The following is a 115,343-nucleotide window of genomic DNA, read 5'->3' as shown; positions in this document are numbered from 1 at the left end:
GATCTCTATCGGCGCATCACGCCGCCGAACCGACCCGGCCTGTTCTTTGCCGGATTGGTGCAGCCCATCGGGCCGACCATACCGCTGGTCGAAATCCAGGCCCGATGGATCGCATCTGTGCTGACCGGAAAGGTCGCCCTGCCCAGCCCTGGCGATATGGCGCTGGAGGTCCGCGACTTTCACCAGAGGAAGATCAGCACCTGGCTCAATTCAGCGCGCTACACGCTGGAAGTCGATTTCAAGGATTATGCCGGCGAGCTCAACGGCGACATTGCAAAGGCAGCAAGTGGGCGTCCAGCGGCCATGGCATCGGCCTGACCGGATTCATTTTCGCGGAGCGCGTGGCTCACGCGCCGCTCAATAGCGCAGCACTTTCGAACCGATAGCTGCACCCAGCGCCGCCACGACGAGAGCTGCGAGCGTGTACCAGGTCGCCACAAACAGCGGCGAGTCGTCTGCGCAATGCGCGGCGTAAAACGTCGCCCCTAGGCCGGCTGACATCAATCCCGCGAGTGCACCGGCAACGGCGGGGCGTGACGGCGCGCCGTCGCGCAGCGCGATCATCGCGCCGCCGAGGATCGGCAGCGACAGCAACGTGATCGCCGCCGAACACAGCGATGAGTTTCTGCCGATAATGCGCACCATCATCGGCGCGCGCTGCGGCATCGTCATTTCGACGATCAACGCCACGATGAGTATGAACGGCGACAGCAGCAACAGCCAGATCCAGCGCCCCAACGACGCCTCGGGCCGGGACAGATGGACACTGATGACAATGGCTGGAATGGCGAGCGCCAAGGTCACCAGAAACTTCGTATCGAAGAACGGATTCCGCATCGCCGACATGAAGTCCGGGCGAATGCCAAGCGTCACCAGCAACATCGCTGCAACGACCGGCAGCGTGACCAACAGGGCCATCGCGAGCTGCGTGCTCACGGGACGCGGCCTCTGATCATTGTCGGCGGCGAGCGTTTGAATCAGGCGATCGGTATCCATGGTCAATCCTTTCGCAGCTTAGCTGCGAGGCTCGCGAGCCCACGATGCAACGCCACGCGCACGGCGCCTTCGGTCATCGACAATTTCGACGCCGTGGTCTTGATGGATGCGCTTTCCACCGCGATCGATCGCAACACGTCGCGCTGCCGCGGCGGAAGATCGGCGAGATGATTGGATATCTCGACGGTGGGTAATGTTTCGGCGGGCGGTTCGCTCGGAATCGTCTCGGCAAAATCGTCGATGTTGACGAAGGTCCGACGCCCGCGCCGGCGCAGCGCATCGATCAATTTGTTGCGAGCGATCGCAAACAGCCACGGCGCGAATGGCGCGTTCGCGTCCCAGGTCTGCCGCTTCAAATGCACCGCCAGCAAAATGTCCTGCACAATATCCTCGGCCTGATCGGGCGGCTGGCCAGCCCGTGACAGGCCCTGCCGCGCTCCGGCACGCAGCACGGGCGTAACCGACTTCAGCAGGCGATGATAAGCAACGCTATCCCCTGCATTGGCCGACCGCATCAGATCGGTCCATTCGTCGTCACGTCCGCGCACGCGCGCTCCTAAAGCCAATTCGGCGGATAGTTCAATTTGTTACGTCAGCCGAGAGAAAAATCACGGAACCGTGAAGCCCTCACCTGCGCCCCAACCCCGAACCGAAGATTTCAAAGACATCCGGCTCATAACATCGAACCGTCAGAGTGGCATCCGTCGCCTTGATTTCAAAGGCAGATTTTTGCCGACGTCTGTGGAGACGATGGCTGCGGCGGTGTTCATGCCCCGTTTTTGCCGGACTCGTCCGAAGATTCCCTTTTTTTGCCCCGGTGTGAACACCTGCGCAGTTTCCCTTGCGGCCATTGGGGGCCGGTATTGTTGGGGAGATTTCCATGAACATCAGAGCCAGCGGGCGTGCGGCATTGGTCATCGCAGCCGGATTGTGGATCTGCACATCGGCACCGCTTCACGCGACCGAAAACGATGCCCCGGCGTCCGAGCCGGCCGCAGCGGTCGGCAGCGCCGCAGACACATCCGCCGAACCAGCAGCGAAGGCCACCAAGCACCGCAGTGCCAGGAAGAGCGAAACGAAATCGCGCAAGTCCGACCGGCAGGCCACCAAGGCGTCGAAAAAGCCCGCTGAGGAGGACGCCGCCAAGACGGAAGACGCGAAGCCGGGAAGCAGCGATACTGCCATCCCGTCATTGGTCGCCAATGCCAATGCGCAATGGCCCTCTGAGACCGCAGCGACCAACACCTACAACATATCATCGCAAGCCGGCAGCGCGCTTGGCCAAATCGGCGGCCAGCAGGAACAACCCGCAACGACCACGCCGGATTCCGGCGCCAGCAATGCGCAGCTCGTTGCCGCTGACCAGCTCAACGACCTCGATCGTGCCATCAGCAACGACAAACCGCCGCTGACGCTCGCAAAGGCCACCATCGATACGCCGGCGCTGGAAGTCGCCAGCGAGAACAGCACGACCTGGGACAAGACCTCCCTTGTTGGTAAGATCTTCATCGCATTTGGCGGTTTGCTTACCGTGGCCTCTGCGGCCCGCATGTTTATGGCTTGAACCCCATCCCCCGAGCGGGCAAATTGCGCGGGGCCGCCGATCCTGGCGGCTTCGGCAAAAATCCGCGGGATGGAACATGAGCAGCTACGAACACCTCATCGTTGAGCGCAAAGGCGCGGTCGGCATCATCACGCTGAATCGCCCGAAGATGCTCAATGCCCTTTCTTTCGGTGTGTTCGGCGAAATCAAGATCGCCGTCGACGAGCTGGAAGCGGACACTGCCGTGGGCTGCATCATCGTGACCGGCAGCGAGAAGGCATTTGCCGCCGGCGCGGATATCAAAGAGATGCAGCCAAAGAGCTTCATCGACATGTTCTCCAGCGACTTCACCGCGATCGGCGGCGACCGTGTCGCCACCTGTACCAAACCGACCATTGCTGCCGTCTCAGGCTATGCGCTCGGTGGTGGCTGCGAGCTCGCCATGATGTGCGACATCATGATCGCAGCCGACACAGCCAAATTCGGCCAGCCGGAAATCACGCTTGGCACCATTCCCGGCATCGGCGGCACCCAACGCCTCACCCGCGCCATCGGCAAATCAAAGGCGATGGACCTCTGCCTGACGGGCCGCATGATGGATGCGGCGGAAGCCGAGCGCTCCGGTCTCGTCAGCCGCGTTGTCCCGGCCGACAAGCTGATGGAAGAAGCCATCTCCATGGCGGAAAAGATTGCGGCCATGTCGCGGCCCGTGGCGACGATGGCGAAGAACGCCGTCAACCGCGCTTTCGAGACACCGCTCACCGAAGGCCTCAAGGTCGAACGCGATCTGTTTCATGCGACCTTTGCGCTAGAGGATCGCTCCGAAGGCATGGCCGCCTTCATCGAGAAGCGGAAGCCGGTCAACAAGAACCGCTAGACGGACGCACTACGCGCGAGCGCCGCGGACACCAGCACACGATAGGCGCGTTCGGCCCATGTGGCCGGACGATCGAGCCCAAGCCGCGCAAGCGCCGCTTCATCTGACGCACTCGGTGCGTGTGTCATGCCCTGCCAGAACAGGCCTGCGAGTTGTTGTGGCGACACCGATGCGGCGCTCAGGACCTGCAGCGCAGGGATCAGGCGCTGTTCTACTTCGGTGAAGTCGCTACCAAACGGGAACATGGGCAGCAGACCAGCGTCCCGCGCCGGCTTGAGGGCAGCGGAGATCCGCTGGGGCACGTTGTCGCGATACGCAGCGGGAATGTCATAGCTCCTGGGAAGCTTTCCAGCATCCTTGGCCTGCTTCATCAGCTCCGACTGAAAGCGCGAGTCGGACACCTGAAGCATGGCCGCGATCACGTCGGCGTCCGATTTCCCGCGCAGATCGGCGACACCATACTCCGTCACGATGATATCGCGCAGGTGTCGCGGGATCGTGGTGTGACCGTAGCTCCAGCGAATATTGGAGGCTGGCTTCTTGCCGGCGCGCGTCGCTTCGAGAGTCAGGATCGAGCGTGCACCCTCCAGAGCAAAAGCCTGTGAGACGAAATTGTACTGTCCGCCGACGCCGCTCACGACCTGGCCGTTCTCGAGACCGTCGGAGATCGCGGTGCCCATCAGCGTCGCCATCATCGTATTGTTGACGAAGCGCGCATCGACACGCGCCTGCCGTTTCGCCTCTTCGTTGCCATAGAGCTCATTGGTGAACGATACCGGCATCATCTGGATTTTCGCCAGACGCTCCGGCGTCATGTCGCGCAGCGCCTGATAGAATGCCTTCGGCCCAAGAAAGAACGCGCCATGCACGATGGTGCCATCCACCTCGCGCTTGAGAATGCCCGCGTCGATCAAACCGAGAAATGCTTCGAACAGCATTTCGCTCACGCCATAGAGACCACGTTCGAACGTCGCGACTTCCTTCGGAGGCGCGGCGGGGGCAAGACGCTGCATCAGATCGCGGAACGCTGCATTGTCGCGGTGGCGAACGATCAGGCCCTGCGCCAGCGCATCGCCCACTTGCCCAATGCCGATCTGCAGCGTGCCGCCGTCGCGCACCAGGCCGGCAGCGTGCAATCCAATTGCGTATTTGGTGTCGTTGACCGGTTCGGACGGGGGCGCAAACAGCGGAAATTCAGTCTCCGGGCTCTCGAGCACCGCGTGAAACTCATCGCTGGTAAGATCACCCTGCCCCGGCATGAAGGGCAATTCCGAATTGACCTGACCGATTAGCCTGAACGAGACGCGACCTTCATTGCGCGCCCGCATCAGATCAACCGTGGTGTCGGTATTGCAGCTCAGACTATAGCGCGCGGCGCCATCGACCACACGCTTCGACACCAATTGCGTGATCACGTTAAGCCCGCGCGTCAGAAGATAGGACGACGCATGGGTGTAGTTTGCCGAAATATAGTGCTGCTGCGCGTCGGCAACCCGCAGCCATTTTCCCGCAAGGAAGAAGAATTCGTTGACCTGAATGTTTGGCGGCAGCTCACCTTTATGCAGCGCGTTTGCATAAGCGAGATCGGGATAGCCCCCGAACAGCCGTTCGATCACCGGATTGATGAAGCGCTTCTCCAGCTCGCTGGATGGTCTCGGCTTCTCCAGTGTCAGGGCAGAGAAGAACGTCAGTCTGACATTGCGATCGGCCAGCGCGCGCTGATAGAGCGCATTGATGATATGGTTGGCCTTGCCAAGCCCGAGCGGCAGCCCGACCACGAGCGTCGTCCCAACGTCGCGAATGATGTCTTCGGCGATGGCGTCGGGATCAGTGAAGATCTTGGGCATAAGCATTCCGGATGGGCAGGATCGGCAGCTCCTCAGCGCAATCGCGCAGCAAAGCCGGACAGAGTTACCACTGCGTGCGGTTATTCAGAAATGTGCCCGACATGCAACACACGCGGCCATGTGAAGCGGGTTTATTCGTCGCATTCACGGAGCGCCCCATCCTCCCTAGAGTCCTGATCAATCAAGCAAATCGGGGCAGCCAAATGCCCTGTGGGGAAAGCGCAAAAGCCCGGAGGTTCTTCGCCGGATGGTTTGCCTGCAAAGGCAACGCCCTCTAAACATACCTAGACGTCAGCGGGGGCGGACGTCCGAAGATTGCTTTGGGATAATATGGTTCGTCACGGCATATTTGGCCTCGCCGCAAGGCGCGCGCTTCGGACAGGCATGGCCCTGAGCCTGATTGGCTATGGCATTTTTGCTGCGGTCGATGCCCGAGCCGAAACGGTGTCGGAAGCCCTTGCCAAAGCCTATCAGTCCAATCCGCAGCTGAACGGCGAACGGGCCCGCCAGCGTGCCACCGATGAGAACGTTCCGCAGGCGATGGCCGGCTACCGGCCCCAGGTGGCAGCCACACTGAGCTATGGCCTTCAGGCCGTGCGCAACCTGCTCGTAGACAACACCATCCAGGGCGCAACGCTGAAGCCATGGACCATCGGCGTCACGGTCACCCAGACGCTTTATAACGGAAACAAGACAGCCAACAGTGTCCGCGTCGCGGAATTGCAGGTCCAGTCCGGCCGGGAAGCGCTGCGCAATGTCGGCCAAGGTGTGCTGCTCGATGCTGTCGTTGCCTATACCAATGTTCTCGCCAACCAATCGCTGGTCGAAGCCCAGCGCACCAACGTCACCTCCCTGCGCGAAACCCTCGGCATCGCCCAAAAGCGGCTCAACGCCGGCGACGTCACCCCCACCGACACGTCACAGGCCGAAGCGCGACTGGCGCGTGGCCAGGCCGATCTCAATGCCGCTGAGGTCAATCTCGCCATCAGCCAGGCAACTTATACGCAGGTGATTGGTGCTGCACCCTCGCGGCTCAGTCCGGCGGAACCGATGGATCGGCTGCTGCCGCGCAACCGCGACGATGCCGTCAATCAGGCCTTCAAGGCGCACCCCGCCGTGCTGGCAGCCGGCTACGATGTCGATGTGGCGACCACGACGATCAAGGTGGCGGAGAGCAGCCTGTTGCCTACTCTGACGCTGCAGGGCAGCGCCAGCAAATCCAGCCAATCGGATCCGACGCTTGGCACTTTTGGCACCGACCAGGCTTCGATTGTCGGCCAATTGACGGCGCCGATCTACGACGGCGGCCTCGGTGCTGCGCAGACACGCCAGGCCAAGGAACTGTCGTCGGTCAGCCGCTTGGTGCTCGAGCAGGTCCGTAATCAGGCCCGCACCGCAGTCGTCGGTGCATGGGTGTCAAATGAAGGCGCGAAGACGGCGGTGAGTGCCGCGGAAGCCGAAGTACGCGCTGCTGGCGTTGCACTACAGGGCGTACAGCGCGAGGCCCAGGGCGGTCAGCGCACCACTGTCGACGTCCTGAACTCACAGCAAGATCTCGTACAGGCAAAGGCACGCCTGATTGGCGCGCAACGTGACCGGGTCATCGCATCCTATTCGCTGCTCAGCGCAATTGGCAGGCTGGATGTGAAGACGCTTGGGCTGAACACGCCAGACTATCTACCAGAAGTTCATTACCATCAGGTACGCGATGCCTGGCACGGGCTGCGCACGCCTTCCGGGCAATAAATTATCCGGCTGAACTCTTCTTTGCCATCGCCGTGGTCATCGCGGCGACCAGCGATGCGAGGTCGTAGGGCTTGCGTACGATCGGCACGTCATCCATCGACGCCGGGATCAGGCTGGTTTCGCCATAACCTGTGGCAAAGACGAAGGGGATGCCCCGCTCGCGCAATGCTTGGGCCACCGGCACCGAACTGCCATTGCCGAGATTGACGTCGAGGATGGCCACATCAGGCCTCATGATCGTCAGCGCGATCAATGCTTCCTTGACCGAAGATGCCGTCTCGACCGATGCCGCGCCCTCGTGGGTCAGCATGGTCTCGACGTCCATGGCAATCAGAAGCTGGTCCTCGACCATCAACACCTTCAAGCCGCGCATCGACGCCATCGGCTTGTCGTCCTCGCGTCGGACGCGCACGTTGCGCGCCGCCACCGGTGCGGGCCAGACAACGAAGCGCGCCGGGACGAGCAACCGCACGCGCGCGCCGGCCGGCTCATAATCGACATCACTTTCACCCCCGAGATCATAGGGAATGCTGCGACTGATCAGCATCGATCCAAAGCCCGGCCGCAATGGCGGTATGACAAGGGGGCCGTCGCGCTCAAGCCAGTAGATTTCGCAATCGCCGATATCGGTGCGTTTCCACTCGAGCGACAAGCGCCCCGTGCTTACGGAAAGCGCACCATATTTGGCGGCATTGGTGGCCAGTTCGTGCAGCACCAATGCGAGTACCGAATAGGCCCGAGCGTCGAGCGAAACATCGGGCCCGGTCACCTCGATCGCTTTCACCGACTCGCGATACGGCGAAAATTCCGCATCGAGCAATCCTTTTAGCGCGCCGCCACCGGCGCCGCGGATGACCTGATCATGCGCAAGCGACAAGGCCTGAATACGTCCCTTCAGGGAGGCGACATAATCCTCAATGCTGCGCCCATCCTCGACCGGGTGCGAGACCAGCGATTTGATCAGTGCCAGGATATTCTTGACGCGATGATTGAGCTCTTCATTCAGCATTTTCTGGCGCAGGTCGGCCTTGTGCCGCTCATCCGCCAGTAATTCGTTGTGGCGAAGCACCACTTCCACCAAAGCCGAGCGCACGGCCTCGGCGGTGTCGCGCTCGTTTTGCAGCCATGGCTGCGACTGGCGTTGCACGATCTCCTTCCAGATCGCGAAGCTCTTGCGTGGCGTCAGCCGATCGCCCAACGGGCCAATTTCGTATGTCTTGTTGGGATCGCCTGCCCAATTCAGGGTTTGCGTCACTTCGCTGCGAAAGAACAGAAGATAGTCGCGCGGCAGTTGCGACAAGGGCACGGCCAGCACGCCGGAAACAGCAAGGGCATAGTCTTCAGCCGCCGGCAATCGATCTGACAATGCGCTCGTCGCCCACACCCTGCCCTCGGCGACCGAATTGATGAAGCCCATCAGCGCCGGCACTGCCGCAGCCGGCGGCGCGCTGCCATAAGACGTCCAGGTCTTGTTGAGGTATAGGCCAATACCGTCACACGGCATCAGCACGCTAAAATCGCGAATGCTTTCCTTGAGCAGGTCTTCGATATCGCTGTGATGCGAAACATTGTGCAACAGCTGGTCGAGATAGCGCCGCGCGCTTTCGCTAGCAGCCAGTTTGCGCTTTTGAAGAAGCCCGGCCAGTTGCATGGAAAAGAACTCGCCAAACATCTCTGCAGCAACGCGTTTCTCCATGGAAAGCGCGCGCGGTGCATAATGATGGCAGGCGATCAACCCCCACAGCACGCCGTCGTGGATAATGGAAATCGACATCGACGCACCGACGCCCATATTGCGCAGATACTCGCAGTGGATAGGCGAAACGCTGCGCAGATGTGCAAAGGACAGGTCGAGCGGTTCACCGGATGTGTCGAACTCTGGCTCGATGGCCACGCGCTCACCGCTTGCATCCGAGACGATACGCACCGTGTTCTGGACGTAAAGCACCCTCGCCTGCTGCGGGATGTCGCCGGCCGGGAAGTGCTGCCCCAGAAAGCTCTCGAGATCGCCGCGGCGCGCCTCGCTGATCACCCGGCCGGAACCATCATGAGCGAATTGATAGACCATCACCCGGTCGTAGCCGAGTCCGCCACGCAGCAGCCGCGCCGCATTGTCAAACAGCACGTCGAGATCGTTGCATTGACCGATGCGGCCGATCAGCAAGCGCGACAACTCCAGAGGCGGTGTCGCCTCGCTGGCGTCCACAGGCTCGAATTCGATGATGTTGACGCCCTTGTGCCGATGCACAGCGACGTTGAACGCGGTCTGCGAATGCGCGACCTTGAAATCAATCAGCAGTCCCGGGCGCTGCTGGTTGCCCCATTTGGCGATGGCATTGCGAATGTCGTGCGCCGGCCCCTCGCCGATCAGATCGTCCAGCCTGCGGCCATTTATGTCGCTTGATCCCACGCCCAGCATCGCACCCGCATTGACCGAATGGCGCCGGACCATCCCGACGGATCCGTCGCAGGCGAGCAGACAGCCATAGGGCTGGATGCTGCCGGGAATGTGGATCGGCTCGCGATCGCAATTGGTCAGGTTGACAGGGTCGGTCTTGATGAGCATCAAAGGGTCTCTGAAAAGATACGGCGCTCGAAACGACGGCCACCAGCATGGCACGACTGCATGTTTTGAAAAAGATCAGCAAATACAGCGTTCAAGAGCACCAACCGCAACGCGCACGGGCGGAATAGCCCGGTGGGGAACCGGTCAACGGGCAAGCGCCGGTTTCGATCCATTTCGAGGCCGGTTTTTTAGGTATGCGCGATTGGGCTGCCTCAGGGACAGCCCGAGCCGCTCCCGTCGCAAGCTGGTTTAACGCGCCCGGCTTGAGAAGAACGAGATCAGCACCGGCAGGGTGATCAGGATCACCAGCGGCGCCAGCATCATGCCAGTGACGACGACAACCGCGAGCGGCTTCTGGACCTGAGACCCGATTCCCTCCGACAGCGCCGCCGGCAGCAGGCCGACGCCCGCAACGATGCAGGTCATGAGCACCGGCCGCAGTTGCAACTCGCCGGTCCGGATCACAGCCTTGATGCGTTCATAGCCCTCGTCGATCAGCTGATTGTATTGTGACAAGATCAGGATGCCGTCCATGACAGCAATGCCGAACAGCGCGATGAAGCCGATCGCCGCCGATACGCTGAACGGAATGCCCGTGATCAGTAGACCGAGCACGCCGCCAAAGATCGCCATCGGGATCACACTCATGGCCAGCAGTGTGTCGGCCATCGAGCCAAAGTTGAACCAGAGCAGCACGCCGATCAGAGCGAGGCTGATCGGCACCACGATGGAAAGCCGTGCGATAGCGTCCTGAAGATTGCCGAACTCGCCGACCCATTCGGTCCGCGAGCCCGGCGGCAGCTGAACGAGCGCGGCGACCTTGTCCTGCGCTTCCTGAATGGCGCTGCCGAGATCGCGTTCGCGTACCGAGAACTTGATCGGCAGATAACGCTCCTGGTTCTCGCGATAGATATAGGCCGCACCGGAGACGAGATTGATCGACGCCACTTCACTTAGCGGGATCTGCGCGATCGTGCCGTTCGGACCGGGCGCGCCGATGCGCAAATTCTGAATCGCCTCAGCGCTACGGCGATATTCCGGCGCTAACCGCACCATGATCGGGAAATGCCGATCGCTGCCGGGCTCATAGAGATCGCCAGCGGAGTCGCCGCCGATGGCCACCTTGATGGTGGCGTTGATATCGCCGGGCGACAATCCGTAGCGCGCAGCCTTGGCACGGTCGACGTCGATCTGGATGGTTGGCTGCCCCAGCGATGTGAACACGGCGAGATCCGTCACGCCCTGCACCGTCGACAGTACGGCCTTGATCTCGTTAGCGGTCTTGGTGAGTGCATCCAGATCGTTGCCGTAGAGCTTGATCGAGTTCTCGCCTTTCACGCCGGAGACGGCTTCAGAGACGTTGTCCTGCAGATATTGCGAGAAATTGAACTCGACGCCGGGAAATTTCGTCTGCAGTTCCTTGAGCAGGCGCGCCGTCAGCGCATCCTTGTCCTGCGGCGCCGGCCATTCGGAGGCAGGCTTCAGCGGGGCGAAGAATTCCGCGTTAAACAAGCCAGCCGCGTCGGTGCCGTCATCGGGACGGCCATGCTGCGAGACGACGGATTCCACTTCGGGCTGCTGGCGGATCAGCCTGCGCATCTCGTTGACGTAAGTGTTGCCTTCCTGCAGCGAGATCGTCGGCGGCAGCGTGGCGCGGATCCAGAGATTGCCCTCTTCCAGCTTCGGCAGAAATTCCAGGCCGAGGAAACGCGCCATGAAGAAAGTCACCACGACGAGACCAATCGCAATGCCCAGTACGATCTTTCGGCTGGCGACCGCCCAGTGCAGAACCGGCATATAGAGGCGATGCAGCTGGCGCATGATCCAGGTTTCGGTCTCCTGGACATGCGCCGGCAGAATGATCGCGCTCAGCGCAGGCGTGACGGTGAATGTCGCGATCAGGCCACCGGCCAGCGCATAAGCATAGGTCCGCGCCATCGGCCCAAAGATATTGCCCTCGACGCCAGACAGCGTGAACAGCGGCAGGAACGCGGCGATGATGATAGCGGCGGCAAAGAAGATCGAGCGCGACACGTCAGCGGATGCGCTGAGGATACCATGCTTCTTCATGCCCATGATGGTCTCGGGCGAGATGTGGCTGCGCTCCGCTTCGGAAAGCTCTGTGGTCTGGGTCAGCCGTCTGAAGATAGCCTCTACCATGATGACCGTACCATCGACGATCAGGCCGAAATCGATGGCGCCCACCGATAGCAGGTTGGCGGATTCACCACGCAGCACCAGAATGATGACAGCGAAAAACAACGCGAACGGAATAGTGGCGCCAACAATCAGCGCGCTGCGCAGGTTGCCGAGGAACATCCATTGCAGCAGCACGATCAGCAGGATGCCGACGACCATGTTGTGCAGCACCGTATGCGTGGTGGTATCGATCAGGTCCTTGCGGTCATAGATGCGCTCGATCCGCACGCCGGGCGGCAAGATGCCTCCGCGATTGATCTGCTGCACCAGCTGTTCGACACGCGCGATGGTCGGCGAACTCTTCTCGCCGCGGCGCATCAGCACGATGCCCTGGACGATATCGTCCTCCTGATTGAGACCGGCAATGCCGAGGCGCGGCTTCTCGCCGACCGACACCGTGGCGACGTCCTTGACCAGAACCGGATTGCCGTTGGTCTGGGAGATCATCGTACTGGAAAGGTCGTCGATCGAGCGAATGAGGCCGACGCCGCGCACCACGGCCGATTGCGCGCCGATATTCACGGTGTTGCCGCCGACATTGATATTGGCATTGCCGACGGCGGTCAGCAGTTGTGGCAGCGTCAAGCCATAGGCAACGAGCTTGCTGAAGTCGACCTGGATTTCATAGGTTTTGGTCTTGCCACCCCAACCAATGACGTCGATGACGCCTGGCACCGCACGAAAGCGGCGCTGCATCACCCAGTCCTGAAGGGTCTTGAGATCGAGTACGCTGTAGTTCGGCGGCCCCACCAGACGATAACGGAAGATTTCACCCACCGCAGAGATCGGCGATATCGTCGGCTGCGCATTGCCCGGCAAGGTCCCGAGCTGCGACAACCGGTTCAGGACCTGCTGCAACGCTTCGTCATAGGTGTAGTCGAACGAGAACTGCAGTTTGACGTCCGAGAGGCCGTAGAGCGAGATGGTGCGGATCGTTTTGAGGTTCTTGATGCCCGCGACCTGCGCTTCGATCGGAATCGTGATGTAGCGTTCGATTTCCTCGGCAGAGAGACCGTTGCTCTGGGTCACGATATCGACCATCGGCGGGGTCGGATCGGGATAGGCTTCGATGTTCAGCTGATTGAACGCAAACAAACCGCCGACGAATACGGCGACGAACATCGCCACCATCAGGAAGCGACGGTCGACGGCCAGGGCAACAAGACGATCCATCCAGATCGGACCTTTCAGAAGAGCCGAAGCTGGGTTTTAGCTGGCGGAGGCCGCGCGATCGATAAACAGGCTGCCTTTGGTGACAATGCGTTCGCCGGCTTTCAGGTTGCCATGGACCTCGACGAGATTGCCATTGGTCATACCGGTCTTGATCGTGCGCAGCTCGATGGTCTTGTCGTCATGCGCGACCCAGACGCGGACCTGATCGCCTTCATAGATCAGCGCCGTTTTCGGCACGCCTATCGTCGGCTGGTCGCCAGGCGCGTAGATCGTCACGGTGGTGAACATTTCGGGCTTCAGCAGACCGTTGCTGTTGTCCAGCGTGGCACGTACCAGCAGACGACGCGTCGCGGGATCGAGCGCAGTCGCGACATAGCTGATGCGGCCAGTGAGCACACGGCCCGGCAGCGCGAGTGCGGTGAAACTCATTTCCTGACCGATCTGCACGGCAGCAGCTTCGGTCTCGCGCACGAAGGCCGTGAGCCACACCGATGAGAGATCGCCGATCACGAAGACCGGGTCGGCAGCGCCGGCACTGATGTACTGGCCGGGGCCGATCTTGCGCTGAACCACCGTGCCTGCAAGCGGCGCGTAGATCGTCGTTTCCGGATTGATGCGGCCCTTCTCCTGAAATGCCGTGATGGCGTCTTCCGAGAGGCCAAGAATACGCAGGCGATTGCGTGCGGCTTCGAGTGCCGTGTCGGCGGTGCGCAGATCGTTCTGTGCCTGCAGCAGCGTTGCCTGGCTCTGCTGATAGTCTTTCAACGGCACGGCCTTGCCTTCGAACAGGTCGCGGGCGCGCTTGTCCTGGATCTGTGCGAGGTCGAATTGTGACTTCGCCTTGTTGAGCGCCGTGGTCGCGGCAACGAAATCATTCTGCGCACCGACGGTGTCGGCCGCTTCGATGACGAAGAGCGGCTGGCCCTTTTCGACGTGGTCGCCTGGTTTGGCCAGCAGCTTGGTGACGCGGCCGGCATAAGGTGAAAAGATCGGGGTCGAGCGGTCTTCATCGACGGCAATCTTGCCCTCGGTGACGTGTTCGGCGCGGAAGGCACGCACGGTGACCGGCTCGATGGTCAGGCTGGCCCATTCAGACGGCGACGTCGTATAGCGCTGCGGATTCTTCCGCGACTGGCTCGAAACGTCGGAATGCCCCTTCGACGGGGTGGACAGCCGCACGTAGCCGATGCCTGCGGCGACCAGCATGGCAGCAATGCAACCGCCCGCAATTAGGCGCTTTCCGCTAAACAGCTGAGATCGTTGATCTAAATTCGTCACTGTCCAGTCCTTGGTAGGAAACGCACTTATTCCGCGGCGATTTGTCCCATTCACGCGCTAATAGTGCGCATCTGGGCGTTCAGACAATCTAAAAACGCGTGTGCACTTACGAATCTTCGTTAAAATTTTGAAATCCTGCGAATGGGCTTCAATTGCCGGACGGCCATACCGCCGGATGGCTGCCGAGGGGCATGGCTGGACGCACCCACGATGCCGGGGTTCGCGATAACACGGCTGCATGACGGACCGCCGACAACTGGCCAAATCCGGACGGCATATCCTCAGTAAAGGCTTTGACCATCTCTCCCTTCAGGTCTTCGACCGCGAGACCCTCCGCGATCCTTCCCATATCCCACAGCCATTGACCGGTGCGGGCAAGAGAGACCTGCACGTGCCAGCTACCGCCTTCACGCGCCTGACGTGCGCGTGCGATCATGGCGCCGAACGCCATTAAGTAGCCGGTGGCGTGATCGAGCATCTGCGCCGGCAATTCCTTGGGCCCGTCTACGCCCGCCGCCTGCCCTTCGGCATGGTTGAAGCCGGTCGCGCATTGCACGAGAGAATCGAAGCCGCGGCGCCCGGCCCACGGCCCGGAACGGCCATAGGCGGAGAGCGAGACATAGACGATACCGGGACTGACACGGGCCGCCTCCTCCGGCGAGAAGCCGAGCGCCGCGAGCGATTGCGGGCGGTAGCCCTGCGAGAAGATATCCGCCTGCGCGAGCAATCCTCGCAACGTGTCGCGCCCCTGCCCGCTCTGGAGATCCACGAAGCTCGAGAGCTTGCCGCGGCCGGTATCGATAGTGAGCCACGGGATCGCCGGCAGATCGGGGCTGGAGACCAGCATGACATCCGCGCCATGGGCCGCAAGCGTTCGACCAGCGACGGGACCGGCGATAACGCGTGAGAGATCGAGTACGCGCAAACCGGCAAGCGGCCGGGCGCCGATCGGCCACAGCTTCGGTTCGGCGTCGTCAATCCGGGTGATCTCGACGAGCGGCAGTTCAGCAACGGCTTTGGCCTGCGGCAACCCCATCCATTCGTCATGGGATCGCATCAGCGCTACGACACCGCCGGCTGCATAGGCCGCGGTCTCGAAGGCTTCGCCGTTCCAGTGCATCAAAGCCGCCTGCACTGCCTCACGCGTCGGCGTGCATGACAGCACCTGGCAGACAGCGTCGCGATGATGCGGGAAATTGGTATGCAGCCGCACGAACTTGTCATCGCCGGTCTTGTAGACACCAGCGATCACATCCCAGGCGGGCGGCGGCGGATTACCGTCGCAGCGCAGATAGCGCTCGCTGCGGCATTCGACGATGGCGTGGCGCATGTCGACGGAGACAGTCTGCGTCTGCCCGCTGCGTAGCCGCCAGATTTCGGCAGCCGCCATTCCGGCCGCAGCGATACTGACCTGAGCGGCTGCACCGACATGGAAGGACGACGGCAATTGCGGCTCATTGCCGGTCAGCGCGACACGCTGGAGCGCCGCAATATCACCGCCAGCCTGCCTCCAGAGGTCGCCGAGCAGTTCACGAATGCCGTACATCAACGTCCTCCCCCTTTCCCACGCCACCGATTCAGCTCACGCTTCCAGGTGACCACATCCGTCATCGCATCATCTTGTACAAGCAGGAGGAGAGACCATGGCCACCATCGATCCATTGACAGCCGGCGCCGTGGTGCTGGCCACGGCTGCCACCGACGCGGTCTATGTGATGTTCACCTCTGCGGTGGTGGCCCGTCGGCGCATCCCTGCGGCCACCTGGAGCAGCGTCTGGTATGTACTCTCGTCCTATGCCGTCATCAGCTATACCGAAAACTGGATGTATGTGGGTTTCGCCGCCGTCGGTTCATGGATCGGCGCCTATGCCACTATTACTTTCCTGCACCGGCCACCCGGCGGACCGCCAGTCGGTGCATCACCTGAATAGGTAAGAACGGCTGAATGGTTTCTGAACGACGCTTAATGGAAATCCCGCGAGCGCGGCAGGATCCGGACATTGCGCGGATGGCGAATGCGCTGGGCGGGATTGCCGGGATGCTCGCGGCGATCGTCATTGATCGGTTCCGGACCTGACAGCGCCTGCTGCGGTGTGCCGAGTGCATCATTGCCAAGGTGCTTCAGATCGTCAGAGCGATCGATCAGCCGTTCGGCGACGAGATGCACGACCTTGTCCGGGCTGCTCTGAATCGTACCCTCGACCAGAATGAGCCTGGAGCCCATGACTTCCCTGCGAAACTCCTCCATCACCTTCGGCCATACGACGATATTGGCGATACCGGTCTCGTCCTCCAGCGTCATGAAGACCACACCATTGGCACTGCCCGGCCGCTGCCGCACCAGCACGACGCCGGCACAACGCACCCGCCGTCTGTCATTGGCATGTGTGACGCTCGCGCAGGTCACCACTTTCTCGCGAGTGAAGTTCGCCCGCAAAAACTCCATCGGGTGGCCTTTCAGGGACAAGCGGATGGTCTGATAATCAGCGACCACCTGTTCGGGCAAAGGCATCTCAGGCAGTGGTTCCGCATGTTCGTCCGGCTGCTCGCGCGCAGTAGCGATCTCAAACAGCGGCAGCGGCAGATCATCGGGCAAGCGCCTTACCGCCCATAATGCTGCACGACGATCCAGGCCGATGGAGCGAAATGCATCAGCATCGGCGAGCATGATCAGCGCGCGTTTTGGCAAAGCGGTATCGCGGGCGAAATCTTCCAGCGAGGTGAAAGGTCGTCGCTCTCGCGCGGCAACGATGCGCTCGCCCCAGTCTTCTCCCGGCGGTTTGCCAGCTTTTTCACGTTCGCGCTTCTCATCCGGATCCGCCCATTTGAATCCATCGATCTGGCGAAAGCCGAGGCGAACGGCGCAATAGTCTCCACTGGGTTCTTCCAGCGTATTCTGCGAATGACTGAAGGATACATCGATCTGGCGCACATCGACGTCGTTGTCGCGCGCGTCGCGCACGATCTGCGAAGGTGCGTAAAATCCCATCGGTTGCGAATTCAAGAGCCCGCAGCAGAATACATCCGGATGATAATGTTTCAGCCATGACGAGACATAGACCAATTGCGCAAAACTCGCCGCATGGCTCTCGGGAAAACCGTAGCTGCCAAAGCCCTTGATCTGATCGAAGCAACTGGTGGCGAAAGCCTTGTCGTAACCACGGTCGATCATCTTGCCGACCATCTTCTCCTCGAACGTATGCATGGTGCCGACATTGCGAAACGTCGCCATGGCGCGGCGCAGACCGTTAGCCTCCTCCGGAGTGAAATGCGCCGCTTCAATCGCGATGCGCATGGCTTGTTCCTGGAACAACGGCACGCCGAGGGTTTTGTGCAGAACCTTGCGCAACTCATTTTCATCCCCCCCTTTGGGGTGTGGATATTCGATATCTTCCGGCTTCATCGCCCGTCGTTTTAGATAGGGATGCACCATGTTTCCCTGGATCGGCCCCGGACGAACGATCGCCACCTCGATGACAAGGTCGTAGAATGTCTTCGGCTTCAGCCGCGGCAGCATATTCATCTGCGCGCGGCTTTCGACCTGGAACACGCCCAGAGATTCACCGCGTTGGAGCATCGCGAAAACCGGTGGGGCATCCTTGGCCTCCGCTTTGATGTCCTTGAGTTCGTAGCGCCTCTCCTTGTGACGAAAGATCAGATCAAAACATTTGCGGATGCAGGTCAGCATGCCTAACGCCAGCACATCCACCTTCATCATCTTCATGGTGTCGACATCGTCCTTGTCCCATTCGATGAAGGTACGATCATCCATTGCCGCATTGCCGATCGGCACATAGGTGTCGAGCCGGTCCTGCGTCAGCACATAGCCACCGACATGCTGCGACAGATGGCGCGGGAACTCGATCAGCTCGGTGGCAAGTTCGACGGCCCGCACGATCATCGGATTGGACGGATCAAGCCCTGCCTGCTTGACCTGCATCTCGTTGAGGCCTTTGCCCCAACTGCCCCAGACAGTATCGGCCAGCGCCGAGGTGACGTCTTCGGTCAGTCCCAGCGCCTTGCCGACATCGCGGATCGCCGAGCGCGGGCGGTAATGAATAACGGTGGCGATGATCGCCGCGCGATGACGTCCGTATCTTTTGTAGACATACTGCATCACCTCCTCGCGCCGGACGTGTTCGAAATCGACGTCGATATCCGGAGGCTCCAGACGTTCCTTGGAGATGAAGCGCTCGAACAGGAGATCGACCTCGGCGGGATTCACCGAGGTGATGTCGAGCATATAGCAAACCGCTGAGTTTGCCGCCGATCCCCGCCCCTGACACAGGATATTCTGGCTGCGCGCATAGCGGACGATATCGTGGACAGTCAGAAAATAATGCGCATAGCCGAGCTCCTTAATGAGCGCGAGTTCCTTTTCCAAGGTGGCAACAAGCTTCGGATCTTCTGTCTTAGGAAAATGCCGTTTCATTCCTTCCCAGGTCAGATCTTCAAGATGCTGCTGCGCCGTCTTTCCCGGCGGCACCGGTTCGTCGGGATATTGGTATTGGAGTTGGTTCAATGAAAACGTGATGCGATCGGCAAAACGGATGGTTTCACAGATCGCATCGGGATAATCGCGAAACAATCTGACCATCTCGGCCGCTGGCTTGAGATGCCGCTCGGCATTCATTTCCAGCACGCGGCCGGCCTGCTCGATAGTGGTCTTCTCGCGAATACAACTGACCACGTCCTGCAGTATGCGGCGATTTGGCGTGTGATAGAGCACGTCATTGGTGGCGATCAGAGGCACGCGCGCGGTGGATGCGATGCGCTGCAGCTTCGCCAAACGACGCCTGTCATCCCCGCGATGAAACGGACTGGCGCCAAGCCAGATGCCTTCCGCCGGCAGACCCGATAGTGCATCGAGCGTGCGCAGGACAAGATCACTGTCGATCCGATAGGCTGGCATTAGAACAAGCAACACCCCTTCGCTAAACTCCGCGAGATCGCCGAGCTGCAGCAGGCATTCACCCTTGTTGCCGCGCAACTTGCCCATGCTGAGCAACCGGCACAGTCGGCCATAGGCAGCGCGGTCGCACGGATAGGCAAGGATGTCAGGCGTGCCGTCATTGAAGACCAGCCGTGTGCCGATCAGAAGCTTCGGTTTGTAGACAAGATCCTTGTGGTCCAGCTCGGCAAAGGCACGCACCACACCGGCCATGGTGTTGTGATCGGCAATGCCGATGGCATAAAGCCGCTCGATACTGGCCTGATGCACATAGTTCTGCGGATGCGACGCACCGCGCAGGAACGAGAAATTGCTGGTGACGCCAATCTCGGCATAATCAGGCGCGCCGGCGCCGCCCGTGCTCATGCGAACAGCCCATGCACGAACCATTGCGGCGAAACGACTTGATTGTCCGCATCCCTGATCTCGCCATACAGCCCGTCGCGGAAGAGCCAGAAGCGTTGACCTGCCTCATCCTCGACACGAAAGTAATCGCGCGTCGGCTTCGCCTCCTGCGAACGCCACCACTCCATCGACACACGCTCCGGACCTTCCACATGAACGACGTTGTGAGAGACGCGTCGCCAGGTGAATTTCTTAGGCGGCTTGTCTGGAAACTCCGCAAGCGGGACGTCGATCACCTCAGGCTGCTCGAACAACCGTAACGGCCGCAAAGGCGGCTCGTCTTCACGCGGCGGCCATGCTGCCTGCATGGCGGCAGCCAGATGATGCTGTGCCGGCACCCCCAGCATCGCGCGTTCGGGAATGTGGCTCTCGACGGGCAGATAAACCAGCACACGCCGCGACCCGATCCGCGCAGCAATACGGTCGATCAGGTCGGCCAGTTCGTCATTGGCGTGAACATTGGCATCGAGGTCGCGCTGCTGCTGCACGACAATCTCGGTGCGGCTGGCTGACAGGCGGATCATATCGAAACCGAAGCCGGGATCGAGTGGATCTGCAATCGCGTCCAGTCGCTCGCGAAACAACCGGTCGATCACCTCGCCCTTGGTCACCGGCAGGCCGGTTTCCGCGGTGATCACCCGCACCGCGCCGTCGGTGCGAAAGAACGCCGCTTCCAGCCGCCGCGCGCCCTTGCCCTGCCTGTCCATCGCATCGATCAGCGTGCGCGCCAGCTTGGCCAGTGTCAGCGTAATCACGCCATCGGTGGCGATCGGTTCGGCGAAGCGTTGCTCGACGATATAATCCGGCAGCGGCTTGCGCGGCGAGATCGGTGCATCGCTTTGCCCCAGCGCCTGTTCCAGCAGTGTCGTGAATTCCGCGCCAAAGCGCGCAGTGATTTCAGGGCGCGACCGCGAGGCGACATCGCCGATGGTCTTCAAGCCGGCGCGGCGCAATCCGCGGGTGATCGCCTCATCGGCGCCGAGCGTGAACAGCGGCAGCGGCGTCACTGCCTTGGCCTCCTCGCCCGCGGCGATGATCCGGCCATGTACATATCGACTGAGCGTGCGCGCGCATGTCGATGTCCCCGCAATCGCTGCACTGACAATAAAACCCTGCCGCGACAGCGCCGCGCAGAGCTGCTCCATCAGTGCGGCCTCGCCACCGAACAGATGGGCACAGCCGGTGATGTCGAGAAACAGGCCATGCGGCAGATCCAGCGCCACCAGCGGCGTGAAGCGGTCGCACCAATCGGCGATGTCGGTCAGTACCTGCGTATCGGCGACAGGATCGGCATCGAACACCTGAATGTCCGGACAGACCGCACGGGCATTGGCGAGCGGCAGACCGGGTTCGAGGCCGAGCTTCGCCGCGGCATCGTCCAGCGCGGAAATCTGCAGCGCATTGCTTTGCTTGGCGACGACAATACTTGCTTGCAGATTAGCTGGCACGCCGTTGCGCGCGAGCTGACGTTTGATGCGATCGGTTGGCAGGCGCGGCAGCCACAGGCTGAGGATGCGCCGATGTGTCACGGAAAACGCACTCATCACACTTCCATTCCATGATCCATTGCCCGTTCGGGCCGTGACGATTTCGAACCAGTTGCACGTCGAGCATGGGCACGCCCCATGATTGCCAGGGCCTGAATGGCGGCGAATGCGCGGAGCGGATGATCCAGCGCGTCTCTGCCGTACTCGAGACCGGAACGCCTGCAGTCCGCAGCAACAGGCACGTGACGCCAGAGCCGCGCGCTGCCAGCGTGAGCTTGCGGCTGGCGACGAGGTCGAACTGCTTGCTGTCGCCCCAGGTTTCCAGCACGACGCTGCCCAGTGCATCGCAGGCCAGCGCATCAGCCGTGGTCCGCAATGCCGTCTCGACATCGGGCGCGCGCACGGTGACCAGCAGGCGCGGATCGAGGCCGAGCTCGCGCCAGCCGCTCATGGCCAGCGCGCCGCATTCGCGTTCGGGGAAATCCTGCCGGATCCACAGCAGCGGCCGCTTTGCCGAGACACGATGCGCAAGGCCGGCGACAAAGCCCGTGGCCGCCGCGCTGTGCCGGCCTTCGGCGAACACCTCATGCATGGTGCCACGCGCGAGGCCGCCTTGCAGCGCCGCGTCCGCCTCGGCATGACCAAGCGACACGCGATCCGGCGCATAGGTATCGCTGTGAGTCTCGATGCGTTCGATGCTGCCGCGCAATTGCGCGAGCGTGGTCATGCGTGCGCCGGTCATGCGCCGCTCCTCGAAATTGTTTTGCCGTGGCGGGTTTTTAGTGAACCCATTGCCGGCCCATTTGTTCATGATATGTTCTAATATAAAGCTAAGATGGCAAGCCGAGTCAATCGGGATCATCAGCCACTTTTTTAGCGTTTGGAATCAAAGGGATTTTTGAACATGGACGTGAAGCGCAAGCTGGAGATCCTGGCGGATGCCGCGAAATACGACGCGTCCTGTGCGTCCAGCGGTACCGAGAAACGGGACTCCCGCGACGGCAAAGGCATCGGCTCGACCGACGCAGGCATGGGGATCTGTCATTCCTATGCGCCGGACGGCCGTTGCATCTCGCTGCTGAAGATCCTGCTCACCAATGCCTGCAATTACGATTGCCTTTATTGCGTCAACCGCGCCTCCAGCAATGTGACGCGCGCCCGCTTCACCGTCGATGAGGTCGTCCAACTGACGCTGGATTTCTACCGGCGCAATTACATCGAGGGACTGTTTCTCTCGTCGGGCATCATCCGCAGCGCCGATTACACGATGGAACAGGTTGTCGCCGTCGCGCGAAAACTGCGCGAGGAGCATTATTTCCGCGGCTATATCCATCTCAAGACCATTCCGGAAGCCGACGATGTACTGATTACCGAGGCCGGCAAATATGCCGACCGGCTCTCGATCAATATCGAGGTGCCGGAAGAAGACAGCCTCGCCAAGCTGGCTCCGGAAAAAGACGTTCGCGCCATACGCCGCACCATGGGTCGATTGCGGTTGAAGCTCGATGAAGCCCGCGAGGGTCGCAAGCCGACGCCGCGCGGCAAGGTCGGGCCGCGTTTTGCGCCAGCCGGCCAGAGCACGCAGATGATCGTCGGCGCCGACAGCGCCAATGATTCAACCATCATCCGGACCTCGGCCAATCTGTACGGGTCCTACAATCTGAAGCGCGTCTATTACTCCGCCTTCAGCCCGATCCCCGATGCCAGCCGCGCACTGCCGCTGCGCGCCCCGCCGCTGATCCGCGAGCATCGGCTGTATCAGGCCGACTGGCTGATGCGCTTCTATGGCTTCGAGGCCGACGAGATCGTCGATGACAATGACGGCATGCTGTCGCTGGACATGGATCCGAAACTCGCCTGGGCGCTGCGACACCGCGACCGCTTCCCGCTCGATGTCAACCGCGCCAGCCGCGAAGACCTTTTGCGCGTGCCCGGTTTCGGCGCCAAGGCCGTGCAGCGGATCATCGAAACGCGCCGCATCTCGTCGATCCGCGTCGGCGACCTCGCCCGGCTGCATATTCCGCGGAACAAGGCACTGCCTTTCATCGTTCTTCCGGATCATCGCCCGGCCGTGAATTTGCTGGACGGCGCGAAGCTGGCGCAGCGTTTCAAGCCGAAGGCGACGCAATTGGGATTTGGGTTCTAGAATTTCATTTCAGGAGACCCGATGCACACCATAGTGCTGGAGAGCGACACCGACTTTGAAGGCTGGCGCAAGGCGGCACGACAACTCGTGCTGAACGACATTGCTCCCACTCACGTGAGATGGATCGTCGCTGGTGCTGAACTTGAACTATTTTCTGCCTTGCCCGAGACGTCGCTCTCTGACGCCACGCAAGGCACTTTCAACGTCTCGGCCAAATTCGTCGAACTGGCGCAAACCGCAATCCTGCATCGCGACCCCGAACGCTTCGCCCTGCTCTATCGTCTGTTGTGGCGGCTGCGCGACAATCCCGATCTGATCCACGTCGCGATCGATTCCGACATCGCTAAATTGCAGGCGATGGCCAAGGCTGTCCGGCGCGACGAGCACAAGATGCATGCTTTCGTACGGTTTCGCGAAATCGGCCGCGAGCCAAAATCGCATTTCGTCGCTTGGTTCGAGCCCGAACATCACATCGTCGAACTCGCCGCGCCGTTCTTCGCGCGGCGCTTCGCCGACATGGCGTGGTCGATCCTGACGCCGGATCTCTGCGCACATTGGGACGGCCACGCGATTTCCATCACGCCCGGCGTCAGCAAGGCCGATGCGCCGACCAAGGATCGGCTCGAAGAGGTATGGCTGACCTATTACGCCAACATCTTCAATCCGGCGAGATTGAAGACCAAGGCGATGCAGAACGAGATGCCGAAGAAATACTGGCGCAACCTGCCCGAAGCCGCGCTGATCAAGCCGCTGATCGCGCAAGCTGAACGCATCACAGGTGACATGATCGCGGCAGAAGCCAGCGCGCCCAAGAAACCACAACGTCGGGAGGAGACGATGGTCAAGTCGCATGCGACCAAAACGACCGAACATAGCGGGAAGGAAAGTCTTGCCGCATTGCACGACGAAGCCGCCGATTGCCGTGCCTGCCATTTGTGGAAAGACGCGACGCAGACTGTATTTGGCGAAGGACCACAACATGCGTCGGTGATGATGGTCGGCGAACAGCCCGGCGACAAGGAAGACCTTGCCGGCAAGCCATTCGTCGGACCAGCCGGACAGATGCTCGACAAGGCGCTGAAGGAAGCCGGCATTGTCAGAGACAAAGTCTATGTCACCAATGCCGTAAAGCATTTCAAATTCGTGCCGCGCGGAAAATTCCGTCTGCACCAGAAGCCGGCAACACCGGAAATCAAGGCGTGCCGTCCCTGGTATGAGCGCGAAAAAGCGTCCGTGAAACCCGAGCTCGTCGTCGCGATGGGCGCGACAGCCGCGCAAAGCGTGCTCGGCAAGATCACGCCGATCGGCAAGACCCGTGGCCAGATTATCCAGGCTGACGACGGCACACAGGTTCTCGTGACCGTGCATCCATCCTATCTGCTACGACTGCCCGACGAGGATGCCAAGGCACGCGAATATGCGCATTTCGTCGACGACCTGCGCATCGTCGCCGCGCATCTCAGCAAATCAGCGCGCGCTGCCTGACGGTCAAATCACAAATTCTCGCATCACACGCCGCGTATCCATCTCGAATTCGAGATCGACCACCGGCGGCCGCGCAAAATGCCAGGTCATGCCCTGCCGCGACGCACCGCGCTTGACCAGCTCATCGGCCACCACGGGATGGAAATCCTGTACCGTGTAGATCTGCGTCGCGGTCGTGTCCTTCCATGAGAAGCCGAATTCGCCCAGACGCTCCTCCATATTGCTCATGGTCATCCGCGTTTTCTCCCGGAATGCGTCCAGCGAGGTCTCCCGATAGCGCGTGATGCGCTCGGGATATGTTCCAGGACCGCCGCGCGCTTCAGCACCACCCGCAATCACGAAAGTCGGCTTGGCACCGAGCGACGGCCGCGTGAACGAGAACGCGTAAAACGACGGTTCACTCGGCGGATCGATCTCGAGGCACACATTGCTGCGCGCGACGGGATTATTCGTGCCGTCAAAGATGCCCCATTCAGCAAGCGTCTTAACATAGTGCTCGTTGAACTTCCGGAAGCCAGCTTCGTCGACCACTGCAGGCGAGCGCAACTCGCAGGCGCAGAACGATGTCAGCGGGCGATCCGCCGCGAGAATGTAATCGGCAATACGCGCAAACCCATCGGCCAATGGCAGCCACGTGTCGAAACGAACGCGCTCGATCTCGAAATCCGCATTGGCGGCAACGCCGCTGGAATACTGAAACACTGCGGGAAGATAGCGATAATTGCCGGCCGGAAAATCGCGCGTCATGGGATGGGTCCTGTGGAGGCCATGCGGGCCGCCAAAAGATAATGGCGGATCGCATGAAGCGATCCGCCATCCAACCTCAAACCATGTGTCCCCGCAAGCTCAGCTTCGCAAGGCCGCGTCCGTGCGATCAGGCAGTCCGCGTATGCTCCAGATCGAATTCCTCGATCTGCTTGGCGCGCTCCGTCTCTTTGCCGGCGCGGTGATCGGTGGCGATGGCCACGTAAACCGCGGGCAGCACGAACAACGTGAACAGCGTGCCGATCATCATGCCGGAGACGACCACGAGGCCGATCGAGAAGCGGCTCGCTGCACCAGCACCCGCCGCGGTGAGCAACGGCAACAGGCCGGTGACCATCGCGGCCGTGGTCATCAGGATCGGACGCAGACGCACGCGGGCAGCCATCTCGATGGCCGAACGACGATCGAGACCTTCCTTGAGCTGCAGTTCGTTGGCGAACTCCACCATCAGGATGCCGTGCTTCGAGATCAGACCGACCAGCGTCAGCAAGCCGACCTGGGTGTAGATGTTGATCGTCGCCATGCCGAAGAACAGCGGGATCAACGCGCCCAGGATCGCCATCGGCACCGTAATCATGATCACGAGCGGATCGCGCAGACTTTCGAACTGCGCTGCCAGCACCAGGAAGATGATGATCAGCGCGAAGCCGAACGCCACTGCCAGCTGATTGCCCTCCTGCACATATTGCCGGGAATCCGCGAGATAATCGTGGTTGAAACCCGACGGCAGTTGCTTGGCGGCCCCCTCAAGGAAGTCGACCGCCTGCCCCACTGTCACGCCGGGCATCGGCACCGCCTGGAAGGTCGCCGAATTCAGCTGGTTGTAGTGCGACAGCGCGTTCGGGTTGGTGCCCGTTTCGACCTTTACCAGCGTCGATAACGGCACCTGCTGACCCGTGATCGTCGGCACATAGTAGTTCGCCAGCGAATCCTGCGAGAGCCGCATGCCGCGCGGCACCTGCGGGATCACCTGATAGGAGCGCCCCTCGAGGTTGAAGCGGTTGGTGTAGTTGCCGCCGAGCAGCGTCGCCAGCGTATTGCCGATGCTCGACATCGTAATGCCGAGGTCGTTGGCCTTGGAGCGATCGATGGAGACGCGCACCACCGGCTGATTGAAATCGAGATCGCTGTCGCTGACAATGAACAGACCGCTCTTGCGCGCGGTGTCCTTCAACTTGACCATCTCTTCATAGACCGACTGGAAGCCGTTGGTCGAGCTGATCACCATCTGGATCGGCAGACCGCCGGGACCACCCGGCAGCGCCGGAAGGTTGAATGCGAAGGCGTTGACACCCTCGATCTTGCTGAGTTCGGCCTGCACCAGCGGCTTCAGCTGCGTGGACGAACGCTTGCGCTCGTCCCACGGCTTCAGCAGCATGCCGGCGATACCGTTGCTCGGACCGTTGGTGCCGTTGATGATGAAGCGCAGATCGGTTTCCGGGAACTTCTTGAACGCCTCGTCCATGCGGTCGCCATAGAAATCCGCGTAGTCGATGTTGGCGTATTTCGGTGCCTTGGTCACCGCAAACAGAATGCCCTGATCTTCCTCGGGCGCCAGCTCCTTCGACGTATTCATGTACATGAAGCCGACGAGACCGAGGATCACAACGGCGAACATGGCCGTGATGGGGCGATAGTCCAGCGAACGATCGAGCTGCCGGCCATACCAGCGCGTGGTGGCGCCGAACACCTTGTCCACCTTCTTGGCGAACCAGCCCGGCTCTTCCTGCTTCAACAGCACCGAGCACATCATCGGTGACAGCGTCAGCGCGATAACGCCGGATACGATCACCGAGCCCGCCAGCGTGAAGGCGAATTCGCGGAACAGCGCACCGGTCAAACCGCCGATGAAGCCGATCGGCGCATACACCGCCGCCAGCGTGATGGTCATGGAGATGACCGGACCAACGATCTCGCGCGCGCCTTCGAGCGACGCCTGCACCGGCGATTTGCCCTCCTCCAGATGGCGGTGGATGTTCTCCACCACCACGATGGCGTCGTCGACCACGAGGCCGATGGCGAGCACCATCGCCAGCAGGGTCAGCAGATTGATGCTGAAGCCCATGACGAGCATGAGGCTGCAGACGCCAACCAGCGACAGCGGAATCGTCACCACCGGAATGATGACCGAGCGGAACGAAGCCAGGAACAGGAAGATCACCACGATCACGATGCCGACGGCTTCGATCAGCGTGTGCTCGACTTCCTCGATCGACGACGTGATGAACTTGGTGGAATCGTAGGCGACCTTCATCTTCAGCGATGGCGGCAGGTTACGCTCGAGTTCGGGGAACAGCGCGCGCACGCCCTTGACGATGTTGAGCGGATTGCCGAGCGGCGTCGCCTGCACGCCGATAAAGATCGCGCGCTCGCCACTAAACGCCACGCTCGCGTCCGTACTCTGCGCGGCAAGCTCGATGGTGGCGATATCCTCCATACGGACAAAGCCACCGTCCTTGGCTTTCACCGTCATGCGCTTGAATTGCTCGACGTTCTGCAGGTCGGTATTCGCCGTCACATTGGAGACGATGTAATAGCCCTTGGTCTGACCTGCTGCCGCCTGGAAGTTGTTGGCGCGGATCGCCGCAGCGACATCGTCCGGAGATACACCGCGGCCCTGCATGCGTAGCGGATCGAGCCACAGGCGCATGGCGAAGGTCTGACCGCCGAGGATTTCGGCCGACGCCACGCCGTCCACCGTCGACAGGATCGGCTGCACAGCGCGCGTCAGGTAGTCGGAGATCGCCGAGCCGGACAGTTCCTCACTGGAGAAGCCGAGATACATCACCGCCGTCGTCGACCCCGTGGACTTCAGAATGACGGGGTCGTTCGCTTCGCGCGGGATCAGATATTTGACCGAATTGACCTTCGACAGCACTTCGGTGAGCGCAGCATTGGGATCGACGTTGAGCTTGATATAGACCGAGATCAGGCTCTGGCCCTGCGTCGATGCCGACGTCATGTAGTCGATGCCTTCAGCAGCCGCGACGGCCTGCTCGATCGGCGTGGTGATAAAGCCCTGCATCAGGTCCGGCGACGCGCCGGGATATACCGTGGTGACGGTGATCACGGTATTCGACAGTTTCGGATACTGACGGATCGGCAGGCTGGTTGCAGCCTTGAAACCGATCAGCAGGATCAGCAGGCTGACGACCAGCGCCAGCACCGGGCGCTTGATGAAGATATCCGTGAAGACCATTGCGGTCGCTCCGTCATCGGCACCGTCTGCCGGCCATCACAGGCCGCGCGACGATGCGAGAAAATTCATTCAGATGAACCGGGACGGACCGCATTTCGCGGCCCGTCCATCGGGTTTCAGTTCAGCGGCGGCTTCGCCGGAATCTGCGGCAATGGATCGGTCGAGATCGACACCAGCGCGCCGGACTGCAACTTGAGCTGTCCGACCGCCACGACGCGATCACCGGCTTTCAGGCCTTGCGTGATCACCGCACGGCCATCGATGCGGTCGCCCGTGCGCACGAAGGTGCGCACGGCCGAGAGCTCGGTCTTGCCATCGTCGGTCTTCTTCTCGGTGATCAGGTAAACCGAGTCACCATAGAGCGTGTAGTCGACTGCGGTTTCCGGCACGGTGATCACAGCCGGTTTGTCCGGCAGCACGACGGTCGTGGTCGCGAACATGCCCGGCTTCAGAATGCCTTCCGGATTCTGCAGCGTCGCCTGAACACGAATGTTGCGCGTATCCGCACTGATCTGCGGCTCGATCGTGGTGATCTTGCCCTCGAACTTGCGGCCCGGATAAGCGTCCACCGAAATGCGCACAGCCTGACCGACCTGCAGCTTGCCGGAGTCTTTTTCCGTGACCGTGAAGTTGTTGTAGACGGCGGACAGATCGGTGAGCGACACGATCTGCGTGCCGGCCGTCAGGTACTGGCCAACTTCGACCCGACGCGTGCCGAGCACGCCGTCGAACGGCGCGCGCACCTGCTTCTGCGAAATCACCGCTTCGGTCTTGGCGATATTGGCCTGTGCCTGATCATACGCCGCCTGCGTGGTGTCGACGGTGGCCTGCGGACCAACCTGACGCTCGGCGAGCTGTTTGGCGCGGTCGAGATTGATGCGCGCCACGGTGGCAGCCGCCTTGAAGTTGGCGAGGTCGCCCTGGTCCGGACCGTCGAACAGTTGCACCAGCGGCTGGCCGGCCTTGACGGTCGCGCCCGCGGTGAACTGGATGTCGGTAATGCGGCCGTTGACGTCGGAGGTGACGTTGACCTGATGCACAGCGGCGAGATCGCCGACGGCGCTGATCAGGTTGGGCACTACTTCGGACTTGGCATCCGCAACACTCACCACAGTCGGCGGCGGCTTCATGGTGGCGAAGAACTGCTTGATCATGTGGGCGCGGAACGCGTTGAAGCCCACCAGGCCGCCCACCAGGATCGCCAGCAGGATGCCGACGATGATGAACCAACGCACCATCCGCGGACGCGGACGGGGCTTCTCGACAGTCGCACGCGGCGCCGTAGTGCTGTTGGGTTCGGTCGTGAGTGTCATGTCATGCGCTTTCTGTCGTAGTCGCTGGCATCAGGTACGCCGGAAGCTCGCGATCGATATACGTCGCGATCGCCGTGTCTTTCAGTCCGATACCGCGGAGAATAAACTCACAAAGTTGCCGCTCGTTGTCGGCGGTGCTGGCATAAGGCAAACAGGGAACCGAGGGAAGGCGCGATAATGCCGCCATCATCGCGGTGTGGTGCGCGAACCAGAAAAGACCCATCGGCTCTTTTCCGATCCGGACCGCGTCGTTTGTCCGGACAGCGTCTTCAAGTGACGCCGTAAAGGTCGGGCCGATCAGCTCGCCGATCTTGTCAAACAGCAGCCGGGCGAATTCGCCGTCCTGCAACTGGCTGATGACCATTAGCCGCAGGCGCTGTGCCTCTTCATGATCGGGATCGGGATCGCGCGGAATGTCGAGGAAGTGCCCGACCATGCCGCGAATCAAAATCACCAGCGTCTCGGTCGACGGCGGCAGGCCGAGCAGCTTGTTCAGTCCGGGATCGGCTTCGCATTCCTCCGCCAGGATCTCGGCATAGAGCGCCGACTTGGTCGGGAAGTGCTTGAACAGCAAGCCTTCCGAAATCGACGCCGCAGCCGCCACGCTCTTGGTCGTAGTGCCGGCAAATCCATTGCGCGCAAAGCATCGCTTCGCCGCGCTGAGGATCAGCTCGCGCCTGAGGTCATGGGTCATTCGAAGTGTGCTCATAGCGTCGTGAGTAAGCACTCACCTCTATTCGTGTCAAGAAAATGGTGCATCGCATCCGGAGAATGACTGCAGGTGGTATCTGGCCGCCACAGTGTTGCATTCTCGCGACGCCAATGCGCCCGAGTTATGCGGCCCCCTCAAGATGAGGTGTGGTAGCGCGCCGTGAGGCACAAAGGGTGGTTTTTATCGCGATCCGCTCCGCCGGAACGCCGGTAATCCGCAACCGCGCAACGCCACACCGCAGACAAGTTTACGCAGTCTGCGACTGCTATGGGCGATTTCTGTCCCCGGGACCGTGCTTCCTGGGACGTGGCGCCGGCCGGTTTCCCCGCTTTTGCTTGTCCCAGTCCAGCCGTTTCCGTCAGAGCCTGTAGTGGGCCCGGACGGCTACCCAGGGCCTCCCGAGTGCGCGAGGGAACGTCTCCTCCCGCCCGTAGACGCCGCAATCCCAGCTCCACCTCAAGACGCCTCTAGAAGCGCCCTCGCGAACTGGATGAGCGGAGGACAATCCTTCTAGGTATATTGTCAAGATATATAGGAAAAAATGTTTAAGCTCTACCCTCTCAATTGTCATTCCGGGCTCGCGCAAGAGCGCGCCCCGGGAATGTTGAGAGGTTCGTGCGTTTCGGCACTACACCGTGAGTTACACCACCGTCTTGTGACGCTCAATGCAGGTCGTCAGCACCTCGTCCATCGACTTGCTCCACCAGTTCTCTGAGAAGATTTCGATCTCGGAGTAACCGGCGAAGCCCTGCGCCTCGACAGCCGCGCGGGCGGATTTGATATCGATCACGCCGTCGCCCATCATGCCGCGGTCGTTGAGGATATCCTTGGTCGGCACCAGCCAGTCGCAGACGTGAAATGCGAGCAGACGATCCTGTCCTGCCCGCGCGATCTGCGCATGCAGCTCCGGGTCCCACCAGATGTGATAGACGTCGAGGGCGACGCCAAGCATACCGGTGCGGTTGGGATCGAGCCGGTCGCAGATGTCGAGCGCCTGTTCGGTGGTGTTCACGCAGGCGCGATCGGCGGCGTAAGCCGGATGCAGCGGCTCGATGGCCAGCGGCATCTTTGCCTGCCTGGCGTATTCCATCATCTCGGCGATGCCATCATCGACCTGCGCACGCGCATTGATGATGTTCTTCGACGGCGCAGAGCCCGGCCGCGAATATTGCGGCAGGCCGCCGACGACCAGCACGATGCACGGTGAGCCCAATGCCACCGCTTCATCGACGCAGCGCTTGTTGTCGTCGCGCTGCTGCTGGCGATGGGCTTCGTCCGAGACGAACATGCCGCCGCGGCAATAGCCGGACAGTTCGAGGTCGTGGTCCCGCAGCGCCTTCACGGCCTTGTCGAGGCCGACATGAGCGACCTGGTCACGCCACGGCGAAACGCCGCGGATCTTGTGCCGGGCACAGGCTTCTGCAATGACGACAAAGTCGCCCTGCTTGCGGACCGTCGCCGTGTTCAGCGACAGCCAGCGATGGTCGTTGGAAAAGTCACGCATCTCAGGCTTCGATCCCACGTGTTGCCATGATCGCCTTCATGCGCTGCGTCGCCAGTTCGGGATTGGCCAAGAGACCGCCCTTGTCGGCGAGACGGAACAGTTCGGCGAGATGCTGAGTCGAGCGCGTACTCTCCTGCCCGCCGATCATGGTGAAGTGATCCTGATGGCCGTTGAGATAGGCCATGAACACGATGCCCGTCTTGTAGAACCGCGTCGGCGCCTTGAAGATATGACGCGACAGCGGCACTGTCGGGCCGAGCACGTCGTGGAAGCCGGCCTCGTCGCCCGCAGCGAGACGCGACAGCGCATAGGACGCCGCCGGCGCGATGGCATCGAAGATACCGAGCAGCGCATGGGAGAAGCCCTTATCGTCTCCGGCGATCAATTCTGCATAGTTGAAATCATCGCCGGTATACATCTTCACTTCGGGCCTGAGACGGCGACGCATATCGATCTCGCGCTGTGCATCGAGCAGCGACACCTTGACGCCATCGACCTTGGCGGCGTTACGGTTGATGACGTCGACGGCAATGTCCATCGCGGTGTCGAGGCTCGGCGTACCCCAGTAATTGGCCAGCGCCGGATCGAACATGTCGCCGAGCCAGTGGATGATCACCGGCTGCGCCGACTGCGACAGGATACGGTCATAGACGCGACCGTAATCCTCGGCGCTCTTGCCGAGCTTTGCCAGCGCACGCGACGCCATCAGGATGATGCGGCCGCCGACCTTCTCGATCGCTTCGAACTGCTGTTCATAGGCCTTGATCACGTCGTCGATCGACTTGGCATCTTCCACCGCAAGGTGATCAGTACCGGCGCCGGAGAACACCAGCGCACCACGCGGCTTCGCCGCCGCGACGGAGCGCGTGATGAGTTCGAGCGAGGTCGGCCAGTCCATACCCATGCCGCGCTGCGCGGTGTCCATCGCTTCTGCGACGCCGAGACCGAGATCCCAGACGTGTTCACGAAATGCGATGGTGCGGTCCCAATCGATGGTCTGATTGAGCCACGGATCGCATTCCGCCAGCGGGTCGGCAACGATATGTGCCGCCGAGAAAGCGATGCGGTTCAGCGTGCCTTCCAGCTTGGCCGGAAACGTGCGCGACGCTGCGAGACGATAGGTCTCGATCGAACGATCGGCCTTCGGCAGTTTCAGCGACAGCGTTGAGCCGGTGGACGTGGGCATGACTGGCTTGTTCATGACGAACCTCAGACCTTGAGCGTGGGAACGTCGATCCAGCGACGCTCCTTCCAGCTTTCCAGCGCGCATTCGACGAGCTGCACGCCCTTGGCGCCTTCGAGCAGCGTGTACTTGTAGGGCGCATCCTCGCAGACGTGACGGATGAACATTTCCCACTGTTCCTTGAAGCCGTTGTCATAGACGGCGTTGTCTGGAACCTTCTGCCAGTCGGCATAGAAGTCGTGGGTACGCTTCTCGTCGGGATTCCAGATCGGGCGCGGCGTCGCCTGACGGGCCTGGATCATGCACTCGGTGAGACCGGCCACGGCCGAACCGTGGGTCCCGTCGACCTGGAAGGTCACGAGATCATCGCGATAGACGCGCGTCGCCCAGGACATGTTCATGTGGGCGATGACGCCGCCCTTCAGCTTGAAGGTGGCGTAGGCAGAGTCGTCGGCAGTGGCCGTGTACTTCTTGCCCTGCTCGTCCCAGCGCGCCGGGATGTCGGTGGTGCCCAAGCACGTCAGGCTCTCGACTTCGCCGAACAGGTTGTCGAGCACGTAACGCCAATGGCAGACCATATCGAGGATCATGCCGCCGCCGTCTTCAGCGCGGTAGTTCCACGACGGGCGCTGGGCTTCTTGCCAATCGCCTTCGAACACCCAGTAGCCGAACTCGCCGCGTACCGAGAGCATCTTGCCGAAGAAGCCAGAGTCACGGAGCATCGCAAGCTTCTTCAGGCCGGGCAGGAACAGCTTGTCCTGCACCGTACCGTGCTTAAGGCCCTTGGCATTGGCCTTCTTGATGACGTCGAGCGCGGCTTCGAGATTGGTCGCGATCGGCTTCTCGCAATAGATGTGCTTGCCGGCCTCGATGGCGCGGTTGAGCAGGCCCGGGCGTGCCTGCGTGGTCGCCGCGTCGAAGAAGATGCTGTCGTTCTTGTCGGCGAAAGCCTTGTCGAGATCAGTGGTCCAGCGCTCGATGCCGTACTTCTTGGCGAGGCCTTCGATCTTCTCGGCATTGCGACCGACCAGGATCGGATCCGGCATCATGCGGTCGCCGTTCTTCAGGGTCACGCCGCCCTGCGCACGGATCGCGACGATCGAGCGCACGAGATGCTGGTTGAGACCCATACGGCCGGTGATGCCGTTCATGATGATGCCGAGGCGGTGGACAGCCATAGTCAGGACTCCTGGAGAACTTTAGTTTGAGAATGATCGGATGAAGCGAGCTGGAGTGGCGCCAGCGCCGACCAGTCCGGATGTGCGCCGGATGCAAATCCGGCAGAGGTCAGCGATCCCGTGAGGAGATCGCCGTCGTGAATCGATAGACGGATGGTGTCGCCGTCGCGGCGGTAGAGATCGGCATGCGCCGTCAGGAAGGCCTCGGCCTCCTCCGCTGGTGCAGTACCGAAACCATCGACGTAGTGATGGCCGTTGCGCTCGGCATGGGTGACGCCAATCAGCGCGCCAAGCGCGAGATCCTGCTGCACGCCAAGCCCGGCCTGGCAGGTGAGATCCTCGCCGGTGATGAAATGGTTGACACCCTGCGCGCTCCACGCGGCAGCACGGGTCGCATTTGCAATCGACTTGTAGAAGCCCTTGCAGGATTTCGAGGAGATGCCGCGATAGCCCAACGCCTTGGCGGCGGGGAATGCATCCCAATTGTCGTCAGCCTCATCAATGATGAAATTGCGCGACGACAATTGGCCGAGCGGCGACTCGCGCGTGATATCGCGCGGCATCGGCTGCTCGATGTAAAGTAGCCTGGATGCAATCGGCGCCAGTGCGCTGTCATTGTCGAGGCGATCGACCAGCGCGCCGAGCGCGTTGAGATCGGCATATTGCTCGTTGGCGTCGAGCGTCACCTGATAATCGTAAGGCAGCGTCGTCAGCGCATTTCCGATCCGGGTCAAACGTGCGGCGTCTGCCGCGGGATCGCCGTTCATCTTGAGCTTGAAGTATCGTGCGCCGCTATTCTCAAGGGGGTCGGCGACACCGCCCTCGCCTTCGATCACATCATCGAGGCCGACGGTGTGGCGCAGCGCGACGCGCTCAAGCCGGTGACGGCTGGCCAGGAACGTCGCGATGTCGTCGGCGCCGAGATCGGGAGCAAGACGCGCGGTAAGACCGGCGACGTTGGCCTTCATGCCCGTGAAGAAATCCGTGCCCAAGCCACGCAGCAGTGCGTCGAGCACAGCCTTGTCGATTTCCGCCGGACCGAAGCTTGCAGCCAGCGGTGGAATGTCCAGTTCGGCGCCGGCCTTCATCTGGTCGCCGATGCAGGCCGCATACAGACCAAAGGCCGAAATGAAACCCGACTGCGCGCGATAGAGCTCTTTCGCGATGACCAGCGACTGCCGCAGCTCGTTCACGGTGTCGTCAATGGCCAGATGCGGCCGCTTGTCGAACCACTTCGGCACCATCAGCTCGGCCGAGGCGCCAACGAACACGCCCTTGCCTTCGACCTCCAGCTCAACCCGCACGAAAGCCTGCGGCGCGGCATTGACCGTCACGGCGCCAAAGCGAAACGGCCGCACGAATGCCACGTGGCGCTCGAACAGCGTAATGTCTCGCAAGGCGATCCGTGCCGACATGGACATGGGCGCTAGTCCAGCGTGCTGTTGGTCATGAAGTGCTTGCGGATTCGCGCGACCAGATCGGTGAAGATCGGGTTCGACATCGCATCGAGCGTGCGCTCGCGGCCGAGCGGCACGTCATAGATCGCGGCAATGCCGCCGGGGCGCTCGGTCATGACCAACACCTTGTCGGCAAGGAACACCGCTTCCGGGATCGAATGGGTGATGAGGAGAATCGTCTTGCCGGTGGTGCGCTGGATGCGCGACAGCTCGACATTCATCTTCTCGCGCGTCATGGCGTCGAGCGCGCCGAACGGCTCGTCCATCATCATGATCTTGGGATCGTGCACGAGCGCGCGGCAGATCGAGGCGCGCTGCTGCATGCCGCCGGACAGCTGCCACGGCAACTTCTTCTCGAAACCTTCGAGGCCGACCATCTTCAGAAGCTGCTTGGCGCGGTCCATATACTGCGCGCGCGGCAGGTTCTTCATGTCGATGGGCATCAACACGTTGTTGATGATGTTCCGCCACGGCAGCAGCAGCGCATTCTGGAACACGATGCCGACATCGCCATGGGGTTCGGTGACCTTGTTACCGTCGACGTGGATTTCGCCGGATGTCGGCGCGAGAAGGCCGGAGATCAGTTTGAGCAGTGTGGACTTGCCGCAGCCGGAAGGTCCGACCACGACGAAGAACTCACCGTCATTGATGTGGAAGTCCAGGGGGCGCAGCGACTGCACCTGGCCGTCGCCGGTCCCATAGGTCTTGGAGACGCCGGAGAGATTGATCCCCGACGCCGTCGATGGCGCGGACTGCTCGGATACGACGCGAAGATGCGCACTCGGTTGATCGACGCTCATGGTCCTCATCGCTGCAGTCATTACGGCTAGTCCTGTTGGTTTCGTCAGTTCGGTCGAGATAACCGGGCCGGTTATTTCGGCAGATATTCGTTGGTGTAGAAGGCCTTCGGATTGTCCTTGGCCTTGGCTTCCAGACCGCCGTATTCGACCATCAGCTCCACCGATTCCTTCATGTTCTGATCGGTGACCTGGAACGGGCGCTTACCCTTGGTTTCCGGCGTGGTGTAGAGCGGGATGGTGAGCTCGAAGCCCTGGGTCAGGGTCTCGATCTTGCCGCCCTTCGGGTTGGCATCGAGGATCGACTGCGCGGCAGCCTTCGGCTCCTTCGACGCAGCTTCGACGGCCTTGGTGGTGGCCGACATGAAGCGCTTCACGAGATCCGGATTGGCCTTGGCATAGTCGGTATTGGTGACGATGCCCGACGACACCAGATGAATGCCGTAATCGGCAAACTTGATCGGATACACATCCTTGCCGGTGGCATCCTTGATCTTCATGGACTGGTCCATGACGTAGCCGAGCAGCAGATCAGCCTGGCCGTTGATGACGGCGTTGAGCTTGGTCTGTCCGTCGCCGGCGACGGTCTTGAAATCGGATTCCTTGAGGCCGGCCTTCTTGAGGAACAGCGGCCAGATCTGGGTCATGGAATCCGCCGGCGTGATCGCCACGGTCTTGCCCTTGATGTCGTCCGGCTTCCTGATGTTCTTGTCGACGAAGCCCATCACCGACATGGCCGAGGTCTGCAGCAGCACGCCGGTGGCGATCACCGGGGCGCCCTTCACGGCTGCGCGCATCATGGTGGGAACGTCGACATAGCCGAAGTTCACGCTCTTGGCGGCAACGGCCTGCACGGTGGCCGCCGAACCGCGGCCTTCCTGGATGTCGAGATCGATGCCTTCGGCTTCATAGATGCCCTTGGCCTTGCCGTAATAGAACGGCGAATGCTCACCATAGACATACCAGTTGAGCATCAGCGTCACCTTGTCGGCGGCAGCCGCCGGCGTGGCGAGTGCGAGCGAGAGCGTGATCGCAGCAGTCGAAACAGCAGTAACCCATTTCAGCATTTTTAGCCTCCCATTGAAGCAGGTGATCGCGGCCCGTTTCGCCGGACCGCTTGTTTGGAATTGCAGGTCCCGATCAGGACCCGATGAAAACATCCGCGCGCTGGCTGACGTGCCAGGGAATCGCAAAGCGTTCGATACGATCGACCAGCCAGAACAGAATGACGCCGAGCAGCGCGAGGATCACGAGAGCCGCAAACATCGTCGGCAGATCGAAGGTGCCGATGGAGCGCTGCAGCACATAACCGATGCCGGAATTGGAGCCGACGAATTCACCGACCACCGCGCCGACGACGGCGAGCGTGACGGACACCTTGAGACCGGAGAAGATCGCCGGCAGTGCGTGTGGCAGGTTCACCGCGCAGAACACGCGCAAGCGGCTGCCCTTCATGGCGCGGGCGAGATCGACCATATCGGGATCGACCGACTTGAACCCCTGCACCGCCGACACGACGACGGGAAAGAAACCGAGCAGAAATGCCGCGATGATCTTCGGCACGATGCCGAAGCCGAACCACACCACGAACAAGGGCGCGATGGCGACTTTGGGAATCGACTGCGAGAACACCAGCAGCGGATAGACATAGCTTTCGACGGTCCGCGAACCGGCGATCAGCATGGCAATCGGGATGCCGAACACGGCGGATGCAAGGAAGCCGAGCAGTGTCGCGTAAGTCGTCGGCCCTGACTGCGCAAGCAGTTCGGGCCAGTCGGTATAGAGCACCTTCACGACGTCGCCGGGCGCAGGGATTTGATAGGCGGGAATGTTGAAGATGCGGATCGCGAGATCCCAGCCGACCACGATCATCACCAGCAACAGGAATGGGCGCAGCCATGAGGCGTTCAGCAGCTTCGATATACTGCCGGGTGCTTTCTTCTCACTCACGCGTCTCGTCTCCCAGATGCCGGCTTCGCGGTCGCATTTAACTCGTTGGATAAATACAGCGCATGGCTTCACCGTTGTCAATTGGCCGCTTAACTAGCGAAAATTACACAATGATTTCAGGCGCTTTGGCGGGCCGAGGTGTGGACAACCGTCGCCGGCGGGAGCTGGAATTCGGCCACGGATCGGCCGGTGAGCGCCGCCAGGACGAGCGCCACCATATGCGCCAGCCGCTCGTCCCTCGCCTCCTTCGCCAGGAGATCCCTGCCGAAAATCACGCTGAGCGTGGCATTGTTGCCGATATAGAAAAAGCTCAGCGCGGCGATGGAAATGTAGAGCTGCACCGGATCCATCGCGACCTTGAAATCGCCTGACGCGACGCCGCGCAAAACCACCGTGCGGATCATCTCCACGAAGGGCGAATGCATCGACTTCACCTTCGTGGAGCGCTTGATGTGCTTCGCGCGCTCCAGATTCTCGGTGTTGAGCAGCGCGAGGAATTCCGGGTTGCGGATAAAATAGTTCCAGGTGAAGGCGATCAGGCTCTCGATGGCCTCAGGCGGATCGAGATGTTCGAGATCGAGCGTGCGTTCTTCGGCGCGGATCTGCTCATAGGCACCTTCGAGTACCGCAAGATAGAGCGCATCCTTGTTGCCGACGTGATAGTAGAGCATGCGTTTGTTGGCGCCGGCCTGTGCGGCGATGCGATCAACGCGCGCACCGGCGAGACCCTTGCTCGCGAATTCCTTCTTGGCAGCCTCGAGAATGCGCAGACGCATCCCTTCCGGGTCACGCTGCCACTTCAATGCTTTCTTCGGCGCTTTTTTAGTTGTTTTTACCAAACCCGGATCCCGTCGCTCAGCGGAATGACGCAACAGCCGCACGTCTATCGCGTGTAGCATGCGTTTGCCCGCTTGAGAACAAAGCATGTTCTGGGCCATATGCGCAAACGGGCATCGCCTTTTGCGGGTGCCGTCGCTATCACTGCCCTGCCCCAACCGGACCTGCTTGTGCCTGCCATCATCACAGACCCGTTCTTCTATGCCGTCGCCATTCCGGCGGTGATTTTCCTTGGCCTCTCCAAAGGCGGCTTCTCCGGCGTCGGCATTGCCGCCACGCCGCTACTGGCGCTGTATCTGCCACCGCTGGAAGCGGCTGCCTTGCTGCTGCCGGTGCTGATCACGCAGGACCTGATCTCGATCTACGTCTATCGCCGCGAGTGGGACGCCTCGAATCTGAAAATCATGCTGCCCGGCGCCGTCGCCGGCATGACGCTGGCGTGGCTGCTCGCCTCCTATATTTCCGACAATGCTGTGCGCATCACCGTCGGTTTGATCGGCCTCATCTTCGTGATCGATGTCTGGCGCAAGCGCGCGAGGATCGAACCGACCCGCATGGGTCCGGCCGGCGGCGTATTCTGGGGCGCGGTATCGGGCTTCACATCCTTCATGACCCAGGCCGGCGGCCCGCCGTTCCAGGTCTATGTGCTGCCGCAGCGGCTGCCGAAGCTGGTGCTGGTCGGGACCACGACGATCTTCTTCGCCGTGGTCAACGCGCTGAAGATCGTGCCCTATTTCGCGCTCGGCCAATTCCACGCCGGCAATTTCGCGACATCGCTTGCACTGCTGCCGATGGCCATCATTGCGAACTTCATGGGCATCTGGCTCGTGAAGCACACGCCCACCAATCTGTTCTACAACATCGCCTATGCGCTGCTGCTGGTGATCTCGCTGGTGCTGCTATGGCAGGGTTGTTCGATGTTGTGGCGGTAGTTCGCCCGACCTGCAGAAAACCACTTGACGAACTGTAAGCTAATAGCTTACAGTTCGGGCAGTCGATCCGTAGCCGTCGAGGCGCCTGTGATCAGATCCTTCATACATCCCGGTCTGAACGAGCTCTGGAGCAGGAAGACGTCAGCCAAGATTGACAAAAAAATGCATGGCCGCATTCTCCGCCGGCTCGACATGCTGGACGTCGCAACCTTGCCGGCCGAGATGGGCCTGCCCGGCTTCAACTTCCATCCACTGCGCGGCAAACCAGAGCGTTATTCCGTTCACGTCAACGGACCATGGTGCATCACATTCGAATTCGAGGCCGGCGATGCGCTTCGTGTCGACTTCGAGCAGTATCACTAAGGGCGCTTCGCGCCGGGGATCAAGGAGAGCCACGATGGTTGAGCAAAATGCCAAGCGCAGCGCGTCCCGCTGCCCGACCCATCCAGGCGCCGTGCTGCGCGAAGACGTGATCCCCGCCGTCAAGCGATCCAAGACCGAGATCGCCCGCCTGCTCGGCATTTCCCGCCAGCATCTGCACGACATCCTCGAAGAGAAGAAACCAATCTCACCCGAGGTCGCGGTCCGGATCGGCAAATTGTTTGGCAACGGTGCTGGCATCTGGGTGCGGATGCAGGCAGCCTATGACACATGGCACGCCGAACAGACTGTCGACGTCAGCGGGATCGAGACGCTGAAGGTCGCTTGATGGCGCTCACACATCCTTCCCCGTCCGCTCGATCAGCAGCGTCGGAATTCCGCAGGTGCCATCGCGGAGGCTGACAACACGGGTGCCCGGCTTGCGGCCACTACGCACCTCCGACACGTTGACATGCGCGGCGAGCAAGCGCTCGCGGACGGCATCCGCGTCAGCGACGCGCCAGGTCATGCCCCAGAGCTTGTCGCGATTCTTGTCGGCCTTGTCGTCGGGGCGATGCACGACCTCGACGATCAGATCGCCGCAGCGGAAGAACATCAGATGGCCCCACTCCGGATTGGAGCGATCCAGTGCCATGTCGAGGCCCAGTCGCGCGCCATAGAGCGCAGCGGCGCGCTCCGGATCCTGCGTGGCAACAACGATATGGTCGAGGCCAAGGAACGGCGCATCGCCCACCGGGGGCGACACCGGACGCTCGTCGGACAGTTCGAGAAAGAATTGCCGGACGCCGCGCGTCGCGTCCGTCGCCGCACGGGTACGCTTCCAGGAGAGTGTGGCGCCGGTCTCGGTATCCCTGCTCTCGACCTCGGCGATGGGATCAGGCTTCAGCGCCAGGCGATCGAGCCGGCGATGCATCCCAGCGATATCGCCAGTCCGGAAACAGATGCTGGCCAGCGTCGCACCCTGCTCCGGCAGCACGGCCCTGATGCGATCGGCGGCCGGGCCGTGACCGACAGGTGCCATCAGCTCGACCGACATGTTGGCCACCGTGAAGATCGCCATGGCCGCACCGTCGCTGGTGCTGCGCCAGGCGGGCGCGCGGGCGAACAGGGTCTGATAGGTGGCGATCCCCACCTCCAGGTCCTCCAGCAAAATGACGACGTGATCCAGCCCGGTGATCATCGCATCCCTCCCGTCTTCGTGGCGTTGTTGTGATCGAACTATGCCAGTTTTCGAGCTGCAATGCTGAAAACCGAGTCCACCCGGCTGCGGCATCCTGCGGCATCGCACAATTTCGGTGGTGACCTCGTCGCAACCGCTGTTAAGCTGACTGATGCGCCGTCTCCGGACGGGTGCAGCCATCCCTCAGGCGAGACGGACGGATTCATGAAGGCACTCTTTATCGGACAGACCTATATCGACGTCACGTTCATCACCGACCATATGCCGACCGGCGACGAGAAGCATGTCGCCTCCGACTATGCCGTGTCGTTCGGCGGCAATGCGGTGACAGCGGCCTTCTGCTGCGCCAAGCTGGGCATTGTGCCCGATCTCATCGCCACCGTCGCCAATGACTGGCTCGGCCGCATGTTCATGGACATGTCGGCGAAATATGCCATCGAGGTCCATCCGCGCAAAGTGGCGAGTTCGTCGCTGTCCTTCATCATGCCGAAAGACGGCAAGCGTGCCATCGTCCGCTGCCGTGACGACGAACACATCCATCCCTTCCCGCTGCTCAATCTCGGCGCCTGTCGCGCGCTGCATATCGACGGCCATCAGCCCGATGCCGCGATCCACTACGCGAAGCTCTGCCGCGAGGCCGGCATCCTCACCTCACTCGACGGCGGCGGATTGCGCACCAACACCCATGAGTTGCTTGAGTTCATCGACGTCGCCATCGTCGCCGAACGTCTGTGCGAGCAGATGGACCTGACGCCGGAGAAGATGCTCGACTATCTCAAGAGCCGCGGCTGCCGCGTCGGCGGCGTCACGCTCGGCGAGAAGGGCCTGCTCTGGTATGACGAGGCCGGCACAGTGCACACGCTGCCCGCGCTGCCGATCCCGCGCGAGAAGGTGATCGATACCAATGGCGCCGGCGATGTTTTCCACGGTGCTTACGTCTATTCATATCTCGCCAATCCCGGCCATAGCTGGGCCGAGCATTTCAAATTCGCGCGTGCCGCATCGACCTTCAAGATCCAGCGGCTGGGCAATGAAGCGGGACTGCCGACATTGTCGGATATCGCGGCGGTGCGTGAGGAATATCGGGCGCAGGTGTGACAACCATGGGCCAGGTTGTCGTCGCCGGCAGCATCAATATGGACGTGGTCGCGACAGCCGACCGCCATCCGGCAATCGGTGAGACTGTAGCAGGCCGCGAAGTGTTGTATTTTCCCGGTGGCAAGGGCGCCAATCAGGCCGTTGTTGCGGCGAAACTTGGTGCAGCGACCATGCTGATCGGCTGTACCGGCGCGGATGCCTTTGGCCGCGACACCAGGGCATTTCTGGCCATGCAGGGCGTCGATCTCGCTTACGTGCGTGAGGTCGCTGGCGCCGGCACGGGAACAGCGATCATCACCGTTGCGAAAGCTGAGAACACCATAGTTGTCGTTCCCGGCGCCAATGCGCTGGTGAGTGCGGCCGATGTCGCCGCGCCCGCACTCCGGCAGGGCGACGTTGCCGTCAGCCAATTCGAGATTCCGCTGCCGGCCATCACGGCCTTCTTCACGCGGGCGCGCGCATCCGGTGCAACGACGATTCTCAATCCGGCACCGGCGATGCCGATTGACCGTGAGCTGATGGCTCTGGTGGATATTCTGATCCTCAATGAAAGCGAACTCGGCCTGCTTGCAAGTCTCGAACTGCACGACACCGATCCCGATGCGCGCTTCATCGCCGCCGCATCGACATTGCAAACCGATCATCGGCCGAACATCTGCATCACGCTGGGCAAGCGCGGCGCGATCGCGCTGATCGATGGCCGGGTCCACCTCGAAGCCGCCCGCATCGTGAAGGCCATTGACACCACCGGTGCCGGCGACTGTTTCGTGGGGGCTGTTGCCGCAAACCTTGCGGATGGACATTCACTGCAGAGCGCCATCGGCTATGCTAATGTCGCCGCCTCGCTTTGCGTACAGCGGATGGGCGCCGGGCCGTCGATGCCGACAGCGAAAGAGGTGTCGGCGGCTGCCGGCTAGCGTCAGCCCTTCCCCTTCGCCGTCATGAAGTCGAAATCGCAGCCGTCATCGGCCTGCAGGATCGTGGTGTGAAACAGATGCGCATAGCCGCGCTTCGCCCAGTCCGGCGTCTTCGCTGGCGGGAGCGCAGCCTGGCGCTTCGCAAGCTCGGCATCGTCGACCAACAGATCGATCGACCGTTTCGCCACATCCAGACGGATCATGTCGCCGTTCTTCACAAGCGCCAGCGGGCCACCCACGGCACTCTCCGGCGTGATGTGCAGCACAATGGTGCCGAAGGCTGTACCGCTCATGCGCGCGTCTGAAATACGCACCATGTCCTTCACGCCGGCACGCGCCAGCTTCATGGGGATCGGCAGATAGCCCGCCTCCGGCATGCCCGGTGCGCCCTTCGGGCCGGCGTTGCGCAGCACCAGCACGTCATCCGCAGTCACATCGAGATCGGGACTATCGACGCGGTTCGTCATGTCCTCGACGGATTCGAACACCACGGCACGGCCGGTGTGCTGCATCAGCTTCGGCGACGCGGCAGAATGCTTGATGACCGCGCTGCGCGGCGCCAGATTACCGTGCAGGATCGCCAGTCCGCCTTCCCGCTTGATCGGGTTGTCCTTCGAGCGGATCACGTCTTGGCCCGGCACCTCTTCGGCATTCGCCACGATCTCGCGCAATGTCTCGCCGGTGACGGATTTCGCGTCGAGATCGATGAGATCGCCGAGCTGCGCCATCAGCTTGGGCACGCCGCCCGCGTGATGGAAGTGCTCCATATAGTGATCGCCTGACGGCTTCAGATCGACCAGCACCGGCACGTCGCGGCCAAGCTCGTCGAAAGCGGCGAGATCGATCCGGTTCGGCGTGCGGTTGGCCATCGCGGTGAGATGAATGAGGCCGTTGGTCGAGCCGCCGATCGCCTGCAGCACCACCTGGGCATTGCGGAACGAACCCGGCGTCAGAAATTCACTCGGCTTCGGCCCCTTGTTCTTGGCGAGCGTCGCGGCAACCTTGCCGCTGGCTTCGGCGGACCGGAAGCGCTCGGCATGGGGCGCCGGGATTGTCGCGCTCATCGGCAACGACAGGCCCATGGCTTCGGTGATGCAGGCCATGGTCGAGGCCGTGCCCATCACCATGCAGGTGCCGACCGACGGCGCGAGGCGCGCATTCACGTCGTCGATTTCCTGCTGGTCGATCTCGCCGGCGCGGAATTTACCCCACATACGTCGGCAGTCGGTGCAGGCGCCGAGCACCTCGCCCTTGTGGTGGCCGACCACCATGGGGCCAACCGGGATCACCACCGTCGGCAGATCCACGGACAGCGCCGCCATGATCTGCGCGGGCAGCGTCTTGTCACAGCCGCCGATCACCACCACCGCATCCATCGGCTGCGCCTTGATCATCTCCTCGGTATCCATCGCCATCAGATTGCGCAGATACATCGAGGTCGGATGAGCGAAGCTTTCGCCGATCGAGATGGTCGGAAACACCATCGGCAGCGCGCCGGCCAGCATCACGCCGCGCTTCACCGCCTCGATGATCTGGGGCGAATTGCCGTGGCAGGGATTGTAATCGCTATGGGTGTTGGTAATGCCGACGATGGGCCGGTCCAGCGCATCGTCGGAGTAGCCCATGGCCTTGATGAAGGCCTTGCGCAGGAACAGTGAAAAGCCCGCGTCGCCGTAACTGGTCAGCCCCTTGCGCAATCCGTCGGCCATGTCGCGTTCCCATTCCAAGCTTGTTTTGAATGCTTCTTATGAAGCCGCCAAAATTCTTGTCAATGCGCGGGACGGACTGGCTGGGCCCCTATTTCGGCTCCCACACCTTGCTGAAATCGCCGGCGAATTCGGCGCTGCAAAATGCGCCACCCTGATAGAAATCACCGACCGGATCGGGTTTCATCTTCGCCTGTTCCGCCATCGCGTGTTCGCGGTGATCCTCGGCTTTACCGATCGGGCGATAGCCGAGTTCATAGGCGCGGGAGTTATCCCACCAGGCGCGCTCGTTATAGGATGCGCCATACAGCACCTCGAAATGGATGGCGGGATGTTCGAGGCCGATCTGGCAGAGCTGCACCAGATCCTCCGGCTTCAGCCAGATCGATAGCCGGCGCTGATCCAGCGGACGGTCACCGAAATTGCCGATGCGCAGACATGTCACCGACAGTCCATATTTGTCGGCGTAGAGCGAGCCCACCGCCTCGCCGAACACCTTGCTGACGCCGTAGCGGCTGTCCGGTCGCGCCGTGACATCCGGCGGGATTTTGCTGTGACGTGGATAGAAGCCGACCGCGTGATTGGACGACGCGAAGATGACGCGCTTGACGCCCTTCTTGCGCGCGGCCTCGAACAGATTGTAACCGCCGATGATATTGGCCTGCAGGATGGTGTCCCACGGACCCTCCACCGAGAAGCCGCCGAAATGCAGGATGCCGTCCACGCCCTCGCAGATCGCCTCCACCGCGGCGAGATCGGCCAGATCGGCCTGCTTGAAATTTTCGTTTGGCTTGAGATTTGGCGGCGTTGTGAGATCGCTCAGCACGAGGTCCGGATAGATCAGCGGGAGCAATTCCCGCAAGCGCGTGCCGATTCCGCCAGATGCGCCCGTCATCAAGATCTTCATTCCGTCCCTCGTAATGTTGTCAGTTGTCAGACAAGTATGGCGCGGTACAGGCGCAACGGCAAGGCAGTGGAACCGGCATTGCTTGCCGCCTACCCTCGCCGATGTTAGCAAACGCATCCGAGGAAACGACAGAGAACGAGACGCCAATGTCCGACACATCATCGCGCGGCTGGCAGCCGGCGACCTATTATCCCGACCCCGCCATTCACGCCCTCGATCCCCGCTTCGAAAAATACTGGATCAAGCTCGGCGCCATTGAACGCATCGCCACCGGCATGCGCTGGGCCGAAGGACCGGTATGGTTCGGTGACGGCCGCTATCTGTTGTGTTCAGATATTCCCAACAACCGCATTATCAAATGGGAAGAGGAAACCGGCGCGATCAGCGATTTCCGCAGACCGTCGAATTACGGCAATGGCAACACGCGGGATCGCCAGGGGCGCCTGATCACCTGCGAACACGGGCGCCGGATCACACGCACCGAATATGACGGCTCCATCACGGTGCTGATGGATAATTTCGAAGGCAAGAAGCTGAACTCGCCGAATGACGTCGTGGTGAAGTCCGACGGCTCGATCTGGTTCACGGATCCACCCTTCGGATTGATGAGTGATTATGAGGGCAACAAGGCGCCATCCGAGATCGGGCAGAATATCTATCGCATCGATGGCGATACGTTGACGTCCACCATCGTCGCTGATGACGTGCTCGGCCCGAACGGACTGTGTTTTTCGCCCGACGAGAAGCTGCTCTATGTCGTGGAATCCCGCGGCATACCGAGCCGCAAGATTCTCGCCTACGACGTTGCCGCCGAGGGCAAGACGTTGAAGAACAAGCGCGTACTGATCGATGCGGGCCCGGGCACGCCCGACGGCATGCGCTGCGATATCGACGGCAATCTGTGGTGCGGCTGGGGCATGGGCAAGCCGGAGCTCGACGGTGTCTTCATCTTCGCGCCCGACGGCGAACAGATCGGCCGCATCGCGCTGCCCGAGCGCTGTGCCAATGTCTGTTTCGGCGGCGTGAAACGCAACCGGCTGTTCATGGCATCGAGCCAGTCGATCTATGCGGTGTATGTCAACACGCAGGGGGCGTTGGGGGGCTGACGGGTACACCGCCCTCTCAACGTCATTGCGAGCGTAGCGAAGCAATCCAGTCTTTCCACGCTTGTGGCCTTCTGGATTGCCGCGTCGCTTCGCTCCTCGCAATGACGGCGGAGAGACCATCGTAGAAACAAAAACGCCGGCATGGATGGCTCCATGCCGGCGTTTTCAGTCACGAAGCTTGCGCTTCAACGACGCGGTCTTACGCCGCGGTGTAGCCGGCGATTGCCTTGACCTCGAGGAAGTCCTCGAGACCATGCTTGCCCCATTCGCGGCCGTTGCCGGACTGCTTGTAGCCGCCGAACGGCGCAGTGCGGTCGTTCGGCGCGCCCTGCAGGTTGACGTTGCCCGCGCGGATGCGACGGCCGAACTTGCGGGCGTTCTCGACCGTGTCAGCCGAGACGTAGCCAGCGAGGCCGTACGGGGTGTCATTGGCGATGCGGAGCGCATCGGCTTCGTCCTTGGACCCCATGATCACAAGCACCGGCCCGAAGATTTCCTCGCGCGCGATGGTCATGTTCTCGGTGACGTCGGCGAAGATCGTCGGACGCACATAGAAGCCCTTGTTGACGCCTTCCGGCAGGCCGGGGCCACCGGCGACCAGCGTGGCGCCTTCCTCGATGCCCTTCTGGATCAGGCCCTGGATCTTGTCCCACTGGCCGCGATTGACCACCGGACCGATGACGGTGCCATCAGCGCGCGGATCGCCGGCCTTGGTCTTGTCCGCCTGGGCCTTCGCGATGGCGGCAATTTCCTTCATCTTCGCCTGCGGCACGATCATGCGGCTCGGCGCGTTGCACGACTGTCCGGAGTTGTTGAACATGTGCGCGACGCCGCCGGTGACGGCCTTCACGAAGTCGGCGCCATCGAGGATCACGTTCGGCGACTTGCCGCCGAGTTCCTGGCTGACGCGTTTCACGGTGTTCGCGGCGCGCTTGGCAACGTCGATGCCGGCGCGGGTCGAACCGGTGAAGGAGATCATGTCGATGTCGGGATGTTCGCTCATGGCGACGCCGACGTCGGGGCCCAAGCCATTCACGAGGTTAAACACGCCCTTCGGCACGCCGGCTTCATGGAGGATTTCCGCGAAGATCAGCGCTGAGGTCGGGGTGTATTCCGACGGCTTCAAGAGCATGGTGCAGCCGGCGGCGAGCGCGGGCGCGACCTTGCAGGCGATCTGGTTCAGCGGCCAATTCCACGGGGTGATCATGCCGACGACGCCAATCGGCTCCTTCGTGATCATGGCGGCGTTGTGCGCCTCGTCGAACTTGTAGGTCTTCAGCACGTCGAGCGTGGCGACGAGGTGACCGAGGCCGGCACCGGCCTGCAGCTTCTCGGCCATCGGCAGCGGAGCGCCCATTTCGTCGGAGACCGACGCACCGATATCCGACATGCGGGTCTTGTAGACCGCGATGATCTTTTCGAGCAGCGCGATGCGCTCTTCACGGGTGGTCTGGGAGAACGTCTCGAAAGCGCGCTTGGCAGCGGCGACAGCCTTGTCGACGTCGGCCTTGGAGCCCAGCGCAATGTCGTACATCGCATCTTCAGTCGCCGGATTCACGACAGGGGTAGTCTTCTTGACGACGGGATCGACCCAGGCGCCATCGATGTAGAATTGCAGGCGGTTGACCATTGGTAACCTCTTTGATTTCGGGAACGTCTGTCGTCAGAAAATTCTGTGCAGCCGGGTCTATCTGGGAAGGAACGACACATCCGGCAAGCACCCTTGCGCGGTCATTTCGCCTCATGAGCCCGTCATGCACGGGATGCCGCGTGAAAGCAGCAAATGCATATAAATCCAGCCGCGTGGCAGGAGCAAGGCCCCGTGATTTGCGCGCGTTCTAAAATCGAAATGTCGCAACTTGCCAGCAAAACGCAGTGTGCATTGCAACAAAATTGACCGAAAAATCAGCGCGACTTTGCGCGGACGGCAATAGGCGCATCCGGATCGGCTTCATCATCGGCCATGGTGGAAATCGGCGACATCGGTGTGTCACGCAGCCGCTTCAGGCCGAGATGGCGCTCACGCAGGATGACGAAAATGCCTGCGCCCGCGACGATCACCGCGCCGCCGACCACGTAAGGCGTCGGCACCTCGCCGAACATCCAGAAGCCGAGCAAGAAGGCCCACAGCATCGCCGTATAGTCGAACGGCGCCAGGAAGGACGCCGGCGCATAGCGATAGCTCTCGGTGAACAGCATCTGCCCGAGGCCGCCGGAAATGCCGATACCGACCAGCAGTGCCAGTTCGAAATTCGTCGGCCAGCGCCAGCCAAATGGCGCCGTGAGCAGCGATGCCGCCATCACGATCAGCGTCATGAAGATGACGATCGCGGATGAGGACTCCGTTGCGGTCAGCCGGCGGATCTGGATGGTCGCACCGCCCGACGAGAAGGCATTGAGCAGCGCCAGCGACAGACCGATGATCATCGACGTGGTCAGCGCCGCGTGGTCGTGGAAATACGGCGACAGCATCAGGATCACGCCGGAAAAGCCAATCGCCACCGCCGACCAGCGATAGGCATGGACCTGCTCTTTCAGGAAGATCGCGGCGAACACCACGGTGATCAGCGGCGCGATGAAGGCAATGGCGGTCACATCCGCGATCGGCAGCCGCGCCAGCGCGCCGAAGGTGCAGAAGGTGCCGATCACGCTGAACGAACCGCGCACCAGATGCGCGGAGACACGGTTGGTACGCAGCGCGCCGCGCAATTGGCCGCGCCAGCCGAAAAACAGCACGATCGGGATCAGCGCAAACAACCCGCGGGCGAACACGATCTCGCCGAGCGGCACTTCGCTGCCGAGATAGCGACCCTGCGCGCCCATGATGGCAAACGCCATGGTGCTCGCAATCTTCAGCGACACGGCTTTGAAGATGTTCATGAGTTCGGGGAAATGGAGATCAGGGGAATCGCGGGGGCGTTCATGTTGCAGCACACAATCACGTGAGCCTCCTCACGAAAACCGCCGATGCGACATGGCTTGGCGGGTTTCCATGCAGGGCTGCACCTCGCCACAACCCAACCTTGCGCGGGCGGTTTTAGCCCTTTTTGGCGGGTCTGATGGGCCCCTCCACCGCAGGGAGCGACTTCAGATAGAGCGCCATCGCCGAGCGGTCGTCTGCGCTCAACTGGGAGGTATTGCGGATCACGCGGGCCATGGAGCCACCGGCAGTGTCGCCGTCCGGCGTCTGCCCGGTCTCCAGGAAATACGCGATGTCCTTTTCGCTCCAGTCACCGAGACGCTTCTGGGTGATGTTGGGCACCCAACCCTCGCCGTCGGGGTTCGGACCGCCGGCAAAGCGCTGTGCCGTCACGATGCCGCCCAATGCATTGCGCGGGCTGTGGCACTCGGCGCAGTGGCCCAGCGCATTGACCAGATAGCTGCCGCGATTCCACTGCGGTGACTTCGACGCATCCGCCACGAAGGGCTTGCCGTCGAGAAACAGGAATTTCCAGACGCCGAGATTGCGGCGAATGTTGAACGGGAACGGCACGGCATGATCCGGCGCCTTGCTGGCCACCGGTGGCAGCGTCTTCAGAAAAGCGAACAGGTCCCTGATATCCTCCACCTTCATCTGCTGGTAGGACGTGTAGGGAAAAGCCGGAAAGTAATGCGAGCCGTTCGGCGACGTGCCCTTCAGCAGCGCCGTCACAAAATCAGCCTCGCTCCAGCGGCCGATACCGGCCGTGGGATCGGGCGAGATGTTGGGCACATAGAACGTACCGAACGGCGATGTCAGCGGGAGCCCGCCCCCGAGCTTGAGCCGATCCTGCTGCGCCGGCGTCGCATGGCATGACGAGCAGCCACCGGCATTGAAGACCACTGCGCCTTTGCCGGGATTGGGCGTGTGCGGCGGGAGCGTGCTCGCAGCCACCGTTACGGGAATCGTCAGCCACCAGAACACGCCGAGGCCGATGACAGCCGCGACGAATGCGAGAATGAAAAGCCGTTTCAGCACGTGCATGTCCAATCGGTATCCGGGTCAAACATCAACGGGCGCATCGCCTTGAACAGCCGCTGCCGGAACGAAACCGTGATCCATCCCTTAGGCTCCCGGGGGAATGAATTAGCGTCTCGGATGTTTCCAGCCATGACGACCTCACCATCATCAGGGAGAAAACCATGTCACCTCGTTCGATCATGCTCGCGTCCCTCGCACTCGGCGCCAGCATCGCCCTAGCCGGCCCCGCTTCCGCCGACAAGATGAAGGCGACCCTCGACAGCGCTTCCGAAGTGCCCGCCAATACCAGCGCCGGCAAGGGCACCGCCGATATCGACTTCGATCCCGCTACCAAGAAGCTGACCTGGAAGCTGACCTATTCCGGCCTCACGGGTCCTGCGACCATGGCGCATTTCCACGGCCCCGCCGAAGCCGGCAAGAATGCCGGAGTGGCCGTACCGATCACACCAGCCACATCCGGCTCCGAAGGCAGCGCCACGCTGACCGACGCACAGGCCGCCGACCTGTTGGCCGGCAAGTACTATGTCAACATCCACACTGAGGCCAACAAAGGCGGCGAGATCCGCGGACAGGTGACGAAGTAACATTCGTGCCGAACATGGCTTGGACACGAGGGCGAGTGCTACAGCACTCGCCCTGGTGCTGTCGGGAAACATCTCATTTCCGGAGCAAGACATCCACTTGAACAATGTAAGGACTTTCCTTACATTGTAATCTGAGGATGCTCGATGATCACCAGCAAGATGACCAGCAAGGCTCAGACGACGATCCCCCAACCCGTGCGCGCGGCGCTTGGGCTGAAGGAAGGCGACGAGATCGCCTATGCCATCGAAGAAGGCCGAGTCGTCCTTACGCGTGCCGAGCAGAGCAAACCCGAAGACCCCTTCGCGACATTCGACGAATGGGATAGCGCCGCTGACCGGAAGGCCTATGGCCGACTTTGAGCAAGGCGATATCATCCGCGTCCCATTTCCTTATACAGATAAGGACACGAGGCAACGTCGCCCCGCTTTGGTCGTGTCTTCCGGCCCGATAGGAGAAGCCAGCGCGTTGCTCTGGGTCGTCATGATTACATCCGCAGAGAACAGGCCATGGCTCGGCGATGTACCCATCCCGAACCACGAGCGTAGCGGCCTCCCCGTCGCATCAGTCGTTCGCCCGTTCAAGATCGCGACCATTGAGGTTCGGCACGCTGACCGCATCGGCAAGATCGCCAAGCCTGCGCTTCGAAATGTCATGCACCAACTTCAGACAATCTTGTCCGTAAATAGCTCTGCCGACTGAGGTCTGACTCAGATCTTGAGCCTGAACGTCTCGTGACAGCCACCGCATGCCTTGCCGATGCCGCCGACATTCGCCTTGAGGCTGTCGAGATCCTTGATCTTGGCCTTGGCGTCGGTGACGGCCTTGGCGAAGGTGACGATGTGGGCATCGAAACCGGCCTTGTCTTCCCAGACCTTCGGCGACGTCGAATAGTCACCCTCGGCCTTCAGACCCTTGGTGCTGTCCGGAAACAGTGTCGGCAGCTTCTTGGCGGTTTCGTCCAGCACGGTCAGCGCGGCCTCGACCGCGGCCTGATCATAGGGCTTGTCGCCCTTGGCCATCGCGCTGAGCGTGCCGCCAAGAGCGCGACCATTGGACTTCATCAGCGTCTGGCGTTCCTTGACGATCTCTTGCTGGGCCGAGACCGCCCCCACACCCAACAGCAAAGCTCCGACAACGAGAAGCGCACGTTTCATCAACCAATACCCCTGTTTGGAATTCAATTAGGACTAGTTCGCAACATGTAGATGAACCCCGCCGCCATCCGGCTATTCCCGGCGGCGGCGCTTTACAGCGTGTGGAGCCGTTCGTGCTCGCGGATCGCCATCCACACCCGCTCAGGAGTTGCGGGCATGTCGATGTGCTCGATTTTGTATTCGCGATAGAGACCATCGATGATGGCGTTCATCACAGCCGGACAGGAGCCGATGGCGCCAGCTTCGCCCGCCCCCTTCACCCCCAGCGGATTGGTCACGCAGGGGATGTTGTGGGTCTCGAACGAGATCGGCGCGCCGTCGGCCGCGCGCGGCAGCGCATAGTCCATGAAAGTGCCGGTGACGAGCTGGCCGTCCTCGGGATCATAGATCGCCTGCTCCATGAGCGCCTGGCCGATGCCCTGCATGGTGCCGCCATGAACCTGGCCGGCCAGCAGCAACGGATTCAGCGTGACGCCGAAATCGTCGACGATGACGTAATTGACAATGGCGATCTTGCCGGTCGCAGGATCAATCTCGACTTCGACCAGATGGGTGCCGTTGGGGAAAGTGCCGTCGGCGCTGCTGAAGGTTTCCGACGCATTGAGCTTCGACGGATCAGCCTTCTTAGCGAGATCGGCGAATGATACCGAGCGGTCAGTGCCGGCGATCTTCACCACGCCGCCATCGATCTCGAGGTCGGCGGCGCTGGTTTCCAGCATATCCGCCGCGAGCTCCTTGAGGTTGATACCGAGCTGCCTGGTGGCGCGCTGCACGCTGACGCCACCGGTCGGGATCGATGCGGAGCCGCCGGTACCGAGACCGGTCGCCACCTTCGCCGTGTCGCCCTGGACGATGTGGACGCGGTCCGGTGTCACACCGAACTGTTCGGCGACGATCTGGGCATAGGCGGTGTGGTGACCCTGCCCGGTCGATTGCGTGCCGATCAAAATGGTGACGTCGCCATCGGCGCCAAGGGCCACATTGGCGGTCTCGTCGCCCATGGTGCCACAGACTTCCACATAGGTGGCCATGCCGATGCCGCGAACAATGCCCCCTTTCTTCGCGGCCTTGGCCCGCTTTGGAAATTCCTTCCAGCCCGCAACATCCATCGCGCGTTTCATATGCGCCGTGAAATCGCCGGAGTCGTACACCTTGCCGGTCACGGTCTTGTACGGCATCGCCTTCGGCGGGATGAAGTTCTTGCGGCGGATCGCATCCGGCGACATGCCGAGCTTGCGCGCGCATTGATCGACGAGACGTTCGACGACGTAAGCCGCCTCCGGACGGCCGGCGCCGCGATAGGCGTCCACCGGCACGGAGTTGGTGAACACCGTGCGCACGCGGCAATGGAATGTCTGGATGTCGTAGAGACCCGGCAACATGCCGGCGCCGCCATGCGGGATGTAAGGTCCAAAGGTCGACAGATAGGCGCCCATGTCGGCCATCAGGTCGACATCCATGGCGAGAAACTTGCCGTCCTCGCTCAGCGCCATGCGCGCGTGAGTGACGTTGTCGCGGCCCTGCGCGTCGCCGAGGAAGTGATCGGTGCGATCCGCCGCCCATTTCACATTCTTGCCGAGCTTCTTGGCGGCAAAGGCCACCAGCGCATATTCACGGTAGGGAAACAGCCGCGTGCCGAAACCACCGCCGACATCGGGGCAGATCACGCGCATCTTGTCCTTGGGCATCTTCAGCACGTTGTCGCAGAGGATGTCGCGCAGACGATGGCTGCCCTGGCTGCCGATGGTCAGCGTCATGTAATCGCGCTTGGCGTCGTATTCACAGATCGCCGCGCGGGTCTCCATATAGTTGATGATGACGCGCGGATTGACGATCTTCACTTCGGCGATCACGGGTGCCTTGGCGAACACCGCATCGACCGCCTTCTTGTCGCCGATCGGCACATCGAACAGCACATTGCCGGCATGCTTGGCCCACACCTGCGGCGCGCCCTTGGCGACCGCATTGACCAGACCGTTCACGGACGGCAGCGGCTTCCAGTCGACCTCGATCGCCTCAATCGCATCGCGCGCCTGCGCGACAGTCTCCGCAACGACGAAGGCTACGGCGTCGCCGACATGGCGGACTTCCCCGGCGGCGAGGATCGGATAATCCGGCCCGGTGAAAGGATGATCTTCGAGATTGAACAGGCAGGGCAGACCGCCGAGGTCCTTGGTCTCTTCCGCCGTCAGAATCGCAGCGACACCCGGAAGTGTGCGCGCCTTGCTGACATCGATGGTGAAATTGGCATGGGCATGCGGCGAGCGCAGCACGAGGGCATGCAGCGTGACGGGCGCATGATCGTCGGTATAGCGGCCACGGCCACGAATGAGGGCGTCGTCTTCTTTGCGCAGGACACTCTGTCCGACGCCGAATTTGATGGGGGCCATCGTTCCTCCGCATGCAGTTTAGACTCAATCTACACTGCGGGAGGATGGCGGCAAGTGGCACAGAGCGTCGCCCTGCCCGACTTTGGGACACGATGAAGCGAGCTATCTGGCGCGGACCAGGCTGCGCAGCCAGCTTTTGCCGAAAAGCATCAGGACCAATGCCGAATAGACCACGACGGTCACGATGATGAGAACTCCCAGCGTCGCTTCGTCGCGGAGGCTGGTGAGGCCCGCAAACTGCTCCGCCGCAAGGCGCGCGGTCCCCCACAGCACCGCAGCGAGGACCACGCTGGTCAACGCGAATTTGCCCAGCGCCAGCAGGAACGCTCGATCGAATTCGAGATAGCCGGCCCGCATGGCGAAGAAGATCACGAGCAACAGATTGATCCAGGCTCCCGCCGCGGTGCCAAGCGCGAGGCCAATCTGCGCCAGAGGCCCCATCAGCAGAATCTTCAGCGCGACGTTGACTGCGATACCGGTGAGCGCGGCAATCATCGGCGTCGTGGTGTCCTTGCGCGCGTTGAAAGTTGCGACCGCACTCCGAATCATCACGAAAGGGATGAGCGCTATGGCATAGGCTGCGAGCGTCGCCGCAGCGACGGCGGCATCGGCCTTGGTGAAAGCCCCGCGGGCAAACATCGCCCGCATGATGACATCGGGCACCACGAGAAATGCGGCGACGAAGGGCAGCGAGAACAACAGCGTGAACAGGAAGGCGCGGCGCTGCGCACCCATGGCGCCGACGTGATCGTCTGCCGCCATCCGCCGCGACATTTCCGGCAAGAGCACCGTGCCGATGGCGATGCCGATCACCCCGATCGGCAACTGGTTGAGACGGTCGGCATAATACAGCGCCGACAGCGCGCCGACCGGCAGGAAGGTCGCGATGATGGTGTCGGCAAACAATGCGACTTGCGTGCCCATGGAGCCCAGCGTCGCCGGGCCGAGCGCGCGGAAGAAGCCCCGCACGTCCTCGTCGAGGCGCAGCGGCGCAAAACGAGGAAGTCCGCCATGGCGCTGCAAGTCGCCGGCGAGCAGGAAATATTGCAGAAAGCCCGAAATCAACACGCCCCAAGCCGCCGCGTGGCCTGCACTCGGAAAGAACGCAGCCAGCGCCAGTGTCGCCATCATGGAGATATTGAGGAAGATCGAGGCCGCCGCAGCACTGGCAAAGCGCTGCATGACGTTCAGCATGCCGCCATAGAGCGTCACCAGCGTGATCAGCAGCAGATAGGGAAAGGTGATGCGTGTCAGCTCGATGGCGAGATGACGCTGCGCGGGATCATCGGTGAAGCCCGGCGCCAGGATGCTCATGGCCTGCGGCATGAACAGAATGGCCAGGATGAGCAGCACGACCTGTGATGCAAACAGCAGCGTGAAAATGCGGTCGGCAAACAGATGCGCCGATGCCGGGCCGCCCTTACCGGTCACATGGGCATAGGCCGGGACGAAAGCGGCATTGAACGCGCCTTCGGCGAAAATGGCGCGGAAGTGATTGGGCAGCCGCAGCGCCACGAAGAAGGCGTCGGCCACCGGCCCGGCGCCAAGGATCGCCGCGAGCATGATGTCGCGCGCGAAACCGGTGATCCGCGAGAGGAGCGTATATCCGCCGACGGTGAAAATGCGTCCCAGCATCAGCCGCTTCTACAGCATGAAGCGGCGGTGCAAAACGGCCAAATCAGGCCGCCAGCGCGTCGCGCACAGCCTGGATGACACGATCCTGGGTGGCCTCGTCGAGATAGGCATGAACCGGCAAGCTGATGACGTCGGCCGACAACGCCTCGCAGACCGGCAGGCCGCCATCGACAACCGGATAGTCCCTATAGGCGGTCTGCATATGCATCGACTTCGCGTAATAGATCGCAGTCGGCACGCCCTGTGCCTTCAGCGCATTGGCAAAGGCGTCGCGGTCGGTGCCCTTGGGCAGGCGGATTACGTAGCAGGCCCAGATCGACGTATTGCCCTCGGCGACCCGCGGCACGGTGACGAGGTTGCCGAGGCTGCGGGCGTAGCGGTCGGCTACTTTGTTGCGGGCGGCGATTTCGTCGTCGAAGATCTTCAGCTTTTCCAGCAGCACCGCGGCCTGGATGGTGTCGAGGCGGCCGGTGATGCCGAGGCGGACATTGTCGTATTTGTCCGAGCCCTGGCCATGGATACGGATGCTGCGCAGGTCCTCGGCGAGCTGGTCGTCATCGGTGAAGATCGCGCCGCCGTCGCCGAAACAGCCGAGCGGCTTGGCCGGAAAGAAGCTGGTGGTGGTGGCCAGCGCCGAGGTACCGATGCGCTTGCCTTTATAGGTCGCGCCGAAGGCCTGCGCGGCATCCTCGAGCACGAACATGCCCTCGGCCTCGGCGATGGCGTTGATCGCATCGAGATCGGCGGGCTGGCCGAACAGATCGACCGGGATGATCGCCCGGGGCTTCAGACCGGCCTTTTTGGCCGCGGCGATGCCACGCTTCACGGACTCGGGGCTGATGTTGAAAGTGACTTCATCGACTTCGACGAACACAGGCGACGCGCCGACCAGTGCCACGGCCTCGCCGGTGGCGCAGAAGGTGAAGGACGGGCACAGCACGGCGTCGCCCGGGCCGACCTTCTTGGCCATCAGCACCATCATCAGCGCGTCGGTGCCGCTGGCGCAGCTGATCACATGCTTGGCGCCGCAATATTTGGCGAGCTCGGCCTCCAACTTGGTGACTTCCGGGCCGTTGATGAACTGGCAGTGATTGAGCACGCGGGTGACCGCCTCGTCGATCGACGCACCCAGCCGCTGACGCTGCGCATTGAGGTCGATGAAGGGAACGGGGTCGATGCGGGTGTGCTGGTTCATGATGCCTGGCCTGCAGAGTGTCGTGTTGAAGTCTGGATATTGGACGCCGGCGCATGCATGCGCCGGGTCGCGCTTGCGTCAGCCAACCACCTTGCGGGGCGCCGGGCGTGATGCTGTGGCCGCGCGCTTCTTTGGCGCTTCCAGGCACTGGATCGCGATTTCGAGGGAGGCGACACCCTCCTCTCCGGTCACCGCCGGCACGCCGCCGGTGCGCACCGCATCGAGAAACGCCATCAATTCGGCGCGCAACGGCTCGTCCTGCCCGACCGGCAGATGCCGCATCGAATAGCTGCCGTCGGTCTTGAAGCCGAAACATTCGGTGACCTGCCGGGTCAGCAGATCGCCCATCACATATTTGCCGCGCGTCGCGACCGTGACGGTGCGCGCCTTGAACGGCGTCAGCCAGTTGGTGTTGATATGGGCGAGCACGCCGGATGCAGTGCGGAACTGCAACAGCGCGATATCTTCGCGCTCGGCGACGGCGGAAGCCAGCTGCGGCTGCACCTCGACGATGTCGCTCTCGGTGAACCAGCGGATCAGGTCGATGTCATGCACGGCGAGATCGATGACAACGCCGACATTGGACATGCGCGGCGGGAACGGGCCGACGCGCGTGATGCCGATCGACAGAATGTCCTCGCCCTCGATCGCCTTCTTGATGGTGGCGACGGCAGGGTTGAAACGCTCGACATGGCCGATCATCAGAGTCACGCCAGCCTTTTGCGCGGCATCGACGATCTCGCGTCCCTCTTCCACGGTGGACGCAATCGGCTTCTCGACCAGGACATGGATGCCCTTGGCGATGCAGGCCAGCGCGACTTCGTGATGCAAGTGAGTGGGCGCCGCAATGGTCACGGCATCGACGCCAGCGGCCAGCAGTGCGTCCAGATCGGCAAAGGTCTTGCAGCCGATCAGTTTCTCGGCGCGGGTGCGATGTTCGAGCATGGGATCGACGATGCCGACCATTTCGATGCCCGGCAGCCCGGCCAGCACGCGGCCATGATTGGTGCCCATGACACCTGCGCCCACGACGCCGACCCGCAGCGTGCGCACCGCATCCTTCGCTGCGGAAGTTTCTTTCGACACCATTCAACAAACCTCAGAATTCTTAAGAGCCGGCGCGGCGATTCACCATACTGGCGCCGTGGGTTCTCCTAGCATGCCCGCCACAGATGTGGCGATTGCCCCGCGGAGCTACCCAAACACGTTTTGATTCAAAGAATTACACCAAGTCGTGAGACCGGCCAACCGCCCATCATCAACCCGGCCTACGGGCGCCCGATCCATTGATATGACAGCACTTTTGCTGCATCCTTGGGATGTCGCGACGCGCTGTTATCACCTGCCAATCGAGAGAAATTCCATGTTTCGCAAGCCGGTCGTCGCGCTGAGTCTCGTCATAAGCACTCTGGCGGGAACCGGTGCCGGAACCGCCGTCTGGGCGCAGACGGCCGCGCCCACGCCGCCTGCCGCGACACCGACTGTCGTCGAGCGGACCGCCAAGGGACCGACCGCGCGTAATTTCCAGGTCGGCGTTTATCTCAACGTCCAGCCCGACTGCACCTCGGGCACCCTGCCCGCCTTGCGCATGGTGACCCCACCTGCGAACGGCACCGTCAGCATCAAGCGCGGCAAGGTGAGCGCCACCAACTACAAGCAGTGCCTCGCTTTGGAAGTGCCGGGCTTCATCGCCTTCTATCAATCGAAGGCCGACTTCGTCGGCAGCGACGAAGTCACCATCGAGGTGAAGTATCCGGCGGGACGCACGGAGGTGCAGCGGATCAGGATCGATGTGGGCGGTAGTGGCGGAGGCGCGCCTGCGGGGCCGAAGGCTCCTGCGGGGCAGAAGATTTAGGTGCACCAACGAGTTCAACCGTACGTAACCAAATGAAAAGCCCCCGATCATCGGGGGCTTTGCAATTCGTTGAAGCAACGCGGCCGGGATCGCCGGCCGCTTCGATCATCAGACAGTCATCGTGTGATCTGTGTTCTTGAACACCATGTTCACGATATCAGCGTTGCTGGTTCCGTACCCGACCAGCGTTGCGACATCATGCGTGTTGCCGGAGAAATTGCCAGCACCGGTCGTGTCGACCTGCACGAGGACATTGCCTCCGTTCTGCGTCAGATGAACGTAATTATTGATGTTCGATCCATCCGCTTGCAAGCCAGCAATGCTATCGAGCAAGCCCGATATATCGATCTTGTCGCCTTCGGCATTGCTGAAGTCGATGATCTTGTCGAGATTGCTTGCACCGATCTCGTTTGCACCGAACTTGAAGATGTCGGCTCCAGTGCCGCCCACCAGTACATCGTTGCCCGCACCACCCCACAACGTATCACCGCCAGCATTGCCAACGAGCAGATCGTTGCCGCCGCCGCCGGACAGGATGTCATTCTGGCTGCCGCCGAAGATCAGATCATTGCCGGTGCCACCTGTGATCTTGTTGGCGGTACCGAGTTCGCCCGCAACGAAGTTGTCGCCAGACGACAAGGTAATCGCGCGCGTACCGTCGAATTCGAACGGATCTGCAGCGATGCCGCTCTGGATTGTGTAGTCGTTGCTTCCCAGGTTGTAACCGTAAACCGAGCCACCGTCGAAATTGATGAGCTCGACCTGGAACCCATTCGTCGAGAAATGGCCCTCAACCGTGACCTGCTGGCCGTTATACTGGATCACCAAGTCGCCGTAGAGGGTGTCGGTGCTGTTATCGAAGGCGTAGAGACCGGACATGGCCGCGCCGCCCGTCTTGATGACGATACGGTCGAAGTCGCTGTTGCTGGCGTTGAAGCCCTCGTTGATCCGATCGTTGCTGCCGTCCGTCAGGCCAAACACGTAGGTGTCGTTTCCGTTGCGACCACTGAGCGTGTCGTTCCCAAGCCCCCCGACAAGAGTGTCGTTGCCGGTGGACCCGGTGATGACGTCGTTGCCGGCGCCACCGATGACAGTCAGATGCGCACCGTTCGTGAAGGTCGTGGACGACGCGTCGACCGTCAGACTGTGCGAAGCCGATGACGCACTTCCATCGATAATCAGCATATTGCCGACCGCCGTTGCCATGTCTGTATTGGCATTGGCGCCGAGCGTCACGCTGTTGGTGGCGTCGCTCAGAATGAGATGCTCGACGCCGGTCACGTTCGCAAACGCGCTGTCGGCGATCGTCACGGTGGCGGCATTGCCGGTGATCACGATTGAATCGTCCCCGGCACCGCCGGCCACCGTGTGCGCAACACCAAACTGCGTGGCGGTGAATTTGAAGGTATCGTCGCCGGCACCACCCTTGAAGGTATTGCTGGCAAAGCCTCCGGCCACGAAGACAAAGTCGCCGCCGTTGGTCACGAGAGACGCATCGACTGCAAACGTTTTGGTCGAGCTCGTGGTGGCCGAACCATCGATCGTCATGGTCTGGTTGCTCAGGATGTTGGCGTTGCCGAATGTCAGGCTGACGTCCTTGCCAGGATTGACCAAGACGTTGACCCGATCGAAGCCGGTAAAGCTGCCACCGCTGCTGCCCATCGTTCCGAAGTTGAAGGCGTAGCTACCGCCCATACCGGTCGTGTTGACCGTCATGTTGAAAGTGTCGTGTCCGGCGCCGGTTACCAAATCGGCTGCATTAAGCGTCGTTGCCGAAGCTCCACTCGTTTGTGTGTTCACCGTGGCCGTCACAGTGTGGCTGCCGCTGACATAGAAGACATCGTCGGCAAAACGCGTGAGCGCCGCGGTACCGGTGAAGGTTGTCGTGTCGAGGGTAAGGCTGGCCGTATCGGTAGCGGTGGAGAACGCCGTGGCATTGCCGTTGACGGTCGTATCGGCCTTGCTTCCAACGGTGCCCGAGGTCTGGTCCCAGGCCCGGAACGTAATCGTGCCCGTGCCAAAATCATTACTTATGGATTGCTGGAAATAGATCTTCGCATCCGGCGGAAGCAGCAGCGCGGCGGCGGCACTGACGTTGCCGAAAGGCACCCAGGTGCTCGAGCCCGCGAGCTGATAGTACCAGCTGCCGTTGAAGCTCAACGTGTTTGCCACCGTCGTGATCGCAATGCCGGTTGTTGCACCGGCATCGACATCCGTCACGTTTCCGGGACCGGTGCCGATGCCCACAAGCGAGGACACCAAAGTGCCGACGCCCGCTGGGATGGCGACCGGCTTCACCGTCACGTCGTCGAGATAAACCGTTTTATTCGCCGCAGTATCCGAAAGCACGAATGACAACGTCGTCGACGTGGACGTTGCCGTTACCGTCGTGCTCACCTCGGTATAATACGGCACACCACCGTTAAGTCCCTGAATGCCAGACACCTGATAGACAGACGTCCCGTTCAACTTCAAATCGACCTTGCCGCCGTTGTTTGAGCTGTCCGGACCATAGTTTGAAGCAACCCAGTATGTGACGACGTATTGCTGACCGATCTCGGTGGCGAACGTCTGCGAGAGCGTCCCGGGCGTCGTACCCAGGAGCGCCGCAGCGTTGTTGCCAGTGTGTTCGGTGCTGCTCGTGAAAACAACGCCGCTGCCACTGGTCGTCCAGCCTGTCGACAGCGAGCTCTCGAAGCCTCCGTTGACCGCCTTCTCGGCGCCGGTCAACAGACCGTCCTGATTAGCCTCGTTCGCCAGCGCCACCGAACGGGCGGCGTCGAGGACCGGGGCATGATTGACGCCGATGACCGCCGCAGTCGGAGTGCTCGTAACAACCTCGCCGAAGCCTTGACCATCGGTGTAAGTCACCTTGACCGAAATCGCGTGACCGGCGTCGCCGGCAGCAATTGTGTAGTTTGCACTCGTCGCATTCGCGATGTTCACGCCATCGCTCAGCCACTGATAGACGACATTGGTTTTCGCTCCGTCCGGATCGGTTCCGAGTGTCGACTGAAGGACATCGCCGATCTTCGGCGCAGTTGCCGTCTGGGTTGTGTCGGTGACAGAGATCGTCGCCGCCCCGTCGTTCACCGCATTGACCGTCACTGCGATCGTGCCCGTCGAGGTCGCGGTATCGGTTGCGAGGCCGGTGGTGAGCGTGGCGTGATCGACGACGGTCACGCTGACACCGAGGTTGAACCCGCCATTGTAGTTGCTTGGCGGGGTCATGGTGAGATGTGCGAGGTCGATCCCGGCGGGATTGTCGATCACCCAGACGCCGTTCTGCAGCGTGCCCTGGTTGAAGGTCGTTCCGGCGGGATAGCCGCTGAGTTCAATATGCGTCGCCTTCTCCGAACCATCGGTATCATGTAGCGCGATGTGGACGGCGAAGGTGCTGTCTTCGTTGCCGCCTGAGGCGGTCAGCACCGCATTGTCCGCGACCGGGCGGATATCGACCGTGGCGGTGGCCTGGGTCGTCATAATTCCATCAGTCACTTGGTAGGTCAGGATCACGGTTCCGCTGGCATTCGCAGTCGGTCTGACGGTGAGGTTACCGTTTGACTCCAAGCTGGCAGAGTCGAACGGGCCCTGGAAGCCACCGAGGCCGCCGGTCAAATGCAGGACATTGCCGTCGGGATCGGTATCGTTGGCAAGGACGTTGAACGTCACATTGTGATCTTCATCAGTGACATAGACGTCGTTCTGCGGCGTCGGCGCATCGTTCACCGGGGTGACGTTGATGTGAATCGTATCGGTATCGGTCAGGGCGCCGCCGGAACCGGAATAGCCGAGATCGGACGTGGTGACCGTCAGATCGACCCCGCCGTTGTGGTTGAGCGCGTCCTGATAGACGACGCCGTTGGCCAGAGCCAGTGCGGCGTTGATATCGGCCTGGCTACCCGTGAGGGTGACCGTAGCCGAGCCATTGCCGGCGATGGTGACACCTGAGCCACCCAGCACCGTGAGCATACCGCTGGTGACCGACAGGGTCGTCGTCACCGACGACGTACCAGCATCGCTATCGCTGATCGACAGGCCCGTGATGGCGAGCGGGGTATCCTCGGCGACCGTGAGCGGACCGGCTGGCAAGGTGTTGATCGGCGCGTCGTTCACGCCGTTCACGGTGAATGTGAAGGTGCCGGGGAGCGGCGTCGAGCCGTCCTGGTTGCCGTCTTCCACATAGACCTGGAAGGTCGTCGGCGAGCCGTCCGAACCGTCATGGGTGAACTTGATGAGGCCGGCCGCCAGCTCGGCGGCCGTGAACGACGTCGCCGGAGCGCCGCCGTTCGTGATGGTGCCGTGCTGAACGCCCGACACGTGGAAGACGACCTCAGAGTCGATGTTGTCCGGATCGGTGTAGCCGAGTTCGGTGGCCGTGAGGGTGTGAATGCCACCTTCGGTCACGGTTGCCGCGAGCGGACCTGCCAGCGACGGCGCGTCGTTCATCGGCAGCACATGCACCGTTGCCGTGTGCGTGATGCTGTTATCCAGACCATCGTTGACGACAACCGTAACGGTCCGGTCGCCCGTGCTCGGAGCATCGCCGGTGTACTGATAGACAACACCGCGCATGATGGTCTGGTAGACGGCGTTGGACGCATCGCCGGTCACGGTGAGAACGCCGGTGGTCGCGTCATAGCCATAGGTCAGGCCGGCCATCGTCAGAGCGTCCGTCGTGCTCGTATTGAACGACAGACCCTCGACACCGAGCCCATCCGGCTGAGTTGCCAATGTGACCTTCATCGAATGCATCGTCGTGGAATCGACGTCGGTGATGGTTGCGCTGCTCAGGATCCACTGCGGTAACTGCTCGACGGCGGTGACAGCGATGTCATTGCCTGCCGACGCAGCACCGTCCAGATCGACGACCGGCGCGTCATTGGTGCCATGGATCTTGATCTCGACCACATGAGTGTCCATGCCGCCGTGACCGTCCGAGACCTGGATCGTGTAGGAGATCTTCGATTCCCAGCCATTCGGCAGGAAGTCGAATGCTTCACCCTGCGAGTTGAACGTCCAGGCGATGTCGCCCGTCGTGCTGCCAGCCGCCTTCACCTGGCTCGCGTCGAGCGAGAGGAAGCTCAACAGCTGCGCTGACGTGAAGTGATTCTCGATTCCAGATCCCGACGCCGAGACCGAGAGAACACTCGCCGTAACGGCGTCAGAGACATCGACATCGGTCACGCTCAGCGTGCCGCCGGCGGTCAGGGCGGCGTTGGTTTCCGTCAGGAACCTCGCATCGCTGTCGCCATTGTCGACGTGGATGACCGGCGCATCATTGGTGCCGTGGATCGTGATGGTCACGGTCTGGTTCGCCGTCGCGCCGTGCTCGTCGGTCACTGTTGCCGTGAAAACCTGCGTTTTGTTTTCACCTTCGGCAAGCGCCTGCGTGGCGGTTTTGCCGTTGTCGAGCGTATAGCTCCACACGCCGGTCACTGGATCGATGGCCATATTGCCATAGGTGGCCGGGCCGTTGATCGACCAGGTCAGCACCGCTCCATGATCCACATCCGTGGCCGTCATCTGGCCGCTGGCGACCGGCAGGAAGCCATGCGCCTGATCCCAGGCCAGAGCGTTATTCGCAACCCCTTCCTCGCCGCTGTAGATCGGACGGTCAGTCAGACCGACTGCAAGAATCTGCGCCTTCAGGTTCGTCAACAGCGCCTGATCCGAGGAGAACTTGTCATCGATCGATGGCGTATCGACGGCGCCCAGCAGGTTGTCGTGCATCGACTGCACACGATCGGGAGTGCCATCTTGCACACCGCCATTGATATAGCCGAGCGCGCCGTCCGGCTGGTACTTCACGATCACGTCGAGCAGCGGACGTCCGCCCTGCTGCAGATACTCACCATAGACGAGGCCGAGCAGCACCGTGCCCTTGTTGATCGACTGCGCATAATAAGCTGCATCGACATTGGGAATCACACCTCGGGCGTCGTCCAGATAATCCCAGACCGCCGCAATGGCGTCAGCCATGGTAGCACCGGCGCCAAGCGTTGCCTGGACGGCCAACACCACGGCCTTCATGTCGGCTGCAGTATTGATCGTGCTCCCGATCGCATCATCCGCCACGCCGTCAACATCCCGGACCGGCTCGAATTTGTGATCGACCGCGACCTCCGCGGTGACAACATTGTTCAGGCCACCAGCCTCGAACACCACCGCCGATGCCGCGCCCGACGTCATCACCGGTGCGTCGTTGGACCCGGTGATCGTTACCGTGACCTGAACCGTGTCCGTCGCACCATGGTCGTCCGTCACCGTCGCGGTGAAGGTCTGCTGGACGGAGTCCCCCTGTGCCAGCGCCTGCGTGGCAGGGAGCGTGTTGTCGAGCGTGTAGGTCCACTTGCCGGTGGCATCGATCGCCATCGTGCCGTAGGTCGCGGGTCCCGCAACGGTCCACGCCTGTGTCGCACCGTGATCGACGTCCGTCGCGATCAACTGACCGGAGATCTGGTCTGCAAATCCATTGGCGACATCCCAGGTATGGGCCGCCGTGTTGCCTGCGCTGCCCGCATTGCCGCTGGCATAGGGGCGGTCCAGCAGATCGGGATCGATCGCCGAGATCTGGCCTGCAAAGATGCCATGCAGCGGGTCGGCGCCATAGCGCTGCTGCAAGGCGGCCTCGCTCAGATTGCCGAGCAGGTTATCGTGCAACGACTGCAGCCGCTCGGGAATGCCATCGTTATTGGCATCGGCCGTGTATTTCGCGACGACATCGAGCAGCGGCGTACCGCCGTTCTTCACATAGGCCGCATATTCGATGCCGAGCCGCGTGAACGCCTGGTTGATCTTGATCTGGTCCGCGCCCTGCGCGACGTAGGCGTCGTCCAGCGCATTCCAGATGATCGTGATCGCCGTTCCAGCATTCACGCCAAGCTCCGACTGGATCGTGGCGAGCAGCGCGTGAACCTGCGACGGATCGGCCTGCAAAACAGCCAGTCCATTCGACACCAGAGAATGCGCCAGGATTGCAGCGGCCATCGCTGGCGTCGGATCGAGACCGCCGCCCAAGCCGGCCTCGTTGACGCCGGACGGATCTCCGGATTCAATGATTGTGCCCACGACGACCGAGCTCGTGCTGATCACTGGCGAGTCGTTGGTGCCGACAAGTGTGACGGTGATCACGCGCGAGGTCGTGCTGCCATGGCCATCGTCAACCGTGATCGTGAACTTCTCGATCTTGGTTTCACCGGCTGCCAGCGGATTCAGGTCGGCATCGGTGACGTGATACTGCCAGTTAACGAAGCCTGCACCGTCGTTCGCCGTTTCTTCCGAGACGACTGCGGTCAGGTGACCGAGGTAGCCCGTGGCCTGCGGCGTCACGGTCAGCGTATGAGTATCGCCCTGATCGTCATAGATCCAGAAACCGCCGCCATTGTAGCCGCCATATCCGGGAGGTGCATCGAATTCGACGCGATCGGTCGAAGACCCGGCTTGCGGATCGGTCTCCGCATACTCGGTCATCGTGCCTGCGTCTGGGAATCCTTCCGACGTCGTCACGGCGTCATTGGTACCGTGAATCGTGAACTGATAGACCCCGGACTTGCTGTCGCCATCCGAGTCCGTGACCGTGAATGGCACCGACAGGGTTGCGATCTCACCTTCGCTCAGGCCGTTAAAGCCCCAGCTCGGATTAACCGTCAGCTTGCCGGTCAACGGGTCATAGGACAGCGTCGGCACGCCGAGTGTGGTGCCTGTCGGAGTGGAAATGGTGGCGTGTGCCGTGTCGAACGCCACGGAGCCCGGACCATCGGCACCGAAGCGGAAATCGGTTCCGCTGACCAGCGTCACGACGGACGCACCGTCCTCGCCAATGTCGGCATGGAAGACAGGTAGCGATGCCGACGCCTGAACGAGGCTGACATTCGCCAGATAGGTGCCGGTATTGTCGCCCGCGCTGCCGATCTCCTTGAAGGTGACGGTGTTCGCGCCGGCAGTCGCGGTCAGATCCAGCGTCTGGACCGTCATGGTCCCGGTTGGCTGGTAGGTGTGGACCAACACGCCGTTCCAATAGACCTCGAGTCCTGCGGATGACGGATTGGACGCGCCGATTTCGAAGCTGAGCGTGTAGTGCTGGCCGACTGGCAAGCCGTTGATGGTCTGGGAGATCGCGATATCGCCCGGGGTTGCTGCGAGATCGACCATCGGATGGCCGTTCGACGTCACGACACCCAGGTAACCGCTCTGAATACGCTCCAGCTGAACGCCGGTCTGACCAAGCTGCGTGCCGGTGATCTTCCAGCCGGTGCTGTCGGTGGCCCACTGGCCCCAGGATTCGGTATGCGCAAAGGCGCCGCCCGCGAAATCGCCATTGGTGAGCAGGTTTACCTGCGTCAACGGTCCGGAGATCACCGGCACGTCGTCGCCCACGACGACGCGCAGATAGCTGTCGATATAGTCGCCGTCACCATCGGTGACGCGGTAGTTAAGGTTGAAGGGCTCGCCCTGCTCGCCATTGCCGCCCGGATGATGGATCGCAGCGAACTGCACCACCGTATAGGCACCGGTCGCGGGGTCCAGCGTAACCGCGAAGACCTTCACGTTCACGCTGTTCTGCAGCTGGTAGATCTCGTAAATGTTGCCGTTGATGACGCTCGTATATCCTCCCGTCGGCAACGTCGCACTGACCCAGGACAGATGACCGTTACTGTCCGCACCGAAATTGTGGCTGAGCGTACCTGACGCCGTCGCTGTATCGCCGGCCTCAGGATTGCCGTTGATCAGTGCATCATCCTGCACACCTGCACGCTGCACGGTCGTTGCCGGAATGGTCGGAACCGAATCCGTCACGTTGACGTCAATGACGCGATCAACGAAGTCGCCGTCACCGTCGGTGGCACGGATGGTGAAGTTGAGATCGAGGGTGTTCGAACCCGCTGGGTGATCCAGATTCTGGAACAGGGTGAAGATATAGGTCGGATTCGCAGGCGAGCTAAGAGCCACGATAAAGACCGGGTTGTCCACGGTGTCGCCGACCTTGAACGCCACCAGCTGCTTCTCGCCATACTGGGTGGTCCGAAGCATGTAATCGAGTGCCACGCCGTCTGACGTCAGGCCGGCCGGATGCGCAGGCTGGCCGTTGCCGTCGGTCGCAAAGTCCAGATGTGTGCCGATCTTGTCAGCACCGAAGGCGATCTTCAGGCTGCCGTAGGCCACCTGCGCCAAGGGCGTATTTGTTTCGTCGACCGTCACAACGGCCGCGGAGCCGACCAGAACGGGAGCGTCATCAGCGACAGTAATGATGAGCTGATCGTGCAATGCCACGGTATCGCCGTCGCCATCGCGGGCGGTAATCGCCGAAGACAGATCGAGCGTGAGCGCATCTGTTCCACCAGCGGCGACGATGTCTTGATGACCCGAGTTCACCGTTGTCTGACCGCCTGGGGCACCCGGTCCGGTCAGATCGAAGTGCACGTTTGGCGGCGTCGAGATTTGTCCAACGTTGATGAAGATCGTCGTGTGTGCGGCAATCGACAGCGGATAGTCGGTGCCGCCGGCGGTGTTATCCAGAACCCAGTTAACTGCTGTGTTTCCGCTGTTCGTGACGCTAATGATCACGTCACCGTCCGGCAAGCGTCCTTCAAACGCGCGAGGGTTACCGTTGATCGCCGCGACTGCGTAGATTTCGCCGGGATTGTCGATCGCTGCAACCGGCACCAAGGTATTATCGATCACGTAATTCGCAACGTGGTCGAGCGGTCCCTTGAGCGTGAACGTATAGGCGCCGGTCGTGGCATTGACCGCGAAGGTGAAGATCTGGTTAGCGCCGGCCCAGGCGATAAGCGTGTTGTTGACGACCGTATAGGTCAGTGCAACGCCGCCCGAAGTGAGCGAGGTGAGTGACGACGACAGACCCGTGGTCTCCACCACGAAGGTACCAGGTGAATCCGCTCCCATTGACACCAGCGAGGACAAATTCCCGATAAAGATCGAATCGTCGGTACCCGCATCACCATTCTTGTTATCGACGTTTCCAGCCTGGGTGCCTGTCGACAGGTCGCCAGTAGCGGTACTCAGTTCGCTCTCATGGACCGTCGCTATAAGTACGGTCCCGGTCGCAACCGGCACATCATCGACAATGCTGACCGTGATCGGCACGTTCAGCGCGTCACCATCGGCATCCGTCGCGACGACGGTGAAACCAAGTGTCAGCGGATCGCTTCCCGGTGCGTGATCCAGCGGGCCGAACAGCGCAACCGTGTAATACGGGTTGCCCGGCTCATAGAGCGTGATGCTGAACACCGCCGACTTCGAAGGGTCATCAACCCGATAGGCAATCAGGCGCTCATTGTCGCTGCCGGCCGATTCCGGTTCGACGCGATAGGCCAACAGGACGCCGCCGGAGTGGAGCACCGGCCCGACAACGTTGCCGTTGCCATCCTTGGCGAAATTCAGATGTTTGGCATCGCCCTTGTCTGCGCCCCAGCTGACATTGAGGAAGCCCGTATGTGCATCGACCTGGGACAGCCCAACTTCGTTGACCGTGACCGTCTCGGCAGGCGCAGTGGCCACCGGCGTATCATCATCCACCGTCACGCTGAACGTACCGGACACGGTATCGCCATCGGAATCGCGCGCCGTATAACCAAAACTCAGGCTGACATCATCCTCGCTGCCGCCAACCGGATGGTCGATCGGCTTGAACAATGTGAACTTGTAGCTGCCATTGGCGTCGTCGGAGAGCGAGGCCTTGAAGACCCAGTTCGACGTGTTGCCCGCAACGAAGGTGCCGGTATAGCCGACCACCGTCGTGCCGTTCTCGAGCGCCTGATAGTGCACGGCCTGGCCTTGCGACGTGAGTGCGATGGCCGTCACGCCCGCGGTCGCGATCACAGCCGGCTGAAGTCCGCTGGTGGCGGAATCCGAGTCTGTAAAGTAAACAGCGCGTCCGGTCAGGGCCGCCACATTGCTGGAAACGCTGTTCGCAGCGCCCGCGCCGTCCTGCACGCCGCCCGCGTCAGACGTATCGCTGGCATCCGCCCCCCAATGAATGCCGAGGGAACCCGTGGCAATCGCAGTGCCGGGCGCATCGCCCTGCCCGCCGGCATTGCCGCCGCTCAGCGCATCCTCGTCGACGATCGACGCCGATGTGTGAAGCTGAACATTCGCGAGGAATGTGCCGCCGTTGTCGGCGACACCAACTTCGCGGAATTCGAGCGTGTTTGTTCCGGCAACGGCCGTGAAGGTGAAGCTGAACTGCTGGAAGCTGCCGGTCGGATTGACCGTGCCAACGAGCTGACCATTCCACCACACCTGCGCCGTCGCGCTGAAGCCTTCCGGCTTCGCTGCATCGAACGACAGCGTATAGCTCTCGCCGGCGGTGAGATTCGTCAGCGTCTGCGTGATCGTGACGTTACCCGGCGAGGCATCGAGATCGACGACGCGACCGCCATTGACGGGATCGGTCACGTACCAGCCCGACGGATTGCGTTCGAGGTCGGCGCCGGTGATGACCCATCCCTTGGTCGCGCCGCTCGCAGCCTGGCCACCCCAGCCCATCGCCGGACCGAAACCGGCATTGTCGAGGAACTGGCCGTTGTCGATCAGATTTGCGCCCGGCGCCGGGTTGGTCAAGGTCGGCGCGTCGTCATCGATGGTGACCGTGAAGTGTCCATTCGCCTTGTCGCCGTCACCATCCTTGGCGGTGAAATTAAACGTGAAGACGAGATCATCATCCTGACCCGCGATCGGATGATCGAGATTTGCATTCTGAGTGAACGTGTAGGAGCCGTTTACCGCGGCGCTCGAAAGAACAGCCGAGAATACCACCCTGGCATCGCTGAGCGATATCGGCGCGATTGCGCCCGTGTAGCCGATCAACGTCACGGCATCGATCATCGCATAGTGAACAGCCGCGCCATTCGACGTCAGCGAAGCGGTAACGTCGTTGGCATTGGCGTCCTTGACAACGAGGTTGGCCAGACCGTTCGAATGGTCGGTGAAGGTGACGGCGGCGTCGACCACGATCGGGCCGCTGCTGGTATTCTGCGTGACGACCAGGTTGTCGGCCATCACGTAACCGCTGAAGCCGTTACCAGTATAGATCTCGAGCCTGTCGATCAGGACATTCGCGAACGGTGTACCCGCGGCATTGAAATGCGTGGGCGTGCCCGACACAAGCGACGCGACATTGGCCACGCTCAACGTGTAGGTCGCGACGAGATTGTTGTTGGAATCGTATCCCTTCAGAATGACGGTCGGTGTCGTTTGAGCACCCGACAGTCCCAGGTCGATCGCGTCCAGCTTGAACGGCAAGCTGTCATTGGCATTGATGATAATCGGATTGTTGATGCCGCCGAACACGATCCCCGAGGCAGATGGATGATTGACCGTGCCCTGGGTGACGATCAGATCGGCAGTCAGGTTGCTGTTGCCGCTGAACGTAAATGTCTGCGTCGACGTGCCGCCCATAACGGTCGCCGCCTTGCCGTCGGCTCCGAACGCAATCGCCAGCGAGCCAGACGTGGTGCGCGTACCATTGTCGCCCTGGGCAATCGTCAGATCGCCCGGATAACCGTCGTCCTTGTTGCCGCCGGCCAGATTGCCTTCATCGACGAAGCCCGCCACGGCGGTCCCGAGGACGACGGTGTCATCGTTGACATTGACGGTCAGCGAGCCGGTCGCGGTATCACCATCGCCGTCGGTAACGGTGATGTTGAAGGTCAGCGCCTTGTTCTCTTCCGCCGTTCCAGGCGTTGCATGCGCGATCGGCGCGTTCACAGTCAGCGTGTACGAACCGTTCGCACCAATGACCAGAACCGCGGCTGAGCCGTAATGCGAGCTGGTCGCTGTCCAGGTCGTGGCGCCATTGGCGCCCACCACGGGCGAGCCCCAGGTCGCGGTCTCGGTCAGCGCGAAGCCGTTGGCATCCTTGTAGACAACGCTGAAGGTCGCGGATGTCATTGCGACCGATTTGAAGCCATCAGCACCGGCGGTGAACAGGCTGCCGGCAGCTCCCGACGTAGTGTTCGTATCTGGGCTCACATCGCCAGACACACCTCCGGCGTTGGCCGGGAACACCGTCTGCGCTTCGTCATCGAGCGTCGTCGCGGCCGTCACGGTGCCCTGGGATACCGGGGTATCGTCATTGACGTTAACCGTCAGCGATCCCGTGGCTGGATCGTTATCGCCGTCGGTCACGGTGTAGTTGAAGGTCAGCGACAGGTTTTCTTCATTGGCTCCAGCCGTCGGATGCACCAATGGCCTGGAGGTTGTGAAGGTGTAAGAGCCGTTTGCACCAATCGCCAGCGTTGCCACGGTGGCGCCACTGACGGCACCGATCGCGGTCCAGGTGGTCACGCCACCCGATACACTTGCCGATCCCCACGTGACGGATTCCTGGTGAGCAACGCCGTTGGCATCCTTGTAAATCGTACTGAATGCCGTCGTCGTCCCAAGCGTCACGCTCTTGAACCCGTCCGCGCCGGCCGAGAACAGCGCACCGGCTGCGCCCGTTGCCGAGGTGGCATTGGTGACATCGCCGGCGCCGCCCGCATTGCCGCCAGCAAACGCATCGTCGTCCAGTACCGTCGCCGCGGTTACCGCTCCCGTCGTAACTGGCGAATCGTCATTGACCGTGACGGTGAATGTCGATGCCGCTGTGACATCGCCATCGGCGTCCGTGGCCTGATAGCCAAAGCTGAGGGTGATATCGTTCTCGTTGTTACCTGCCGGGTGATCGAGATGCTTCAGCAGGTTGAAGGTATAGTTGCCCGAGGATAGATCGCTGAGCGAGACCGTGAACACCTGGCTGCCAGCCGATGGCGGCGTCGAGCCATTCATCGGGTTGCTGCCGGTGTAGCCATAAACCGTATTACCGACGACCCACAGTTTGACCTGCGCCCCATCGACGGTCAGAGGGCCGACATTGGACATCGCATTCTGGCCATCGCTGATGCCAGAGAACGCAACCGAGCGATCGGCCGCCCCGGAATTGTTGTTGTCAGCTCCCCAAGAGATAGCAAGCGATCCCATCGCTGACGTTGCGGCACCGGGGAGATCTCCGGTGGCAGGCTGCGTGTTGCCGCCCGTCAGACCGTCCTCATCGACCGAAACCGCCTGCGCCGTTCCGATAGACGGCCGGCCGTTATCATCGCTGATCGTAACCGTGAAGCTGCTGCTGTCGGTGTCACCGTCCGCATCCGTGGCGACGAAGCCAAGCTGCAGCGACAGTGCACTGCCCTGGCCAGATCCGACGTGATCCAGATTATCCAGCAGCTCGAAGGTGTAGGTACCGTTGCCCGTATCGGACAGCGTGATGTGGAACACCTTGCGATCGTTGATCGTCAGCGAGCCGCCGTTGTCGTTGGCCATGCCCCAGATCTCCGTATCGGAGATCCGCAGGAACTGCACGGTCACACCGTCTGACTTGAGCACGGGACTTCCGGAGCCCGTGGTGTGCACGCTGTCGCCGGAGTCCATGGATGACGAGAACGCGACCGAACGGTTTGCAGTGCCGCTGTTGTTGTCGTCCGCGCCCCAATTGATGTTCAGCGACTTGTTCAACGCAGTCTGGGGCACGAATTCCTCGCCCCCGCCCACAATGGTCGTATCTTCGGTCAACGTCGAAGCAACCGGTGCGCCGATTTCCGGCACGTCGTCGCGGATCGTCACGGTAAAGTTGCTGCTGCTGGTATCGCCGTCACCGTCAGTCGCGGTGTAGCTGAAGGTCAGGTTAACCAGATTGGTGCCGCTGCCGGTAGGATGATCGAGGTTACCGAGCAGCTTGAAGGTGTAGGAGCCATCATTGGCATCGCTGAGCGTCACTTCGAAAATGCGCGTGCCGCTTGCCAGGTTGGCGCCGATATAGCCGACCAGCTTCTGACCGTCGAATGCGTATTGAACCGTCTGGCCATCCGAGCGGAGCGTCAGGTTCTGGCCATTGCTGTTCTCTGCATCGACGTTGTCCGCCGCCGAGTTGAAGCGGAAGCCCACAGTGCGATCGCCGAGCCCGCCTCCGGCGGACGGATTCGCGTCATCCGCGCCCCAGGAGATGTTGAGATCACCGGTAGCGGTCAGACCGGGCGCATTCGGCGATGTGCCATTCGAGAGATCATTTTCATTGATGGTCCGGCCATCGCCGGTATGTGCCTCAGGCGCGTCATCCACGATGGAGACCACGAAATCGGCCGTCGCGGAGTCGCCGTCGGAATCGGTGGCCTTGATGCCAAAAGATAGAGTCCGGCTGTCATCATTCTGCCCCGACGCAGCGTGATCGATATTGTCAAACAGCGTGAACTTGTAGCTGCCATCACCACTATCGGACAGTTCAACGGTGAACACCGTGCGAACGCCAGCCTTGGCAGTCAGTACCGTTCCGTCCGCCGAGATCGAATAGACGATCGCGGTGCCGTCCGACGTCAGACCCGTGGCCCCGGCTGCGGTCGTGAAGACGACCGAACGGTTGTTTGTTGCGCCCGAATTATTGTTATCTGCGCCCCAGTTGATGTTGAGATCACCGAGCTGAACGGTCGAGTTCGGCGCATCCGGGAATGTCGTGTCATAGAACGTGGTCGGCAGACTGTCTTCACGAACGGATTCGGACTCCGTGTTACCGATCGTCGGCACATCATCCTTGACCGTAACGCTGAACACGCTGCTGCTCTTGTCGCCGTCCGAGTCGGTGGCCGTATAGTCGAACGTAAATGTCAGCGTGTTCTGGCCATCGGCGGTCGGATGGTCGACATGTCCGAGCAGCGTGAACGTGTACGAGCCGGCGTTGTCATCGTCGAGAGAGACGACGAACACACGGTTGAAGAACGGGTTATTGCCGGTATAGGCGACGAGATCCTCGCCAATAATAGTGTAGTGGACGGTTGCTCCGTCGGATGTCAGATTCACGAGATTATTATTGACATCGCGCACCGCGACGTTGTCCGCAGCCGCCGTGTGCTCGAACGACACGGAACGGTTGGCAACATTCCCGCCATCGTGATCGTCGGAGTTCCAGTCGATGTTCAGCCGGCCGCCGACCTGCAGGTCGAAGAAGTTCGGTGACGTCCCGCTCAGGAGATCGTCCTCGTCCACGCCGCGCGTGTCGCCCACGCCAGCCACCGGCACGTCGTCGGTCACATGAACGGTGAAGCTGGCCGGCGCCGTCGTGTCGCCGTCACTGTCGGTCGCCGTGAAGCCGAAGGTGAGCGCCAGGTCGTTCTTGGCGTTGCCTGAGGCATGATCGAGATTGTCGAGAAGCTTGAATGTATAGGTACCATTAGCCGTATCGGACAGCTGAACAGTGAAGACCGTCGTTCCACCTGCCTTGGCCGTCAGCAACTGGCCATTATCCGAGAAGCTATAGGTCAGCGTCGTCCCGTTCGATGTCAGATGCAGCGCGTTCAGGCTCGTCAGCGTCGCGGCGGAGAAGGCCACCGAACGATCGCTCGTCCCTGGTCCTGACACCTGGTTGTTGTCATCCGAATTCCAATCCACCGCGAGTGAGCCGGTTGCGGTCGCGGAAATGAATGCGTTCGACGACGACGGACTGGTGCTCTCGACGAGAGTCAGGACATCCGGGGTACCGATGCCCGGCGAGTCGTCGGTGACATTGACCGTAAAGGATGCAGGCGACGTGGTATCGCCGTCGCTATCAGTCGCCGTGAACGAGAATGTCAGCGGCACGCTGGCGCCATTTGCGCCGGCGTGGTCGAGATTGTCGAGCAGATTGAACGTGTAAGTACCGTTGCCGGTATCCGAGAGCTGCACAGTGAACACCGTGCGCGCGCCCGCTGTCGCTGTCAGCAACGTGCCATTGTCAGACAGCGTGTAGATGATCGTCTGGCCGTTGGAGGTCAGACCCGACGGCGCCGCGCTGGTGGTGAAGGCGACGCTACGATCATTCGTGCCACCTGCGTTGGCATCATCGGAATTCCAGTCAACATTCAGCGAGATGCCGTTCAAGGCCTTCGCGATGAATGCGTTGGAGCTCTCGGCTGATGTACTCTCGACCAGAGTTTCACCAGCAATGGCGCCGGTCGTCGGCACGTCGTCGTTGATGTTGACGGTGAAGGACGAACCGACCGGGTCGCCATCGGCATCCGTCGCCGTGAAGTTGAAGCCGAGTGCGATCGACGCGCCATTGGCTCCGACGTGGTCCAGGTTATCCAGCAGGGTGAAGGTGTAGGTGCCGCTATTGATGTCCGACAGCTTCACGGTGAAAACGACGCGTTCCCCCGCCGAGGCAGTCAACAGCGTTCCGTTTTCCGACAACACATAGGTGATGGCCTCACCATTCGAGGTGAGCCCGGAAGGCGCTGCGGCGGTCGTGAAAGCGACCTTGCGGTCGATCGACGCGCCGTTGTTGTTCACATCGTCGGCGCCCCAATTGATATTGAGCGAAACATTATCGAGCGACGTCGACACAAAACCGTTCGTCGCACCGCTTTGGGTCTGCTCGGACAGCGTCTGGCTCTCGATTCCACCTGCCGTTGGCACATCGTCGGTAATGTTGACCGTGAAACTCGCTGGAACCGTCGAGTCGCCATCGCTGTCGGTCGCAATGAAGCCAAATGTCAGCGCCTGGCTGCCTTCGGAGCTGCCCCGATGGTCCAGATTGTCCAGCAAGGTGAAGTCGTAGCTGCCATTTCCGCTGTCGGACAACTGCACGGTGAAGATCGTGCGCGCGCTATGGCCTTCGCTGGCCGCAGTCGTCGCCGTCAACAACGTGCCACCCGCGGAGATCGTGTAGATGATCGTCGCACCGTCGGAGGTCAGACCCAGCGCTTCGAGCGCGGTTTGGGTTGCTGCGGTGAATGTAACCGAGCGATCATGCGTGGCGCCCGGGGTGTTCGGATTCTGATTGTCCGAACGCCAATCGATGTGCAGCGATACGGCGCCCGTATCCTTCGGCGTAAACGAACCTCCGACCACCAGCAAGGAGGGCATGTCCCCGCCACCTTCGCTCGGCGGCGTTTCGCCGTTGCCTTCGCTCAGTGTGCTTGCGTCGGCCGAACCGGTCACAACCGGCACCGTATCCGCGATCACCGCATGCAGCGTGCCGTTGACCGTATCGCCATCGCTGTCCGTCGCAGTGAAGTTGAAGGCCAGATCGATATTCTGGAACGTGGCTGAACCATTATCGTGATCCAGCGAACGATACTGGGTGACGACATAGCTGCCGCTATTGCTGGCGTCGGACAGGGTCACGACGAAGACGACGTTGTTGGCAATTCCACCTTCGCCACCCTCGCCTTCACCGCTCGGCGTGCCGCTCTGCTGCAGATCGGCGAGGCTGGTCGGCGCGGTCGCGCCTGTATAGGCAACCAGCACAGTGCCGTTTTCGAGCAGCACGTAGCGGACGGTCTCGCCATGCGACGTCAGCGTACCTATGGCCGTTGCGCCGTCGCCGGTGGCCGTCACCTGCGTGTTGGCAAACACGACCGAGCGGTCGCCCGTTGCGCCGGTGGTCGCGGATACGCCGCCATCGACATGATCGTTGTAGCGATCGGCACCCCAGGAGATTCCCAGCGAGCCCGTCTGCGTCGCCGGATTGCCGGACAGCGGATCCGTCAGCGCGGCATCGGCAGGCGTGCCGATCACTGGCGTATCGTCGTTGATGCCGATCGGAATCGTGACGGCCACAGTGTCGCCACTACCATCCGTCGCGATCACGTTGATCGAGAGATTGATCGTGTCTTCGGTACCGCCGATCGGATGATCGAGCGGACGCAACAGCGTGAAGGTGTAGTTGCCCTGCAGCGATGAAGCATCCAGGGACACCGTGAAGACCTGATTGGCGGCAACATTGAAATCGCCACCGACATAGCCGATCAGCACGGGCTGGCCGTTCACGGTGGTGAAAGCGAGCTGAACGGTCTGACCATCCGAGGTCAGGCCGGCGAGCGTCGGCTGATTGAGCGAGAATGCGAAGCTGCGATTCGAACCATCGGTACCGAAATCGACATTGAGCGAACCGGTCACGGACGTCGCGGTGCCGCCCGTGTCACCGGTGCCGCCGAGATTACCTTCCGCAAAACCGTCTTCGTTCAGCGTCACCGCCGTCACGCCGCCGGGAATCGGCGACGGGTTAGGCGTTCCATCGTCCAGATTGTCGAAGCCGCCGCCGGTGTCTTCGCCCGTCAGCAGCGCGAGACGCGCGCCCGAAGCACCGAGCGCGCCAACGGTCGCATCACCGAAATTCGCGCCGCCCGTCGGGCCCGTTGCACCGCCGGCTGCGGGCAGAACGGATTGATCGGTGGTGATCGGAAATGTTTGCGCGAACTGCTCGCCTGTCAGCGTGCGATCAGAGCCCATGTCGAATGCGAGATCGGTGAGCGGCTTGCCCATCGAGTCGAACACCGGATCGACAGTCACCGTCGACTGATTGTCGAACAGGATGATCAGCTTTTCACCGACCTTGACGAAGGTCAGCTTCTCGCTCGCGATATCAGCAAAATCGAGCTTGGTGTTCCCGTCGAGATGGACCGAAATGGCCTGCCCATTTTGCGGCTTCTCGAGCTTCAGGTTCTTCGGAGACGGCGGGGTCTGCGTGGTGGAACCGGCGAGCTGCGCGAGCAATACGGGAGCGTTCATGACTACAACCTCAAGCTGATCGGACCGAAAAACGTCCAAGTCCTGCGAGGGTTAAAATATTCTTAAGAACGCAGAGACGTCAATGAATACCTGTAAAATTTGAAGCGTTTTCGTTGCATTGGTTAAGTTCAAAAATGAAACAGCGTATTAATAAAGATGAACCATTCCACAGTAACACTTCTTCTAGACAGTCTATTTTTGGGAATGCCCGGAAAAATCCACAAATCGTGGCGTATCTATTGTAAAAATAAGAAAGTATTCGAAAAAACGACTTATTTTATACTTGATAAGATGACTTCTCATATCGCACTGAACAACGAAATCAGCTCACAACCACAGGCACCTCCGCCAATATTGGACGGGCGCCTGAATTTGCTTTCGCGAGCCGATATCGACAGCGGCGCGAACCGCCGCGCAGTGATCGCCCTTCGCAAGCAAATTTCGAAATGGGACAGTTGCTTAAAGCGCATTCGCGCCACGGCCAGACGGCAAGGTCGCCATTTGCAGCGCGCATTCCGCGAATCTCTGGGATCGCGGACTTGTTCTCCGGACACAGACGTGAATCAGCAAGCTGCGCAGATACGCAACTCGCTATCGCAGGACTGCTATCGCAGGAGATAATTGATAGGATAAAAGTCTAGATGCGGGTAACGACGCACGCGACCGGGCTATACTTGGCCCTATACAGAAGCGCGCGCTCGCGAATGCCATCCAGCCATACGCCACGGCCAGCATAGCGATATCCCTCACCCATCGGGATCAGGCGAACAGGCATTGCACGGCGCGGGGTCAGGTACAGATGGCCGGTGACAATATCACCGGGAAAGGTCACACGGCCGGAGGTCAGCTTGTAGACCGCCCCATTCTGACAATCGACGGAGAAGGCAGCGCCTGGAAGCAGGCCTTCGGCATGCGAGACAGTTGCACCGGAAGCCATTCCGGCCGCCACCAACAAACCCAACAGCGTGTGCTTGAAGCGCATCTCAATCCCCTCGTCGACCTCACCCTGGCGCATTAAGAGCCCAAGATGCACGGAAGTACAAGATCGCGAAGCGCATAAAACGTCGATATCAGGCCGATTGTCGACGTTGTGTTGTCGAACTATCTCAGAGCGCCAGCGGCAAGGAAGAGCCACCCCCGAAGCCGTCCACCTCGGCCGCGGGCAACATGTCGGTCTCACTCTCATGATGCGGACGCGCGGCATAGGGCGCGGCGAACAGGCTGACGCCTTTGTGGTCGATGGCGAAAAGCGGCATGAAATGCGGCAGATCGCGCGTTTCCGACAGTCGGGAGTAGCGATTGTCGAGCACCAGCCAGCGGCCATCGACACGGACGGTCAGCACCGCATGGTCCTGGCGCACCGCCATGTCACGCACCAGCATCATCTTGATATCGGCCTCCGGCACACCCGTTGCGACGAGCATGGCGAATTTGGCGATCGCATAATCTTCGCAATCGCCGATGCCCGCAGATAGCGTCTCGAGCGGCGAACTCCACAGATCGGCGACGCCGTGCTGCTGATAGTCTCCGACATAGCGGATCGCATAGTTGACGTCGCGATTGACCGCCTCGACGCGTGTGCGCAGACCCAACTCGGCGGCGGAACGCGTGACGGCGACAAACTTGCGCGCGCCGGCGGCGCAGTTCTCGCTATCAGCCTTGCAATCCTCGATCGATTTCAAGTCGGCGCGCATACGCGCTTCCACACCGCGCCATTTCGTCCATAGCAGCCCTTCAGGCGCGCGGAACGTGAACAGGCCGAACGGCTCCTCGCTGGTGGCAGGCAGGATCGCGGCCGGAGACGGCGCATCGCTGATCACCTTGGCATCTGATCCCTGCGACGCGTGCAAGGATGCGAGTTCGATATTGCCGGGCTTTGCACGGTTCTCGCTGTCACGCTTGGCCAGCACCTGGTTGATCGTGAAGAACCGAACCGGCGGCGCGGTCATGCCCGCGATCACCGATTCCATCACGGGGCGCTCAAGCACCGTCTTCTTCGCGCGTGACTTGGCAAATGCTCCATCGCAAGCGCTGACGCTTACAGCACCGGCGAGCACGAACCCCAGCGCACGCGGGAATGCCCGCGTCTGATCGATACGCAACATGACTGACGCCCCGTTGTCCGGAGCATCGGCCGACGTCATTGCGCCGATCCCCGTCCGGATCTTGTGGCATCAGGGATAAATCGGGGGCTGCTTCGGGCCGGTTAAAACACGTCAACCTGGGCTTGTATGTCGTTGAACGCGCTCAATCGCCTACCAACGCATTCGCTCGAATTTTAGCGAAGCCTGCGTTTTAAGAGTTCGTTGACTCTGACGGGCTGGGAGCAAGGTAACATACGGAGCACCGGAGATGCTCCGTAGCGCTATCAGCGTTCGCGAAACGCCTCGTCACGCAGCATGCGCGCAGGCTTCACGAGATAATCCAGCACCGACTTCTTGCCGGTCAGGACTTCCACTGTCGCCACCATACCAGGAATGATCGGCAACGGCTGCTCGGCAGTCCCGAGATGGTTCTTTTCGGTGCGCACCATCACGCGGTAAAACGTCTCGCCGCGCTCATTCTTGTCGCCCTTCTCGTCGGTGATGGTATCGGCGCTGATACGTTCGACCCGGCCGTGCAGCGATCCATAGACCGAGGAGTCGTAGGCGCTGAGCTTCACCACCGCCTCATGGTCCGGGCGGATGAAGGCGATGTCTTGCGGACGAATGCGCCCCTCCACCAGCAGGGTATCCTCGAGCGGCACGATCTCCATCACGCTGGCGCCAGGTGCAACGACCGCACCAATGGTGGTGACGTTGAGTCTGTTAACGATGCCGTAGACCGGCGACCGCAGTTCGGTGCGCCGAACGCGATCCTGCGCGGACTTGATGTTCTCGTCGAGGACCGCGAGATCGCCGCGCGATTTCGCGAGATCATCTTCCGCCGCGGAACGAAATGCCGTGGTGATATTCAAAAGCCGCGACTGCGCTTCCTTCACGGCGGCCTCGGTCTTGACCATGGTCGCCTGTACCACTGCGAGCTGACCACGCATGTCGGTGGCCTGCCGGTCGGACCGCAGCATCTCGATCTCGGGAACGACCTTCTGCTCATAGAGCCGGCGCGTCAGCAAGGTTTCGCGGGTCAACAGCGTCAGCGTCTCGGAGAAGCGGGTTTCCGACGCACGGAGCTCGTCGATTTCCTTTTTCTTCTGCCATTCCTGCTGGGCAATCACGTCGATGTCCTGCGCAAGCTTGCGCATATGAGCGTCGAACACGCTGCGTTCGGTCTGAACCGCACGCGGTGCAAGCTTTGTGAGATCTTCCGGAAACTCGACGCTGGTCTTGCCGAAGGTCTCTGCTTCCAATCGGATCACGCGGGCAGCCATGGCACCGCGCCGTTCGCGGATTTCGCCAAACTGCGCCGCGAAGTTGGTATCTTCGATGCGCGCCAGCGGCTGATCTTTCCTGACGATGGCGCCTTCCTGAATCAGCAATTCGCTGATGATGCCGCCTTCGAGCGATTGCACCACCTGGGTCTGGCGCGACGGCACCACCTTGCCATTGCCGCGCTTCACTTCATCCAGCACGGCGAAGTGTGCCCACAGCAGGAACACGACGAGCAGACCGGTGACGGTCATCAACAACATCCGCGCCGTGCGCGGCGTGCGCATTTCCATGGCCGCACGAACGTCGTTTGAAAATGCGAAATCAGACTGCGACATTGACCGGCCTCCCCGCGGCTTGAGGAGCCTGCGGCTGCGGACGCAAGCGCGTCAGGATCTGATCGGCGGGACCGTCGGCGACGATCTTGCCGTTGTCGAACACGAGAATACGATCGACCAGCGACAGTAGCGACGGACGATGCGTCGAGACGATGATCGACATCTCACCCTTGGCGAGCGTCTTGAGGCGATCGAGGAATTCACCTTCACTGCGCACATCGAAATGCGCCGTGGGCTCGTCGAGAAACAACACGCGCGGCTTGCGGATCAGCACACGCGCAAGGCCAATCGCCTGTTTCTGGCCGCCCGACAGGCTACGGCCGCCTTCGGCAACCATCATATCGTAGCCTTGCGGATGACCGGCGATGAAGGTCTCGACGCCGGACAGCCTTGCAGCCGCGAGCACTTCCTCATCGGTCGCATCGGGACGGCCCAGCGTGATGTTGTCACGCAGCTTGCCGTAGAACAGATCGGTGTCCTGCAGCACGAAACCGATACCGGCGCGCAGGTCCGCGGGGTCGTATTGCCGGATATCGATGCCGTCTATCAGGATGCTGCCTTCGCTCGGCGGATAGAACGCCGTCGCCAGACGGCCGACCGTGGTCTTGCCTGAGCCGACCCGGCCGATAATACCGATCTTCTCGCCAGGTTTCACATGGAAAGAGATGCCGTCGAGCGCTTTGGCCGGGCTGTTCGGATAGGAAAAGCTGACATTGCGGAATTCGATGCTGCCCTTGGTGATCTCGCGGGCCACGAAGATCTTTTCCGGCGGTCGCTCGCGCTCCGTCGCCATCAGGCGATCGATCGACCGCAGGGCCGACATGGTCTGCGTCGCGCGTGTCATCACGGCCGCGATGCCGGCGATGGGACCGAGAATGCGGCCCGATAACATATTGGCCGCAACCAGCGCACCGACCGACAGCTTGCCGTCGAGAATGAGGAACACGCCGACCACAACCAGCAACAGACTGCAGAGCTGCGTCGCCACGCTCGCACTGGTCATCGCCAGTGACGACCAGAACTGCACGCCTTCGCTGGAACGTGCCGTCGCTGCGACGGAACGTTCCCACACTGTCTGCACCCGGCTTTCACCGGCGACAGCGCGAACGGTCTCGATGCCGTTCAGCGACTCGATGAGGATGCCGTGGCGCGCAGCCGACTCTGCCTGCAGGCGCTTCATCGCACGATCGAGCGGCCGCTGGATCAAGAGACCGACGAGGATCATCACAGGCAGCATCGCCAGCGGGATCCAAGCCAGCGGCCCGGCAATCACGAACAGCACTGCGATGAAGATGATCGCGAATATCATATCGGTCGCTGACACAACCGTGCCTGACGTGAAGAATTCGCGCACCGAGTCGAAGTCGCGCATCTGATTGGCGAGAATGCCGACCGAGGGCGGGCGCTTGTCCATCTTCAGCGCCATAACATGTTCGAAGATGTTCGACGCCAGCACCACGTCGATCTTCTTGCCGGTCATGTCGATGATGCGGCTGCGGACCACCTTGAGCAGGAAGTCGAAAGCGATCGCCAGCGACAGGCCGATACCAAGTGCGACCAGCGATGGGATCGCGCCATTCGGAATGACGCGATCATACACGCTCATGGTGAACAGCGGCGCGGCGAGCGCCAGCATGTTCACGATGAAAGCTGCAATGGCGACATGGCTGTAGTTGGAGCCGAACCGGCTGACGACGGACCAGAACCAGTGCGCCTTCGGCAAATCGCCGGCGGCGACAGCGCGCGGATCGCTGACGGACGCCGGACGGACGAAATAGACGAAGCCGGCATATTTCTCTTCGACGGCTTCGATGCGCTCCATGGCGATCGCACCGTCACCGACGGGGGCTGCCAGTGTCAGACGGCCACTCGCCAGATCGATGCCGCGCAGGATCCGCGTCGAACCATCGTGAAACAGAAGCACAGCAGGCAGGACCAGCGCAGGGATATCCTTAAGCGGCCGCTCATTCAGTTCGGCCTCGAGGCCCGCCCGTTGCGCCGCGCGCTCATACAGAGCCGTTGTCAGCACGCCGCGCTCGACCGGGAGACCGGCAAGCAGCGCACTGCGGCTGACAGCTCTGCCGTGATGCGCGGCGAGGTAAAGCAGACTGTCCGTTAACGGATCGGCATGCCGATGCTCGATCTCCGCTACGGGCACAGCCGGCAGGTCCATTGCAATATCGAACTGGGGTGAGCGAATGTTCAATGCAGCCTCGGAAATTCCAGGCGCCTTGTATGACCCGTGCGCGGATCTACTGGCCTTACAAAATATGACTTGCCAGCTTTACAGGCGATCCTTGCGGAGCGCCTGTACTATTTCGCGGTTCAGACGAATTGCTGAACTTACGGTAAACCCGACCGCGGATTATAAATCCGCTTGCTTAATTGGTTAACGGCGTCCTGCAGAAGCATCGGCCGACACGCCGCCCTGCCCGACCTGGCCCGATGTCACGAACAATGCGTTGGCGTTCGACAGATCTTGCGAGGCCCAGCGATCACCGAACAGCACGACTTTCGGTTCCAGCGCCGGTGCGAAAGGCGAATTCCAGGTCTGGAACGGAAGAACCGTATTGAGTGGTTCAGATCCCGGCTCCGGCGCCGTCAGCAGGATTGGCGGCAGGCGATACGGGATCAGACCGGATGCACGGCTCTCGATCGGCTCAGACTCCGGCGGCTTGCCGGTCTTCAGATAGGACAGCAACTGTCCCATGGCTGCCAGCAACTGATAGTCGGCGAACACGGTGACGCCGCGTGCAGACACCAGCGAGACGTTGGCGTTGAAGTACTGATTCTGCGAGTTTAGCAGATCGATCAGCGTGCGCTGACCGAGCTCGTATTCCTTGTTGTAGGCCACGAAAGTACGGCGAGCCGCTTCAACTTCACGCACCAGCGCTGCTGCACGTTCCGTCGTGATCGTCCGCGCAGCCCATGCCTTGTCGAGCGACTCCAGCGCATCGCGCTGCAGGCGTGCATGGCGCTGCTGCTGCTCGATCATGCGTTCGCCAGCTTCGGCGCGCTTCCACGCATCCTGACCGCCGCGGAAGATATCCCAGCTCACAACAACCTTGCCGCTAACTTCGTCGCGATTGCCCGGATAGGTGATCGAGTCCTTGCCGCGCAGCGCGCGGCCTTCCAGAGCGACGTTCGGAACGAATGCACCGGCGGTCGAGTCAAAAGCGCGCTTCGCCGCATCGACATCTGCGCCGGCGGCGCGGATCGTAGGATTGTACTTGAAGGCGACGTCAAGCGACTCGTTCTTGGTTGCCGGCATATCCGGCAAGCGACCGGGGAAACGCACATTGAACGGCTCAAGACCAACGGTCTTGCGATACTTGGCGCGCGCGAAATCGAGGCTGAGGCGGAAATCCGACAGCACGGCTTCTGCCGCAGCCACCCGCTCTTCCGCCTGCTGGGTATCGCCCTCACCGGCACGCCCGCCAGCGAAACGTGCACGGACATTGGCGCGCAGTTCGAGATGAACCTTGAGATTTTGTTCGGCCAACGCGACCAGACGCAAATAGCGCGTCACATCTACATAGGCTTCAGCCGCATCGAGCGCGATCAGTTCGGTCCGTTCAAGCACCCGGAACGCAGCAGCATCGACCCGCGCGGCCTGACGCCAGATGTCGTTAATCGACGCAAAGCCGTCGAACACCAGCTGGCGCACCGTTACCGACGCCTCGCTGCCATTGACATAGGAGCCATTGCCGGCCGGCGCGGGAACGATCGCCCGGTTCAACATCTCGGGACCGGTATTCGCCTGCAGCCTGATCTGAGGCAGCAAAGTACCTTGGCTCTGGCGAAGTTCGGCTTCGGTGGCGCGGCGATTGGCAGACGCCTCGCCGACACCTGGGTTCGTCTTTACCGCCTGATTGATGGCGTCAAGAATGAAAAATGGTTCGGCTGCATGAGCGAACTTGCCGCTCGATCCCAGCAATACAACTACAAGGAAAATCTTTGCGATCTGCTTCATGGATTGAGCGCTAACAAGAAACGGAACTTGCCGCAATCCGAAAGCCACATTTTGGATCGAAAACTGACTCATTGTTGCAAGAATGCATTACCTCGTCCGGAGGCGGCACGGCCCGATTATCCGTCACGGCACTGTCATTTTCGATCCTGATTTCAGGTATTTATCAATTCCTAACAACAGGTTAACACGATTTCGTGAGGGGCAGAACCACCTCCAGGACGATGAATGCGCGCTGGGCGGGCCAGAGCGCGCCCAATTGTGGCAATCATCGCTATTTCGTAAAATGGAAAAAGATACGACATGAAGGGATCGTGGTAGCCCCTCACCGGCACCAATTCAGGCTAATGCACGCTGTGGGTGCATCGATTCGGGTGAGCTACGCCCGGCGGAGGCTAGTTCCGCTTGTAGTCATCCTCGATGCGAACGATGTCGTCCTCGCCAAGATAGCTACCTGTCTGCACTTCGATCAGCTCGAGCGGAATCTTGCCCGGGTTTTCCAGACGATGCGTGGCACCGAGCGGGATGTAGATCGACTCGTTCTCGTGGACGGTCTTGATCAGATCGTTGATCGTCACCTTCGCGCTGCCACGCACCACGATCCAGTGCTCGGAGCGATGGTGGTGCATCTGGAGTGACAGCCGCTCGCCGGCTTTCACCACGAGGCGCTTGACCTGATAGCGCTCGCCATCCTCAAGAGCCTGCACAGATCCCCATGGGCGATGCACCTTGAGATGATCCTCGGTGACCTGCGGCGCCGTGACCTTCAGCTTCGCCACAAGCCGTTTCAAGCCGTTGGCATCCTTCTGGCGGGAGACCAGCACGGCGTCGTGCGTCGCCACCACCACGAGATCGTCGACGCCCTCCAGCGCCACCACCGGACCATCGCTGGCCACGTTGCAGTTGCGCGAGTCCTCGAACACCGCCACGCCCTGCGCGGCATTGCCCTGCGCATCCTTGTCGGACAGCTCCCACACTGCGAGCCACGAGCCGACATCCGACCAGCCGCAGGACACCGGCACCACGGCCGCCTTCCTCGTCTTCTCCATCACGGCATAGTCGACAGAGATCGATTTTGCCTTCCCAAAAGCGTCCGCATCGAGCGTAAAGAAGCCGAGATCGCGGCCGGCCTTCGCCACAGCGCTGGTGATGGTCTCGACACTATCGCTGTCGACGCGGCGATATTCATCGAGCAGCATCCCCGCCCGAAACATGAAGTTGCCGCTGTTCCAGAGATAACCGGCCTCTATATAACCGGTTGCCGTCTGCAGATCCGGCTTCTCGACGAATTTGGCGACACTCTTCACCTCGCCGGAAAGCACCTGGCCGGGTGAAATATAGCCGTACTCGGTGGCCGGACGCTCCGGCTGAACGCCGAACGTCACAATGTGGCCGGCATCGGCAACCACCAGCCCAGCCCGGCACGCCGCCACGAAAGCCGGCACGTCGCGCACCACGTGATCGGCCGCAAGCGCAAGCACGACGGCTTCCTCGTCCCGAGCCTGTGCAAAAGCAGCACCGGCGGCAATGGCCGGGCCTGAATCGCGCCGCGCCGGCTCGAGCAAGATGTCTGCATCGAGCCCGATCTCGGCGAGCTGTTCGCGCACCATGAACCGATAGGCGGCACTGGTGATGACAATGGGACGATCGAACAGGCCAGCATCAGATACGCGAATCACGGTGTCCTGAAAGGTCGAGCGCGGCCCGAATAATGGCAGAAATTGCTTCGGGCGCCCCTCACGCGACGACGGCCACAGGCGCGTCCCGGCACCGCCACACATGATCAGGGGAATAATGCGCTTGCTCATCAGTCGCTCTCAACCCTTCGCGTTCAGATTGCCGTAGTGGCTGCGATACCACGTCACGAATTGCCGAATCCCTTCCTCGATCGAGGTATCCGGCTTGAAGCCGACGTCACGCATCAGATCGTCCACATCGGCAAAAGTCTCAGGCACGTCGCCCGGCTGCATCGGCAACATCGTCTTGATGGCTTCCAGCCCGAGTTCTTTCTCAAGAACCGAGACCACATGCAAAAGGTCCTCTGGCTTGTGGTTACCGACGTTGTAGATTCGCGCTGGCGCCTCGTCTTCGCTACCCGTCGGCACATGATCAATCAGCCGCCCGATAGCACCGACAACGTCGTCGACATAGGTAAAGTCGCGGCGCATGTTGCCGTGATTGAAAAGCTTGATCGGCTGCTTGTCGAGAATGGCCTTGGTAAACAGGAAGATCGCCATATCCGGCCGACCCCAGGGACCATAGACGGTGAAGAAACGCAGCCCGGTGGTCGGCAGGCGATAGAGATGGCTGTAGGAATGCGCCATCAACTCGTTGGCCTTCTTCGTCGCAGCATAAAGGCTGATCGGATTGTCTACCCTGTCGCTGACGGAAAACGGTTTCTTCTTGTTGGCGCCATAGACCGACGATGACGACGCATAAAGCAGATGTTCACAGCCATTGTGCCGGCATCCTTCGAGGATATTGAGAAAACCCTCGAGATTGGCATCGGCATAGGCGTGCGGCTGATCGATCGAATAGCGCACACCCGCCTGCGCAGCGAGATGAACAACGACCGGGAATTTGTATTCGCCAAACAACGCTGCGATCGCGGGACGATCTGCCAGATTCGCCCTCACAAAGGTAAAGCGAGGCTGGCCCTCCAGCAGCTTCAGCCGCGCCTCCTTCAGCGCCGGATCGTAATAGCTGTTGACGCTATCGAGGCCAATGATCGTTCGGCCTTCGGCCAGCAGCTGCCGCGTCACATGGAAACCGATGAAGCCCGCAGCACCGGTGACAAGGATGGGTTGTTCAGACATCGTGTCCCCAGACATTCGCCAGAAATCGCCACGTTGCACGACGATCCGTGTCGCATTCCATTAGCCATCCAGGCAATGATGTTGCAACACTTCGGCATCGCAGCATCCGATTGCGTCAGAAGCGCGGCCTTCGCCGCCAGCTATGCCGTGAAAACAGGATAAGAAGAGCCGCCGTGCATAACTCCGAACTATTTGTCTCATTGCGACCCAAATCTTCCCCGCAACGCATGTCTTTCCTGCGATCAATGTCATCCTGATGTCGTCATTTGAACTGATTACAACCTTCGTCGCTCTGGTTGTAGCCGCGGTTCTGTCCGCGGTTTGCATCAAGGCCATTCATCCGCTGCTTATCCGCTATGCAATGGCGCGACCGAATGCCCGATCGTCCCATAAGGTGCCGACACCGCAAGGCGCCGGCATCGCGGTGATATCAGTCACTCTGCTGGTTGCCGGGCTCTCCATTGCAGTTCTTCCCGTCTCAGCGACACCGGCACTGTGGGTACTGTTCGCTGCAACGATCCTGATCGCGACCATCGGCGCAATTGATGATCTGCGTCCGATTTCCGTGACGCCGCGACTGCTGCTGCAAGCCGTCAGTATTGCCGCGATCCTGTTTGCCCTGCCCCCGACACTGCAGATCACACCGGACCTGCCTCTCTGGATCGAACGCTGCTTGCTGCTGCTGGCCGCACTCTGGTTCGTCAATCTCGTGAATTTCATGGATGGGCTCGACTGGATCACAGTGGCCGAGGTGATTCCCATCACCGCAGCGCTGGTGCTGATCGGCTTCTCCGGGCAACTGCCGTTATCGACGGCGCTCATTGCCGCTGCGCTTTGCGGCGCCACACTCGGCTTCGCGCCGTTCAATCGGCCCGTTGCGAAGATGTTTCTGGGCGACGTCGGCAGCCTCCCCATCGGGCTGTTGCTGGCCTGGTGCTTCCTGCAACTGGCCTATGCGCACCATCTGGCTGCCGCCATCCTGCTGCCGCTGTATTACCTTGCCGACGCGACCATCACCCTGCTCCGGCGGCTGGCAAAACGCGAGCCGGTGTGGCTGGCGCATCGCTCGCACTTCTATCAGCGCGCGACGGACAATGGCTTCGCCGTGATCGAGGTTGTGCGAACGGCGTTCGTGCTCAATATCTGCCTGGCGGCACTGGCCGGGTTGTCGATCTATCTCCGCTCAGGCGTCGCCGACGCAGTTCTGCTTGTATTTGGCAGCGTCGCCGTCGCCGCGGTATTGCGCTCCTTCTCGACGCCGCGCCGCTGACGCAGACTCACTGTGCCGCCGCCCGATATTCCGGCACCGTATCCTTCAGCATCGCCACAGCGATCTCGTGTTGATCCGCCTCAATGGCCTTCCGCAAGATCGCAAGCCAGCTGTTCAGCGTCTCCAGCGGCAGGTCGTTCGGGCGGGCGGCGACCATGCCGGCGATACCGATCTCGCTGGTTGGCTCCTGATCGGCGAACAATATCTCGTTGAGCCGGGCTGAAGGCCGGACAGCCGGATCATGCGGTCGGCGAGATCGACGATCTTCACCGGTTGCCCTATGCTGAGCACCTAGACCGATGCATCGGCATTCTATGAGGGCTTTGCTACCACGATGCCGCCGACAGCAATGGCCAAGGCATTCGTCGCGATTATTGCTTCTTCCATTTCAATCTTCCAGTGCGCCAATCGTGGCCAAAGCTGTCGCCGGCCAAGCACAACGCGGAAGGTCGATATTTCCAGCAACTTGCCGGCAATAGGTGTGGAAGCGTGCTCGAAAATGATTAGCCGAACGTCATGTAATCAGTGCAACTACAGGATAGGACTGCTGTCGCGCGCCTGGGCGGCAATGACATCTAAGATAGCGCCAGCAAAAAGCGGATCGACGAGCTTAAAATTTACAGTTAATTCAAGGAAGTAAGAAATACCGACCGGACTTCGCAGGTCTTTCATGATAAAGATAGCGCGCTTACAAGTTACTACAATCAAAGAGGACGTTTTTTAATGATGACGAAGACCGCGCTGATCACCGGCGTTACCGGCCAGGACGGCGCCTATCTCGCTGAATTGCTGCTCACCAAGGGTTATGCGGTCCACGGCATTAAGCGCCGAACCTCGCTTTTCAACACCGACCGTATCGATCATCTGTATCGTGATCCGCATGACGACAATTCTACTTTCAAGCTACATTATGGCGATCTGACCGACTCCTCGAGCCTGATCCGCATCGTGGAGCAGGTCCAGCCGGATGAAATCTACAATCTTGCCGCCCAGAGCCATGTGGCGGTGTCGTTTGAGGAACCGGAATACACGGCTAACTCCGACGCTCTCGGCGCACTTCGAATCCTTGAGGCCATGCGCATCACCAAATTGGATCAGAAGGCGCGCTTTTATCAGGCATCGACTTCAGAACTCTATGGTCTGGTCCAGGAAGTCCCGCAGAAGGAAACTACGCCCTTCTATCCACGTTCGCCCTATGCAGTGGCGAAACTCTATGCCTACTGGATCACGGTGAACTACCGCGAGGCTTATGGTATGTATGCCTGCAACGGCATCCTTTTCAATCACGAGTCACCGGTCCGTGGAGAGACCTTCGTCACGCGTAAGATCACGCGCGCCGTGGCGCGCATCAAGCTCGGCCTGCAGGAACGTCTCTATCTCGGCAATCTCGATGCGTTGCGTGACTGGGGTCATGCCCGCGACTACGTCGAAATGCAATGGCTGATGCTACAGCAGGAGCAACCGGAGGATTTCGTGATTGCGACCGGCGAGCAGCATTCGGTGCGCGAATTCGTCAATCTTTCCGCAGCGGAAATCGGCATCAAGATCCGCTGGGAGGGCAAGGGTATCGACGAAAAGGGCTATGATGCAACGTCGGGCAAGTGCATCGTGGCCGTCGACCCGCGTTACTTTCGTCCAGCCGAGGTCGACACGTTGCTTGGCGATCCCTCCAAGGCCAAGAACAAGCTCGGCTGGGTGCCGAAGACCTCGTTTCAGTCGCTGGTTACGGAAATGATGCAGGAAGACCTGCGCTCGGCCGAGCGCGACGAGCTAATCAAGCGCCACGGCTTTCGCTACTTCGAACGCTTCGAATGATAGACGGCCGAAGCGCGGTCTCGTGACGCACTTCGGCCGATTTGGACCCCTGCTACGCTCGGCCTGTATTATTCGGCAGCATCGCTGGTGACGTGAAGATGGCGTCCTCCGCCATCCAAGAAGTCATGCAGGGCCTTCGGTAGCCCTTCCTGCAATGACGTCTTAGGCTTCCATCCAAGCGACAGAAGCCGCGAGCAATCGAGCAGCTTGCGCGGCGTACCGTCCGGCTTACTGGTGTCGAATTCGAGCTTGCCCAGATAGCCAACGGCCTCCGCGACCATCGCGGCGAACTGACCGATCGAGACTTCGTCGCCGGTGCCGACATTGATTGGCTCCCGCTCGGAATAGTGCTTGAGCAGAAACACGCAGGCATCGGCCATATCGTCAACATAAAGGAACTCACGCAGCGGCGTCCCCGTTCCCCATACCGCTACCGACGGTGCATCCGCCAGCTTGGCCTCATGGAAACGGCGCAGCAGCGCTGCCGGAACATGGCTGTGCTCCGGATGATAGTTGTCACCAGGGCCGTATAAATTGGTCGGCATCGCCGAGATGTAATCGCGACCAAACTGCTGTCGATAGGCCTGGCACATCTTCAGACCGGCAATCTTGGCAATCGCGTACCATTCATTGGTCGGCTCCAGCGCGCCGGACAGCAATGAGTCCTCGTTGATGGGCTGTTTGGCGAATTTCGGATAAATGCAGGATGAGCCGAGGAACAACAGACGGTCGACGCCGACAGCGTGGCTGGACTGGATGACATTGAGCTGGATACGCATGTTCTCGCAGAGAAAATCAACAGGCAGCGCATTGTTGGCACCGATGCCACCCACCTTTGCCGCAGCAAGCACGACAGTATCTGGCCGGTGTCGTTCAAGCCATCTCCGGGTCTGTTCTTCGTTGAGAAGGTCGGTGTCCTTGCGTTCGGCAGTCAGGATCTCGCAATCTTCCGTCGCCAAGCGGCGCACGATCGCCGATCCCACCATGCCACGATGCCCCGCGACAAAGACCTTCTTCCCAGTCAGATCATAGTTAAACGGACACACAAGTCAGGTTCCCTAAATCACGAATTCCTTGAGCTGCCATCTATACCGACATTTCATGTCTGTAGCACGCATCGCTACTGCAAGCTATTCAAGTTCCCATTACTTCGTTGGTCCGGAAGAACATCGCTTCACTGTTCGACACTCTGCCCCTCTTTCAACGTTAGTACCGCAACTTGTCGGTCGTAGGTATTGATCGCCGCTTGTAAAATGGCCGGTCACGTCTTCGCCTGAGCGCCAGATCGAAGCTCGAACTAGCGCTTTTGTTCTAGTGCATGCTTTCGCCGTACTGGTTCATCTACATGAGCCGCATATGCTGATCATCATCGGACAATTCCCGGCACTCGCCCCCTGAATACGTCCCGTTGTTGGCTTGCTCGTGCGCATATCTCTAAGAGATGGCCATCTTTGTCGCTGATGCGAAGGTCGATCAATACGAACGCGCGTTGCGAACGACTGACCGACGTAGTACATGAAGAACGCTTCTACATCGCAGCAAAACGTCAGCGTTCCTAGCTGTAGCGGATCTTTTACTTCGCGAAGAAACCTCAGCTACACTCAGGGGTGCCCTCTCCTCGTCAAGTCTACTTGCTCGCATAAAATTTCGAACAGGCTAACGTCGTCAAGCCTGCGCCCGATATTCCGGCACCGCATCCTTCAGCGTCGCCACAGCGACCTCGTGTTGATCCGCCTCAATGGCTTTCCGCAAGATCGCAAGCCAGCTGTTCAGCGTCTCCAGCGGCAGTTCGTTCGGGCGGGCAGCGACGATGCCGGCAATACCGATCTCGCTGGTTGGCTCCTGCTCGGCGAACAATATCTCGTTGAGCCGCTCGCCCGGTCGGACACCGGTGAACACGATATCGATATCGTAGCCGGGCTGAAGACCGGACAGCCGGATCATGCGGTCGGCGAGATCGACGATCTTCACCGGTTGCCCCATGCTGAGCACATAGACCGATGCATCGGCATGCTGCGCATTCATCGCATGGGTTGCCGCGGTGACGACTAGATCGCAGGCCTCGCGGATGGTCATGAAGTAGCGCACCATATCGGGGTGCGTCACCGTCACCGGCCCACCGGCTTCGATCTGCGCCTTGAACTTCGGCACGACGGACCCATTCGACGCCAGAACATTACCGAACCGCACCGAGATTAGCCGCATGGGTGATTTGGCGTCACTGCCGCTGATGGCGTCGCCATCGAGCGCCTGGCAATACATCTCGGCAAAACGCTTGGTGAGACCGAGCATCGACACCGGCTCGATTGCCTTGTCGGTCGAGATCATCACCATCGCATCAGCGCCCGATGCGAGCGCCGCATCGGCGACATTCACAGAACCGAAGATGTTGGTCTTGACACCCTCGCCCCAGTCACGCTCCAGGATCGGCACATGTTTCAGCGCGGCTGCGTGAAACACCGCATCCGGCTTGAAGGCGATCATCAGTTGATGAATGCGCTCGCGGTCCCTGACATCGGCGATGCGGCCCTCGATCGCTGCGCTGGTGACTTTGGCCGCCAGCTTTTCCATAGCCGCATGAAGCGCCGGTTCTGAATTCTCGATAATGAGCAGCCGTGCCGCGCCGAACGTGATGACGCGGTCGCAGATCTCGTAGCCGATCGAGCCGCCGCCGCCGGTCACGACGATCGCCTTGCCGCGCACGAAGTTCTCCAGTCGGGCATAGTCGATCTTGACGCTCGGTCGCAGCAACAGATCCTCGACTGCCACCGGCGCCAATTGCGGCGTATCGCGGCTTTCCTCGAGTGACGGAATCCGGCTAACCGTCAGCCCGAGCTTGCGCGCACGCATCAATACCGACTCAGGTAACGCCTCCGCTTCAAACGCCGACGGCGTCATCACGATCCGTTCGATCGGGCGTTGCCGCGTGCTGAAGTCATCAACGACATTGCCGAGATCGTCGATGCCGCCCAGGACCGGCACGCCTCGGATCGCCTGTCCACGATCGGACATCGCTGGCGACAAGATGCCGACCGGCCACATTCGCTTGACGGCACCACTCTCAATGCCGCGCAAAAACACCTCGGCATCGGCCGCACGACCAATCAGCAGTGCCGGTGACGCATCCATCGCGCGCGCCTGATTGCGCGTACGTGTATAACGAAAATAGCGATAGGCCAGTCGTGATCCGCTCAGAAAGAATATCTGGATGAACCAGTAGATGATGATCGTTGTCTTGCCGAGGAAGAACGTGCCGTACACGTTCGGCGCCAGGAAGATGTAGTCGAGCACCAGAAGCGCGCCCGTCAGCACCGTGGATGCCTTGATGATATTCAGCAAGTCGGGCAGCGAGATGAAGCGCCACTTCGTCGTCGTCAGATTGAACAGATAACAGACGAAAAAGCTGAAGACGACGAAGTACGGCAGGATCTTCAGGAGCAGCGGCAGCCGATCCCACAGATTTTCGCCATCGAAACGCAGCACGAAGCTGAGAACGACCGCGGCCGCCGTGACGATGGCGTCATGCGTCGCAATCAGCCAGTTGCGGGCAGAAAACTGTGTGATGCGTGTCATGACTGTCCGCTGCGCGCGCGCTCGACCAGCGACGTCGTGCTGTGGCCTTGCAGGATATCGATCAGGATCACCTCTCCGCCGTTGGCGGCGACAACCTCATGGCCGACCACCTGCTCTCGCGTGTAATCGCCGCCTTTGACCAGCGTCGCCGGCGCGATCTGCGTAATCAGGTTCAGTGGGGTATCCTCTCCGAAAATCACGACCAGATCGACCGCTTCCAGCGCCGCAAGCACTTCTGCGCGAGCGCGTTCGTCCTGCACCGGGCGCCCCTCGCCCTTCAGACGCTTCACCGACGCGTCGCTGTTAAGGCCGACGATCAGGCGATCACAGGTCGCGCGCGCTGCCGTCAAAACCTTCACATGGCCGGGATGCAGGATGTCAAAACAGCCATTGGTGAAACCGATCCGCAACTGCTGCTTGCGCCAGTCGGCCAGTTGCGCATTGAGCTCAGTCGATGCCACGATTTTTTCTTCGGCGGCCAGAAATGCATGCGGCAAAATCCGGCGACGCAGTTCGGACGGTGTGACCACCGCCGTCCCCTTCTTGCTGACAGCGACCGCTGCTGCGGCAGTTGCCGCGCGCAATGCTGCTTCCCAGTCAGCCCCGGCCGCCAGTGCCACAGCCAGCATCGCCGCCACCGTATCGCCGGCGCCCGAGACGTCGCGCACCTTGACCGGCAGCGCCGGCACATGGATGGGCTCGCCATCGCGTGGCACCAGCGTCATGCCATGCTCGCTCTGGGTTACCAGCATCGCGGCGCAGTCCGCCAGGATCATCGCTTCCTGCGCGGCGGTCGCGATGTTGGTGTCGCTGTCTGCACGGCTGCGCGTTGCCTCGGCGAATTCCTTGCGATTCGGCGTCAGCAAGGTCGCGCCGCGATAGATCGCAAAATTTGTGCTCTTGGGATCGACGATGACGCGCTTGCCGAGCTTCTTCGCCGCATCGACGACGTTGCGGATCACCCGCGCGGTCAGCACACCCTTGGCGTAGTCGGACAGCAGTACGATGTCGACGCGCGCGAGTTGCGGCAAAATTGTATCGATCAATTGCTTCTCGATGGCGGCGGACGCGGGCGCAGCCAGTTCCCAGTCGGCGCGCAGCATATGTGTTGAGAAATGCTCGGACACGAAGCGCACCTTGCGCGTCGTCGGACGCGATGAATCCGTAACCAGCAATGCTTCGATCAGAGGCTCCTGCGCGAGCGCATTCTTGAGCGTTGCGCCGGCATCGTCCTCACCGACCAGGCCGACAAAGATGCATTTCGCTCCGAGGGCTGCAATATTGCGTGCGACATTACCGGCACCGCCGATATTGATCTCGCTGCGCTGAACCGCGATGACCGGCGCAGGCGCTTCCGGCGAAATGCGCGACACCTCGCCATAGACGAATTCGTCGAGCATCAGATCGCCGACACAGAGCACCGTCTGATCGGCAATCGCGTGCGACAGGGCGTCGAAATCAAACATCACACCGGTACCTGTTGCGCGTTCAGCGGAAGCGATCGGGCTGATCGAGAAAGCCCTTCACATAGTGGGAGACGGCATCTTCCAATGTTGTAAAACCGCCGTTGTAGCCGGCGCCGCGCAACCGATCGACTTCGCTCTGCGTGAAGTACTGATAGCTGCCGCGAATCTGCTCGGGCATGTCGATATAGTCGATGTTCGGCCTGGTGCCGAGTGCAGTGTAGGCAGCCAGCATCAGGTCCTTGAAGCTGCGCGCGGTTCCCGTCCCGACATTGAAGATGCCGCTGACACAGGGCGACGCCAGCAGCCACATCATCACGCGAACGACGTCCTCGACATAGATGAAGTCGCGGCGCTGATCGCCGTCCGCAATGCCCTCGCGATGCGACTTGAACAGCTGAATACCGCGGCCGGCCTTGATGTCGTCGAAGCGCCGCGCCAGCACGCTCATCATCGAGCCCTTGTGATACTCGTTCGGCCCGAACACGTTGAAGAACTTCAGACCGGCCCATTGCGGCGGCATCTTCTCGCCCTTGGCGACGCGCTCGGCGACGGCGAGGTCGAACAGGTGCTTGCTCCAGCCGTAGAGATTCATCGGCCGCAGTTTCTTGAGTTCCGGAACGGTCTGCTCGTCGCGAAAACCGTGCGCGCCGTCGCCATAGGTCGAAGCGGACGATGCATAAATCAGCGGCGTCGCATTGGCCGTGCACCAGTCCAACAAGCGCATCGACAGCCGGAAGTTCGTCTCGATGACCAGATCACCGTCGGTCGCGGTGGTTTCCGAAATCGCGCCGAGATGAATGACCGCATCGAGCTTGCGGCCCTTCAGCCAGTCCATCAGTTCGGTTGGCGGCACCACATCCGCAAGTTGCCGCTTGGCGAGATTACGCCATTTTCCATCATGGCCGAGCACATCGCAGACGGCCACGTCCGCGCGGCCGGCGTCGTTCAACGCGGCCACGACATTCGATCCGATAAAACCGGCCCCTCCGGTCACAAGCAGCATGAAGTCCCCGATCTCATGATTGACCCACCTTTGCCTCAACCCTGCCCCACAGGCAACTTGGGCAACGGGATGTTCGTCGCCGCCATGGGGACATGGTTGGAAACATCCCAAATGGCTTTACCTGTCCGAATGGAGCGGGTACCGACGTGGCCGGATATAGCCCGCGGCAGAACAGCGAAGTCTTTGAAAGAATGAACGTAAATTCCCCATACCAGGGCGTGATGGTCGATCCGGACGATACCCGGCCGATCCTGATCGTGCCCTATATGTGGATCGGTGATTTCGTCCGGGGTCATACGGTCGTCCGGGTCCTGAAGGAGCGCTGGCCGAACCGGCCGGTCGATTTGCTGGTGACCAGACTGGTCGCCCCGCTGGTCGACTACATGCCGGGCGTGCGTGCAGGCATCGTCTGGGACCTGCCTCGCAGCCAGCTCGCGCTCGCCAAGCAATGGGAACTGGCGGCCACCCTGCGCGCACGGAACTATGGCACCGCGCTGGTGATGCCGCGGACCTGGAAATCGGCTCTGGCACCCGCTCTGGCGGGCATCCCGGAGCGCATCGGCTTTGTGGGCGAGGCGCGCTTCGGCCTGATCAACCAGTGGCGCTGGGGCGAAAAGAAGCTGCCGCGCATGATCGACAAGAAATGCGCGCTGGCGCTGCCAGACGGCACGCCGCTGCCGCCGGAATGGCCGGTGCCCCAGTTCCGCGTGCCCGCCGACGAAATCGCGCGCTGGCGGCAGGCCAATGGGCTGGGAACCGGCCCGGCCGTGGCGCTCGGGCCCGGCTCGGTGGGCTCGTCCAAGCGCTGGACCTATTATGCCGAGGCGGCAAAACTGCTGGTCGAGCGCGGGCTGGACGTCTGGGTCATCGGCGGCCCCGGCGAGAAGAACCTCGCCAACGAGATCATTGCCGCCGCCGGTCCCCGCGCTCGCGACCTCACCACGGGCGACCTGCGCAATGGCGTGATCGGCATTGCCGCCGCCAATGTCGCCGTGGCCAATGATTCCGGTCTGATGCATATTGCTGCGGCTGTCGGCACGCCGACCATCGGCATTTTCGGACCGACCAGCCCGCAGCTTTGGGGACCGCTCAATCCGCTGGCGGCGACCGTGCAGACCAAGACCATCGTTCCGTGCCAGCCGTGTCACAGACCGGTCTGCACCATGAACAACCATGCTTGCATGCGGCACATTCCGGCCGACGATGTCGCCGAGATTATCCAAAGCGTGATGGCCGAGGCGTCCAACAGAAGCGCACAGATATGACGACCGCGCAGACAAAACCCGCAGCGTTTCTGGATCGCGACGGCGTCATCAATTACGACGACGGCTATATGGGCACATCCGATCGCATTCGCTGGATGCCGAACGCGGCCAAGGCCATTCGCCGGCTCAATGATGCCGGTTATTTCGTCTTCCTATTTTCGAACCAGTCCGGCGTCGCACGAGGCTATTTCACCGAAGACGAACTCAACACGCTGTTTAAGTGGATGCGTTCCGAACTCGCCGCACAAGGCGCCCGCATTGATGACGTCCGCTATTGCCCACACCATCCGGCCGGATCAGTTGCGGGCTATCTGGAAGATCATCACTGGCGCAAGCCGAGCCCGGGCATGATCCTCGATTTGATGCAGCACTGGCCTGTGCAACGCAAAGGCAGTTTTGCCATCGGCGACCGCGATTCGGATATCGAAGCGGCCAAGGCTGCGCACCTGCCCGGCTTCCTGTTTGCAGGTGGAGACTTGGATGCGTTCGTCGCGGATATCCTGCAGGGTCAGAGCAGCCTGCGATAAACCTCAGCGATTCCCCGCGCTTCCGCATCAAGGCTGAATTTGTCGAGCACACGCTGGCGCGCATGTATGCCCATGGCTGCAGCGGCATCGGGATCGCGCATCAGCGGCTCCAATGCCAGCGTGAGTGCCGCCGCATCGCCGGTCGGCACGAGTTTGCCGGTCACGCCCTCCTCGACCACGATCTCCGCGGCGCCCGCACGTGTTGCGACCAGCGCGGCCCCCGCCGACATCGCCTCGATTAGCGTCAGACCGAAGCCTTCATTGCGCGAAGTGAAAGCGTAGATCGTCAGGCGCTGATACCATCGCTCGACCTCTTCGATCGGCAACTCGCCGGTGATAACGATGCGCGACTGCAGACCGGCATCGGCGATCTTCTTCTTGAGGTCATTGGCAAAGCCGATCTGGTCCGGCGTGATTGCCCCGACGATGACGGCGATGAAATCGGGATAGCGCGGTAGCAACTCGCACATCGCCTCGACAAACAGATCGGTGCCCTTCTGCGCACGCACACGGCCGAAACAGCCGATCGCGTAGTGCCCCGGAAGGTTCGTTTCCGCAAACGCCGCCGCACGATCGACAGGCGGCGCGTAGCGATCGGTATCAACACCATGCGTCACCACGGTCGCCGATCGCTTCAGATATGATGCGGAAATATCGCTCGTCGCGATGATGGCGTCCATCCGGCTGATCAGCCAGCGTGTGATCCAGGTATGATGGCGCTGCGCTGCCGAGGTGAAGAGCAGTTTCAGCGGCCACCCGAGCGCCTTGAGCAGAACGCCGGCAATCATCTCGTTGTTGCGCCGCGCGTGCCAGATCACAGGCTTGCGGCGCAGCCACAATTTCACGAGGTCGCCGATATCCATGCGCGCAATGCCGGCGGGCGCGTCGGATCCAAGCCAAGCCGCATCGAACATGTCTGCGAGTTTCGGCGCCACCATGCGATTGGTCGCCGTCACACCGGAGTAGCGCCAGTGCAGATTCGTGACGATCAGCTGCAATTTATCGGCCGTTTTGCCCGCAATCGGCACAGGTGACTCCATTTCGCCCGATTTCCTATACGCAACATTAAGCATAGTGGCCAGTTGCCGGCCGTCGAAACCCACTCTTCATCCCGGGCGCGATAGCGTTCCCAAAACGGGAGAGTGAGTAAATCCAATGACCGTCCTTGTCACCGGCGGCGCCGGTTATATCGGAAGTCACATGGTCCATGCGCTGGTGGAAGCCGGCGAGAGCGTCGTCGTGATCGATAACCTGTCGACGGGCTTTTCCACCTATCTCCCCGAAGGCGTTCCGCTGTTCATCGGCGATGTCGCTGACGAAAATCTTGTCGAGGGCGTGATCGCCGCACACGGCATCGACGCCATCATCCATTTCGCAGGCTCTGTCGTCGTCCCGGAATCGATGCGCGACCCGCTCAGCTATTACCGCAATAACACGATGACGACGCGCAACCTGCTCAGCGCGGCGGTGAAATGCGGCGTCAAGCGCTTCATCTTCTCGTCGACCGCTGCCGTCTACGGCAACCCCGATTTCACGCCGGTGGCGGAGGATGCGGCGACGAGGCCGCTGTCACCTTACGGGTCATCGAAGCTGATGACCGAGATCATGCTGCACGACATCGCCCCGGCCTATGGCATGGAATTCGTCGTGCTGCGTTACTTCAACGTTGCCGGTGCCGATCCGCAGGGCCGCACGGGCCTCGCCACCATGGGCGCGACGCATCTGCTCAAGATCGCAGTCGAGGCCGCAACCGGTCAGCGCAGCAAGATCGACGTGTTCGGCACCGATTATCCGACGCCCGACGGAAGCTGCATCCGCGACTTCATCCATGTGAGCGATCTTGTGCAGGCCCACCGCGCCGCGCTGAGCTACCTGCGCGAAGGCGGAGCATCGACCACCCTGAATTGCGGCTATGGCCGCGGCTATTCGGTGCTGGAAACCATCGAGGCCGTGCGACAAGCATCGGGCCGAAACTTCGCGGTTCAATACGCTCCGCGCCGCGACGGCGATATCATGACCATGATCGCCGATACGTCCCGGATCCGCGCCACGCTGAACTGGACACCGCAATACGACGATCTTGAAACGATCGCCCGGCACGCACTGGCCTGGGAAGAAAAGCTAGCCCGAGAGCGCTATGGGATCGAATTGATAGCGAAGTCGGCCTAAGCATCCGATCAGCGCCGGCACTGCGTCGGCGTCTCTCCGAAACGCCGTCGAAACCGCTGATTGAAGTATGAGATCTCGTTGAAGCCACTGGCCAGCGCGATCTCACTGATCTTCAGCCGATCGCCCTGCTCGCTCGTCAGCAAACGCATTGCATGTTGCAGACGGCACTCCAGAAGGCGTTCGGTGAAACTCGATCCGGTATCTTGCAGAAGGTCCTGGAGATAGCGCGGCGACAAATCCAACCGACGCGCGACCTGCCCCACTGAAAAATCCGGATCGGCGAAATGGCGGTCGATCTCAGCAATAATCTCCTGCGTCCGTGACGCGCGCAGACCGCGCATCGAAGCGAGTTGCGCGGCGTCACCGCGCGCGCCAAGCGCCAGCGCAGTCAGATCCAGGAGGGTCGTGCTGATATGGCTGTCGAGCTCCGAATCATGCGGATCGCGCAGGAGATCGACAGAGATTTCGATGTAGCGCCGCAAATGGGCCACGACTGCGCGCCGTTCGTCGAGCGGCTGGATCAGGAGATCGTCGACATTGCCAATGAGGGGCAACAGGCGCTCCCTACTGACAGTCAGCGTCGTCGACGAAAAATTCGCATCCGACCGCAAATCGGCCGGACGTCCGTTTGTACCAATAAATGCGCGGTCAGACGACAAGGCCGTCTCGCGCCCCACCTGATCGACAACCAGCGTCCCCTCGCCTCGATGAAACATCAAACAGAAATCATCGTCCGGTCCGCGCGAGATTGCCGTTCTGGATCGCCGGATTCGACTGAACGTGCCGCCGAACCGGGTGACCCGCACATTCGAATAATCTGCCCAATGCACGAACGCCGAGAACGGCCGTTCTTCAGCACGTGTGATGTCCACGCAGCAGGTGAGCGCTTCCATGTTTTCGCACCACAGCGCGAATTTCTGGTGATCCGGTAATTCCGGACCAAACCCATCTGAGACGAAACTGGCTTGATGCATACGTCCAACTCGCTTCCGACCATTAGTGTAGCAGCACCAGACGATCTCATCACGCACGAATGCTCGTCAATGCAAAACGCAATCCTGGGACCGTATTGGTGTAGTGCGCATATGTGCTGTTGCGACAACGCCACATCGACGCGAAGTTTAGTGGCAGTGCGCGAGAACTAAAATCTGCTACGTGCATGAACAAGACCTCTCCGCCAGCCCTGTCATTGTGCACGTGGAAGCCGCGAGTCCCGGCATCATTCGCAGATGCCTTGGCTCGACGACACTTCACATGCGATCGCCGATGACGGCGATGCATCGGAAATCACTTGCCGCGCGCAAGAAACTGAGGGGCCTGATCATGAAGAGAGTATTCGCTGGCGCAGCACTGCTTATCGGTGCAGCCGTTCCTGCCGTTGCGGCCGACATGCCCTATCCGGTGAAGGCGCCAGTCGCGCCCGTCCAGGTGTTCTCCTGGACAGGCTTCTACGTCGGCGCCAATGTCGGTTTCGGCGGCGACAAGTTCGACTATCCATTTCAGGCTACACAGCGGCAGTTGCAGGCCGAAACTGATCCTCTGGTTGCCAGCACCGCGGGTAAATTCAGCCTAACCTCAAGCGGTTTCTTCGGCGGCGGACAGGCTGGTTACAACTATCAATACAACGGCGGCTTGGTCGTCGGCATCGAGACCGACTTCCAGTGGTCCGGTATCAAGGGCCGCTTCGAGGGTAATCAGACGCTGAACAATAACGGCGTGACTACGTCCGCGGCATTCGGCACCGGCTCCGAAGTCGAATGGTTCGGCACGATTCGCGGACGGCTCGGCTATGCATGGGACCGCGTGTTCCTGTACGGCACCGGCGGCGGCGCCTATGGCCGGGTCAACACCAACGGGAACTTTACTCTGACCGGCCCGAATGGTGTGCTCGGCCAGGTTGCGGCGGTGTCAGCCGGCCAGACACGGTGGGGCTGGACCGCCGGCGCGGGCCTCGAATATGCATTCGCCCCGCAGTGGTCGTTCAAGACCGAATATCTCTATGTGGATCTCGGCCGGAGCACGCTGTTCTCCACCGCCGTCAACGACGTCGCCAATGGTTTCTCCTCCAACTCCAGCATCGCGGTCGATACCAGGTTCCACACCATGAAAGCGGGTGTGAATTACCGGTTCTGATCGGGTTACACCCCGCCAACCGGAAGCACGGCGCGTACCCGTCGCGTGCCGTGCTTCCGAGAGATTCTGGGACCAAATCGGCCCGAATCCGGCGGCGGACGCCACCGGGCCAACGGGTTAACAAAGTCTTGGCAAGCCCGATTTTGGCTTGAAAAACCGCGATTTAACGGGCAATCAGGCGGCTGTTTCGCAAGCTGACCCTGACGCTCGGCAAATCCCTGCCCGGCGCCGTCGCTGGACCGCGGATGGCCAAGATTACTCGCAAAGTCACTGACGATCCCTACGGCGCCTGGGCGCTGATCCGCCGTCTGGTCGCCGAACAGGCGGTCACCTATTGGCGGCGCTACCTCTTAGCCTTCCTGCTGATGGCCGTCTCCGCCGCCACCACCGCGGGCGCCGCCTACATGCTCGGCGAGGTCATCAACCAGGCCTATGTGGACAAGAGCATCGAGCGGATCGCGCTGTTCTCGGGTTTCGTGGTGGTGATCTTTCTGATCAAGGGCGCCTCGACCTACGGCCATACCGTCATTCTCTCGAAGATCTCCAACGCCATCGTCGCGAACAATCAGCGCCGGCTGTTCGCCAAGCTGATGAACGAGAGCATCGGCTTCTTCTCGGAGCGGCATTCGTCAGAATTCCTGCAGCGGCTCACCGCCGGCGCCAATTCGGTGACACAGGTGCTCAGCCTGCTGATCAACGCCGTCGGCCGCGACCTGCTGTCGCTGATCGCGCTAGTCGGCGTGATGGTGATGCAGGATCCTTATATGGCGTTGTTCGGCTTCCTGGTGGCGCCACCCGCGATGCTGGTGCTGCGCAAGCTGGTCCGGCGCATCAAGGGCCTTGCCCGCAACCAGTTCACTGGCACCACCGAGATTCTGGAAGTGATGCAGGAATCGCTGCAGGGCATCCGCACGGTGAAGGCCTTCACGCTCGAACAGATCATGCAACAACGCATGGAAGCGAGCATCACGGCTGTCGAGCAGAACGCCAACAAGATGGCGCGCGTCTCCAGCCGCTCCAGCCCGCTTATGGAAACCCTCGGCGGCTTCGCGATCGCCGCGTCGCTGATGTATGGCGGCTATCGCGTGGTGGCGATGGGCGCAACGCCCGGTCAATTCTTTTCCTTCGTCACTGCCTTCCTGCTGGCCTACGAGCCGGCGAAGCGCCTGGCGCGGCTGAACATCGATCTCAACAGTCAGATCATTGGCGCGCATACGCTGCTGGAAATCGTCGATAGCCCAGCCTCCGAGCCGAATGACGACCACAAGCCGGCGCTGAAGCTGACCGATGCCCGCGTCGAGCTGCAGGACGTCACGTTCCGCTATCGCCCCAACGAGGTCGTGCTCAACCGCATGAGCTTCGTCGCCGAGCCCGGCAAGGTCACCGCGCTGGTCGGGCCCTCCGGCGGCGGCAAGTCCACGGTGCTGGCACTGCTGCTGCGTCTCTATGAAGTCAGCGAAGGCGACGTCACCATCGATGGCCAGTCGATCGGTCAGGTCTCCCGTCGCTCGCTGCGCGGCCAGACCGCCTATGTCGGACAGGATGTCTATCTATTCCGCGGCACCATCCGCGAGAACATCGCCTTCGGCAAACCGGGAGCTACGGAAGACGAGATCGTCGCGGCAGCCAAGGCCGCCTGCGCCCATGATTTCATCCTCGGTTTCCCGTTGGGCTACGAAACGCCCGTCGGCGAGCACGGCGCGCAACTCTCCGGCGGCCAGCGCCAGCGCATCGCCATCGCGCGCGCGCTGGTGAAGAACGCACCGATCATCCTGCTGGACGAAGCTACCGCAGCGCTGGATTCCGAATCCGAAAAATCGGTGCAGGAAGCCATCGAGCATCTCTGCCAGAATCGCACCACGATCGTGATCGCCCACCGCCTGCACACCATCATGCATGCCGACGCCATTCTGGTGGTCGAAGGCGGCGAGATCGTCGAGCGCGGCCGCCACGACGATCTGCTGCGCCGTGGCGGGCGCTACGCCTCGTTCTTCCGTTTGCAACATCGTGATGCTTCGCCGCTGGCCCCGCTCGAGGCGTCGGCGTAAGACTTGCTTCTGTTTTCTGCCGCGCAAGCGCGGCAGTCGTTTTGATCCCAGCCTTCACAACCAGCCCGAGAGCCGTCCATGACCGCATCGTTCGTTATCGCACCTCCGCCGCAGGCCGCCATCGCCGTTCAGGGCGAGACTTCGAAATTCCCGGTGCGCCGTGTCTGGTGCGTGGGCCGCAACTATCTCGAGCACATCCGCGAACTCGGCAATGACGAGCGCAACCCTCCCTTCTTTTTCGCCAAACACGCCGACATGATCGTACCGGATGGCAGCGAGATCCCCTACCCGACGCTGACCAAGGACATGCAGCACGAGGTCGAGCTCGTCGTCGCGCTGAAGAGCGGCGGCCTCAACATCTCGCCGGAAAAGGCGCTGGATCACGTCTGGGGTTATGGCGTCAGCGTCGACCTGACCCGCCGCGACCTCCAGACCATCTCGCGCAAGAAAGAGCAGCCCTGGGAAATCGGCAAGTCGTTCGACATGTCGGCGCCGTCAGGCGCGCTCGTCCCGGCATCCAAGGTCGGTCATCCCTCCAAAGGCAAGATCTGGCTCTCCGTGAACGGCACCGAACGTCAGAAGGGCGACCTGTCCGAGATGATCTGGAACATCGCCGAGATCATTTCCAAGCTGTCGCTGCAGGTCGAACTCGGTGCCGGCGACGTGATCCTGACCGGCACCCCGGCCGGTGTTGCTGCGCTTCAGCCGGGCGACAAGGTTGAATGCGGCGTCGATGGCATCGGCACGCTGAACTTTCAAATCACAAAGCTCGCCTAGCCCTCTTCGCCCCATTGAGGAGGCTCGACTGGATTCAACGTCGTGAATCGGTAGGTTGAGCCTCGTTGCCTCCTTCACCATTGGGACTAGAAGCGAAGAAACCACGACAGAAATGCGAGCTCAACGAAGCTGGGCTTCAAAAGATAAGAGCAGACGTAATGCGCCGTATTTTGGTCTTGGCTATCAAGCTTTTTGTCACCTTCGCTCTACTCTATTTTGCCTTGCGAAAGGTGAATTTCACGGAGTTGATTTCCCGCATCGATCTTGCCAGTTTCGGTTGGCTGCTGCTCGCAATCCTTCTTACCTATGTCTCCATTTTTTTCAGCGCCATTCGCTGGCGAAAGATCTGTGCCGTTTGCGATGCACCTCTCGCAACGTCCCAAGCATTTCGCTTCAATATGATCGGCACCTTTTTCAATCAGACATTGCCATCTTCGATAGGCGGCGATGCAATGCGCTTGTGGCTTGTGGCCCGTGGTGGCGCTGGATGGCGCGCTGCCACTTACTCTATCTTCGTTGATCGTGCACTCGGTTTCCTGGCGCTCGCGCTATTGATCCTCGTGACACTGCCCTGGAGCTACACGCTCATCAACGATTCCGTCGGTCGGTCGGCGTTGGTTATGATCGACGTTTTGGCGCTTGCGGCCGGCTTCGGATTTCTTATTTTTGGAGGCCTGCGAGTCGAATGGCTCAGGCGGCTCTGGTTCCTGCGTCATATTCATGCGTGTGCCGTTGTTGCAAACCGCCTGATATTCGATCGAACGCAAGGCCCTCTCATCACGCTACTATCAATTCTGATCCATGTCCTGACGGTGATTGTCGTCTGGTGCGTTGTCCGCTCAATATCGGCGCCAGTGACCTTCGTAGAGGTCGCGCAGATTATCCCTCCGGTCATAATTGTTACGATGATCCCCGTCTCGATAGCAGGCTGGGGCGTGCGGGAGGCGTCCATGGGCCTCGCTTTCGCCTATGCTGGCCTGGCAGCCAACGAGGGCATCAATGTTTCGCTACTGTTTGGGATCGTGTCGTTCATCGTAGGAGCAACCGGCGGATTGTTCTGGATCCTAGGCGCCGAGAGCTTTGAGCGAAAGAGGGCGAAACTGCCACCGGACAAAAGCGGATAGAGCCATTTAACATAGACAGCAAAAGCCCCGGATCGCTCCGGGGCTTTTCTTATTCAATACGGCAGACCGAACTCAGTAGCGGTAGTGGTCCGACTTGAACGGGCCTTCCTGCTTCACGCCGATATAGTCGGCCTGGTCCTTGCGCAGCTTGGTCAGGTTCACACCAATCTTGGCGAGATGCAGCATGGCGACCTTCTCGTCGAGCGACTTCGGCAGCACGTAGACTTCCTTCTTGTACTTGCCGTCCTTGTTGTTGGCGTAGAGTTCGATCTGTGCCAGCGTCTGGTTGGTGAAGGATGCCGACATCACAAAGGACGGGTGACCCATGGCATTGCCGAGATTCACGAGGCGGCCTTCCGACAGCATGATGATGCGGTGACCGTCGGGGAACGTGATCTCGTCGACCTGCGGCTTGATATTGTCCCACTTCAGGTTCTTCAACGACGCGATCTGGATCTCGTTATCGAAGTGACCGATGTTGCAAACGATGGCACGATCCTTCATCGCGCGCATGTGCTCGATGGTGATGATGTCCTTGTTACCGGTCGCGGTGACGAAGATGTCCGCCTGGGGCGCGGCATCTTCCATCGTGACGACCTGGTAGCCTTCCATCGCCGCCTGCAGCGCGCAGATCGGATCGACTTCCGAGACCATCACGCGGCAGCCGGCCTGGCGCAACGAAGCAGCCGAGCCCTTGCCAACGTCGCCGAAGCCGGCGACCATCGCTACCTTACCCGACATCATCACGTCGGTGCCGCGGCGAATGCCGTCGACCAGCGATTCACGGCAGCCATAGAGGTTGTCGAACTTCGACTTGGTGACGGAGTCGTTGACGTTGATCGCGGGCCACAGCAGCGTGCCGGCCTTCTGCATGTCGTACAGGCGATGCACGCCCGTGGTGGTTTCTTCCGAGACGCCCTTGATGCTCTCGGCAATGGCCTTGAAATAGCCCTTCGGCTTCTCCTTGAGCTGCTTCTTGAGCAGCGCGAAGAACACTTCCTCTTCTTCCGAAGCAGGCTTATCGAGGAACGCCGTGTCGCCGTTCTCTGCCTTGAGGCCGAGATGGACATACATGGTGGCGTCGCCGCCGTCATCGAGGATCATGTTGGGGTGACCACCGCCATGCCAGTCGAACAGTTTTGCGGTGTAGTCCCAGTATTCGGTCAGCGTTTCGCCCTTGATCGCGAACACCGGGATGCCGGCCGCCGCGATCGCGGCAGCGGCGTGATCCTGCGTCGAATAGATATTGCACGAGACCCAGCGGATGTCGGCGCCGAGTGCCTTCAGCGTCTCGATCAGCACGCCGGTCTGAATGGTCATGTGCAGCGAGCCGGCGATGCGGGCGCCCTTCAGCACCTGCTTCGGGCCGTATTCCTCGCGGGTCGCCATCAGGCCTGGCATCTCGGTCTCGGCGATCGAGAGCTCCTTGCGGCCGAAGGCGGCGAGGTTGATGTCTTTGACGATGTAGTCGGTGAAACCGTTGGGGGCGGTCATATTTGAATCCTTGTTCCTATAGTGCGAGAGGTTCTCGCGGACGCTCATAATTGCGCCCTCTCCCCTCGCGGGAGAGGGCTGCACAGACGGTCACGACATACTCGGTTCGGAGAGGGGGCTGGTCGTAGGCCCTCTCCCGCCTTCGCTTCGCGAAGGCACCCTCTCCCACTGCGCAAAGCTTCGCTTTGGGAGACGGAAAGTAAGATCAGACGTTGCGCTTCAGCGCATCGACGAGATCAGTCTTCTCCCAGGAGAATCCGCCGTCGGCATCCGGCGTGCGACCGAAATGACCATAGGCCGACGTCCGGGCGTAAATCGGCTTGTTGAGGTCGAGATGCTTGCGGATGCCGCGCGGCGTCAGATCCATCGCGGCAGCAACGGCCTTCTCGATGGCATCGTCAGCGACCTTGCCGGTACCATGGGTGTCGACATAAATCGACAGCGGTCGCGCCACGCCGATGGCGTAAGCGAGCTGCAGCGTCGCCTTGTCGGCCAGACCAGCGGCAACGATGTTCTTGGCGACGTAGCGCGCAGCGTAAGCAGCCGAACGGTCCACCTTGGTGGAGTCCTTGCCCGAGAATGCACCGCCACCATGCGGGGCTGCGCCGCCGTAGGTGTCGACGATGATCTTGCGGCCGGTGAGACCTGCGTCGCCATCGGGACCGCCGATGAAGAACTTGCCGGTCGGATTGATGTGCCAGATCGTCTTGTCGCTGATCCAGCCATCCGGCAGCGCCTTGCGGACGTAGGGCTCGACGCGTTCGCGCACCTGGTTCGAGGTCATGTCCTCGACGAGATGCTGATGCGAGACGACGATTTCGCGCACGCCGACCGGCTTGCCGTTTTCATACTGCACGGTGACTTGGCTCTTGGAGTCCGGGCCAAGCACCTTCTCGGTACCGGCGTGACGGGCTTCCGAGATCAAGCGCAGGATCTTGTGCGCGTAGAAGATCGGCGCCGGCATCAGCTCCGGCGTTTCGTTGGTGGCGTAACCGAACATGATGCCTTGGTCGCCAGCGCCTTCTTCAGCATTGGTCGGCTGCTTGGCATCGACGCCCTGTGCGATATCGGCCGACTGCGGATGCAGCAGAATCTCGACGTCGGCGGTCTTCCAGTGGAAACCGTCCTGCTCGTAGCCGATGTCCTTGATGGCGGCGCGAACGACGGCTTCGATGTGGTCGTTGGTGACGGTGGATGGACCGCGGGTCTCGCCGGCGATCACAACCTTGTTGGTGGTGGCTAGGGTTTCGCAGGCAGCGCGAATATCCCAAGGATCGATGCCCGCCTTCGGGCCTTCGCGGAAGAACAGATCGACGATCTCGTCGGAGATCCGGTCGCAGACCTTGTCGGGATGGCCTTCGGAAACCGATTCACTGGTGAAGAGATAAGACGCGCGCATCAACTGGTCCTCTTTATTTGCGCCGGGTACGGCAGCCTTCGTCACATTGTTCCGGAAATGTCAGTCGCGACGCCGCGAGATGACGTAGGATTCGTCGTAGAACCAGAGACCGTTGTGCTTGCGCAGAACCTCTCGGGTGGCATCCAGGTAACGGCCGCTCTGGGTTACTTCCGTCAAACGGTCATCCTCGATTTGAGCCACGTAGACCGCCGCGTTCCACGCTGCAAAAGCCGTCGATGTTCCGATCGATCCGGTCACCTCGTTCGGCAGCGCCTCCATGGCGTAGCGAAAGATCGACCGCTGGTCGGAATAGGCATTGAAGTTCAGATCGCGGCCGGCTGAGCCCAGCTCATATTTCACCGCCCGCAATAGCTCATGCCGGCTCACGGCGAAAGGATTTTCTTTGGGCCAGACGGCTTGGACGATCTCCATACCGGGGTCCTGCCCATGCGAGTGGATACCGATCAGTCGCCCACCTGCCCGCAGCGCTCGGGCCAGCGGCGCCATGATCCGTTTGGCCCGAAATTGTACCGAAGACTTCGCCCGATAGGGCTGGGAGGCGATAATTAGGTCAAAATTGGCCTCCGTGCGCCCTGCGCGGGGGATAATCGAATCCAGCAGGAACCGATGATCCTCGCGATAAACCACCAGCGCCACGGGCCGTTCATAGGTCGGCATGCCTGATCGAGGGTTGATGCTGGCCCGCCAGTTGTCCTCAAGAAAAGCTCCAAGTCCGGCAATCTGGTCGGCGAATTCGCCCGACGAAGCCCCCCGCAGCGGAACTTCGTGCCAGATCATGGCGGCTGCGGCGGCCGGCGATGCCGGGGTCAATGTGGGCGCCTCGGCATAATGCATGTTGGTCAGCACGAAGACCGTGGCCGGATGTTCGAACAACCGATCCGGCACCTTGTCGAGGGTCAGTCGCACATCCTCCAGGCTGAGCTCCTTACCTGCGATGTAGAACGGCATATGCGGAAAACGGCCGTGCATCGAGCGCATCACCCGCGCCAGAACTGTGCCGTCGCCGACGCCGGCATCAAACACCCGCAGCGCTGGGGGGCGCGGATGGATGCTGGCCAATTCGAGCCCGACGCGGTCGGCAATCACCCGCTTTTCCGAGCAGGTATGGACAAACAGCAGGTATTTCTGCCGGTTCTCGAAGAAGCGGAAATTGCTGCGCGGATCACGCCGTTCGATCGGCGGCTCCAGCCCGCGTGGCGGCGGTACGCCCTCCGGCATCGACTGGGCGATGAAGGCCTGGATCCGCTCCAGTGTATCAATGGTAATGCGCTTGCCCTCGCGCAGACGGTTGACCAGTTTGCCGTCATTGACGGCCCGGCGACCGAAGGTCGACTCCGCCATCTCCGCCTGTCGGCAAAAATCGGAGATGATTCCGAGGATCTGATCGTTCTTCATGCGCGGAGATATGACCGAAAGTGGGCAGAATTATTCCTGCCCCACTATTTAGCACGATCTGCCCACAAATGATATACGTGATCCGGCATCGCCGCTGCGGTGTGCAAGTCACGGTGTTCTGCTAAAACGCAGCCGCGAACCGCTCTTCAGAATGATCTTCAAGACAAAGGCAATCTCCCATGCATATCGCCATGATTGGCACTGGTTATGTCGGCCTCGTGTCCGGCGCTTGCTTCGCCGATTTCGGGCACCACGTGACCTGCGTGGACAAGGATAGCGGCAAGATCGACGCCCTATTGCGTGGCGAGATTCCAATTTTCGAACCCGGCCTCGACGCGCTGGTGGCCAGCAATGTGAAAAGCGGCCGGCTCGGCTTCAGTCTCGACCTCAGTGAGGCCGTGAAGACGGCGGATGCTGTGTTCATCGCGGTCGGAACCCCGTCTCGCCGCGGCGATGGCCACGCCGATCTCAGCTACGTGCATGCCGCCGCGCGCGAGATCGCCGCCAACCTGCGCGATTTTACCGTGGTGATCACCAAATCGACCGTGCCGGTCGGCACCGGCGACGATGTGGAACGCATCATCAAGGAAACCAATCCCGACGCCGACGTCGCCGTGGCGTCAAACCCGGAATTCCTGCGCGAGGGCGCCGCGATCCGCGATTTCAAGCATCCCGACCGGATCGTCGTCGGCACCGACGACGATCGCGCGCGCGCGGTGATCTCGGAGATCTATCGTCCGCTTTATCTCAATCAGGCGCCTATCATGTATACGGGTAGGCGCACGGCCGAGCTGATCAAATACGCCGCCAACGCGTTCCTCGCGACCAAGATCACCTTCATCAATGAAATCGCTGATCTGGCCGAGCGCACCGGCGCGGATGTCCAGGACGTCGCGCGTGGCATCGGCCTCGATAACCGCATCGGCGCGAAGTTCCTGCATGCAGGCCCCGGCTTCGGCGGCTCGTGTTTTCCGAAGGATACCCGCGCACTGGTCAAGACCGGTCAGGACTACGATGCGCCGCTGCGGATCGTCGAGGCAGTCCTCACCGTCAACGATAGCCGCAAGCGCGCCATGGCCCGCAAGGTGTCTGCCGCGCTTGGCGGCAATCTGCGCGGCAAGACCGTCGGCGTGCTCGGACTGACGTTCAAGCCCAACACCGACGACATGCGCGAGGCGCCGTCGATCCCCTTGATCACCGCGCTTCAGGATCTCGGCGCGACCGTGCAGGCCTACGATCCAGT

The 115,343-nt window shown here is 61.1% G+C and carries 78 protein-coding genes (1 of these 78 running past the window's edge); 27 read left to right on the top strand and 51 right to left on the bottom strand.

Translation table 11 applies throughout. From position 1 onward, the window contains the following. Window positions 1-318: the 3' end of a flavin-containing monooxygenase gene (locus AB7813_RS00390; RefSeq protein WP_439063494.1), read on the top strand. 1,011 nt of this gene lie to the left of the window's left edge; only the last 318 of its 1,329 coding nucleotides appear in the window; its start codon lies off the left edge, out of view; the stop codon is at window positions 316-318. A gap of 39 nt (window positions 319-357) precedes the next feature. On the opposite strand, the gene AB7813_RS00385 is transcribed toward AB7813_RS00390, so the two are convergent. Then, window positions 358-996 carry an NrsF family protein gene (locus AB7813_RS00385; protein WP_439063493.1) on the bottom strand — a complete coding sequence of 213 codons (639 nt, stop codon included), beginning with the start codon at window positions 994-996 and terminating at the stop codon, window positions 358-360. Between the two features lie 2 nt (window positions 997-998). Continuing rightward, on the bottom strand, window positions 999-1,544 hold the full coding sequence (locus AB7813_RS00380; protein ID WP_093761877.1) for a sigma-70 family RNA polymerase sigma factor: 546 nt from the start codon (window positions 1,542-1,544) through the stop codon (window positions 999-1,001). Between the two features lie 332 nt (window positions 1,545-1,876). On the opposite strand from AB7813_RS00380, the gene AB7813_RS00375 reads away from it, so the two are divergent. Together AB7813_RS00375 and AB7813_RS00370 are read left to right on the top strand one after the other, a co-directional pair. Further along, window positions 1,877-2,560 (top strand): hypothetical protein, encoded by a 684-nt coding sequence (locus tag AB7813_RS00375; protein WP_439063492.1) that lies wholly within the window; start codon window positions 1,877-1,879, stop codon window positions 2,558-2,560. A gap of 76 nt (window positions 2,561-2,636) precedes the next feature. Beyond that, entirely contained in the window at window positions 2,637-3,416 is a 780-nt protein-coding gene (locus tag AB7813_RS00370; RefSeq protein WP_439063491.1) for an enoyl-CoA hydratase, read from the top strand. Here AB7813_RS00370 and AB7813_RS00365 read toward each other — a convergent pair. After that, window positions 3,413-5,263 carry an acetyl-CoA hydrolase/transferase C-terminal domain-containing protein gene (locus AB7813_RS00365; RefSeq protein WP_439063490.1) on the bottom strand — a complete coding sequence of 617 codons (1,851 nt, stop codon included), beginning with the start codon at window positions 5,261-5,263 and terminating at the stop codon, window positions 3,413-3,415. The two genes, AB7813_RS00370 and AB7813_RS00365, sit on opposite strands and share 4 nt — an antisense overlap. A gap of 330 nt (window positions 5,264-5,593) precedes the next feature. Between AB7813_RS00365 and AB7813_RS00360 the strand changes: the two genes are divergently transcribed. Further along, window positions 5,594-7,009, top strand: coding sequence for a TolC family outer membrane protein (locus AB7813_RS00360; protein ID WP_089266977.1), 1,416 nt, complete (start codon window positions 5,594-5,596; stop codon window positions 7,007-7,009). Between the two features lies 1 nt (window position 7,010). Here AB7813_RS00360 and AB7813_RS00355 read toward each other — a convergent pair whose 3' ends face one another. The 4 genes from AB7813_RS00355 to AB7813_RS00340 all read right to left on the bottom strand — a co-directional run bounded on the left by AB7813_RS00355 (window position 7,011) and on the right by AB7813_RS00340 (window position 15,771). Next, entirely contained in the window at window positions 7,011-9,575 is a 2,565-nt protein-coding gene (locus AB7813_RS00355; protein WP_439063489.1) for an HWE histidine kinase domain-containing protein, read from the bottom strand. A 249-nt stretch (window positions 9,576-9,824) separates the two neighbouring features. Continuing rightward, window positions 9,825-12,947, bottom strand: a complete 3,123-nt coding sequence (locus tag AB7813_RS00350) for an efflux RND transporter permease subunit (RefSeq protein WP_439063488.1) — start codon at window positions 12,945-12,947, stop codon at window positions 9,825-9,827. Between the two features lie 36 nt (window positions 12,948-12,983). Continuing rightward, the gene (locus AB7813_RS00345; protein WP_093761887.1) at window positions 12,984-14,153 is read right to left on the bottom strand and encodes an efflux RND transporter periplasmic adaptor subunit; all 1,170 of its coding nucleotides are present in this window, start codon (window positions 14,151-14,153) and stop codon (window positions 12,984-12,986) included. 220 nt (window positions 14,154-14,373) lie between these two features. Then, complete coding sequence (locus tag AB7813_RS00340; RefSeq protein WP_441227864.1) at window positions 14,374-15,771, bottom strand: CoA transferase; 1,398 nt, start codon at window positions 15,769-15,771, stop codon at window positions 14,374-14,376. Window positions 15,772-15,868: 97 nt separating this feature from the next. On the opposite strand from AB7813_RS00340, the gene AB7813_RS00335 reads away from it, so the two are divergent. After that, window positions 15,869-16,156, top strand: coding sequence for a hypothetical protein (locus AB7813_RS00335; protein WP_089266972.1), 288 nt, complete (start codon window positions 15,869-15,871; stop codon window positions 16,154-16,156). A gap of 32 nt (window positions 16,157-16,188) precedes the next feature. Here AB7813_RS00335 and AB7813_RS00330 read toward each other — a convergent pair whose 3' ends face one another. Genes AB7813_RS00330 through AB7813_RS00320 form a run of 3 tightly spaced genes read right to left on the bottom strand, consistent with a single transcriptional unit; the run spans window position 16,189 to window position 21,810 of the window. Further along, complete coding sequence (locus tag AB7813_RS00330) at window positions 16,189-19,542, bottom strand: error-prone DNA polymerase (protein WP_441227863.1); 3,354 nt, start codon at window positions 19,540-19,542, stop codon at window positions 16,189-16,191. Further along, window positions 19,539-21,125 carry a Y-family DNA polymerase gene (locus AB7813_RS00325; protein ID WP_441227862.1) on the bottom strand — a complete coding sequence of 529 codons (1,587 nt, stop codon included), beginning with the start codon at window positions 21,123-21,125 and terminating at the stop codon, window positions 19,539-19,541. Before AB7813_RS00325 ends, AB7813_RS00330 begins: the two co-directional genes overlap by 4 nt. Continuing rightward, the gene (locus tag AB7813_RS00320; protein ID WP_441227861.1) at window positions 21,019-21,810 is read right to left on the bottom strand and encodes an ImuA family protein; all 792 of its coding nucleotides are present in this window, start codon (window positions 21,808-21,810) and stop codon (window positions 21,019-21,021) included. Before AB7813_RS00320 ends, AB7813_RS00325 begins: the two co-directional genes overlap by 107 nt. 162 nt (window positions 21,811-21,972) lie before the next feature. On the opposite strand from AB7813_RS00320, the gene AB7813_RS00315 reads away from it, so the two are divergent. Further along, window positions 21,973-23,214 carry a putative DNA modification/repair radical SAM protein gene (locus AB7813_RS00315; RefSeq protein ID WP_441227860.1) on the top strand — a complete coding sequence of 414 codons (1,242 nt, stop codon included), beginning with the start codon at window positions 21,973-21,975 and terminating at the stop codon, window positions 23,212-23,214. 21 nt (window positions 23,215-23,235) lie between these two features. Beyond that, window positions 23,236-24,699 carry a UdgX family uracil-DNA binding protein gene (locus tag AB7813_RS00310; RefSeq protein ID WP_441227859.1) on the top strand — a complete coding sequence of 488 codons (1,464 nt, stop codon included), beginning with the start codon at window positions 23,236-23,238 and terminating at the stop codon, window positions 24,697-24,699. A gap of 3 nt (window positions 24,700-24,702) precedes the next feature. On the opposite strand, the gene cnbZ is transcribed toward AB7813_RS00310, so the two are convergent. From cnbZ to AB7813_RS00250, 12 genes are all read right to left on the bottom strand, one after another. Continuing rightward, window positions 24,703-25,446, bottom strand: coding sequence for a 2-amino-5-chloromuconate deaminase CnbZ (gene cnbZ / locus AB7813_RS00305; protein WP_120290723.1), 744 nt, complete (start codon window positions 25,444-25,446; stop codon window positions 24,703-24,705). 127 nt (window positions 25,447-25,573) lie between these two features. After that, entirely contained in the window at window positions 25,574-28,663 is a 3,090-nt protein-coding gene (locus AB7813_RS00300) for a MexW/MexI family multidrug efflux RND transporter permease subunit (protein ID WP_441227858.1), read from the bottom strand. 116 nt (window positions 28,664-28,779) lie between these two features. After that, complete coding sequence (locus AB7813_RS00295) at window positions 28,780-29,976, bottom strand: efflux RND transporter periplasmic adaptor subunit (RefSeq protein WP_089266964.1); 1,197 nt, start codon at window positions 29,974-29,976, stop codon at window positions 28,780-28,782. A gap of 1 nt (window position 29,977) precedes the next feature. Beyond that, complete coding sequence (locus AB7813_RS00290; RefSeq protein ID WP_439061344.1) at window positions 29,978-30,685, bottom strand: TetR/AcrR family transcriptional regulator; 708 nt, start codon at window positions 30,683-30,685, stop codon at window positions 29,978-29,980. A gap of 643 nt (window positions 30,686-31,328) precedes the next feature. Beyond that, window positions 31,329-32,192: a sugar phosphate isomerase/epimerase family protein gene (locus AB7813_RS00285; RefSeq protein WP_441227857.1), complete on the bottom strand. Its 864-nt coding sequence runs from the start codon at window positions 32,190-32,192 to the stop codon at window positions 31,329-31,331. Between the two features lies 1 nt (window position 32,193). Then, on the bottom strand, window positions 32,194-33,393 hold the full coding sequence (locus AB7813_RS00280; protein WP_441227856.1) for a dihydrodipicolinate synthase family protein: 1,200 nt from the start codon (window positions 33,391-33,393) through the stop codon (window positions 32,194-32,196). Between the two features lie 8 nt (window positions 33,394-33,401). Beyond that, the gene (locus AB7813_RS00275; RefSeq protein WP_089266960.1) at window positions 33,402-34,553 is read right to left on the bottom strand and encodes a Gfo/Idh/MocA family protein; all 1,152 of its coding nucleotides are present in this window, start codon (window positions 34,551-34,553) and stop codon (window positions 33,402-33,404) included. Between the two features lie 2 nt (window positions 34,554-34,555). Next, a complete protein-coding gene (locus AB7813_RS00270) occupies window positions 34,556-35,968 on the bottom strand; it encodes a hypothetical protein (RefSeq protein WP_441228964.1) in 1,413 nt (470 codons plus the stop codon). A gap of 11 nt (window positions 35,969-35,979) precedes the next feature. Next, the gene (locus AB7813_RS00265) at window positions 35,980-36,831 is read right to left on the bottom strand and encodes an ABC transporter ATP-binding protein (RefSeq protein WP_441227855.1); all 852 of its coding nucleotides are present in this window, start codon (window positions 36,829-36,831) and stop codon (window positions 35,980-35,982) included. A gap of 50 nt (window positions 36,832-36,881) precedes the next feature. After that, window positions 36,882-37,874: an ABC transporter substrate-binding protein gene (locus AB7813_RS00260; protein ID WP_441227854.1), complete on the bottom strand. Its 993-nt coding sequence runs from the start codon at window positions 37,872-37,874 to the stop codon at window positions 36,882-36,884. A 73-nt stretch (window positions 37,875-37,947) separates the two neighbouring features. Next, window positions 37,948-38,679 (bottom strand): ABC transporter permease, encoded by a 732-nt coding sequence (locus AB7813_RS00255; protein WP_246297556.1) that lies wholly within the window; start codon window positions 38,677-38,679, stop codon window positions 37,948-37,950. 194 nt (window positions 38,680-38,873) lie between these two features. Continuing rightward, the gene (locus AB7813_RS00250; protein ID WP_309949136.1) at window positions 38,874-39,533 is read right to left on the bottom strand and encodes a TetR/AcrR family transcriptional regulator; all 660 of its coding nucleotides are present in this window, start codon (window positions 39,531-39,533) and stop codon (window positions 38,874-38,876) included. A 231-nt stretch (window positions 39,534-39,764) separates the two neighbouring features. Between AB7813_RS00250 and AB7813_RS00245 the strand changes: the two genes are divergently transcribed. The 3 genes from AB7813_RS00245 to AB7813_RS00235 all read left to right on the top strand — a co-directional run bounded on the left by AB7813_RS00245 (window position 39,765) and on the right by AB7813_RS00235 (window position 41,235). After that, window positions 39,765-40,526: a sulfite exporter TauE/SafE family protein gene (locus AB7813_RS00245; protein ID WP_120291166.1), complete on the top strand. Its 762-nt coding sequence runs from the start codon at window positions 39,765-39,767 to the stop codon at window positions 40,524-40,526. An 87-nt stretch (window positions 40,527-40,613) separates the two neighbouring features. Beyond that, window positions 40,614-40,889, top strand: a complete 276-nt coding sequence (locus AB7813_RS00240; protein WP_231077406.1) for a type II toxin-antitoxin system RelE/ParE family toxin — start codon at window positions 40,614-40,616, stop codon at window positions 40,887-40,889. 34 nt (window positions 40,890-40,923) lie between these two features. Next, window positions 40,924-41,235 carry a HigA family addiction module antitoxin gene (locus AB7813_RS00235; RefSeq protein WP_089266955.1) on the top strand — a complete coding sequence of 104 codons (312 nt, stop codon included), beginning with the start codon at window positions 40,924-40,926 and terminating at the stop codon, window positions 41,233-41,235. 6 nt (window positions 41,236-41,241) lie between these two features. Here the strand turns inward: AB7813_RS00235 and AB7813_RS00230 are convergent, their stop codons facing one another. Next, window positions 41,242-42,087 carry a VOC family protein gene (locus tag AB7813_RS00230; RefSeq protein WP_439057888.1) on the bottom strand — a complete coding sequence of 282 codons (846 nt, stop codon included), beginning with the start codon at window positions 42,085-42,087 and terminating at the stop codon, window positions 41,242-41,244. Window positions 42,088-42,291: 204 nt separating this feature from the next. Between AB7813_RS00230 and AB7813_RS00225 the strand changes: the two genes are divergently transcribed. Beyond that, on the top strand, window positions 42,292-43,185 hold the full coding sequence (locus AB7813_RS00225; RefSeq protein WP_089266953.1) for a sugar kinase: 894 nt from the start codon (window positions 42,292-42,294) through the stop codon (window positions 43,183-43,185). Between the two features lie 5 nt (window positions 43,186-43,190). Continuing rightward, window positions 43,191-44,102, top strand: a complete 912-nt coding sequence (locus AB7813_RS00220) for a ribokinase (RefSeq protein WP_441227853.1) — start codon at window positions 43,191-43,193, stop codon at window positions 44,100-44,102. A 2-nt stretch (window positions 44,103-44,104) separates the two neighbouring features. Here AB7813_RS00220 and AB7813_RS00215 read toward each other — a convergent pair whose 3' ends face one another. After that, the gene (locus tag AB7813_RS00215; RefSeq protein WP_441227852.1) at window positions 44,105-45,811 is read right to left on the bottom strand and encodes an IlvD/Edd family dehydratase; all 1,707 of its coding nucleotides are present in this window, start codon (window positions 45,809-45,811) and stop codon (window positions 44,105-44,107) included. Between the two features lie 88 nt (window positions 45,812-45,899). Next, on the bottom strand, window positions 45,900-46,715 hold the full coding sequence (locus AB7813_RS00210; protein ID WP_441227851.1) for an NAD-dependent epimerase/dehydratase family protein: 816 nt from the start codon (window positions 46,713-46,715) through the stop codon (window positions 45,900-45,902). A gap of 146 nt (window positions 46,716-46,861) precedes the next feature. Here AB7813_RS00210 and AB7813_RS00205 point away from each other — a divergent pair, with 146 nt between their 5' ends. Further along, window positions 46,862-47,821, top strand: a complete 960-nt coding sequence (locus AB7813_RS00205) for an SMP-30/gluconolactonase/LRE family protein (protein ID WP_441227850.1) — start codon at window positions 46,862-46,864, stop codon at window positions 47,819-47,821. 199 nt (window positions 47,822-48,020) lie between these two features. Here the strand turns inward: AB7813_RS00205 and AB7813_RS00200 are convergent, their stop codons facing one another. The 3 genes from AB7813_RS00200 to AB7813_RS00190 all read right to left on the bottom strand — a co-directional run bounded on the left by AB7813_RS00200 (window position 48,021) and on the right by AB7813_RS00190 (window position 51,779). Continuing rightward, window positions 48,021-49,451 (bottom strand): aldehyde dehydrogenase family protein, encoded by a 1,431-nt coding sequence (locus AB7813_RS00200; RefSeq protein WP_068738114.1) that lies wholly within the window; start codon window positions 49,449-49,451, stop codon window positions 48,021-48,023. A 275-nt stretch (window positions 49,452-49,726) separates the two neighbouring features. After that, window positions 49,727-50,701, bottom strand: a complete 975-nt coding sequence (locus AB7813_RS00195; protein WP_441227849.1) for a DMT family transporter — start codon at window positions 50,699-50,701, stop codon at window positions 49,727-49,729. Between the two features lie 157 nt (window positions 50,702-50,858). Further along, window positions 50,859-51,779, bottom strand: a complete 921-nt coding sequence (locus AB7813_RS00190) for a c-type cytochrome (protein WP_441227848.1) — start codon at window positions 51,777-51,779, stop codon at window positions 50,859-50,861. A gap of 164 nt (window positions 51,780-51,943) precedes the next feature. On the opposite strand from AB7813_RS00190, the gene AB7813_RS00185 reads away from it, so the two are divergent. The 3 genes from AB7813_RS00185 to AB7813_RS00175 all read left to right on the top strand — a co-directional run bounded on the left by AB7813_RS00185 (window position 51,944) and on the right by AB7813_RS00175 (window position 53,066). After that, on the top strand, window positions 51,944-52,366 hold the full coding sequence (locus AB7813_RS00185; protein WP_089266947.1) for a CHRD domain-containing protein: 423 nt from the start codon (window positions 51,944-51,946) through the stop codon (window positions 52,364-52,366). A 144-nt stretch (window positions 52,367-52,510) separates the two neighbouring features. Further along, the gene (locus AB7813_RS00180; protein ID WP_089266946.1) at window positions 52,511-52,726 is read left to right on the top strand and encodes a type II toxin-antitoxin system PrlF family antitoxin; all 216 of its coding nucleotides are present in this window, start codon (window positions 52,511-52,513) and stop codon (window positions 52,724-52,726) included. After that, entirely contained in the window at window positions 52,713-53,066 is a 354-nt protein-coding gene (locus tag AB7813_RS00175) for a type II toxin-antitoxin system PemK/MazF family toxin (protein WP_092147657.1), read from the top strand. The genes AB7813_RS00180 and AB7813_RS00175 overlap by 14 nt, the downstream gene beginning before the upstream one ends. A gap of 8 nt (window positions 53,067-53,074) precedes the next feature. Here the strand turns inward: AB7813_RS00175 and AB7813_RS00170 are convergent, their stop codons facing one another. The 5 genes from AB7813_RS00170 to AB7813_RS00150 all read right to left on the bottom strand — a co-directional run bounded on the left by AB7813_RS00170 (window position 53,075) and on the right by AB7813_RS00150 (window position 59,830). After that, complete coding sequence (locus AB7813_RS00170) at window positions 53,075-53,521, bottom strand: c-type cytochrome (protein WP_093761935.1); 447 nt, start codon at window positions 53,519-53,521, stop codon at window positions 53,075-53,077. Between the two features lie 92 nt (window positions 53,522-53,613). Further along, window positions 53,614-55,911: a xanthine dehydrogenase family protein molybdopterin-binding subunit gene (locus AB7813_RS00165; RefSeq protein ID WP_441227847.1), complete on the bottom strand. Its 2,298-nt coding sequence runs from the start codon at window positions 55,909-55,911 to the stop codon at window positions 53,614-53,616. Window positions 55,912-56,013: 102 nt separating this feature from the next. Beyond that, window positions 56,014-57,546 carry a murein biosynthesis integral membrane protein MurJ gene (gene murJ / locus AB7813_RS00160; protein ID WP_441227846.1) on the bottom strand — a complete coding sequence of 511 codons (1,533 nt, stop codon included), beginning with the start codon at window positions 57,544-57,546 and terminating at the stop codon, window positions 56,014-56,016. Between the two features lie 43 nt (window positions 57,547-57,589). Beyond that, entirely contained in the window at window positions 57,590-58,741 is a 1,152-nt protein-coding gene (locus tag AB7813_RS00155) for a DegT/DnrJ/EryC1/StrS family aminotransferase (RefSeq protein ID WP_441227845.1), read from the bottom strand. A gap of 78 nt (window positions 58,742-58,819) precedes the next feature. Beyond that, complete coding sequence (locus AB7813_RS00150) at window positions 58,820-59,830, bottom strand: Gfo/Idh/MocA family protein (protein WP_089266940.1); 1,011 nt, start codon at window positions 59,828-59,830, stop codon at window positions 58,820-58,822. Window positions 59,831-60,104: 274 nt separating this feature from the next. Here AB7813_RS00150 and AB7813_RS00145 point away from each other — a divergent pair, with 274 nt between their 5' ends. Then, window positions 60,105-60,596 (top strand): hypothetical protein, encoded by a 492-nt coding sequence (locus AB7813_RS00145; RefSeq protein WP_441227844.1) that lies wholly within the window; start codon window positions 60,105-60,107, stop codon window positions 60,594-60,596. Between the two features lie 108 nt (window positions 60,597-60,704). On the opposite strand, the gene AB7813_RS00140 is transcribed toward AB7813_RS00145, so the two are convergent. The 8 genes from AB7813_RS00140 to AB7813_RS00105 all read right to left on the bottom strand — a co-directional run bounded on the left by AB7813_RS00140 (window position 60,705) and on the right by AB7813_RS00105 (window position 90,621). Beyond that, complete coding sequence (locus AB7813_RS00140) at window positions 60,705-80,132, bottom strand: T1SS-143 repeat domain-containing protein (protein WP_441227843.1); 19,428 nt, start codon at window positions 80,130-80,132, stop codon at window positions 60,705-60,707. A gap of 637 nt (window positions 80,133-80,769) precedes the next feature. Beyond that, window positions 80,770-81,114: a hypothetical protein gene (locus tag AB7813_RS00135; protein ID WP_441227842.1), complete on the bottom strand. Its 345-nt coding sequence runs from the start codon at window positions 81,112-81,114 to the stop codon at window positions 80,770-80,772. A gap of 124 nt (window positions 81,115-81,238) precedes the next feature. Beyond that, complete coding sequence (locus tag AB7813_RS00130) at window positions 81,239-82,276, bottom strand: transglutaminase-like cysteine peptidase (RefSeq protein ID WP_441227841.1); 1,038 nt, start codon at window positions 82,274-82,276, stop codon at window positions 81,239-81,241. A 224-nt stretch (window positions 82,277-82,500) separates the two neighbouring features. Further along, on the bottom strand, window positions 82,501-83,835 hold the full coding sequence (locus AB7813_RS00125; protein WP_441227840.1) for an HlyD family type I secretion periplasmic adaptor subunit: 1,335 nt from the start codon (window positions 83,833-83,835) through the stop codon (window positions 82,501-82,503). Then, window positions 83,822-86,008 (bottom strand): type I secretion system permease/ATPase, encoded by a 2,187-nt coding sequence (locus tag AB7813_RS00120; protein WP_441227839.1) that lies wholly within the window; start codon window positions 86,006-86,008, stop codon window positions 83,822-83,824. Before AB7813_RS00120 ends, AB7813_RS00125 begins: the two co-directional genes overlap by 14 nt. Before the next feature lie 216 nt (window positions 86,009-86,224). Then, the gene (locus AB7813_RS00115) at window positions 86,225-87,808 is read right to left on the bottom strand and encodes a TolC family outer membrane protein (RefSeq protein WP_441227838.1); all 1,584 of its coding nucleotides are present in this window, start codon (window positions 87,806-87,808) and stop codon (window positions 86,225-86,227) included. A 392-nt stretch (window positions 87,809-88,200) separates the two neighbouring features. After that, the gene (locus AB7813_RS00110) at window positions 88,201-89,613 is read right to left on the bottom strand and encodes a mannose-1-phosphate guanylyltransferase/mannose-6-phosphate isomerase (RefSeq protein WP_441227837.1); all 1,413 of its coding nucleotides are present in this window, start codon (window positions 89,611-89,613) and stop codon (window positions 88,201-88,203) included. A 9-nt stretch (window positions 89,614-89,622) separates the two neighbouring features. Then, window positions 89,623-90,621: an NAD-dependent epimerase gene (locus tag AB7813_RS00105; RefSeq protein WP_441227836.1), complete on the bottom strand. Its 999-nt coding sequence runs from the start codon at window positions 90,619-90,621 to the stop codon at window positions 89,623-89,625. 256 nt (window positions 90,622-90,877) lie between these two features. On the opposite strand from AB7813_RS00105, the gene AB7813_RS00100 reads away from it, so the two are divergent. After that, complete coding sequence (locus AB7813_RS00100; RefSeq protein WP_441227835.1) at window positions 90,878-91,891, top strand: MraY family glycosyltransferase; 1,014 nt, start codon at window positions 90,878-90,880, stop codon at window positions 91,889-91,891. A 7-nt stretch (window positions 91,892-91,898) separates the two neighbouring features. On the opposite strand, the gene AB7813_RS00095 is transcribed toward AB7813_RS00100, so the two are convergent. Next, window positions 91,899-92,093: a hypothetical protein gene (locus AB7813_RS00095; RefSeq protein WP_441227834.1), complete on the bottom strand. Its 195-nt coding sequence runs from the start codon at window positions 92,091-92,093 to the stop codon at window positions 91,899-91,901. 521 nt (window positions 92,094-92,614) lie between these two features. Here AB7813_RS00095 and gmd point away from each other — a divergent pair. Further along, window positions 92,615-93,706, top strand: coding sequence for a GDP-mannose 4,6-dehydratase (gmd, locus tag AB7813_RS00090; RefSeq protein WP_441227833.1), 1,092 nt, complete (start codon window positions 92,615-92,617; stop codon window positions 93,704-93,706). A 68-nt stretch (window positions 93,707-93,774) separates the two neighbouring features. Here the strand turns inward: gmd and AB7813_RS00085 are convergent, their stop codons facing one another. The 4 genes from AB7813_RS00085 to rfaD all read right to left on the bottom strand — a co-directional run bounded on the left by AB7813_RS00085 (window position 93,775) and on the right by rfaD (window position 99,748). Continuing rightward, window positions 93,775-94,752 (bottom strand): GDP-L-fucose synthase family protein, encoded by a 978-nt coding sequence (locus AB7813_RS00085; protein WP_441227832.1) that lies wholly within the window; start codon window positions 94,750-94,752, stop codon window positions 93,775-93,777. 619 nt (window positions 94,753-95,371) lie between these two features. Beyond that, entirely contained in the window at window positions 95,372-97,279 is a 1,908-nt protein-coding gene (locus AB7813_RS00080) for an SDR family NAD(P)-dependent oxidoreductase (protein ID WP_441227831.1), read from the bottom strand. After that, window positions 97,276-98,745, bottom strand: coding sequence for a D-glycero-beta-D-manno-heptose-7-phosphate kinase (gene rfaE1, locus AB7813_RS00075; RefSeq protein WP_441227830.1), 1,470 nt, complete (start codon window positions 98,743-98,745; stop codon window positions 97,276-97,278). Before rfaE1 ends, AB7813_RS00080 begins: the two co-directional genes overlap by 4 nt. Window positions 98,746-98,767: 22 nt before the next feature. Further along, entirely contained in the window at window positions 98,768-99,748 is a 981-nt protein-coding gene (gene rfaD / locus AB7813_RS00070) for an ADP-glyceromanno-heptose 6-epimerase (RefSeq protein WP_441227829.1), read from the bottom strand. A gap of 191 nt (window positions 99,749-99,939) precedes the next feature. Between rfaD and waaF the strand changes: the two genes are divergently transcribed. Beyond that, the gene (waaF, locus tag AB7813_RS00065) at window positions 99,940-101,013 is read left to right on the top strand and encodes a lipopolysaccharide heptosyltransferase II (RefSeq protein ID WP_441227828.1); all 1,074 of its coding nucleotides are present in this window, start codon (window positions 99,940-99,942) and stop codon (window positions 101,011-101,013) included. Further along, window positions 101,010-101,540 (top strand): HAD family hydrolase, encoded by a 531-nt coding sequence (locus tag AB7813_RS00060; protein WP_441227827.1) that lies wholly within the window; start codon window positions 101,010-101,012, stop codon window positions 101,538-101,540. The genes waaF and AB7813_RS00060 overlap by 4 nt, the downstream gene beginning before the upstream one ends. On the opposite strand, the gene AB7813_RS00055 is transcribed toward AB7813_RS00060, so the two are convergent. Continuing rightward, a complete protein-coding gene (locus tag AB7813_RS00055; protein ID WP_441227826.1) occupies window positions 101,522-102,580 on the bottom strand; it encodes a glycosyltransferase family 4 protein in 1,059 nt (352 codons plus the stop codon). The two genes, AB7813_RS00060 and AB7813_RS00055, sit on opposite strands and share 19 nt — an antisense overlap. A gap of 115 nt (window positions 102,581-102,695) precedes the next feature. Between AB7813_RS00055 and galE the strand changes: the two genes are divergently transcribed. Beyond that, complete coding sequence (gene galE / locus AB7813_RS00050; RefSeq protein ID WP_439061319.1) at window positions 102,696-103,709, top strand: UDP-glucose 4-epimerase GalE; 1,014 nt, start codon at window positions 102,696-102,698, stop codon at window positions 103,707-103,709. Window positions 103,710-103,717: 8 nt separating this feature from the next. On the opposite strand, the gene AB7813_RS00045 is transcribed toward galE, so the two are convergent. After that, entirely contained in the window at window positions 103,718-104,740 is a 1,023-nt protein-coding gene (locus AB7813_RS00045; protein ID WP_441227825.1) for an AraC family transcriptional regulator, read from the bottom strand. 292 nt (window positions 104,741-105,032) lie between these two features. Here AB7813_RS00045 and AB7813_RS00040 point away from each other — a divergent pair, with 292 nt between their 5' ends. The 4 genes from AB7813_RS00040 to AB7813_RS00025 all read left to right on the top strand — a co-directional run bounded on the left by AB7813_RS00040 (window position 105,033) and on the right by AB7813_RS00025 (window position 109,791). Then, window positions 105,033-105,842 carry an outer membrane protein gene (locus AB7813_RS00040; protein ID WP_441227824.1) on the top strand — a complete coding sequence of 270 codons (810 nt, stop codon included), beginning with the start codon at window positions 105,033-105,035 and terminating at the stop codon, window positions 105,840-105,842. Window positions 105,843-106,087: 245 nt separating this feature from the next. After that, on the top strand, window positions 106,088-107,890 hold the full coding sequence (locus AB7813_RS00035; RefSeq protein ID WP_441227823.1) for an ABC transporter ATP-binding protein: 1,803 nt from the start codon (window positions 106,088-106,090) through the stop codon (window positions 107,888-107,890). A gap of 78 nt (window positions 107,891-107,968) precedes the next feature. Continuing rightward, on the top strand, window positions 107,969-108,667 hold the full coding sequence (locus AB7813_RS00030) for a fumarylacetoacetate hydrolase family protein (RefSeq protein WP_441227822.1): 699 nt from the start codon (window positions 107,969-107,971) through the stop codon (window positions 108,665-108,667). Window positions 108,668-108,825: 158 nt separating this feature from the next. After that, window positions 108,826-109,791, top strand: coding sequence for a lysylphosphatidylglycerol synthase transmembrane domain-containing protein (locus tag AB7813_RS00025; protein ID WP_441227821.1), 966 nt, complete (start codon window positions 108,826-108,828; stop codon window positions 109,789-109,791). Between the two features lie 72 nt (window positions 109,792-109,863). On the opposite strand, the gene ahcY is transcribed toward AB7813_RS00025, so the two are convergent. The 3 genes from ahcY to AB7813_RS00010 all read right to left on the bottom strand — a co-directional run bounded on the left by ahcY (window position 109,864) and on the right by AB7813_RS00010 (window position 114,100). Beyond that, on the bottom strand, window positions 109,864-111,285 hold the full coding sequence (gene ahcY, locus AB7813_RS00020; RefSeq protein WP_320443641.1) for an adenosylhomocysteinase: 1,422 nt from the start codon (window positions 111,283-111,285) through the stop codon (window positions 109,864-109,866). A gap of 205 nt (window positions 111,286-111,490) precedes the next feature. Further along, window positions 111,491-112,684: a methionine adenosyltransferase gene (metK, locus tag AB7813_RS00015; protein WP_089268239.1), complete on the bottom strand. Its 1,194-nt coding sequence runs from the start codon at window positions 112,682-112,684 to the stop codon at window positions 111,491-111,493. A gap of 60 nt (window positions 112,685-112,744) precedes the next feature. Next, a complete protein-coding gene (locus tag AB7813_RS00010) occupies window positions 112,745-114,100 on the bottom strand; it encodes a hypothetical protein (RefSeq protein ID WP_068738171.1) in 1,356 nt (451 codons plus the stop codon). A 179-nt stretch (window positions 114,101-114,279) separates the two neighbouring features. Between AB7813_RS00010 and AB7813_RS00005 the strand changes: the two genes are divergently transcribed. After that, window positions 114,280-115,343, top strand: a 1,064-nt coding sequence (locus tag AB7813_RS00005; RefSeq protein ID WP_441227820.1) for a UDP-glucose dehydrogenase family protein, incomplete at its 3' end; no start/stop codon positions are given.

Source organism: Tardiphaga sp. 20_F10_N6_6 (assembly GCF_052076045.1).
GTDB lineage: Bacteria > Pseudomonadota > Alphaproteobacteria > Rhizobiales > Xanthobacteraceae > Tardiphaga > Tardiphaga robiniae.
Note: the sequence above shows the minus strand (reverse complement) of the source record. Positions and strands in the feature narration are given on the sequence as shown.

Bases quoted from the DNA above. Each gene is read 5' to 3' on its own strand.
- AB7813_RS00385 (WP_439063493.1), bottom strand. From the start codon at position 996: ATGGATACCGATCGCCTGATTCAAACGCTCGCCGCCGACAATGATCAG.
- AB7813_RS00375 (WP_439063492.1), top strand. From the start codon at position 1,877: ATGAACATCAGAGCCAGCGGGCGTGCGGCATTGGTCATCGCAGCCGGA.
- AB7813_RS00370 (WP_439063491.1), top strand. From the start codon at position 2,637: ATGAGCAGCTACGAACACCTCATCGTTGAGCGCAAAGGCGCGGTCGGC.
- AB7813_RS00365 (WP_439063490.1), bottom strand. From the start codon at position 5,263: ATGCCCAAGATCTTCACTGATCCCGACGCCATCGCCGAAGACATCATT.
- AB7813_RS00360 (WP_089266977.1), top strand. From the start codon at position 5,594: ATGGTTCGTCACGGCATATTTGGCCTCGCCGCAAGGCGCGCGCTTCGG.
- AB7813_RS00355 (WP_439063489.1), bottom strand. From the start codon at position 9,575: ATGCTCATCAAGACCGACCCTGTCAACCTGACCAATTGCGATCGCGAG.
- AB7813_RS00350 (WP_439063488.1), bottom strand. From the start codon at position 12,947: ATGGATCGTCTTGTTGCCCTGGCCGTCGACCGTCGCTTCCTGATGGTG.
- AB7813_RS00345 (WP_093761887.1), bottom strand. From the start codon at position 14,153: ATGCTGGTCGCCGCAGGCATCGGCTACGTGCGGCTGTCCACCCCGTCG.
- AB7813_RS00340 (WP_441227864.1), bottom strand. From the start codon at position 15,771: ATGTACGGCATTCGTGAACTGCTCGGCGACCTCTGGAGGCAGGCTGGC.
- AB7813_RS00335 (WP_089266972.1), top strand. From the start codon at position 15,869: ATGGCCACCATCGATCCATTGACAGCCGGCGCCGTGGTGCTGGCCACG.
- AB7813_RS00330 (WP_441227863.1), bottom strand. From the start codon at position 19,542: ATGAGCACGGGCGGCGCCGGCGCGCCTGATTATGCCGAGATTGGCGTC.
- AB7813_RS00325 (WP_441227862.1), bottom strand. From the start codon at position 21,125: ATGAGTGCGTTTTCCGTGACACATCGGCGCATCCTCAGCCTGTGGCTG.
- AB7813_RS00320 (WP_441227861.1), bottom strand. From the start codon at position 21,810: ATGACCGGCGCACGCATGACCACGCTCGCGCAATTGCGCGGCAGCATC.
- AB7813_RS00315 (WP_441227860.1), top strand. From the start codon at position 21,973: ATGGACGTGAAGCGCAAGCTGGAGATCCTGGCGGATGCCGCGAAATAC.
- AB7813_RS00310 (WP_441227859.1), top strand. From the start codon at position 23,236: ATGCACACCATAGTGCTGGAGAGCGACACCGACTTTGAAGGCTGGCGC.
- cnbZ (WP_120290723.1), bottom strand. From the start codon at position 25,446: ATGACGCGCGATTTTCCGGCCGGCAATTATCGCTATCTTCCCGCAGTG.
- AB7813_RS00300 (WP_441227858.1), bottom strand. From the start codon at position 28,663: ATGGTCTTCACGGATATCTTCATCAAGCGCCCGGTGCTGGCGCTGGTC.
- AB7813_RS00295 (WP_089266964.1), bottom strand. From the start codon at position 29,976: ATGACACTCACGACCGAACCCAACAGCACTACGGCGCCGCGTGCGACT.
- AB7813_RS00290 (WP_439061344.1), bottom strand. From the start codon at position 30,685: ATGAGCACACTTCGAATGACCCATGACCTCAGGCGCGAGCTGATCCTC.
- AB7813_RS00285 (WP_441227857.1), bottom strand. From the start codon at position 32,192: ATGCGTGACTTTTCCAACGACCATCGCTGGCTGTCGCTGAACACGGCG.
- AB7813_RS00280 (WP_441227856.1), bottom strand. From the start codon at position 33,393: ATGAACAAGCCAGTCATGCCCACGTCCACCGGCTCAACGCTGTCGCTG.
- AB7813_RS00275 (WP_089266960.1), bottom strand. From the start codon at position 34,553: ATGGCTGTCCACCGCCTCGGCATCATCATGAACGGCATCACCGGCCGT.
- AB7813_RS00270 (WP_441228964.1), bottom strand. From the start codon at position 35,968: ATGTCGGCACGGATCGCCTTGCGAGACATTACGCTGTTCGAGCGCCAC.
- AB7813_RS00265 (WP_441227855.1), bottom strand. From the start codon at position 36,831: ATGACTGCAGCGATGAGGACCATGAGCGTCGATCAACCGAGTGCGCAT.
- AB7813_RS00260 (WP_441227854.1), bottom strand. From the start codon at position 37,874: ATGCTGAAATGGGTTACTGCTGTTTCGACTGCTGCGATCACGCTCTCG.
- AB7813_RS00255 (WP_246297556.1), bottom strand. From the start codon at position 38,679: ATGATCGTGGTCGGCTGGGATCTCGCGATCCGCATCTTCAACATTCCC.
- AB7813_RS00250 (WP_309949136.1), bottom strand. From the start codon at position 39,533: ATGCGTCTGCGCATTCTCGAGGCTGCCAAGAAGGAATTCGCGAGCAAG.
- AB7813_RS00235 (WP_089266955.1), top strand. From the start codon at position 40,924: ATGGTTGAGCAAAATGCCAAGCGCAGCGCGTCCCGCTGCCCGACCCAT.
- AB7813_RS00230 (WP_439057888.1), bottom strand. From the start codon at position 42,087: ATGATCACCGGGCTGGATCACGTCGTCATTTTGCTGGAGGACCTGGAG.
- AB7813_RS00225 (WP_089266953.1), top strand. From the start codon at position 42,292: ATGAAGGCACTCTTTATCGGACAGACCTATATCGACGTCACGTTCATC.
- AB7813_RS00220 (WP_441227853.1), top strand. From the start codon at position 43,191: ATGGGCCAGGTTGTCGTCGCCGGCAGCATCAATATGGACGTGGTCGCG.
- AB7813_RS00215 (WP_441227852.1), bottom strand. From the start codon at position 45,811: ATGGCCGACGGATTGCGCAAGGGGCTGACCAGTTACGGCGACGCGGGC.
- AB7813_RS00210 (WP_441227851.1), bottom strand. From the start codon at position 46,715: ATGAAGATCTTGATGACGGGCGCATCTGGCGGAATCGGCACGCGCTTG.
- AB7813_RS00205 (WP_441227850.1), top strand. From the start codon at position 46,862: ATGTCCGACACATCATCGCGCGGCTGGCAGCCGGCGACCTATTATCCC.
- AB7813_RS00200 (WP_068738114.1), bottom strand. From the start codon at position 49,451: ATGGTCAACCGCCTGCAATTCTACATCGATGGCGCCTGGGTCGATCCC.
- AB7813_RS00195 (WP_441227849.1), bottom strand. From the start codon at position 50,701: ATGAACATCTTCAAAGCCGTGTCGCTGAAGATTGCGAGCACCATGGCG.
- AB7813_RS00185 (WP_089266947.1), top strand. From the start codon at position 51,944: ATGTCACCTCGTTCGATCATGCTCGCGTCCCTCGCACTCGGCGCCAGC.
- AB7813_RS00180 (WP_089266946.1), top strand. From the start codon at position 52,511: ATGATCACCAGCAAGATGACCAGCAAGGCTCAGACGACGATCCCCCAA.
- AB7813_RS00175 (WP_092147657.1), top strand. From the start codon at position 52,713: ATGGCCGACTTTGAGCAAGGCGATATCATCCGCGTCCCATTTCCTTAT.
- AB7813_RS00170 (WP_093761935.1), bottom strand. From the start codon at position 53,521: ATGAAACGTGCGCTTCTCGTTGTCGGAGCTTTGCTGTTGGGTGTGGGG.
- AB7813_RS00165 (WP_441227847.1), bottom strand. From the start codon at position 55,911: ATGGCCCCCATCAAATTCGGCGTCGGACAGAGTGTCCTGCGCAAAGAA.
- murJ (WP_441227846.1), bottom strand. From the start codon at position 57,546: ATGCTGGGACGCATTTTCACCGTCGGCGGATATACGCTCCTCTCGCGG.
- AB7813_RS00155 (WP_441227845.1), bottom strand. From the start codon at position 58,741: ATGAACCAGCACACCCGCATCGACCCCGTTCCCTTCATCGACCTCAAT.
- AB7813_RS00150 (WP_089266940.1), bottom strand. From the start codon at position 59,830: ATGGTGTCGAAAGAAACTTCCGCAGCGAAGGATGCGGTGCGCACGCTG.
- AB7813_RS00145 (WP_441227844.1), top strand. From the start codon at position 60,105: ATGTTTCGCAAGCCGGTCGTCGCGCTGAGTCTCGTCATAAGCACTCTG.
- AB7813_RS00140 (WP_441227843.1), bottom strand. From the start codon at position 80,132: ATGAACGCTCCCGTATTGCTCGCGCAGCTCGCCGGTTCCACCACGCAG.
- AB7813_RS00135 (WP_441227842.1), bottom strand. From the start codon at position 81,114: ATGCGCTTCAAGCACACGCTGTTGGGTTTGTTGGTGGCGGCCGGAATG.
- AB7813_RS00130 (WP_441227841.1), bottom strand. From the start codon at position 82,276: ATGACGTCGGCCGATGCTCCGGACAACGGGGCGTCAGTCATGTTGCGT.
- AB7813_RS00125 (WP_441227840.1), bottom strand. From the start codon at position 83,835: ATGTCGCAGTCTGATTTCGCATTTTCAAACGACGTTCGTGCGGCCATG.
- AB7813_RS00120 (WP_441227839.1), bottom strand. From the start codon at position 86,008: ATGGACCTGCCGGCTGTGCCCGTAGCGGAGATCGAGCATCGGCATGCC.
- AB7813_RS00115 (WP_441227838.1), bottom strand. From the start codon at position 87,808: ATGAAGCAGATCGCAAAGATTTTCCTTGTAGTTGTATTGCTGGGATCG.
- AB7813_RS00110 (WP_441227837.1), bottom strand. From the start codon at position 89,613: ATGAGCAAGCGCATTATTCCCCTGATCATGTGTGGCGGTGCCGGGACG.
- AB7813_RS00105 (WP_441227836.1), bottom strand. From the start codon at position 90,621: ATGTCTGAACAACCCATCCTTGTCACCGGTGCTGCGGGCTTCATCGGT.
- AB7813_RS00100 (WP_441227835.1), top strand. From the start codon at position 90,878: ATGTCGTCATTTGAACTGATTACAACCTTCGTCGCTCTGGTTGTAGCC.
- gmd (WP_441227833.1), top strand. From the start codon at position 92,615: ATGATGACGAAGACCGCGCTGATCACCGGCGTTACCGGCCAGGACGGC.
- AB7813_RS00080 (WP_441227831.1), bottom strand. From the start codon at position 97,279: ATGACACGCATCACACAGTTTTCTGCCCGCAACTGGCTGATTGCGACG.
- rfaE1 (WP_441227830.1), bottom strand. From the start codon at position 98,745: ATGTTTGATTTCGACGCCCTGTCGCACGCGATTGCCGATCAGACGGTG.
- rfaD (WP_441227829.1), bottom strand. From the start codon at position 99,748: ATGCTGCTTGTGACCGGAGGGGCCGGTTTTATCGGATCGAATGTCGTG.
- waaF (WP_441227828.1), top strand. From the start codon at position 99,940: ATGAACGTAAATTCCCCATACCAGGGCGTGATGGTCGATCCGGACGAT.
- AB7813_RS00060 (WP_441227827.1), top strand. From the start codon at position 101,010: ATGACGACCGCGCAGACAAAACCCGCAGCGTTTCTGGATCGCGACGGC.
- AB7813_RS00055 (WP_441227826.1), bottom strand. From the start codon at position 102,580: ATGGAGTCACCTGTGCCGATTGCGGGCAAAACGGCCGATAAATTGCAG.
- galE (WP_439061319.1), top strand. From the start codon at position 102,696: ATGACCGTCCTTGTCACCGGCGGCGCCGGTTATATCGGAAGTCACATG.
- AB7813_RS00040 (WP_441227824.1), top strand. From the start codon at position 105,033: ATGAAGAGAGTATTCGCTGGCGCAGCACTGCTTATCGGTGCAGCCGTT.
- AB7813_RS00035 (WP_441227823.1), top strand. From the start codon at position 106,088: ATGGCCAAGATTACTCGCAAAGTCACTGACGATCCCTACGGCGCCTGG.
- AB7813_RS00030 (WP_441227822.1), top strand. From the start codon at position 107,969: ATGACCGCATCGTTCGTTATCGCACCTCCGCCGCAGGCCGCCATCGCC.
- AB7813_RS00025 (WP_441227821.1), top strand. From the start codon at position 108,826: ATGCGCCGTATTTTGGTCTTGGCTATCAAGCTTTTTGTCACCTTCGCT.
- ahcY (WP_320443641.1), bottom strand. From the start codon at position 111,285: ATGACCGCCCCCAACGGTTTCACCGACTACATCGTCAAAGACATCAAC.
- metK (WP_089268239.1), bottom strand. From the start codon at position 112,684: ATGCGCGCGTCTTATCTCTTCACCAGTGAATCGGTTTCCGAAGGCCAT.
- AB7813_RS00010 (WP_068738171.1), bottom strand. From the start codon at position 114,100: ATGAAGAACGATCAGATCCTCGGAATCATCTCCGATTTTTGCCGACAG.